Source organism: Campylobacter estrildidarum, from assembly GCF_005406205.1.
GTDB classification, from domain to species: domain Bacteria; phylum Campylobacterota; class Campylobacteria; order Campylobacterales; family Campylobacteraceae; genus Campylobacter_D; species Campylobacter_D estrildidarum.
Genome location: NZ_NXLZ01000006.1, coordinates 1 through 96,485, shown reverse-complemented (window position 1 = coordinate 96,485; position 96,485 = coordinate 1). Strand labels below are relative to the sequence as shown.

Here is a 96,485-nt window from a genome sequence, read left to right as displayed (position 1 = left end):
AATAGAGTCAATAAGAAAATTTAACTAGGTCAATAATAAAGTCAATAAAAAATTTTTGTAAAGTATAATAAATTAAAATAAATTAAAGATAATCTAAAGCAATCCATCATTTATTAAAAGCCTATTTTATAGCAAGATAAAAGGAATTAAAAAAAATTAAAAGAAGTAAAAAATAAAACAAATGGTGCGGTTAGCGAGATTTGAACTCGCACACGCTGAGCGCACCACCCCCTCAAGATGGCGTGTCTACCAGTTCCACCATAACCGCAAAAACCAACCCATTTATTACAAATGGGTTAAAAATTAAGATGCAGTAAATTGTATAAAAGGATTTGCATAAAGAGCTATAAGAGCAATAACAAGTGCATAAATTACTTGTGCTTCAATCATAGCTAAAGCAATGAACATTGTAGTCATCAATTTCGGTCCAAGACCAGGATTTCTAGCTGTTCCTGCTATAGTTGCCGCTGCTGTATTTCCCATACCAATAGCACCACCAAGTGCTGCAACGCCTAAACCTAAACCAGCCGCTAAAACCGAAAAAGCTTTAATCCATATATTTATAGCTTCTTGCTCAACTAAAGTATTCGTTTCAGCCGCGAAAGCCACCGCTGAAAAAGCTAAAAGTAAAAAAATAATTTTTTTCATAATAATACCTTGAAAATATTTTTAAAATATTTTTAAAATCTTTAAAATACTTTCGGCTTGCGTATCCCTACTCGATATTTAAAAAGGTTTAAAATATTTTAGAGATTATATCATAAATTATCTTTGATTTTATTAAATAATGTTATTTTATGCTTTTTTCATCAAAGATTAAAGCTTTTTTCGCTTTAATTAAGAGTTTTAAATATTTTGTTAAGGTTGTAATTTGAGTTCTAAATTTTCAAAAATAGGTTTTATTTTAGCTGTGGCAGGATCAGCCGTGGGTTTAGGAAATGCTTGGAAATTCCCTACTCTTGTAGGACAAAGCGGTGGTTCAGCTTTCATTTTACTTTATATCATTTTAACTCTAGGTGTTGGTTTTGTGATTTTTTTAGCTGAATTAAGTATTGGTAAAATTAGTGAAAAAGATCCGGTAAATGCTTATAAAAAATTAGCACTTAAACATAAAAAAGCTTGGTCTTTTGTAGGTTTTACTATGATAGGGTCTATTTTAATTGTTTCTTTTTACACTTTAGTCATTGGATGGGTGGTTAAATATGCATATTTGAGCATTATTGGACAATTACCAAGTGATTTGAAATCAAGTGCCCTTGATTTCAATTTTCTTATAAGCCATGATTTTTTAAGTCAATTTATTTGTTTTAGTTTGGTTTTTTTTATAGTTTTTTATACTGTTTCTAAAGGAATTAAAAATGGTATTGAAAGATTAAATGTATGGATGATGCCTTCTTTGTTTATTTTGCTTATTTTAATGCTAATTTATGCGATGACTAAGGACGGTTTTGTAATGGCCTTAAAATTTCTTTTTGTTCCTGATTTTCATAAAATTAATATTTCTAATACACTTGAAGCCTTGGGTCTTGCTTTTTTTAGTTTATCCTTAGGTGTTGGAACAATCATTACTTATTCAGCAAGTTTGCCTGATCGAACTAATTTTATTACAAGCACTTTAAATATTATTTTTATTAATCTTTTAGTCGGACTTTTAATGGGGCTTGTTGTTTTTACTTTTATTTTTGAATTTGGATACGATCCAAATCAAGAGGGCCCGGGTTTTGTTTTTGTTTCCTTGGCTACTTTATTTCAAAATCTTGGATTAACAGGGCATATCTTTGGAACCGCATTTTTTGTTTCTTTGGTATTTGCTGGTATTACTTCAGCAGTTTCCATGATAGAACCTTCGGCTTTTTATTTGATTAACACTTTTAAAATGAGTCGTAAAAAAGCTTTATTTTTTATAGGTACTTTAGTATATATTTTAGGCGTTTTATGCATTTTATCTTCTTTAGATTCAACTCAGTTTAAAATTCTAGGCATGAGTTTTTTTGAATTGCTCGATAGTTTTTCTAGCAAAATTATTATGCCATTAGGAGGAATTTTAGTAGCTATTTTTGTTGGCTTTGTTATTAAAAAGGAGACTTTAAAAATTTTATTTAAGCCCTATATGAAAGGTATATTTTTTGAAATTTGGTATTTATTTGTGAGATTTATTTCACCTTTAGCGGTTGTAGCAGTTTTAATTACTAAGCTTGTTGGTTTTGTGTAGATGTTGTTTTTATTAAAAATGTTTTATTTAAATATCTGAAAATAAGCTAGATATTTATAATTAATTTTTATAAAGTATTATTTTTTTCTTTGTATAATATTTAATATTATTTTTTCTTAAGGAAAAACAATGGCTAAAAAATTTATAGATGTGATGGATACAAGTTTTAGAGATGGTTTTCAGTCTATTTATGGGGCCAGAGTTTTAATGCAAGATTTTATTCCTGCAATAGAAGCTGCAAAAGAAGCAGGAATTACCCATTTTGAGTTTGGAGGTGGTGCAAGATTTCAAAGTTTATATTTTTATTTAAATGAAAATGCCTTTGAAATGATGGATAAATTTCGATCTATTGTTGGAAAGAATGTAAATTTGCAAACTTTGGCAAGAGGGATCAATACCGTTGCTTTAGACACCGGAAGTAGAGAGATCGTTGAATTGCACGCAAAACTTTTTGCAAAACACGGAACGACCACGATTAGAAATTTTGATGCTTTAAATGATGTTAATAATCTTAAATTTAGCGGAGAATGTATTGTTAAGTATGGCTTAAAACACGAAATTTGCATTACTTTGATGGACTTACCACCACGATGCAGTGGAGCTCATGATGTATCTTTTTATGAAAAAATTTTAAAAGGAATTTTAGATTCTAAAATTCCTTTTCATAGTATTTGTTTCAAAGATGCAAGTGGTACTGCAAATCCCAATAAAATATATGAAACAGTTAAAATGGCAAAGAAAATTTTGCCTTCAGAAATTCACATGAGACTTCATACCCATGAAACAGCAGGGATAAGTATAGCTTGTTATTTAGCAGCTTTAGAAGCGGGGATTGATGGCATAGATTTAGCAGCAGCTCCTGTAAGTGGAGGAACTTCTCAGCCTGATATTTTAACCATGATGCATGCACTTAAAGGAAAAAATTACGATTTAGGTGGACTTGAAGAAGAAAAAATTTTAAAATATGAAGAAATTTTCAAAGATTGCTTGAAAGATTATTTTATGCCTCCAGAAGCAAATAAGGTAAATCCTTTGATTCCTTTTTCTCCTATGCCAGGAGGAGCTTTAACTGCTAATACCCAAATGATGAGAGATAATAATATCTTAGAACGCTTTCCAGAAGTAATCAAAGCAATGCGTGAAGTTGTTGAAAAAGGAGGATTTGGAACTTCTGTAACTCCGGTCTCTCAATTTTATTTTCAACAAGCTTTTAACAATGTAATGTTTGGTTCTTGGAAAAAAATTGCTGAAGGTTATGGCAAAATGGTTCTTGGTTATTTTGGAAAAACACCAATGAAGCCAGATAATGAAATCATAAAACTTGCAGCAGAACAACTTAAACTAGAGCTTACAAAGGAACTAGCTATTGATTTAGCTGATAGAGATGAAACAAAGAAGATATCTTATATTAAAACTTTATTAGAAAAAGAAAATATTGAAGCAAGCGAGGAAAATATTTTTATTGCGGCAACTTGCAAAGAAAAAGGTATAAGTTTTTTAAAAGGAGAGACTAAGATAAATGTACGTAAAGGTAATTTAGCAATGCCTAAGCAAAATATTGATGAAAATCATTTTACCGTTACAGTAAATGGAAATAAATATTTTGTAGAGATAAATTCTGGTTTTGGTGATAAAGTCGAAGTGAAAAATGTAGAAGAAATACCAAGTAACCATCATCAAAAAGCTGATTTAATACAAGCTCCAATTTCTGGTGCCCTTTTCAAAATTTATATTGATAAAGGTTCACAGGTTAGGAGTGGTCAAGTCATAGCAGTTTTGGAAGCTATGAAAATGGAAATTGAAGTTAATGCTCCAAAAGATGGAGTGATTGAAAAAATTTATATAAAGATTGGTGATAATATCAACGAGGGTGAAATTATTGCGACATACAAAAATCATTAAAGGGTAAAAGATGGAGAAATTCGAGAGCTTGGGATTGAAGGATACAAAAAAAATTTATTATAACTTGAGCTATGACGAGTTATTTAATCATGAAAATATTAACAAAGAAGGACAATGTAGCAATAATGATACTTTTTGTATTGATACCGGAATTTTTACAGGTAGAAGCCCAAAAGATAAATATTTTGTTAAACAAGAGCCTTCTAGTAAATATATAGCTTGGGGTAAAGTAAATCAAGCAATTACAAAAGAGCTTTTTAACAAGCTTTTAAATAAGGCTAAAAATCAATTAAGCGGAAAAGATATTTATATACAAGATGTTTTTTGTGGCGCATCTTTAGAAAGTCGTAAAGCTGTGAGATTTGTAACCGAAATTGCTTGGCAAGCACATTTTGTAAAAAATATGTTTATTTGTCCAAATGAAACAGAATTAGAAAATTTTAAGCCCGATTTTATTGTTTTTAATGCTTGTAAATGCGTTAATGATGAATACAAACAAGATGGTTTAAATTCTGAAGTTTTTGCAGCTTTTAATATAGAAGAAAATATCGCGATTATTGGCGGAACTTGGTATGCTGGAGAAATGAAAAAGGGTATTTTTTCTATGATGAATTATTGGCTACCTCTTGAAAATAAACTTTCAATGCATTGTAGTGCTAATGTAGGCGAAAAGGGAGATGTGGCATTGTTTTTTGGGCTAAGTGGTACAGGAAAAACGACTCTATCTACCGATCCAAAAAGAAAGCTAATCGGAGATGATGAGCATGGTTGGGATGATGAAGGTGTATTTAACTTTGAAGGAGGGTGTTATGCAAAAACAATCAACCTTGATCCTAAAAGTGAACCAGAAATTTATGCAGCAATTAAAAAGAATGCACTTTTAGAAAATGTAGTTTTAAAGGAAGATAAAAGTGTGGATTATAGCGATGCTTCTAAAACTGAAAATACAAGAGTTTCTTATCCAATCGAACATATAAAAAATCATGAGCCAAATTTAAAAGCAGGGCATCCAAAAAATATTATTTTTTTAAGCGCAGATGCTTTTGGAGTTTTGCCTCCTGTTAGCAAACTAAGTAAAGAACAGGCCATGTATTATTTTTTAAGTGGATATACTGCCAAAGTGGCTGGAACAGAGCGTGGAATTACTGAACCACAAGCTACTTTTTCAGCTTGTTTTGGTGAGCCTTTTATGCCTTTTCATCCAACTGTTTATGCAAAATTACTCGGTGAAAAAATTCATAAACATCAAGTTAATGTTTATTTGGTCAATACAGGTTGGACAGGCGGTAGCTATGGAGTAGGTAAAAGAATGAGTATAAAGGCGACTAGAGCTTGCATTAATGCGATTTTAGATGGCAGTATATCAAATTGTGAATTTGAAAATTTTGATGTGTTTGATTTAGCTATTCCTAAAAATTTAACAGGGATTGAGAGTTCGCTTTTAAATCCTATTAATACTTGGGAAGATAAAAATGCATATTGTGCTGCAAGGAATAAGCTTGCTAAAATGTTTATAGAAAATTTTAAACGCTATGAAGATGTTAAAGAAGGAACAGAATTTAGACAATTTGGTCCAAAAATTTAATTGTTTTTTGAATGGAAGTTGTAATGAAAAATGAAATGTGGTCCGGACGTTTTAGTGAGTTAAGCGATGAGCTTTTGCAAAAATTTAATGCAAGTTTGGATATAGATAAAATTTTATTTAAAGAGGATATATCAGGGTCTATTGCCCACGCTAGAATGCTTGAAAGTTGTGGTATTTTAAAAAAAGAAGAACTAGATGATATCATAAAAGGCTTAAATCAAATTCAAGATGAAATAGAGCAGGGAGAATTTATTTTTGATATCAAAAATGAAGATATTCATATGGCAATAGAAAAACGTTTAAGCGAAATTATAGGAGCTGAAACAGGAGGAAAACTCCATACTGCTAGGAGTAGAAATGATCAAGTAGCTACAGATTTTAAGCTTTTTGTAAAAAAATCTAATACAGAACTTATTTTTCTTTTAAAAGAACTTATTGAAACTATAATTTCTTATGCTAAAGAGCATAAGATGACTATTATGCCAAGTTTTACTCACTTACAACACGCCCAGCCGGTAAGTTTTTCTTTTTATATTTTAACTTATGCCTTTATGTTTATGCGAGATATTAGACGTTTGCAAAATGGTTTAGAGTTGGCTGACTACTCTCCTCTTGGATCTTGTGCTTGTGCAGGAACAAGTTATCAGACAGATCGTAAGTTAAGCGCTCAAATGTTAGGTTTTAAAGATATTATGCTTAATGCTATGGATGGGGTAAGCGACAGGGATTTTGCCTTAGATTTGCTTTATAATATAGCAGTAATTTTTACGCACACTTCAAGACTTTGTGAAGAGATGATTTTATTTTCTAGTTCAGAATTTAATTTTTTAACTATAAACGATAGTTTTTCTACTGGAAGTTCTATAATGCCGCAAAAAAGAAATCCAGATGTTTGTGAGCTTATACGCGGAAAAACAGGTCGTGTTTATGGAAATTTAGTTTCTCTTTTAACTACAATGAAGGCTTTGCCTTTAGCTTATAATAAAGATATGCAAGAAGATAAAGAAGGTCTTTTTGACAGTGTTAAAACTGCTCGAGAAAGTTTGATTATTTTAAATGCTATGCTAAAAAAAATTCAAATCAATAAAGAAAATATGCTTCAAGCTTGTAAAAAAGGTCATTTGCTTGCTACAGATTTGGCTGATTATTTGGTGCGTGAAAAAAATATTCCTTTTAGAAAGGCACATTTTATCGTAGGAGATTTAGTTGCACAAGCGGAAAAAAAAGGAATTGATATAAGTCAAATTGAAGATCTTGCACAATTTAATCCTATTTTTGATAAAGAAGCTGTAAAACTTTTGAGCTTTGAAAATTCTTTAAATTCTAAGCAAAGTGAAGGGTCAAGTTCCAAGATTAGCGCAGAAAAGCAGATTCAATTTTTGGAACAATTTTTAGATTCTTTATAGTAGAATTTTATATCTAAACATTGAATCTAAAATGCATTATATCTCCATCATTGACAATATAATCTTTTCCTTCAAGGCGTAATTTTCCAGCTTCTTTTGCCTTATTTTCACCACCATATTTTATAAAATCTTCGTAAGAAATTACTTCGGCTTTTATAAAACCTTTTTCAAAGTCATTATGGATCACACTTGCTGCTTTTGGAGCTTTCCAACCTTTTTTTATAGTCCAAGAACGAACTTCAACAACCCCAGCTGTAAAATAATTAATGAGTCCGAGTTTGGAAAAAGCAGTACGTATAATTTGATCAAGCCCACTTTCATTAACCCCTAAAGAGTTTAAAAATTCACGGCTCTCTTCTTCGTCTAGACCTACTAATTCTTCTTCAATTTTTGCACAAAGTTTAATAACTTCATGATGATTTTTTTTAGCATATTCTTTTAAGGTTTTAACATAATCATTATCTTCGTTAATTCCATTTTCATCAACATTAGCTCCATAAATAACTTCTTTTGCAGAAAGCAATCTTAATTCTTTGATTAAATTTTTATAAATTTCATTTTCCTTATCAAAATAAGAGCTAACAGGAAAACCTTTGTTTAAATGTTCTATCAATGAATTAGCAAACTCTAAATTTTCTTTTGCGCCTTTTTGATTTGATTTAACTTCTTTATTGAGTTTTTCTATTTTTTTATTGAGTTGTTCGATATCTGCTAGAATAAGTTCAGTATTGATAATTTCTATATCTCTTATAGGATCTACCTTGCCCTCAACATGAGTGATATTTTCTTCGTCAAAACAACGAACTATGTGTAAAATCATCTCAGTTTCTCGTATATTAGAAAGAAATTTGTTTCCTAAACCTTCTCCTTTACTCGCTCCTTTTACAAGTCCTGCTATATCTACAAACTCAATCAAAGAATGCATAATTCTCTCAGGATTTACAATTTTTGCAAGTCTATTAAGCCTTAAATCAGGAACTTCAACCATAGCTTTATTAGGCTCAATAGTGCAAAATGGGTAGTTTGCACTTTGAGCATTTTGTGCTTTAGTTAGTGCATTGAAAGTTGTTGATTTTCCAACATTTGGAAGTCCAACTATGCCTACACTTAAGCTCATTTAATTTTCTTTAAAAGATGGATTAAAAAATTAACACACATTCTAACTCCTGCCCCACCAGCACCAAAGCTTGAATATCCCCAATTTTTTTCTACATAGGCAGGTCCTGCTATATCAAGGTGTAGCCATTTATCTTTATATTCTTTACGTATAAATCTATCCAAGAAAAGTCCAGCAGTAATTGCTCCACCATAACGACTAGAAGCTGTATTACTAACATCGGCGATATTAGATTTTATAAGTTCTTTTAAATGAGGGTTAAAATGTAAAATAGTTGTATATTCTCCACTTTTTTTAGAACTTAAATAAAATTCATTTTGTAATTCTTCATTATTTCCCATAATACCACTTGTATATTCTCCAAGACCTACTACACAAGCTCCTGTTAATGTAGCCATATCAATAAGCAAATCAGGTTTTAAATCTTGCGCGTATGAAAGACAATCAGCCAACACAAGACGACCTTCAGCATCTGTATTTCTTACTTCTATGGTAACTCCTTCACGAGAGATTAATACATCATCAGGTTTATAAGCATTTCCACCTATCATATTTTCTGTAGCTCCCAAAATGCAATGCACTTCTAAATTTAAATTGAGCTCTGATACAGCTTTAATTATACCCATTGCAGCAGCAGCACCGCTTTTATCAGCCTTCATAGTTAGCATAAAATCCGAGGGCTTTAGACTAAGTCCGCCACTATCATAAGTTAAACCTTTTCCTACAAATACAATGCGCTTTTTAGAATTTTTAGCTTTATAGTTAAGATGAATTAAGCGTGGTGGATGAACAGAAGCACGATTTACAGCTAAAAAAGCGTTCATTTTTTCTTTTGCAAGAAATTTCTCATCATAAACTTTACAAGTAATGTTTTTATTCTCTTTTGCTAATTTTTGTGCATCTTCTGCCATTTTTAAAGGAGTGTAAATTTCTGGAATTTCATTAACAATATCTTTTGTAAAATTAGTAGCATTTGCTAAAATTTGACCACGTTTTAATCCTAATTTTGCTTCATCTAAATTGATTTTTTTCCCATTTATTTCTTCATTAGAAATGATAACCTTTTTAAGCGTGCTTGTTTTCTTTTCACTTTTGTATTTGTCAAATTTATAGGCTCCAAAAAGCATACCTTCTGCTAAAGATGCAAAGCTTCTTACGGTGCAATCTCCAATAATACTAGGCATTTTAATGCTTTTTATGTTTAATTTTTCTAAATTTTTATAAGCATTACAAAGTGATAACCTTATATCTTCATAGGATAAGCTTTTTAATTCAATAAATAATTTTCGATTATTTATATCAAGTAAAGCTCCTTCACCTTGAAAATTATTTAGTTTAAAAAAATCTTTTTCTTTATCAAATTTTTTCAAATTTTTGTTTTGAACGAAAACAAGTTCAAAATCGGCCTTAATAGAATTTAATTTTTTATTACTCAACTCAAATTGCATTATATTCTCCTTTTTTCTTTAAGTATTGCCTTTTCTAGCTGTTTAAAACCAAAAGCTAATAAAAATAAAAAGCCAATTACAGCTATAATAGCTAAATACCAATAATCTTTAGTCCACTCTTTTACCCAATGTAAGAATTCTTGAATTAAGCCTCCAAAATACCAAGCTAAAAGAATGGTAATAGCAGCCCAGACCCAAGCACTTAAAAGATTAATTATAGCAAATTTTTTACTACTATAACGCGTAATGCCTATGCTCATAGGAATTATAGTTCTAAAACCATACATATAGCGTTGTATAAAGATTATAGGCCAACCAAAACGTTGCAAGAGTAAATGCGCTACGGCAAATTTTCGTCTTTGGGAACGTAATTTTTTTTGAATGTATTTTTTATTATATCTTCCAATATAAAAATAAATTTGATCACCAACAAAACCACCAAGTCCGGCTACGAAAATAGCTAAAACTACACTCATTTTTCCATCATGTGAAGCTACTCCAGCTAAAATAAGTCCAATTTCTCCTTCTAAAATACTCCAACAAAAAAGTATCAGATATCCCCAAGTTTCAACGTGTTTATTCCAAATTTTTATAATAAAATTTTCTAAAGAAAAATCACTTTTAGTTAAAACATAAAGACCATAAGCTATAAAAGCAATTAAAATTGCAATAATAAAAATTTTAAACCATTTTTTCATTATATAGATTTTTCTCCTTAAAAATTTAAAACACTATATACAGAGCAATGCTTTTGCAATTTTTCTACTCCACCTAAGTCTTGTAAATTAATCAAAAAGCATGATTCTATGCATTGACCCCCGGCTTTTTTAATTAGTTCTAAAGAAGCAAGAGCGGTTCCTCCTGTAGCGATTAAATCATCTATAAGTAAAATTTTTGCATTTAGAATGTTTTTAAAAGCGTCTTGATGAATTTCTACTTTATCTATACCATATTCTAGCTCGTATTCGCAACTAAAAGTAGATGATGGTAATTTGTTTGGTTTTCGAATAGGGACAAAAGGTAAGTCTAGTTTCGCACACAGCATGGCTGCAAAAATAAAACCTCTACTTTCAGTTCCCACTATAAAATCTAATTCTTTATTTTGGTAACGTTCACTTAAATGATTCAGTAAAAATGATAAAGCATTTTTATCATTTAGTAATGTCGTAATATCCCTAAAAATAATACCTTCTTTTGGAAAGTTTGGGACAACTCGTATACTTTGCTGTAAAAATTGCTGTTCTTGTTGAGTAAGTTCTTTCATAATAATGCCTCGATTTTTGCTTCTAATTCTTTTATTCTTTGTCTTAATTTATCGTTTTCCAAGCGATATTGAGAATTTCTTGTTCTAAGAGAGCTTAAATCTGCTTTAATTTTATTAAGCTCTTCTGTTAATACATCTATATTTCCTAAGCTACGTTGAAGCTGAACTTGGAGTTTTCTGATAATGATTTCAGTATCGTCTAAATTGTTTTTTATAAAATCTTTAGAAATTTTTTCTTTACTGAGTAAAGTTTTATAATAAAGTAACATTACAATGAGATAAACAACAGCACAAATAAGTGTTGTTAAAATAAGCCAATTTGTAAACATTATAAATCCACCTCAATTTTTTGAATTCTTTTTATATGTCTACCTTTTTCGAAAGGAGTTTGAATAAAATTTTCTATAATCTCAATAGCCATATCAGTACCAATTAATCTCCCTCCTAAAGCTAGAACGTTAGCATCATTATGTTTTCTAGCTAGTTTTGCACTAAGACTTTCTTGACACAAGGCGCAACGAATATTTTTATGCCTATTTGCAGTTATTGATATTCCAATGCCTGAGCCACAAATTAAAATTCCAAAGCTATTTTGATCTATTTTTGAGGCTAATAAATGTGCAAAATCAGGATAATCGCAACTATTAGCACTATTAGTGCCCAAATCTTCAAATTTGATTTGCTTTTCTTTTAGATAAGCACAAATTTTTTCTTTAAGATAAAAGCCTGCATGATCGCTAGCAATATAAATTTTTTCTTTAAGCATATAAAAACCTAAATAAACTTTCAATGTAATAAAATTATCAAAAATAACCTAATATTAACATAATAAATCATAAAAATAGCTTTTTAAAAAATAATTTTAAACTAAGTTTTTATTTTCTTTATGTATGTTAAAATTATAAAATAGAAAATTAAATCAATTTTAACACTTAATCATAAAACAAGGAAATTAATTGATGAAACTTATACTTATAGGATCTTCAACGGGTGGCCCAAATCAGCTAAAATTTTTATTAAATGATGTAGATATAAAGAACACATCTGTAGTGATAGCTCAACACATGAGTGCTAGTTTTATTCCTTCATTTGTAAATCAGTTTGACAAAGAAGCTTTAAGCAAAGTTTCTTCTTTAAACGACATGGAAGTTTTAGCTAATAAAATTTATATTTGTCAAAAAAATACAACTTTAACAGGAACTTTAAATCTTGTAGCCAATTGGCAAGATGTTACAACTAGTTTTAAACCTAGCGCAGATTTATTATTTAATTCTGCAGTTCCTTTGGCAAAAACAAATAAAATTCTTGCTATGGTTTTAACAGGTATGGGCGATGATGGAGCTAAAGGTTTGCTTGAGTTATATAAAGCAGGAGTAAAATGTTTATGCGAAAATCAAGCTGATAGCGTTGTTTATGGTATGCCAAAAAAAGCAAAAGACATGAATCCTAATCTAAGACCTATGAGTCTAAAAGAAATCAAACAAGAAATTTTAAATTTTATAGATCAAGAATAGTTAGCAAAAAAAAGGGGGGGGGGTATTTATGGAAGAAAAAATTAAACCTACTGAATTAGAACTTAACGAATTTATTCAAATTATAAATGAAATTAGTGGTATAGATTTAAATGAAAAAAGAAATATTTTGAATTTAAAATTGTCAAAATTTGTTTCAGAAACTAATGCTAAAACTTTTAGAGATTTTTTAAATAAACTTAGAATTAATCGTCATCTTAAACAGGAAACCTTAGATTTTGTGACAATAGGAGAAACTTATTTTTTAAGAGAATTAGCACAATTAAAAGAAATTATTTTTTATATAAAAAGTCTCGAAAGGCACGTAAATATTTTAAGTGCTCCTTGCTCTAGTGGAGAAGAAGTTTATTCTATGGCGATGTTAGCTGCACAGAATTTTATAAAAGATATGTCAATTTTAGGCATAGATATTAATTCAAATGTAGTTGAAAAAGCTAAATTGGGTCAATATAAAGGAAGAACTTTGCAGCATGTTAGCGAAAGTGAAAAAAGGAAATTTTTTACCTGTGATGAAAATCAAATTTTTACAATCAATAAACATGAATTATGTAAGTGCAAATTTGAACTTTGTAATGTTTTTGAAGATAAATTTTTAAGACTTGGAAAATTTGATATTATAGTATCAAGAAATATGATTATTTATTTTGATCACGAATCCAAACTTAAATTAATGGAAAGATTTTATCAAATTTTGGCTGATAAGGGAAGATTATACGTAGGAAGTGCAGATTTGATTCCTGAAACTGTATTTTTTAAAAAAGTTTTCTCACCACACGGTGTTTATTATGAAAAAACTTAAGCAAGATAAAATGTTACAAAAAGTTACTTTTTTATTTTAATTATAAAGATTTAGATTACTTGGGTTACATTTTTGATTTAATTTTATTGATTTACTGTTAAAATTATTTATAACAAATATTTAAATTTAATCAAAAAACACTCAAATTAAAAGGAAAAAATGATTGAGTTAAAATAATGTAAATAAGTATTACAGTACTCATCATGTTAAAAAACATCAATCTTTCAGTTAAAGAAGACGAAAAACTTGTTATTATAGGTCCAAGTGGAAGTGGAAAAAGCACAATAATTTAGATACATGAATGGACTTGAAGAAGTTAGCTTTGGTGAAGTGATAGTTAATAGCCTCGTTTTAAATCATAAAAATAAAATTGAAATTTGCAGAAAATATTGTGCTATGGTTTTTCAACATTTTAACTTGTATCTACATATGACAGTTTTGCAAAATTTAACTTTAGCTCCAATGAAGCTTCAAAAAAATTCAAAAAAGAAGCAGAAGAAATAGCTTTTAAATATTTAGAAGTTATAGGCTTGGTAGATAAAGCTAATGTTTGTCCAACAACTCTTTCTGGTGGACAACAACGCGTTGCTATTGCAAGATCTCTTTGTACAAAGAAGCCTTATATTTTATTTGATGAGCCTACTTCAGCGCTCGATCCAGAAACAATACAGGAGGTTTTAGATGTAATGAAGGAAATTTCACATCAAAGCAATACTACTATGGTTGTAGTTACTCATGAAATGGGTTTTGCAAAGGAAGTGGCTGATCATCGAATTATCTTTATGGAAGATGGAGCGATTATCGAAGAGAATATTCCAAGTTAGTTTTTTTTCAAATCCAAAGACTGAAAGGGCAAGAATTTTTTTAGGAAAAATTCTCAAAAATTAATTAAAAAATAAAAAAAGGAGAAAAAATGATTTTTTAAAAAAACTTTATTGAAATTGGTACTTTTTGCTTTAGGTATTTGTGCTGTGTTTAGTAATGCTAGCGTAGTAGAAGGAAAGCTTGAGTCTATTAAGAATAAAGGAGAGTTGATTGTTGGCGTGAAAAATGATATTCCACATTATGCTTTGCTTTATGAATCTACAGGAGAAATTAAAGGTTTTGAAGTTGATATTGCAAAATTACTTGCTAAGAGTATTTTGGGCGATGAAAAAAATTAAAATTAGTAACGGTCAACGCCAAAACTAGAGGACCTTTACTTGATAATGGTAGTGTAGATGCAGTAATAGCAACTTTTACTATTACCCCAGAGAGAAAAAGGATTTATAATTTTTCAGAACCTTATTATCAAGATGCCACTGGACTTTTAGTTTTAAAAGAAAAACATTATAAGTCTTTAGCAGATATGAATGGAGTAAATATAAGCGTAGGTCAAGCTATAACTTCAAAAAGGGCTATAAAAGAAGCTGCTAAAAAAATGAATATTGAAGGTTAGTTTTACCGAATTTCCTGATTATTCAAGTATAAAAACAGTTTTAGATGCAAAAAGAGTTGATGTATTTTCTGTAGATAAATCAATTTTATTAGGTTATGTGGACAATAAAAGCGAAATTTTACCAGATAGCTTTGAAGCCCAAAATTATGGTATTGCAACTAAAAAGAATGATCCAGCTTTTTCTAAGTATGTTGATGATTTTGTAAAACAGCACAAAAGTAAAATTGACGCTTTAACAAAAAAGTGGGGATTGTAATATGAGTGAGAGTGTAGGTTTTGTCGAGTATTTAAGACAAATTCTTACCTCTTGGGGCTTATATGATGAAAATAGTATAAGCCCTTTTTGTAATGTAGAAATTTTTAGATGCTTTAGATAACAAAGATATTTTTATCGATGGTTTTATTCATGCTTTAGAAGTGAGTGTATTAGCTTTACTTATAGCAATAATTTTTGGAACTATAGGCGGGATTATGGCTACTAGTAAATTTAAAATTATTAGAGCTTATACTAAAATTTATGTAGAAATTTTTCAAAATATTCCTTTAGTGATACAAATTTTCTTTTTATTTTATGTTTTATTTGCGATTGGTGTTTTGGGCATCGGAGCTTATCACGGAGCTTATGTAAGTGAAGTTGTTAGAAGTGGAATTTTAGCTGTGCCAAAAGGACAATTTGAGGCTTCTGCTTCTCAAGGATTTACTTATGTTCAACAAATGCGTTATATTATAGTACCTCAAACTATTAGAATTATTTTACCCACAATGACGAATCAAATGGTAAATTTGATTAAAAACACTTCCGCATTGTTAATTGTCGGTGGCGCTGAACTTATGCACTCTGCTGATAGTTATGCAGCTGATTATGGAGATTATGCACCAGCTTACATATTTGCGGCAATTTTATATTTTATTATCTGTTATCCTTTGGCTTATTTTGCAAAAGCTTATGAAGATAAATTAAAAAAAGCATATTTGACAAGATAAAAAAGGTTGTTATGGAAAATATTTTTAGTATTTAAAATGTTAAATTTTTAGCACAGGATTTATTGCTTACATTAGAAATTGCTTTAGCAACCTGCATTATTTCTGTTATTTTTGGAACTTTTTTAGCAATAACTAAGAATTATGGTGATAAATTAAGTAGATTTTTAGCAGCTTGTTATATTGATATTTTTAGAAATACTCCATTATTATTATGGATACTCACCGCTTGTTTTGTTTTACCTGTTTTTTGGACAATTTTCGTAAGCTTTTTGGGGGACTATAGGATTTTCATTATATACTAGTTCAGTTATGGCTGAAATTATTAGAGGGGGTTTAAATTCTATTCCAAAAGGACAATTTGATGCGGCTTATTCTCAAGGTTTTAGTAAAATTTTTTACTCTTTTTTATATTATTTTGCCTCAAACATTTAGAAAAATTATTCCAACTTTACTTTCTCAAATCGTAACAACTATAAAAGATACATCTTATTTAGCGGGTCTTGGCATAGCAGAGTTTACTTTTAATTCCAAAACTATACTTGCGAAATTAACTAGTTTCGAGCAAATATTGACTATGGTTGGTGTTGTTGCAGGAATTTATTTCATAATATGCTTTTCCCTTTCTATGTTGGTCAGATATTATGCTAAAAAAACGGTCCATATTTTTTCATAGGACTTTAACAATTACAGAAATTTTTAATCAATATTTTAATAAAATCGTATTTTTAGATTTATAAATAAACTAAGGCTATATTATGCGAGGTTATAAAATTTTTTCAGGTTCAGCAAATGTAGAATTTGCAAAGCAAATTTCTAAATATCTTTCTTTACCTTTAAGCAACGCGGGTGTAAAACGTTTTAGTGATGGTGAAATTAGTGTTCAAATCGATGAAAGTGTTCGTGGAAAAGATGTTTTTATTATTCAAAGTACTTGTATTCCTACAAATGATAATTTAATGGAGCTTCTAATACTAACAGATGCTTTACGTCGTTCAAGTGCAAAGTCAATTACGGCTATTATTCCTTATTTTGGTTATGCAAGACAAGATAGAAAAGCCAATCCTAGAGTTCCAATTACTGCCAAGCTAGTTGCAAATTTAATCCAAGCAGCGGGTATTGATCGTGTTGCAACTATTGATTTACATGCTGGACAAATTCAAGGTTTTTTCGATATTCCTGTTGATAATCTTTATGGTAGTATAGTTTTTAATGATTATCTTAAAAGTAAGCATTTTAAAAATGCTGTTATTGCAAGTCCAGATATTGGTGGTATTGCTAGAGCAAGAAGCGTGGCTAAACATTTAGGCCTTGATATAGTTATAGTAGATAAAAGAAGAGAAAGAGCAAATGAAAGTGAAGTTATGAATATCATAGGTGATGTTAAAGATAAAGAAATAGTTCTAGTTGATGATATTATAGATACAGCTGGAACTATAGTCAAAGCTGCCGAAGCTTTAAAAGATAAAGGTGCAAAATCTGTTATGGCTTGCTGTACCCATCCTGTTTTAAGTGGTCCAGCATATGAAAGAATAGCTGCCGGTGCTATAGATGAACTTGTTGTTACCGATACAATACCTTTAAGACAAGAATTATCAAATATAAAAGTTTTAAGTGTTGCACCTGTATTTGCGGAAGTAATACGACGTGTTTATCATAATGAAAGTGTTAATTCTTTATTTCTTTAAAAAATTATCCTATAGATTTTTAGATCTATAGGTTTTCTTCATAAATTATTACTTGATATAAAAATATTTCTTAATATTCTTACTATAATTTAAAAAAAATTAATTATTGATTTATTATAATTTATTTTTTATTTTAAAAGGAGTGAGAGTTGAAAAAAATTTTATGGTTTTTTGTTGCTTTGCTAGGAGCCGCTTGTTTTTGCTATCTTGCTTTACAAAATGGTGAAAAGGTTTCAGCTATTTATTTAGTTGTATCAGCTGTCTGTATCTATATGATAGGATATAGACTTTATGGTCGTTTTATAGCATTTAAAGTTTTCGGTTTAGATAAAGATCGAGCTACTCCAGCTAGAGTAGAAAATGATGGGCAAAATTTTGTTCCAACGAATAAAATCGTTCTATTTAGCCATCAGTTTGCTGCTATTGCTGGAGCAGGTCCTTTAGTAGGTCCTGTTTTAGCTGCTCAAATGGGTTATTTGCCTTCTATGATTTGGATTTTAGTAGGAGGAGTTCTTGCAGGTTCTGTCCATGATTTTTTAGTGCTTTTTATTTCTATGCGTAGAAAAGGTCGTAGCCTTGGAGAAATGATTAAAGATGAAATGGGAAGCTTTACTGGTGGCGTTGCTATGCTTGCTATTTTTGGAATTATGATTATAATTATTGCTATTTTGGCTATGGTGGTTGTAAAATCTTTGGCTAATTCTCCTTGGGGATTATTTACTATTGCAATGACTATTCCTATAGCTATCTTTATGGGAATTTATATGCGTTTTATTCGTCCAGGTAGAGTAGGGGAAGCGTCGGTTATTGGTTTTGTTTTATTACTTCTTTCAATTCATTATGGACATTATGTATCTATTGATCCAACTTTAGCAAAATTTTTTACTTTTGATCAACCTACTTTAGCATTTATGATTATGGGTTATGGACTTATTTCATCACTTTTACCTGTTTGGTTTTTCTTAGCACCAAGAGATTATCTTGCTACTTTCTTGAAAATGGGTGTTATTGTTGTAATGGCTTTAGCTATTTTATTTGTTGCACCAGATTTTCTAATGCCAAAGATTAACCATCAATATCTTGATGGAACAGGACCTGTGTTTGCTGGCTCTATCTTTCCATTTTTATTTATTACTATAGCTTGTGGAGCTATCAGTGGTTTTCACGCTTTAATTTCAAGTGGAACAAGCCCTAAAATGCTTGATAATGAGGAACATGCTTTATTTGTAGGATATGGAGCTATGCTTGCTGAAAGTGGTGTGGCTATTATGGCTTTAATTTGTGCTTGTATTTTACATCCTGGTATTTATTTTGCTGTTAATTCTTCCTCTGCTTTAATTGGAACTGATTTGGCTCAGGTTGCTAAAACAATTAGTGAGTGGGGATTTACAGTTACTCCGCAAGAAATAGCTCAGCTTACTAAAGATATAGGTGAACATAGTATATTATCAAGAACTGGTGGAGCACCAACATTTGCATTAGGTGTTACTTTAATTTTGCATCAAATCTTTGGTGGTGTTGAGTTTATGGGATTTTGGTATCATTTTGCTATTTTATTTGAAGCTTTATTTATTTTAACAGCCGTTGATGCAGGAACTCGAACTTCTAAATTTATGATCCAAGATATATTGGGTAATATTTATAAGCCTTTAGGAAATATCCATAATATTTGGGCCGGATTGCTTGCGACTATCATCAGTGTTTCTTGCTGGGGATATTTTTTATATCAAGGTGCTATTGATCCAAATGGAGGAATTTATACATTGTGGCCGCTTTTTGGAGTAAGCAATCAAATGTTAGCAGGTATGGCTTTACTTTTAATCAGTGCAATTCTTGCAAAAATGAGTAAAAAAAGATATCTTTGGGTGACTTTAGCACCTGCAACTTTTGTTTTGATTGCAACTCTTTATGGGGGAATTCAAAAAGTTTTACCTTATGAAGAAGGTGCAAAAGTTCATAATGCGGTTAGTCATATAGCTACTGCTCAAATGAATAAAAAAAGCATTGAAAAATTAGAAGAAGAAATTGCAGCTATTAAGTCTCAAAAAGAAAACTTAAGCAAGGAAGAACAGATAAAATTTGAAAAACAAATTAAAGACAAGGAGAAACAAATTTCTAACTTATCGCATTCTTTGTTTGGCAATGTTTTAGATGCGATTTTATGTATATTCTTTATGCTCACTACTTTACTTGTAATAGTTTCTTGTATAGGAATTTGTATAGGTAAAATAAAAATTCCATTAAAAGAAAGCCCATATATTAAGCTTAATTCTCTAAATGCTGAGAAAGCTTAAAAATTACTATGAAAAAGCCGATAGGTTTTTTCACCCTTTAGTAGGGCTTTCAAGTTATGATAAATATCTAGAGCATATGAAGAAAATACATCCTGAAAAAACTCCCAAAACAAGAGGGGAGTTTTTTCAAGAATGTTTAGAAAAAAAATATAATAGCGGTAGTTTAAACAAGTGCTGATGATTTTTTAGGGTAAAGTTTTTACCAAACAATTTAAAAACCATGAGTTCTTTTTAAATCTTCCCTGATAGGTTTTTTATTGCCACGTGCATCAACGCTTACGTAAGTTACAGTAGCAGAAGTTACATTGATGAAAATTGGACAGCCAAATTCGTCAGATCTTTGCGCAACAACTTCTACTTGAACTTTTATTGAGGTTGTACCCACTTTTACAACTTTTGCGTAACAAGAAATGACATCTCCGACAAATACAGGTTGCTTGAAGACAACTTGTTCCATAGAGATTGTTACAACTCTTTCGGGTGAAAGCTCTCTAGCAGCTATCGCTCCTGCAGAATCAATTTGTGATAAAATCCACCCACCAAAAATATTGCCTGCTGAATTAGTATCTTTAGGCATAGCAACTATTTTAAGTTTTGGTTCACCCATATCTTTCATTTTTTACTCCTTATTTTAAATAATACATTATAATTCAATAAAGTTAAGAAAGGAAATAAAATTATGAATAATTTTAAAGAAGTAATAAAAATTGTAAAAAAACGTAAAGAAAATATAAATCTTTTTTATAAGCTTTTGGATTTAGAAGAGTGGGGAGAGTATTTTGAAAACTTACTTCAACTTAGTGAATTAAAAAAAGAAAAAAGCACTCTTTTAGCCATTCTTAGGCGTTTAGTGGATTTAAAAGAAGAAAATTTAGTACAAGAGTGGAAAAAAAATAATTTTAAAAAAGAAAAAATTACAGAATTAAAACATAAATTTTATTTTGAAGTAAAAAAATTTTACGAATTAGAGCATCAAAATCTTATTGATGAAATTGCGAATAAAAAATTATTGAATGAATTTTATCAAAATCTTATACAAGGAGTTCATAATATAGGACTTGTTATAAATGATTTTGAAATTTCTTGGACTAAAGAAATCATAGAAAAAAACAATCAAATCCTAGCATCTCAATTTTCAAATCTTGATGATGCTATAAATTTTTTACAAAAAAATGGATTATATCAAACTACACCGCAAGGGGAAATTTGCGAAAGAAGTTATGGTGTTTTAGTAAGAATAGGGAATTTATGGAAATTTGTTCCCTATGCAAGGTTTTTTGAAAATGAAACTTTAAAATTAGAGTTTGCCTTTGATGAAATGATTGAAAAATTAAAAATTTTTGCCAAAGATCAAGATGAAATGGCTTATGTAAAATATTTTGAAAAACTCAAAAATGCATTTTGCGAGAAAGATGAAAATAAGATTATCGGATCGTGGCAAGAAGCTGAACTTGCTTGGATGGGCGTTAAGTCGCCTTTGCAAGTGGGGCATCCTTTGGAATATTATGAAGATCACTATACTCATGCTGTAGCTTTAGAATGGGATATAAGATTGGAAGATGAAAGTGATTTTGATGTTTTAGATTTTAGTCATAAAATAAAACAAAGTTTTATAAGAGTATATGAAGATATTGGCATTGAAGACAAACAACTAAAAGAAGAAGTGTTGAGTAATATTGATAAAACACAACTTTATATCTGCAGTCCTATGATATTTTATGGAGCTGAACTTAAAGGCTTGTTTTCAGCACAAGTTGTTCCAAATGATGAGTTTGTAAGCAATATAGCTGGAAAAAAAATTTTTGCGTTTTTAAATTTTGTTTATGAAAACGCATTAAGCCAGCCATTTATGAAAATAGCTAGTGAAGTTTTTGATAAAGAATTTTTATCTTATGGAAGAGAGATTTTGTTTTTTCAGGAAAAAACTTGGAAAAGTGTTTATAAAATTTCTACCATAGGGCATGAATTTGGTCACATATTTTTTATAGCTAATGATACTGAAAAGAAAATGAATAAAAGCGGTTTTTTTAAAAATATTGAAGAATATAAAGCAACTTCTGGAGGATTAATTAATTTCTTTTTTAATGAACAAGAAAATTTGAAAATGCCTGTTTTTCATGATGTTATAAAAAGAGCCATTTCTTTAATAGCTTGGCAAAAAGTTGATGAAGTGCAACCTTATTATACAGAAGGGCTTATGCATCTTGCTTTGCTTTTTGAAAGTGGAGTTTTAAGTTTTAAAAATAATCATTTAAAAATTAATTTTAGTTTAGAATTTTATGAAAAATTTAAATCAATCACTATAGATGTTTATTATGAGTTAGCAAAATATTATATTTTAAAATTAGATGCGAAAGAATTTCTAAACTATTTTTGTAAAATAGAAGACGGGGTTTTTTTGCCTGTATTGGAAGAATGTAAAAAATTTGTCCGATTTTATTATAGTTTATATGAAAAAATTGGTAACGAAATCGATGATAGTGGAGAATTTGAGTATTATAAATCTCAAAAAAAATAAAAAAATTTGAAAAAAGCTTAATTTATACTTGATATTGTTTTTTAAATATGCTAGAATTAGACGTTTTAATAAAAACAAAAGGAGATTTTATGACTAAAGCAGATTTTATTTCTAAAGTTGCTCAAACTGCTAAGCTTACAAAAAAAGATGCTACAACTGCTACTGATGCGGTTATTGCCACTATTACTGAAGTATTAGCTAAAGGCGATACTATCAGCTTTATCGGTTTTGGTACTTTTTCAACAGCTGAAAGAGCTGCAAGAGAAGCTAGAGTTCCAAGCACTGGTAAAACCATTAAGGTTCCTGCTACTAGAGTTGCTAAATTTAAAGTAGGTAAAAACCTTAAAGAAGCTGTTGCTAAAGCAAAAAAGAAAAAGTAATTTTTTGGCTAGAAAATTTCTAGCCTAATTTGAAAAAACTATCTTCTTAAATCAAAATCAAAATAAAAATCTATAGGTTTATTATTGTTTATTAATTCTGCTCTAAAACGCATAATATGCATCGAGCAAGCAGATAAAGTAAATTGAGCTTCATAATCAGTTTGATTTATTCTATAAATTTTTGGATTGATTTCACCCATAAACATATTTAAACCATAAATTTTTAATTTTAAGTTTTCATAAGTTCCTAAATTTTTTATTTTTAAGTGAATATTTTGTAAAGACTTTATCGGTTTTGGTGTTAAAGAGATTAAAATTTCTTTATTCTTAAATTTATAAACACAATCTTTAGAATTTAAATCGCAAGGTAAAGGAGTTAAAGTTTTTTCTTTATTGGAATTTATTTTATTTTTTAAAACATAATTATCAATTATAAGATAAGAAATTAATAATAATAAGGTAAAAGCGAGAATAGAAAATAGTTTTTTCATTAAAATTATTCCTTAATATTTAGTATTTTATAAAATTATATCAAAGCAAAATTGATTTATTGTAAAAATAACTACAAAAAGGGGTATTTTCACAATAATTATTATTTTTTAAGAAAAAAATAATATAATCTCATTCATATAATTTTTTGAAAAATGATTTTGTTGATTAAGGAAATGTGTTGTTTAAGAAAAGAATTATAGTTTTATTTTTTATTTGTACTTCGATGCTTAAAGCGTCTGATTTGGTTAAAATTTACTTAGATCAAGGACTCGATGCTGTAGGTGTAGCGATCGAAAAAGAATTAACAAATAAAGATTTTTGGCTATCTGAAATTGGAGATAAGAATGTCTCTCTTGGTTATTATGATGATAAAGTTGCTATTGTGCTTACCAATAAGACCGATAAAGTGCTTCGTGTGTATATATATAACAATGGAAAAATTGAAAAAAAATTTGAACAAGAGTCGATTATTACGGGTCTTATGGGGGATAAAAAAATTGAAGGAGATTTAAAAACTCCTGTTGGTTTTTATGAACTTGGAAAAAAATTCAATCCAGGTGATCCTTATTATGGTCCTTTTGCTTTTGCTACCACTTATCCAAATTTGCTTGATAGATTGCAAGGAAAAACTGGCGGTGGAATTTGGATACACGGTTATCCTTTAGATGGAAGTAGGCTTGATGAGTTTAAAACAAAAGGTTGTATAGCTTTATTTAATAAAAATCTTGAAAAATTTGCAAAAGTAGTTCAAGATAAAAAAGTATTTGTTATGACAGAAGAAAAAAATAAAATTCGAGCCAAAAAAGAAGAAATAGCTTCTTTATTTGCAGATCTTTTTGCTTGGAAACTTGCTTGGACTAATAATGATACCGAATCTTATTTGAAATTTTATGATAGTAAAGAATTTAAGCGTTTTGACAAAATGAATTTTAATCAATTTTCTTCTATGAAAAAAGCAATTTTTTCACGCAAGGAAAGTAAAAAAATTAAATTTTCGCAGATTAGCATTAGCCCTTATCCAAATTTAGAAAATGAAACGATGTATAGAATTTCATTTTACGAATATTATTACACTAAAAATTATCAATTTAGAGGTAATAAAATTTTATATGTTAAAATTGATGATAAAGGAAAAATGAAAATTTTAGCAGAGCAATGATTTTATGTCTGTTATTAAAATTAACCAAAAAGCTTATGAAAATAATTTAAAGAATATCATTAAAAAAGTAGGAAATTCCTCAAAGATCATTAGTGTTTTTAAAGACAATGCTTATGGACATGGAGCTAAAATTTTAGCTCCTATTGCCAAATCTTTAGGTATTAACTTTGTTGCTGTTAAAAATGAAAAAGAAGCTTATAATCTTGAAAATTTTTTCGAAAATATTTTAATACTTTCCCATCGTCCTCATGGAAATGAAAATCCTAAATTTATTTATACTATTAATGAAATTTCTAAAATTCAAGAATATAAAATTGGCACAAAAATTCATCTTAAAATAGATACAGGAATGCATAGAAATGGCGTTTATATGGAAAATATAGAAGATGCATTTTTGAAAATTGATAAAGCTAAGTTAAATTTAGAGGGCATTTTTACACATTTTTCAAGTGCAGATGAAATGGATGCAAGCTTTTTTGTTCAAAGAGAAAAATTTTTTCAAGCTAAATCTTTAACTCAAAAAAGATATGAAAATTTAATCTATCATTCTTATAATTCCTCTGCATTATTTAGAAATCAAGAAATTCCGCAAGATGAATTTTTTAGAATAGGAATTGCTCAATTTGGTTATGGAGACAAAAACTTAGAAAAGGTTTTAAGTCTTTATGCACATAAACTAAGCGAAAGAATTTTAAAATCCGGACAAAGTGTGGGTTATGGTAGATCTTTTAGCACAGAAAAGAATTTAAAAATTGCTACTTATGATTTAGGTTATGCCGATGGTTTATTTCGTTATAATGGTCAAGGAGGCTTGTTTTTAGCAAATAACAAAAAAATTTTAGGTAAAATTTCAATGGATAGTTTTTCTTGTGAAGATTGTGGAGATGAAGTTTGCGTTTTTAATGATGCTGAGATTTGGGCTGATTTTTTTAATACAATTTCTTATGAAATTTTAGTTAAACTTCATCCGGATATTCCAAGGGTTTTAATATAATGTTTAATATCGTTTTAGTTCATCCTAGAATTCCACAAAATACAGGCAGTATAGGTAGAATGTGTTATAATGCAGGTTTTAAACTACATATTATAAAGCCGAGCGTTTTTGACATTTCTCAAAAAGCTGTTCGTAGGGCAGGTCTTGATTATTGGGAAAAATTAGAGCCTATTGTTTGGGAAAATTTAGATTTTTTTTTGGAAGAAAATTTGATTTTTAAAGAGAGATTCTTTTTTGCTACTACAAAAAGTGAAAAACCTTATTTTGAAGTTCAATTTCAAGAAAACGATTTTTTATTTTTTGGCAGCGAAAGTTACGGTTTGCCCATGGAGCTTATGCAAATTAATTGGCAAAATGCAATCACCATTCCAATGAAATCTTATGGAAGAAGTTTAAATTTAGCTACTAGTGTTGGCATAATTTCTTATGAGGCCTTAAGACAAAATTTTATACATTTTGTTTCATAAGGTAATAAATTTATATTTTTTAAATATTATTTTTTCAAAGTAAATGGTTTTTTATAAAAATTATGTTAAAGTCAATATTGAAAATAAATACAAAGGAAAAATATGGGAATTTCATTTAGTGATAAAATGGTGGGCTATTTAGGAAGTATTACACCCTACACAGATACTATTATGGTTATATTGCTTATTATTTGTGGAATTTATTATAGTTCTTTGACTGGATTTGTGCAATTTCGTATGCTTAAATCTGTTTTTGCAATTTTAACTGAAAAAAATGGAGAAAAATCAGAAGAACATATTTCTCCATTTCAAGCTTTGATGATATCAACAGCTTCTAGAGTGGGTATAGGTAATATTGCAGGAATTTCTTATGCATTGACAACTGGAGGAGCTGGAGCTTTGTTTTGGATGTGGGTTATGGCATTTTTTGGCGGAGCTTCAGCTTTTGCTGAAAGTACCCTTGCTCAAGTTTACAAATCAAAAGATGAAACAGGTGGTTTTAAAGGCGGCCCTGCTTACTATATAAGAAAAGCTTTAGGTTCTCATTTTTTCGGATCTTTTTTTGCTTTTATTCTTATTATCACTTATGCTTATGGTTTTAATGGATTGCAAAGTCAAACTATGACATCTGCATTTAAAGTATATTATGATATGTTTAATCCAAATGCGACAATAGACTTTACTTCAAGTTCTTGGCCAGTAGTAATTGGGGTTATTTTAACAATTTTTGGAGCTTGGATGTTTTTTTCACATCATACAAAAATAGGAAAAGTAAGCTCTTTAATCGTTCCTTTTATGGCTATGGCTTATATTTTACTTGCTATTATTGCGGTTTTAATTAATCTTGATAAGATTCCTTTAGTGATCAAAATTGTTGTGGAAAGTGCTTTTGATTTTAAGGCAATTTTTGGAGGTTTTGCTGGTTCTGTTTTAGTTATAGGGATTAAAAGGGGACTTTTTTCAAATGAAGCAGGTATGGGTTCGGCTCCAAATGCAGCAGCCGCAGCACTTACTAGTCATCCAGCAAAACAGGGTATTATTCAGTCTTTTTCTGTTTTAATTGATGTAATAGTTTGTACAAGTTCTGGATTTTTAGTACTTTTTTCAATGGCGTATTTAAATTTCCATGGAAGTAATATAGGAGATGGTATGCCTTTGGTACAAGAGGCTATGAGAGAGTATTATGGAAGTTTTGGAATTCATTTTGTCACAATTGCTATTGTTCTTTTTGCAATTACTTCTTTAATCGGTAATTATTATTATGCACAAACAAATGTAAAATATTTAACTGATTCTAAAATAATTATGAATTTATTTAGAATTACTGCAGTAGCTATGATTTTTATAGGTTCGCAAATGAATTTAAAGCTTGCGTGGAGTTTAGCAGATCTTACCATGGCATTTATGGCAACAACCAATATTGTTTCTTTACTTCTTTTAGGTGGCATAGTTAATAAAGTTTTAAAAGATTTCAACTCTCAACAAAAAGCTGGTCTTGATCCGCACTTTAAAGTGTTGAAATTAGGCATAAAAAACGCAGAATGCTGGGAATAAATTTTAGCCTTGATTTTTTCAAGGCTGATTAAAATTTTAATGATTTAGGACTTTATTTAAAAACTCTTTCAGTCTTTCGTTTTTAGGATTTTCAAATATTTCTTTCGGATTGGCATCAACGGTTATATTACCTTTATCCATAAAGAAAATACGATTGGCGACATTTCTAGCAAAGCCCATTTCGTGAGTAACTACAAGCATAGTTAAGCCTTCATTTGCAACTTCTCTTATTATACTTAAAACTTCTCCTATCATTTCAGGATCGAGTGCTGAAGTAGGTTCATCAAATAAAATTACATCCGGATTCATCATCAAACTTCTTGCTATAGCAATACGTTGTTTTTGCCCTCCAGAAAGTTTATGAGGCATAGCTTCTTCTTTATCGGAAAGTCCAACTTTTTTAAGTAAAACTTTTGCTTTAATTTCGGCTTCTTTTTCGCTCAAAATTCCTGTTTTAATAGGAGCTAAGCATAAATTTTGTATAACATTTTTATTAGCAAAAAGGTTAAAATGCTGAAAAACCATACTTACTTTTTGGCGTATTTTATTAATATCTATATTCAGATCTAGTATATTTTTGCCATTTATAAAAATTTCTCCACTATCGGCTAATTCTAAGCGATTGACACAACGTAAAAAAGTGCTTTTTCCACCACCGCTTGGTCCTATAATAGCTATAATATCACCTTTAGAAATTGAAGTATTGATATTTTTTAAAACTTCTAAGTCTCCATATTTTTTATTTAAATTTTTTATTTTAATCATTTTTATTTATCCTGGTTTCAAGTTTTTTAGCAAAATAGCTAAAAATTTTAACACTTACATAATAAACAAGCCCTGTAAAAATAATAGGCTTAGGATTGTAAAAAATAGCTTGCAAGCTTTGACTTTGCATTGTGATATCAATTACGCTAATAAAGCCAACCACAGAAGTTTCTTTAAATAAAGAAATAAATTCATTAGCTAATGCAGGTAAGATATTTTTTATAGCTTGCGGAAGAATAATTTCTTTCATTGAGGTTTTATAATCAAGACCCATAGCACGAGCAGCTTCCATTTGGCCTTTGTCTATGCTATTGATTCCACTCCTTACAATTTCTGCAATATAAGCAGAACTATTTAAGCCTAATGCGAAAATTGCAGCATAAAGATTATCTATAAAAGTAAAAATAACAAAAGAAAATATCATCAGTTGTAAAATAATAGGAGTTCCCCGAATAATATCGATATACTCATCTATGATAAAATTTAAAGTTTTGATATTACAAAAACGCAAAATGGCCAAACTAAAGCCGACGATAATTCCTATTATTACTGCACAAACAGTCAGTAAAAGTGTTATGAGATAGCTTTTTAAATATGCATTAGCATTGGCAGTATATCCATAGCTTATTTCTCCATTAGAATTTTTAATTTGTAAAATTTCAACAGGAAAAGAAAAATAACCCCATAAGACTATGATGACAAATAATACAAAAAGTCTAATATTTTTTTGATTCAAATTTGCAACCTTTAAATATTTTAAAAACTTGAATTCTATAAAATTATCTTTAAATGTTTATAAAATTATGCTAGGATTTTTCTTAGGAGGATTACTATGTCAATTTTAGATTTTATTATTGTGGCATTTTTTATTTTTTTAATGATATTTTTAATAGTAGGTTTTAATCATCAAATGAGTCAAAAATCCAAAGAGAGGGAAGAAAGATTTCAAAAATACAACACTAAGGAGAAACAATGAGTAAAAAAATTTTAGTTCCATTGGCACAAGGCTTCGAAGAAGCTGAATTTATAGGCATAGTTGATGTGTTAAGAAGAGCAAGTGAATTAAATGAAAGTTTAGAAGTTATCACAGCTTCTTTAAATTCTGAACTTTTGGTAAAAGGTGCTAACGGTATTATTATAAAAGCTGATTATTTATTAAAAGATATAAATGATACTGAAAATTTTGATGCTATTGCTTTAGCTGGAGGTTATGAAGGAATGAATAATCTTAAGCAATCTGATAAAATTTTAAACATTATTCGAGAACTTCATAAGAAAAATAAAATAGTTGCAGCAATTTGTGCTTCGCCTATTGTTTTAAATGCTGCAGGTGTTTTAGAAGGAGAATTTACATGTTATCCAGGCTGCGAAGCTGGACTCAATGGCAATCGTGTCAATAAAGCTGTTTTTGTAAATAAAAATATAATCACTTCAGCAGGTCCTGCAACGGCTATTCTTTTTGGTTTGGAGCTTGTAAAGCATTTATGTTCGGTTGAAATTTATAATAAACTGTATGAAGGTATGCTTATACCTTTAATAAAATAGCTTTTTTATTTTTGTGGGTTTTTTAGCCCACTTAACATATGAAAATGTAGATGAAAAACTTCTTGGCCACTATCTTTACCGCAATTTGTTAAGAGTTTATATCCACTCTCATGAATATTTAATAATACAGCTAATTCTTGGATAAAGCTTGTCATTTTAGCCATAAGCTCTGGGTCAAATTCTTGGAAATTTTTAAAATGTTTTTTAGGAATAATAAGAATATGGATAGGAGCTTTTGGAGCAATATCGTGAAAGGCTAAAAAATCATTATTTTCAAGAACTTTATTGCATGGAATTTTACCTTCTACTATAAGTTCAAAAACTGTCTTTTCTTGCATTATTTATCCTTAATTTAATATTAGCTTGTATAATTATATCTTAAAATTTAGTTTTTATGCTTAATTTAAAATAGTTTTTAATAAAATTAAAATAATATTGAAATTGATTGAGGTAGAAAATTGCAAAAATTTATTAAACAGATTGAAAAATGTAAAAATTTAAATGAACTAGAGGCTATTAGAGTTTCTGTTTTAGGAAAAAAAGGCGTCTTGACTGAAAGTTTTTCAAAACTTAAAAATTTAGAAGGTGATGTTAAAAAAGAACTAGCAAGAACTTTAAATTTAGAAAAAGAAGCTTTTAATAAGGCTTATTTATCAAAATTTAAAATTCTAGAAAATCTTGCTTTGGAAGAAAAAATGAAGCAAGATGTACTTGATTTTAATTATTTTGATGAAAGTGTTACAACAGGAGCTTTACATCCTGTAATGAGTACAATGGATAAAATCGTGGAGTATTTTACGAGTCTAAATTTTAGCATTGAAAAAGGCCCTTTAATTGAAGATGAATTTCATAATTTTGAAGCCTTAAATTTACCAAAATCTCATCCAGCTAGGGATATGCAAGATACTTTTTATTTTGATGATAAAAGACTTTTAAGAACTCAAACTTCACCCGTGCAAATTAGAACAATGTTAACTCAAAAACCACCTATTAGAATGATAGCTCCTGGTGCAGTGTTTAGAAGAGATTTTGATATAACTCATACTCCAATGTTTCATCAAATCGAAGGGCTTGTTGTAGAAGAAGGACAAAAGGTAAGCTTTGCTCATTTGAAAAATGTTTTAGAGGAATTTTTACATTATATGTTTGGTGATATAAAAATTCGTTTTCGTCCGAGTTTTTTTCCTTTTACTGAACCTTCTGCAGAAGTTGATATTTCATGTGTATTTTGTAAAGGGAGTGGTTGTAGGGTTTGTAAACAAACTGGGTGGCTTGAAGTTTTAGGATGTGGAGTTGTCGATCCTAATGTGTTTAATTTTGTAGGTTATAAAGGTGTAAGCGGTTATGCTTTTGGTTTAGGAGTAGAGCGTTTTGCTATGCTTTTGCATCATATTCCTGATTTGAGATCTTTATTTGAAGGTGATTTAAGATTGTTGGAGCAATTTAGATGATAATTACTAAAAGTTGGTTAAATGATTGGTTAGATCTTGAAGATAAATCTGTAGATGAAATTGCTTATAAATTAAATTCAATAGGGGTTGAAGTAGATAAAATTTGCAATTTAAAAGTTCCAGATAAAATTGTAGTTGGATTTGTAAAAGAGAAAACAAAACATGAAAATTCTGATAAGCTTAGTATTTGCCAAGTAGATATAGGAAGTAAAATTCTACAAATTGTATGTGGTGCAAAAAATGTAGAACAAGGGCAATATGTTGCTGTTGCTCTTAAAGGCGCTTATATGCCAAATGGTATAAAAATTAAAGATGCTAAGTTAAGAGGTGTAGAATCTTATGGTATGCTTTGCTCAAGCGAGGAATTAGGCTTTGGTAAAATTAACGAAGGTATAATGATTTTAGATGAAAGTATAGGAAATTTAGAGCTTGGAAAAGCATTAAATTCTTACAAAATCTTCAATGATGCCTTGATTGAGGTAGAGCTTACACCAAATCGTGGTGATTGTTTAAGTATATATGGGATAGCGTGCGATTTAGCTGTTGCTTTGGAATTGCATTTAAAAAAAATAAACCCCTTTGTGAAAGATGAAAATGTTTTAGGTATAGGAAGGATTTTGCGGCTAAATGCTAAAAAGAATTTAAATAGTTTTTATAATTATAGAGTTATAGAAATTAAAGAAAAAATTCAAACTAATTTAGTAATTAGTTTAAGATTAGCACAGATTGAAAATTTACAAAAAGATCCTATTCAAAATTTATTAAACTATGTTATGCATTCAACTGGGGTATTATTTAATGCTTATGATCTTAGTGATTTTGCCAAAGAAAATGAAGAAATAATTTTAAATCTAGATAAAGGAAGTTGTGGAGAAACTAAAATTTCTTGTAAAGATGAACTTATAAGTATTAGCGGAATTTATCAAGAAGAAAAATATAAAAATAAAGATGATTCTAAAGTGGTGATTATTGAGGCAAACTATACCGATCCTAATATCATAGCCAATGCGAAGTTGAGCTATAAAAAACAAGATGAAAAAATCATTTATAGAAGCTTTAGAGGAAGCGAACCGGAATTAAATTTAGGAATGGAATTTCTTCTTAATATCTTTAAGCAAACTCACAATTTGATTGTATATAGCTCTTCTCAAAAAACCATATCTAACAAACAATTATTGAGTATACCTATAGATATTGAAAGCATTAATAAAATAATAGGTCAAAATATTAGTAAGGATGTGATTTTAGATATTCTTAAAAGATTAGGTTTTAAGATAGTATTTTCAAACGATAAACTTATAAATATTGAAATTCCAATGCGTCGATCAGATGTAAAAAATTTGGCAGATGTTTGTGAAGAAGTTGTACGCATTATAGGAATTGATAATATTACCTCTAAAGGTTTAGAACTAGTAGAGAAAAATCGTTTGAATTTAACTTATGAAAATTATAAGCATTTTGTAGGATTAAGAAAAAAAGCTGTTAGCAATGGATATTTCGAAAGTGTGCATTATGTTTTAGATAATGATATAGAGCTTCAAGATTTAGGCTTTGATTTGGTTAGCATCAAGCTTTTAAATCCCATTAATGCAGAACTAAATACATTAAGAACAACACTTTTAAACCACCTTTTAAAAGCTGCTAGTTTAAATACAAAAAATTCAAAAAAGATTATTAAACTTTTTGAAATCGGTTCTGTTTTTAATAAAAATAATGAAGAATTAAACAAAATCGCTTTTGTACATTCAGGCTATAAAGAAGAAGCTAAAATTTCTAATAAAGCAAAACCAGAATTTGTAAATTTTTATAATTTTCTTTTAGATATTAAAAATATAATTGGAAATTTTGAATTAAAAGCTTCAAAACACAATATTTTAAGTCCTTATGAGCAAGCTGATATTTATATTAATGACTTTAATGTGGGTTTTATAGGTCGTTTGCATTTAAGGTTGGAAAATGAAAAAGATCTAATGAAAACTTATATTTGTGAGCTCAATTTGGATTTAATCAAACAAGATTTAAAAATTGCTAAAAATTATTCCAAATTCCCAGCGATTAGTAGAGATCTTAGTGTGCTTGTGCCTAAAGGATATGAATATAAAAATATTAAAAAAAGTATTGAAGAATTAAATTTAGAAATACTTGAAAGTTTTAGATTGGTTGATTTATATAATGATAAAAGCCTTAAAAAATTTTATAGTTTGACTATAACTTTTATTTTTAGGGATATGAATAAGACTTTAGAAGATGCCCAAGTAACAGAATGCATGGATAAGATTTTGCAAAGCCTTAAAAATTTAGGGCTAGAACTTAGATGAAAATTAGTGCTTTATCTTCTACTTTAAATACTGAAATTTTAGATATAGCGGCAGATAAAAGTATTTCTCATCGTTTTGCAATCTTTTCACTTTTAACTCAAGGTGAAAATAGGGCAAAAAATTATCTTTTAGCTCAAGATACTTTAAATACTTTAAAAATATTAGAACATTTGGGTGCTAAAATAAAACGTAGCGAATCTAGTATAAGCATAATTCCACCTAAAAAAATACTTTCTCCAAATTGTATTTTAGATTGTGGAAATTCTGGCACAGCTATGCGTTTAATGATAGGATTTTTATCTGGAATTGCAGGCTTTTTTGTTTTAAATGGGGATAAATACCTTAATAATCGACCTATGGGCAGAATTTGCACTCCTTTAAAGCAAATTGGAGCAAGAATTTATGGTAGAGAAAATGCAAATTTGTCTCCAATTTGCATAGAAGGTCAAAATTTACATTCTTTTAACTATGAGAGCAAAATTTCATCTGCGCAAATTAAAACGGCTATGATTTTAGCGGCTTTTAACACAAAAGGAAATTCTATATTTAAGGAACCATCTTTAAGTAGAAATCATAGTGAAAATATGTTAAAAGCAATGGGCGCTCCTTTAAAGATAAGCGAAAATGGGCTAAAGCTTGAAATATCAAATTTAAAAAAACCATTAAAACCTCAAGATATTTCTATCCCAAACGATCCCTCTTCGGCTTTTTATTTTGTTTTAGCAGCAGTAATTATACCAAATTCAAAGATAACATTAACTAATGTTTTATTAAATCCTACACGAATAGAAGCTTATAAAATTTTGCAAAAAATGGGTGCAAAAATTGAAATAAAAGTCACTCAAAATAGCTTTGAAACTATAGGAGAAATTAGTGCAAGCTCAAGTGAACTTAAAGGAATAAAACTTAAAGAAAACATAGCTTGGTTTATAGATGAAATTCCAGCTTTAGCTATAGCTTTTTCTGTAGCTAAAGGGAAATCAGTGCTTAAAAATGCACAAGAGCTTAGGGTAAAAGAAAGCGATAGGATTATGGCTATAGTAGAAAATCTAAAGTTATGTGGTATTAATGTTAGGGAATTTCAAGATGGTTTTGAGATTGAAGGAGGAAGGGTAAATAAAGCCAAAATAAAAAGTTATGGAGATCATCGTATCGCTATGAGTTTTGCTATTTTGGGTTTAGTTTGTGGAATGGAAATTGATGATAGCGAATGCATCAAAACTTCTTTTCCAAAATTTATAGAAATTCTAACAAGATTGGGAGTAAAAATTGATTATTGAATTAGCCAAAAATTATGGTTTTTGCTTTGGAGTAAAAAGAGCGATTAAAAAAGCTGAGCAAATTAAAGATGCAGCGACTATAGGACCACTTATACATAATAATGAAGAAATTTTTCGTTTGCAAAAAGATTTTAATGTTAAAACTTTAGAAAATATAAATGCTTTGAGTAATGAAAAAAAAGCGATTATACGTACTCACGGTATCACAAAGCAAGATTTAGAAAAGCTTAAAGAGACTGATATTGAGATTTTTGATGCAACTTGCCCTTTTGTAACAAAACCCCAGCAAATTTGTGAGCGTATGAGCAACGAGGGTTATGATGTAGTTATTTTTGGAGATGAAAATCATCCAGAAGTTAAAGGTGTAAAAAGTTATGTAAGCACAAAAGCTTATGTAGTTTTAGATAAAGAAGAACTTGAAAATGTAAAACTACCTAATAAAATTGCCGTTGTGAGTCAAACGACGAAAAAGCCTGAACATTTTATGGAAATTGTCAATTTTTTAATGTTGAAAGTTAAAGAAGTAAGAGTTTTTAATACCATTTGTGATGCAACATTTAAAAATCAAGATGCAATTAAAGAACTTTCTACAAAAAGTGATATAGTGATAGTTGTTGGAGGTAAAAATTCAGCCAATACTAAACAACTTTTTTTAATAGCAAAAACTCATTGTCAAGATAGCTATTTAATTGAAACAGAGGCAGAGTTAAAAGAAGAATGGTTTTTGGGTAAAAAACATTGTGGAATTAGCGCGGGAGCTAGTACTCCAGATTGGATTGTAAAAAATGTAATAGCTAAAATTCAAACTTTTAATTGTTGATTTTATAATATTTTATTTTTTTAAAAGGTAAATAAAACTACAATTTAACAAAATTAACAAAAAATAAATTTTTGTTTTTAAATTAAAAACTTCAAATTATTTTAAAGGATATTAATGATTAAGGCGAACAATAAAGTTCAAGATTTAGACGATTATCTTGAAGAAGAAGATTTTGGCCAACTTTTAGAAGCATTTGACAAATCAAAAGAAGAGGCTGTAGCAGAAGGGGTAATCGTAGAGATTAAAAACGATGAAGTGTATGTAGATATAGGTAAAAAATCTGAAGGAATTTTACCACTTGTTGAAATTCAAGATAATAATATTAAAATAGGGGACAGAATTAAGGTTGCTATCGTGGGTTATAGTGGTGGAAGATCCTTGCTTTCACATAAAAAAGCTTTAAGAAAAGAAAAAGTAATTGAGTTTATTAAAAATTATAAAGAAAATTTGGAAAATAGTTTTGAAGTAAAGGTTGTTGGAAAAAATAAAGGTGGTCTTATTGTTGTTGATGAGAATGATGTTGAATTTTTTCTTCCAAAATCACAGTATGGCTTTAAAGAGAGTAATAATATTATAGGAAAAACTTTTAAAGTAAAAATTATCAAAATCGATAAAGAAGAGCAGAGTATTGTTGTTTCTAGAAAGAAAATTTTAGATGATGAAAGAAAAAAACGTAAAGAATTGATCAGTAATATTGCTCAAAAAGAAAACGTTATAGACGGGATAGTAAAAAAAATTACTACCTATGGTATGTTTGTAGATGTAGGTGGCATTGATGGATTAGTCCATTATAGTGAAATTTCATATAAAGGACCTGTCAATCCTAGCCTTCTTTATAAAGAAGGTGATAAAGTTCCGGTGAAGATTATAAATTACAATAAAGAACGTAAACATCTTTCCTTATCTATTAAAGCCGCCCTACCTGATCCTTGGAATGAAATTAAAGATAACCTTGATGTAGGCGATACAATCAAGGTTGTAGTTTCAAATATAGAACCTTATGGGGCTTTTGTGGATTTAGGAAACGATATTGAGGGATTTTTGCATATTAGTGAAATTTCTTGGAATAAAAATATTAAAAATCCTAAAGATTGTATAAGCAAAGGACAGGAAATTGATGTTGAAGTTATCGAGATCAATTCCGAAGAAAAACGTTTAAGAGTATCTCTAAGAAATCTACTTTCAAAGCCTTTTGATGAATTTGTGAAAAAATACAAAGTTGGTGATGTAGTAGATGGAAAAGTAACTCAAACAACTGCCTTTGGGGCTTTTATAGATCTTGGAATGATTGAAGGGCTTTTACATAATGAAGATGCCTCTTGGTTGAGAAATGATGAATGCAAAGATAAGTTTAAAAGCGGTGATAAAATTCAAGTTAAAATTATAAAAATAGACAAAGAAGGTCAAAAAATATCTCTTAGTACTAGAGAATTTAGCGAATCTCCTGTTCAAGAATATGCTAAAACTCATAAAGTAGGCAATATCGTTAAAGGAAAAATTCGCGATATTAAAGATTTTGGTGTATTTGTCGAGCTTAGCAAAAATGTTGATGCATTAATTCACAAAGAGGATATTAACACTTCAATGTTGGAAAATTTAAAAATTGACGATGAAATTGAAGCGGCGATAGTGTTTATTGACGAGAAAAAAAATAGAATTCGTTTAAGCGTTAAAAGTTTGACTAAGATGAAAGAGCGCGAAGTTTTAAATGAAATTAATAATAACGATAAAATAACTCTGGGTGATATTATAAAAGATCAATTAGCAGAATGATAAAAAAATATATAACTTTGGGTATTTTGAGTAGTTTATTACTCGTTTTGCTTATCGTAGTTTTTGTATTGCTTTGGAAATTTAAAATAAATTCTGATTTTATTCCAGAATTTGCAAAAGAAGAAAATATAAAACAAGAAAATACTCAAAAACAAAGTAAAAATGATCTTACTTGGCAAGAAGAACTTGCCAAATGGCCATCTAAAGATTTTACTCCAGCAGCGGAGCAATTTAGTTTATATTTTGACGTTGATACTAGTGAGTTAAAGGAAAAAAACAAGTATTATCAGCTTGTAGTTGATAAATACGATATTTACTCTGTATTTTGTTTAAAACAAACTTTAAATTCTTTTGGAGTAAAGTATTTTTTATTAAAGTCTAGTGATAGCCCAGAAATATTTTTAGATACTGACAATAAAGATTTAATTGATAGCATTATTAAAGAGCTTAAAAAATATAAAATTCATACGGAAGCAAAAGAAATTTGGTTATAAAATCTTAAATACTGATTGTAAAAGAAATTTTTTAGGTTTTTAAAAAATGGCACTTATAGATTTAATCGATGCAAATAAGAAATTTGATGAAAAAATTGTTCTTAGTGAAGCAAATTTTAGTGTCAATGAAGGTGAAAAAATTGCTATTATCGGTAAAAATGGAGAGGGAAAGTCAAGCCTTTTAAAGGTGCTTTTAGGTACACTCACTTTAGATAGCGGTCGGATTATACGACAAAATGAAAAAAGTATAGCAATGCTTTCTCAAAACGTAGATTTTAATACCGATTTAAATGTCAAAGATGTTATCAAGCAAGAACTTTCAGACATCTATACTATTTTAGAAGAGTATGAAAAATTACATTTAAAATTAGAAGAAAATCCAGAAAACAAAGAGTATTTAAAACAAATGGATTTAGTTATGTCTTTAATAGAAAGCAAAGATGCCTGGAATATAGAAGCTAAAATCAATCGTGTTTTAAAAGAATTTGATCTGTTAAAATATATTGATCGTTCCATATGTACTTTAAGTGGTGGTGAAATACGCAGAGTAGGGCTTTGTATACTTATACTTAAAAATCCTGATATTTTATTGCTCGATGAACCTACAAACCATCTTGATGTTTATATGACAAGTTTTTTAGAAAATTTACTAAAAGAATCTAAAATGTGTGTGATTTTTATTTCACATGATCGTTATTTTATCGATGCTATTGCAGATAAGTGTATAGAAATTGATAATGGAAAATTGAGTATTTTTAAAGGCGGGTATGTAAACTATTTGGAGAAAAAAGCTCAAATTTTAGAAAGCCTTGCTAAAAGCCACGAAACTCTTTTGAAGCAATTAAAAAGCGAGGAGGAATGGCTAAAACGCGGAGTTAAAGCAAGATTAAAAAGAAATGAAGGTCGTAAAGAGCGTATTTTTAAAATGCGTGAGGAAGCTAAAAAAAATCCAGGTGCAATTAAGCGTTTAAAATTGGAAATTTCAAGATCTATGTTAAAAGCAGACAACGAAAAAATAACCAATCGTAAAAAAATGTTATTTGAACTTAAAAATGTAAGTAAAAGCATGGGAGAAAAAATACTTTTTAAAGATTTTTCAGCCCGTATTTTACAAGGAGAACGTATAGCTATAGTGGGAAAAAATGGCTGTGGAAAATCTACCTTTTTAAAAATTTTATTGGGGCAAATTCAGCAAGATAATGGAGAAATTAAGTGTGGAGAGATTAGAATAGGGTATTTTGATCAAGCAAGAAGTTTGGTTAATTCAGATAAAACTTTACTTGAAATTTTTTGTCCCAATGGTGGAGACAGGGTGCAAGTTCATAATAAAAATATGCACGTTTATGGTTATTTAAAAAATTTTTTGTTTCCTAAGGAGTTTTTAGATAAAAGTGTTTCAGTATTAAGTGGTGGAGAGAAAAATCGAGTGGCCTTGGCTTTACTTTTTACCCAAACATATGATGTTTTAGTACTTGATGAACCAACAAATGATCTAGATATCGCAACAATTAATATATTGGAAGATTATTTGTTAAAATTTGAAGGAGCGATTTTATTTGTGTCGCATGATAGATATTTTGTGGATAAAATCGCAACGAAGCTTTATGCTTTTGAAAAAAAAGATTATATTAATGTTTTGCATACTCTTTATACGGAATATCTTGAAAATGAAAAGGAAATAAATGAATTTGATTCTTTTGTTTCAAGTCTTCAAATACAGAATGTAAATAATACGCAAAAAGAAAAAACAAATCAAAAGTTAAGTTACAAAGAAAATGAAATTTTAAAAAATCATCCTGAAAAGATTGAAATTTTGGAAAAACAAATTGCAAAATTAAATGCAGATTTATCCAATCCAGAAATTTATCAAAAAGTTGGGATCAATCAACTTAGCGAAGAATTAGAAAATCTTCAAAAACAATTAGAAAATTTAGAAAAAGAATATTTTATGGTTTTAGAAAAAAGCGAAAATTTATAACGTAATAAATACAAATTTGACAACCTAAATAAAGGAAAATCTGTATTTAAAAAATTCTTTCTAAATTTAACACCTTTAAAAATTTTTTTATGTTAAAATAATAAGAAATCATATTTCACAAGGAAAGTCTCATGCTATCTAAGTTTAACTATTAATTCCATTCTCTTTAAAATTACTAAAGCAATTATTAAGGAAAGTCTTGAAGAACTTTTTTCTATAGAATGTGAAGGTTTTTTTGAAAGTTTAGATGAAAATTTACTCACATCTAATAAAAATACTAATTTTCACTCCAATGTTTTAATTGATCAAAAAGCCATCTTAAGCATTAACAACCCCTATGAAGATAAAACTTTAAATTTTGATATCAATGAAGTAAAAGAATATCAAGGGATTATCTCCTATGTTAATTATCAAGGCGTCAATCAAGAAAGTTCTTCAAATATTAATAATACTTCTTCTAAAACACACACCTTAACACACAAACATTTTTTTAAATTTAAAATACAATCAGTTTTAATAAGACTTTCTTATAAAGCCAATCGTATCTATACCCAAACTAATATAATTGAAGTAATCAAGCAAACTCTTAATTCTTACCAAGGACTCTTAGATAAAGAAATTGATTTTTCCAATATCCATTTAAGCCATGAGGATAAAGAACTCATTTCTCAATATAATGAAAGTGATTTAGATTTTATTACAAGATTAGCTCACAATAATGGAATCTTTTTTTATGAAGATAAGGATAAAATTTATTTTTGTGATGCTTATACACAATCATCTATTAAAAATATAAAATACAATCCTAATACCAATAACACTCTTAATGAAGCTTGTATTTCTCAATTCTTCAAAGAGTAAAATTTAAGAACCAATGTTTTTACATATTCTAGTGTAAATACAAAAAATCCTTTAAATCTTTTATCTTTAAGTTTTTGATCCTATTCTTATGAAGAAGAACTAATCATAAAACTTTCTATAATGAACACTCTTATGAATCAGAATATTCTTTTACTCAAAGTATTGATTTAAAAACTCCTTCTTCTCAAAAAGAAAAAAGAACTAAAACTCTCAATGAAAGTTTAAAAGCAAAAAGCAATATTTATCATCTATCTTTAGCTGATCATATCAACTTAGACTATGAAACTTATATCAAACAAGAGAGTCAAGAAGAGCTTCTTAAAGATTTTATAATCATAGCCAATACTCAAATCTTAATTGACGATGCTGTTTTAGCTAATAATATAAATACAAATGAACATTTACAATTAAAAGATTTAAATTTAAGCAAATCTTATTCTAATTAAAAAGCGATATTATATTTACCCCAAGTTTTAACCCCTTATAATACTCAAGGTATATTTATAGGTGAGAGTAATGATATAGAAAGTGGGAGAAATACCATCTATACAGATGGGTATGGAAGGATTAAGGTAAGAATTAATCTCTATGCCAATCAAGAAGAAATTGATCAAAAAGAAAAATCTATCATCATTCTGCTTTCTTAAGAGTAGTATCTAGTATTGCAAGTAATCATTCAGGTTTTTATCATACTCCTAGAATTGGAGATGAAGTGATAGTTTCTATAAACCTTATGTGAATGGAAGTTTGTATAATGGGACTACAAATATGCCTCAATACAACTATCCAAGATATAAAAGAGAAATTATTTATAATACTTTAAAAGCTTTTGAAGAAAAACCTGAAGTAATAGCACAAGGTTTATTATTGGATCCGCTTAAAATTCAAGAAAATACTGATTATGAATTTATAAGCTATATTAATGATCATTATGTTACTTTAGCTAACACAACCATAGGAATAGATAATGTTGATGCAAAAAGATTATAAGATAGAAATAGGTAATAACTTGTGAGCAAAATAATAATGAAAGATAAAATTTTAGAAGTAGAAGGTAAATATATCGAGCTTATTAAACAAAAACATATGCAAAACATTGCCGGAATCTAAAAATGTCAATGGTTGTAAAAAAACCAATGTAAAATTATCTAATATCTTAAAAGTAGGTGCGAATCAGAAAGTTAAAATTAAACAGCATAGCTCTGAGGAAGTAAGAGGAAATAATAAGAAAGTAACAATTTAAAAAGTTACAGGAGAATACGCAAGTTTTACAGCATCAAATAGAAAACAAATTACTAAAGGTTACCATCGATCGATTTTGTTAGTTTTATCTTTAAAAGCCGCAAAAGCAAAAATTTCATTTGCCTGTTTTCCATAATCTCCCATAGAACTAACTGGGTAAAATTTATAAGTTAAATTTGGCAATTTTCCCTAATTTTACCCATGGTATTAAATTTATGGTGATCATAACAATGCGTACAACGATATAAAAAAACTTCAATTAAAGAATTTTCAGCATTAGCAATAGGGGGGGTTTTTAAGAGTTATATATTCTTTACCTTCGCTAAGCGCACTAGCACTCACACTTGTCAAAAAGCAAACAGCAATAATAAAATTTTTTACAAATCTACGATTTTTTCATATTTTTCTCCTTTATGTTTTTTATATAATAAACTTATTATTAAGTTTTTATATATAGTTCATTTTATTATTAAAATAAAATTACTATTAATTTTTAATATAAAAAAGTTATTTTGATATAAAAATTTTTAAAAATAGAAAATAAATTTTTTACTCTTGCAAAATTTATAAAGCTAAAATTTAGTTTTCAAAATACAAAATAAAACTGGTAAATTTATACAATAAATTTTATGGATAAATTTAAAATATCCAAAATGTAAAGTGCTTTAAAACATTAAATATCAATACTTATATAAATACAGAGTAGTACTTTTTCCTGTATAAATAAAAAAGTTTGAAAATTATAGTTTTCAATACAAAATTAGAATTTAATATGTATTTTTACCTTTTATCATATTTTTTTATGTATTTTATTTTTTACTTTTAAAACATATTTTGATTTCCATATAAAAATATTTCAAAATAAAAAGCTTTTTTTTACTAAGTTAATATTACAATTTAAAAAAATAAAAAACCAAGAAAGAATTAAAATGAAATATCCTTTAGATTGTGAAGAAAGTTTTGAAAAATCTTTTTTATTTTGGTTAGCTAAATATGTAAAATTTAAACTTAACTCTCTTTCAAATAAAGAACTCAAAAATCCAGAAATTTTAGCCAAAATCAATTTTGCACTTACCAAAGGCATTGCAAATATAGAAGAATTAGACTCCTTGGCTAAGAAAGCAAGAAATATAGGCTTGAGCGGTGTTAATACCTATTTTAATCCTTTAAAAAAACTTTTTGAATATTTAAAATTTTACAAACTCCATTCTCTAAAACAAATCGATGAAGAATTAATCGTTGAAATTTTAGCTAGTATCACAGGATCTTTATCGGATGCAAGTAAAAAAAATCACCGAATTGCCGTGATTAATTTTTTTGATTTTTTAGATAAACAAAATGAAGAAGATGGTAAATCTCATATTTTTGATATCAATCTTAAAAATTGGGCAGGAATTACAGGTTCTAAAGGTGTTAAACTTCCTGAATTTATGAGTGAAGAAGAAGTGAAAAAATTTCTTGATGCTATAGAAAATGCGGATTTTAAAAAAAATACCATACGCAATCAACTCATTATAAAAATCATTATTTTTACAGGAATTCGTGTTAATGAAGCCATCAATATAAAAATGGGCGATATCAGTGAAGAAAATGATCTTTACCTTATAAGAATAAGGTCAAAAGGCAATAAATATCGCATTGTGATGATTAAAAAAGAGCTTATAGAAGATTTACTTAAAAATGTCCAGATTAATTATATGAGTAAAGACACCCTACTTTTTGTCAATAAAAAAGGCACTCCCCTAACCCAATCTTATGTTAGTCGCATTGTAGAACAGCTTTTATTTCGCGCAGGAATTCGCAAACAAAAAAACGGAGCACATATGTTGCGTCATACCTTTGCTACTTTACTTTATAAAAAACAAAAAGATTTAGTTTTAGTGCAAGAAGCATTAGGACACGCAAGCTTAAATACTTCAAGAATTTATACTCATTTTGATAACGACAAATTAAAACTTGCCGCACAAGTTGCAAAGGAGATCAGTGAACGCTGAAAATTTTGCAATTTTTGGAAAGTATTTGTATTATGATTTAAAATATACTTTAAGAGCTTACAATCAAAAACAAAGTAAAAAATGTTTTAAATTTGTAGAAAAATATAAGGATAAATTTTACTTTATAACTCTTGTCGATTATGAATTTTACAAATACTTATATGATAGACATTTTAAAAGTAAAAAATCCTATTTGGTATTTTTTGTCTATAAAAAAAGAAAAAAATTCTCTATTTTATCTATAGATGAAGATAGGTTTTTACCCTCTTTTTACAATGGGTTAAATTTTCAAAGTTATAAAGAAAATTTTTTAAAGGTTAAAGAAGCAATTGCTAAAGGGCAAAGTTATCAAGTAAATCTTACTCAAAATTTTCATTTTGAAACCTTACTTGATGGTTTTTCTTTGTTTAATCTTTTACTTAAGAGACAAAATACGACTTTTAGAGCCTATATCAAATATAAAGATCGAGAAATTTTATCATTTTCTCCGGAATTATTTTTCAAAACGAAAAAGAATACAATTATCACAAAACCTATGAAAGGAACAATAAAACGAGACAAAGATCCAAAAAAAGATAAGGAAAATAAACTTTTTTTAAAAAATGATATTAAAAACTTAAGCGAAAATGTAATGATTACTGATCTTTTAAGGAACGATCTTTCTAAGCTTATTAAAAAACAAAGTATGAAAGTAAAACTTTTTAAAATACAAAGCTACCCTACTTTACACCAAATGACTTCTATAATTAAGGGTTCTTTAAAGAAGAATATTGATTATTATAAAATTTTCAAAGCTCTTTTTCCTTGCGGATCAATCACCGGTGCCCCTAAAATTGAAACCATAAAACTCATCGAAAATCTTGAAAAAAGAAAACGCGGAATTTATTGCGGATCTATAGGACTTATACATAAAAATAAAAGTAAATTTAGCGTTGCAATACGCACTTTAGAAAAAAGAGAGAATTATCAATACAGTGTAGGCGGTGGCTTGGTTTGGGATTCTAATTTAAATGATGAATTTGATGAATTAAAGTTAAAGGCTAAATTTTTAATGTCTAAAGATTTTTTTCTTTTTGAGACTATGTATTATAAAAATGGCAAAATTTTATTTTTCAAACAACACCTACAAAGACTTTTAAATTCAGCCATAAAACTTGGTTTTAACATACAAATTTTACTTAAAGAATTTAGTCAAATATTGCAAGAAAAAGCTGATGTGAATGAGTTTTTAAACCTAAGCATCCACAAACTAAATAAAAAGCTTTTTTTAAAAGAGCATAATCTATTTTACACTAGCAAACTTAAAACCAAACACAAGCAAGCTATCGTAAAACTTATTTTAAAAAAAAGTGGAGATTATTGTATTTCTTATCATCATATAAAAGATAACACAAACAATACCCTAGTTTTAAGTAAGGAAAAATTAAATTCAAAAAGTGATTTTTTATATCATAAAAGCTCTATAAGAAAATTATATGAAGATAAGGCTTCATTGTGGAAAAATAATTCATGCTATGATATAGCATTTTTCAATGAAAAAAATGAACTCTGCGAGGGTTCAAGAAGTAATATCCTTATCAATAAAAACGGGATTTTTTACACACCCACTTTAAACAGCGGTTTATTAGATGGAATTTATCGCTCTTTTTTAACCCAATTAAAGCTTATTAAAGAAAAAACGCTTTTCAAACAAGATTTGCTAGAGGCTGATGAAATTTATTGTATTAATTCTGTGCGTGGATTAAAAAAGGTTAGTTTAGAATGAAAAAAATTTTATTTATAGACAATTACGATTCTTTTAGCTACACCATTATTTTTTATCTCAAAGAACTAGGATATAAATGTAAAGTTATAAAAAACGATGAATTTAAAAAAGCAAAAGAACTAGAAAAATTTAATTTTACTCACTTAATCATCTCTCCAGGTCCTAATTCTCCAAATGAATCAAAGCTTAGTTTAAAAGCAATAAAGCATTTTAAAAAAACCAAAAAAATATTAGGAATTTGTTTAGGACATCAATGTATTGCTAAAGCTTTTAAGGGTGAGGTTGACAAAATGGAAAATCCAACCCACGGCAAGACTTCAGCACTTATTTTTAAAAAAGATCCGCTTTTTAAAGGGGTGAAAAATAACATTAAAATTTGCTTATATCATTCTTTACACATAAGTAAAATACCTAAAAAATGTAAAATTTTAGCGAAAAATTCTCAAGGCGTTATTATGACTATAAAGCATAAAAAATATAATATTTATGGAATACAATTTCACCCAGAAGCTATTTTAAGCCAACAAGGCAAAAAAATACTTCGTAATTTTATGAAAATCTAAATTTTAATCATGTTTAATTTAAAAATTTATATCAATAATGTTAAAATATCTATAATTTTTTTAAAGAAAAAGTCGATATTCTAAATATAAATCAGTAAAGGTTTGATAATGCAAGTCAATTTTCAAGAAAAAACAAATTTAGATTTTACTAACAATACCAAGATCGATACAAAAAAAGACAATGATAATTCTAAAGTCACTCAAAGTAATGACAATATAGTAGAAGTAACCATTTCTAAAGAGGCGAAAAATTTAAGCAATGAAAATTCAGAGAAAAAATACCCTATCACTGTAAGTCAAGAAAAAATTCCAAAAAATGACGATAAAGCTCAAGTTGGGCAAGGAGGTGGTGGTTCAAATGCTATGCTTGAGACTTTGATAAAAAAACTAGCTGAAATTTTAGCAAAAATTGCAGAATTAACACAAAAAATGGCAAATGCTAATGATCAAATGAAAACATCTTATCAACAACAAATTGAAGCTTTAAATTCACAAGCGAGTACCATAGAAGCCAAAATTCAAGAACTAGTGGCTGAAAGTCAACAATAAACTTTCACAAAGAAAAAAAAGTATATAATTAGCCTGAAATTTAAAATCAAGGCAAAATATGACTTTTTTAGAAATCGAAGGTATTGATTCGCTCCAAGGCGAAGTTCAAATTAGTGGTGCTAAAAACGCCTCTCTTCCTTTAATCGCTTCTACTATATTGGCTAAAAATGAAGTTAAAATGAGTAATGTTCCAAATGTGGCAGATATCAAAACTTTGATATCTTTGCTTGAAAATTTAGGTGCAAAAACTCATTTTGAAAACAATATCGCATTACTCGATACAAGCACTCTTAATCAAACCATCGCTAAATACGATATCGTGCGAAAAATGCGTGCTTCTATACTCACCTTGGGCCCACTACTTTCACGTTTTGGACATTGTGAAGTTTCATTACCTGGAGGTTGTGCTATAGGTCAAAGACCTATTGATTTACATTTAAGTGCTTTAGAAAAAATGAGTGCAAATATAGAAATCAAACAAGGTTATGTGGTTGCGAGTGGAAAGCTTAAAGGTGCAGAAATTCTTTTCGATAAGATCACTGTTACGGGCAGTGAAAATATCATAATGGCTGCTGCTTTAGCTAAAGGAAAAACCAAGCTTTTAAATGTGGCTAAAGAGCCAGAAGTTGTGCAGCTTTGCGAAGTATTAGCCGATGCAGGACTTGATATAAAAGGCATAGGAAGTGATGAGCTTGAAATTTATGGTACAGGTGGTGAACTTTTAAATTTTAAAGAATTTAGCGTAATTCCTGATAGAATTGAAGCAGGAACTTATCTTTGTGCAGGAGCCATCACCAATTCACAAATCAAACTCAAAAAAGTCAATCCCGAACATCTAGGTGCGGTTTTAGCAAAACTTCATCAAATGGGCTTTCAAACCTTGATAGAAAATGACAATATTACCCTACTTCCAGCTAAAAAAATAGAGCCTATAGAAATTTTAACTAGCGAATATCCAGGCTTTCCAACCGATATGCAAGCGCAATTTATGGCTTTAGCACTAAAGGCAAATGGAACAAGCATCATAGATGAAAGGCTTTTTGAAAATCGTTTTATGCACGTAAGCGAACTTTTAAGAATGGGAGCGGATATCAAACTTAACGGACATATAGCAACTATAGTAGGTGGAAAAGAACTCAATGCAGCTGATGTTATGGCTACAGATTTACGTGCTTCTTCAGCCCTTATACTTGCAGCTCTTGTAGCTAAGGGTACAAGTAGAGTTCATAGGATTTATCATTTAGATCGCGGTTATGAAAATTTAGAAGATAAATTTAAAGCCTTAGGGGCTAAAATCACAAGGCTTGAGGAATGAAAAATCTTTTTGAAACTTTAAAAGATTTAGAAAATGAAATCATTCCTTTAAATGAATTTGAAATCATAAGTTTAGAAAATGCTAAAAATCGTATCTTAGCAAAAGATCTTTACGCACAAAAAAATTTACCAAGCTTTGACAATGCAGCCTTAGACGGCTATGCTTTTAATTATGCAGATTTAAAAGAACCTTTGCTTATAAAAGGCATTATTTTTGCAGGAGATAATAAAACTTATGAAATCGGTAAAAATGAATGCTATAAGATTATGACTGGGGCAAAAATGCCTAAAAATGCCGATACAATTTTAATGCTCGAAGATGAATGTCTAGAAAATGGTAAACTCATTATCAAAAAAATCCCAAAGCAATACAATGCAAGACGCTTAAAAGGTGAAGAATTAAAACAAGATGAATTGTTACTAAAAAAAGGCACAAGATTAAATTCCAAGCATATCGCCCTACTCGCTTCTCAAGGAATTTATAAAATTGAAGTTGTAAGAAAAATTCGTGTAGGCATTTTCTCAAGTGGCAATGAGCTTAAAGAACCTTGGCAAAATTGCGATGAAGAAAACATTTATAATGCTAATGCATTAGCTTTAATGAGTATGCTAGATAGTTGTGAAATTAGCTATCTTGGAATAATAAAAGACGATTTTGATACCATTAAAAACGCTCTTTTAGGAACGAATTTTGATCTTTTGATCACTTCAGGTGGTGCGAGCGTAGGCGAAGCGGATTTTTTAGAAAAAGCTTTTGATGAGCTGGGCTTTCAAGCCATTTTTAAAGGTGTAAAAGCACGTCCTGCACGTCCTAGCAAACTCTATAAAAAAGATAAGCATTTAGCCCTTGTTTTACCAGGAAATCCTATGGCTGCATATCTTTCTTGCTTTATTTTTGGTAAAAAAATCATTCGTTTGCTTAGCAATTCTTTAAATAATCCTTTAAAAATGAGTGCTAAAATGGGAATTGATTTAAAGATTAAAAAAGGAAGAAATAATTTCATTTTAGGGAATTTAGAAAATGAATTTTTTATACCTTTTAATAATAACCAATTTGGATCAGGTATGATACTTCCTTTAGTAAAAAGTGAATTTTTACTTATAAGCAATGAAGATATAGAGAGCTATAAAAAAGGGGATCAAATTTGGCTTTTAAAACTTTAATTTGATTATTTATATCTAAAAATAACTAGATTTTAAATAATAATTTGATTTTCCAAATCCCAAAATCCAATCCCCCCCCCCAGTAAATAACTAAAAAAATACCATTTTTTACTAAAAAACCTTGTTTTTTGGAAATTTTTAAGATATAATGTGATCCGTTATTAAAAATTTTTTTAGAAGGAGTTTTATGATGCATTCTCATAAAAAAATTATGCTTTCTGCTATCGCAGCAAGCTTTATAGTTGCCAATTCGGCTTATGCGATATCCATTTATAATGACAATAGGTTATCTAATTCTGGTTCTGACAAATCTCATTATACATATCTTTTTTCAGACAAAGATGTTGTAAAAACACAACTTGGATCAAGTAAACTTAATCTTGTAAATGGAGATAAAATTAACCATCTAACAATTAAATCAAACGAAAAAGATGCATCTCTTCGTTTTGTAGGTTTAAATGGTATTTTTTCAACAATAGGTGGTAGTGGATATCTAGATAAAGGTTATAGTTTTGATTTAACTGCTAAAAATGTTATTTTTATAAGTCCTAGTGCAAAAATACAAGATGAAATGAGTAGAAGTGCTGGTATTAACGTAGCTAATGGACATAGCACTATTACTGCTGACCATGTTGTTTTTGATCACGGATTTATCAATCTTGTAAATGGGTCTTATTTTAATAACGGCCATAAAAAAGATGTTTATAATGGTTCTTTAACAATCAATGGCGATTTAATTCTTAACAATAGTGAAGTTTCAAGTACTGTTTATACACAAGGAGCATCAAGCTTTTATGTAAATGGTAAAGTAACGGCTAAAGATACAGATTTTGCAATCGGCGTAGAAGATTTAAGTCGTGCAACTCCATATGGTTATTATTTTATGACTGCTTCTAAAGGTTTTGAAAATGGTTATGATAATAAAAAAACCTTTACAGATGTTACTTCTGGCAATACAGCGGATATGACTTGGAATCACAGACTTGTAAATATTTCTGCTGACCTAATGAGAACAGATTTAGCTGAAAATACTGGGACTTTTACTGAGGCTGATTTTGCAAATGTTTTTTCTAATCAAGACTTAGATAGACTTTGGGATTTTAATCTTGTTCAATCAGGAAACAATCTTTACATAAATGGAAATCTTGATGATCGTATTTATAGAAACGGAAAGATTGATTTTAACGAATTAAATAGTGCAGTTAAAGCTATCATAGCAGACAAAATAAATTCTCTTTTAAAACTTAGCAATAATTATGGATCTAATCCTCTAAATGGTGCAAATGGTATATTTGATACAAAAAAACATGAAGTTGCAATTGCTCTTAATACTCAAAAAAATGAAGTCGAAATTATAGAAGGAAGATTAGAAACTTTAAATAAAAATGCTACAGCTAATAAAGTTGAAATCGATAGATTAACAAAAACCCTTCAAGATCAAAGAAAAATACTTGCTGAGTTACAAAATCGTTTCAATGAATATACCGCTTTGATTGAAAATGTTCAAAATCAAATTGCAATTTTGGCTCCAAAATTAAATGAAAATTACAGAATTGAAGCTGATCAAAAAGGAAGAATTTTTGCTTCTTTAGCTGGTTCTGAAGTAGGTGGTAAAATCATCGGAGCAACTGATTATATCTTAGGTAGCGGTAAGGCTGTTAGAGATGTAGAAAAAGCAGCTAATTCAAATGCAGGAAATTCAGCACTTAACACTCCAATTGGTGCTATAAATATAGCAAATGATATGGCTATTTCAAATCGTTTAGCTAAATTTAGCAACCCTTACTCAACTATGATAGCAGGAGAAAGTTTTGCTGCAGGAAATGGAACTGCAAGTGATTCTAGTTTTGCTTACGGTTCAAGAAGCTATGCAAACAATGTATGGGCAAATGCAATCGGTGGTGCAAATATCATAGATGGAAACAGCGGTGCTCTATATGGTGTAAGCATTGGTTACGATCGTCTATTGGGTGAAAACACTATTTTAGGTGCTTATTTAACTTATGCAAATTCTGATCTTAAAACAGATCTAGTAAAACAAGAAAGTGATAATTTACAAGTTGGTTTATACTCAAGAACACTTCACGGAAATCACGAGTTTGATTTTAAAGGTTATGCTCAATTTGGCTGGACTGATCAAGATAGACAAATTGTAGATAGCATAAATTCTTCAGATTTTACAAGAAAATTCTTAGGTGCTAGTGGAACTTATGGTTATGTATTTGATGTAGGTCACGATTTCTATATCAAACCTTTAGCAGGTCTTAACCTTTACTATTCATTCACGCCTGATTATACAGAAAGTGGAACTTATGCACAACACGTTAGATCTCAATCTAATTTTGATGCAAGCTTAGAAGCAGGAGCTGAATTTAGAAAATATCTATCTAAAGAAAGTTACATCTATGCTATTCCAAAAATCGAGCAATATATCGTTACATCTGGAGATGATTATACTGCGAGATTCGTAGGAAGCCCAGTTTCATTTACAGTAGATGGAAGTGATTCTAAGAAAACTTTTGGTGCGCTTATCCTAGGTGGAGATATCAATTTTGCTAATCAATGGGCATTTACTTTCTCAGCTGGAGTTAAACAACTTCTAAGCGGAAAAGTAGATGATCAAGATGAAACTTATGTAAGCGGAAACATCGGTCTTAAATATCAATTCTAATATTTGAGAAATGCACATATTTTTCTCTTTTAAACCACAGTGTGAAAAAAATCACACTGTGGTTTTTTTATTTTACGCGGGAATAGCTCAGGGGTAGAGCACAACCTTGCCAAGGTTGGGGTCGCGAGTTCGAATCTCGTTTCCCGCTCCACATCTCCCAAAAAATAATCATTCTTGTAAAAATTATTTAATTGAAAATATTATAAGCTGTTTTTCAAATCAAAGTCTTATTTTTTTAACTTTTATTTTATAGTTCAAATTTTTAACTTTCAAAAGCTTTAATATTGATACATTTTTCCAAATTCCACGTTACGTTTTGTTTTATTTTAATAAAATTAACAAATCTACAAATCCACTTTTGATAAAAAATTCAAAGTATCTTTTTCTCTTCAAAAATTAATTTATCTTCTTTATTGTGGCATCTTTTAGGTAAACTAAATAAGTTTTAAATTCTTGAGAGAAGAGGTTTTTATAATGTTTAAAAATAACATCATTTAAAAAAAGAATATAAAAAATTTTATAAAGAACAAAATCTTCATTTTGATTTCAAAAAAAATCTAATCAAAATACTTATAACTTCAATTAAATTTTATGTCGTTTTTTTATAAATTATCTCATATAATAAACTACTTTTGGAAAATTTAATCTTTTTAAGTAAGTATGAAATACAAAAAAGCTTTATTTTTAAAAAAAACTAAAAATAGGTGAGACATTTTCTCACCTAAAACCTTATTTTTTTAACATTGGTTTATAAGGTCCATAACGATGTTGAGTTGTAGAGAAGCTATCATCATAAGGTCCTACATCCATATCCAAAGGTTTTACTTTTCTATCTGGAAAATCTTTATCTCTATTTGCTTTAATAGGACGAGATTGCGAATTCATATAAGCAGCCACATCATAAGCTTGTTCAAGAGTTAAATTAGGATCGCCTTGAGGCATATTTTCTTTTATATAAGATGCCGCTTTAACTAAGCGATACATTCCAGCTCCAGTATTGTAGCTATCTTTTCCCCATAATGGTGGATATATATAATACGCTCCTGTGCTATCTTCATTTTTAAGCCCTAATCCATTTTCTTGGTGGCAAGCAACGCATTTTTCTTGATAAATTTTTTCTCCTTTTTTAGGATCAGCAGCTCTTGAAAGATAATCTATTTTTTTAAGACTTTGTCCTTTAATCTTAGCTCCTACTGGAACACCTTGAGAAAGCCATTGCATATAAGTAAGAATTGCTTTCATTTCTGGAGAATTTTCTGGCATACGTTTACCATTCATCGATCTCTCATAACAGCCATTAACTCTATCAGCTAAAGTTATAACTTTATCTGCTCTTGCGTTATATTGTGGAAATCTTCCCCATATTCCTACAAAACCGGCTTGATTTTGAACACTTCCCGCTGCTGCATGACAACTTGAACAAGAAAGGTTATTTCCAGCAAATCTTTTTTTAGGATCCTTTGCCTGTGGTCCTGTGTATTTACTAGTTTCATTTAAAATTTTATTTCCAAAAATTACCATTTGTGCATATTTAGAATTTTTTGGCATTTTACTTTCATCAATAGTGCCATCTTCATTTAATGCTTTAGGCAAAACCCACTTAGCTGTAGGCAAATCGATACCTGTAGCTCCTTTAGTTTTTTCTAATTTCTGATCGAGTGCAAATGCACAACTTCCAAATAGCATTAATGCTAAAGCCATGGAAACCTTTTTTTTCATATAATCCCTCCTGATTTTTTAGATTTTAAATTCAGTATTAATTATATAATTTTGATTAACAAAAGTCAATATTTTTTTAAAATTTTAAACATCTAAAAATACAGAACTTAATAAAAAACTAAAGTATTTTAGGATAGAATAAGGTCTGCAATATTTTAATTAAGGTTTAATTTCAATGAAAAATTTAAGTATTCAAGAAAAAAGAGACTTAGATGTTTGCGTTTTCCAAACTTTGGGTCGAAAAGATTCTTATATCAAAACAAGCTTTTTTAAAAAAATATTTTTAAAAATCAAAAATATTTTTTATTCTAGATAATACCAATTAAAATCTTTTGTTGTATAGGAAATATTTTTAAAATCTGGTGATTCTATAAAGAGTTTGCATTTTTTATCTAAATTTTCTATACCATAAATTTTCATAGCCATTTTTGAATTATGCTTTTTAAGTTCTATTCCTACACAGGTTTGGTTATTTATCCTATAGAGTAAAGTTCCACCTTCTTTAGTATCTATACTATTTAAAACATTTAGATTTTTATTTTTACTCATATCTTTTATATCTTTACTAAAAGCATAATGCAATTTATAATAAAGCATAATATCTTGCATTACATTTTTTAAATCCAGTATTTTTTCTTGTATAAATTTTCCATCATTTTTATATAAAGTTAAAAAATCTTTATTTAAAAAATTGTTAAAATCTACATCTTTTTCTAAGTTTTTACAAGAATTGTAACTTTTTAAAATTTGCACTTGCTTTGGACTAATTAAAAGATCTAAACATTCTTTATTGTTTTTAAAAAAATGGACTATTTTTGCATTTTCAACTTTAAAATTTTCATCAGAAACTTTTTTATAAGCAAAATCACTCAAATCTTCATATATATTAGCATAACTTAAAGAATATAAGCTTAAAAATATTGTAGCTAATTTTTTCATACGAATAAATCCTTATGTTTATTTTTTAAAAATTCCACGACTTCTAAGATCTCATCAACACCTTCTTTTTGAGAGTCTTTTAATACTGAATCTATATTGTCTATATATACTTCAATAGCTGATTCTAGTTTCTCTCTTTTAACACCAGCATATAAAAGCATTGCTTCTAAAACAATACTTAATTCATATTGTAAATCTTCTAATTCTTCATTTAAATTCTTTTTATGAGTTTGCTGAGACATCTTTGTTTTCTTTCTTTAATTCTTTACTTTTAATAAGATCAAGAATTTGAGCTTTAATATAATCATAGTTTGCACTATCTTTAAAGGCTGAAAATAACCCTCCACTAGCATTTTTATGCCCCCCGCCACCTACTAAATTCTTAGCCATTATACTTACATCTATTTTGCCATTCGCTCTAAAACTTAAAGTTTTTCTTGAGCTTATATCGACAAAAAAATCATAATCTGGATTTTTAATTAAAAAATCATTTCCAATTATAGAAGTATTTCCTATATTTACAGTTAAAATTCCTTTATATCCTTCATATTCTATAGTAAAATCATTTTTAAGCTCACTTAATTTCTCTACCACGAAATTGGAGATTAAATTAGCAAGGGTATCATCACGATCTTTGGTGAAAAAATCTTTTTTTATAAAATGTGTAGCATTATCAAGTAAAACATTAGAATTTTCTTTATCGATAAATTTACGTGCCCTCTCAAAAAGAAAAAATATATAAAATACTTGTGCTTCTTTAAACATAACTCGATTAATTTCTTTTGCATTAGCTATCAAACCTAGAAAAACTTTTCCAAGCTCAAAATTTTTGTCTTCGCTTAACCAAATATCGACAGAATTAACTACATCTACGAAATTTGAAAGCTCTACATCTGATTTGCAAATTTTAGAAAAAAAATCATAAGTGATTTTTGTAGCACATCTTTTTGAATCGAGTAAATACCAAGAATATTTTTTTGCGCACTCTTCTCCACTTTGATGATGATCAAGCAAGAAAATCTTAATTTTTTTCTCTTTGCATACTTTATCAAACTCTTCGCATTGAGAAAGGCTTAAATTTAAATCTGTGATTAAAATTATGGCTTTTTCTAAATTCTGTTTCCTTTCTATATCGTTTATAATAACATTGAAATTTTCGTTAATTTCTTTGCCATAATTTGAATTGTAAAATTTCACATTTTTAAAATAAAAATGAGTAACAAACTGACAAGCATAACCATCAAGATCTGTATGCGAAAGATGATAAATTTTCATTATTTTCCTTAAAGTTCTATCTTTATAATACCTTCTGTATTAAAATTAGTATTTTCTGCGATTTCTGCAAAACTTAATACAACAATATTTATGTTAAAGTTATAACAAATATCAGCAATAAATTTTCTAAGCTGCGGTTCAACACAAAGTATGAAAGGCTTTATACGACCATTAGAAACTGCAGCTACTTCAGCCCTTAAAGTATCCACTAAAACTCCAGTTTGTGCTACACTTAAAGGCAAATGATAACTACCATCTTTAAACTGCACATTTTCCATTAAAATTGCAGAACTAGCAGAATCTAAAATAAAAATATCTAAATTTCCTTTGTCATCTAAATACATATTTGTAATCATTCTTGCTAGAGATGCTCTTACATGCTCTATGATCATATCAAAACTTTTACTTACTTCAGCTATATCGCTAACTGATTCTAAAATAGTAAGCATATCTTTAATAGGTATATGATATTTAAGCAAATCTTTGAGAATTTTTTGAATCAAACTAACCGGAGCTACATTTAAAGCACCTTCAACTATAATCGGATAATCATTTTTAACCTTATCTAAAAGATTTTGTACTTCTTGGCGTGTTAAAAGTTCGCTTGCGTGAGATTTTATAAGCTCACTCATATGAGTTGAAATCACGCTTGCAGGATCAATAACTATGTAACCATTAAGTGTTGCCTCATCCTTTAAATTTGCATCAATCCAAAGCGCATCAGAGTTAAAAGCGGGTTCTTTCGTGGCTATACCTTCAATTTCTTCAGTAATAAATCCGCTATCCATAGCTAAATATTTATCCGGATAAATTTCAGCACTCGCTATAGAAACTCCTTTTAATTTAAAGCTATATTCATTAGGTTTAAGTCTTAGATTATCCCGAATTCTTATTTTTGGCATCAAAAAGCCTAAACTTTCGGCAATACTTCTTCTCATTGATCGAATTCTTTCAGTTAGCTCACTTTCAGCTAATTTTATAAGTCCATAACCAAGTTCAAGTTCTAAAATTTCAACTTTAAGTATATCATTGATTTTATGCTCTTCCTCTTTTAAAATTTCTTCTTCGCTTTTCTTAGTAGGAGCTGCATCGGCTGTACCTGTAGAAGCTGCACCACCTGTTGCACTTGGTTTTGTTTTTTTAGTAGCCATAATTTCTATTTTACCCTCTTTAACTTGTTTTGTTAAATACCCAAGTGCTAAAAATACTAAGGACATAAAACCTAAAGATAGATGTGGCAGTCCTGGAACTAAAGCAAAGATAAACAATACAAAACCCACGATTAATAAAGTTCTATACTCACTTAAAAGTTGATTTAAAGTTCCTTCTGCAAAATTATCTTCATCTTTACTAGCACGAGTAATAATGATAGCCGTTGCTGTAGAAGTAATGAGACCTGGAATTTGGGACACAAGTCCATCGCCTATCGTAAGTATAGTATAAGTAGATGCTGCACCCGATAATGGCATATCGTGCTGAAAAGATCCTATCAAAAAACCACCAATAATATTAATGATTGTAATGATAATACCTGCAACAGCGTCACCTTTGATAAATTTACTCGAACCATCCATTGCGCCATAAAAATTTGCTTCAGCGATGATTTCTTGGCGTCTTGCGCGTGCTGTTTGTTCATCGATGAGACCTGCATTTAAATCGGCATCTATAGCCATTTGCTTTCCAGGCATTGCATCAAGTGTAAATCTTGCTTGTACTTCAGAAACCCTAGTGCTACCTTTGGTTACAACCATAAAATTAATTAAAACCAAGATACAAAATACAATCACTCCTATGACCATATTTCCGCCAACGACAAATTCACCAAAAGAGGCGATGATCTCACTAACAGCTGCAGGTCCGTTCTGTCCCTCGCTTAAAATCATACGTGTTGTGGCAATATTCAAAGAAAGCCTAAAAAGAGTTATAATCAAAATCAAAGTTGGAAAAGTTGTTAAGTCGGTCGGCTTAGGAATATAAATAGAAATTAAAATTATTAATACGGATAAAGCGATACTTAAAGCTAGAAAAAAATCCAAAACAGGGCTTGGCAAAGGAACGATAATAATAGCCAAAATACATACTATAAAACCAACTATAGTAAGACTTTTCGCCTTTAAAACCGGACCGATTAAAGGTCCTAAAAAAGGAAATATGAGTTCAACTAATTTATTTTTTTTTGCCATTTATTTTTTCATAATATCCGCTAAAGTAATAGAATTTAAAAATTCATCCACTTTATCTTGTAATTTTGTAAGTACGGGCATAAGCGTACAATCTTTTTCTTTATTGCTTGGACATGTACCACCGCTGCACTCAAAAACATTTACATCTTTTTTTTCTGCACTATTTATAATTTCTTTTATGTTGTATTCTTTAGGATCTTTTATTAAGGCAAACCCCCCTTTTGATCCTTTAAAAGATTGGAGTAAATTATCTCTAGCTAGAGTTTGTAAAATTTTAGCTAAAAAGCTTTTTGGGATATTAAGCTCGGTAGATAAAAAATCCACATCTTGAGGTTTTTCTTTTTGAGCAATGTAAATTAAAGAAAGTAAAGCATATTCGCTAGCTTTAGTAAATAGCACAAAATCTCCTTATATCGTACACAAAAAAACGGTTTTATTATAATAAAAAAATCTTAGAAAATGGCTTAAATTTTATAATTTTAAAAATAAAATATACTTCAGTTTATTTTTTGTTTTAATTTGATATAATAAAAACTTCAAAAAATTTAAACCAATCAGGAGGTCTATTATGGCTTTGGATTCGGCTAAAAAAGCAGAAATTGTTGCGAAATTCGCTAGAAAACCAGGAGATACTGGTTCAACAGAAGTTCAAGTAGCACTTTTAAGTGCAAGAATTGCCGAGCTTACTGAACATCTAAAAATCTATAAAAAAGATTTTTCTTCAAGACTAGGACTTTTAAAGCTAGTTGGTAAAAGAAAAAGACTTTTAGCCTATCTTAAAAGAAAAGATTACAATTCTTATAGTAAATTAATCACAGAATTAAATCTTAGAGATAAATAAAAAGCCCGAAAAAGGCTTTTTATGAAATATCGTAAATAATTTTATAAAATCTCTCTTTGTCCTTTAGCATTTGGTTCTCCAAGAATTCCGCTTTCTGTTAATTGATCTATGATATTTGCAGCACGATTATAGCCTATGTTTAATCTTCTTTGTAAGTATGAAATACTTGTTTTTCTATCTGTTAAAACTATATGTTTTGCATCTTCGTAAAGTTCATCGTATTCATTATTATTTATATTTGTTTCACTGGCAATTCCTGTACTTTGCTGATCTTTTAGAAAGCTTTCATCATATTCCACACTTTGTTGATCTTTTAAAAAATCTACAATTTTTTCTATTTCAAATTCACTCGCATACGGAGCGTGTAATCTCACAATAGAACTTGTTCCAGGAGGAGTAAACAAACAATCTCCTCTTCCAAGTAAGCTTTCAGCTCCCATAGCATCTAAAATCACCTTAGAATCTATTTTTTGCCCTACTTTATAAGAAATTCTACTCGGTAAATTTGCTTTTATAAGTCCTGTTACCACATCTACAGAGGGACGCTGAGTAGCAACAATTAGATGAATTCCACTTGCTCTTGCCATTTGCGCAAGGCGTCCTATGTAAAATTCTACATCTTTACCCGCAGTCATCATCAAATCAGCCAATTCATCGATAATAACAACAATAAAAGGTAATTCCTCACTCCCTATTTCTTGCATTTTTTCATTGTAGTTTTCTATATTTTTAGTCTTTGCATCTGCCATCAGTCTATAACGTCTTTCCATTTCTGCAACCATATTAGAAAGAGCACTAACGGCTTTTTTAGGATCTGTAATAACAGGGGTTAAAAGATGTGGAATGTCATTATAAATACTAAATTCAAGCATTTTTGGGTCTATCATCATCAAACGCAAAGTTTTTGGAGAATTTCGATATAAAAGACTTAGTAGCATAGAATTAATCCCTACACTTTTTCCACTTCCAGTTGTTCCGGCTATCAGTAAATGTGGTAGTTTTTTAAGATCGGTTACAAAAGCATTACCTACAATATCTTTTCCTAAAGCTATAGTTAAAGGACTTTTAGAGTTTTTAAATACTTCACTTTCTAAAATTTCACGCAAATAAATCGTTTGTATTTCTTCATTTGGAACTTCAATTCCTACTACATCTTTTCCAGGAATTGGAGCTTGAATACGTATAGATTTTGCCATTAAAGCCATAGTTAAATCATCTTGTAAATTTAAAATTCTACTTACTTTCACATCAGCACTTGGGCGAAATTCAAAAGTAGTAACTACAGGTCCAACATAAGTTCTCGTAACATCACCACCTATTTTAAAACGACGCAATTTTTCAAGTAAATTATAAATTTTTTTATCAATTTCACCTTCATTAATATCCTGCTTATGGTGACTAGGATTGCTTAAAAATTCGAGTGAAGGTAGTTTAAAATCTTTTGGTTCTTCAAGCTCTCCTTGTTCAATTTCTTGTAAAAGAGCTTTGTTAAGCTCAATTTCTTTAGCTAAAACCGCCTTTTGTTCAATAATATCTTGATCATCTTCTAAAAATTTATTCTCTTCGATATTTTTATCTTCTTTAGCTTCATCAAATTGCTGTAAATTTACTTCATTGGTTTCATTTTTTATATTTTCATTATCATCAAGTTTTATTATAGGAATTGGTTCTATATAAGGATGATTTAATTCTTCAACTATAGGCATAAAATCATCTGTATTTTCATTCATAAGTTCCACTTTTTTAGGTTCAAATTCATCTTCGTTAAAATCTAAAACTTCAACTTCAGCATCATTTATTACATTTCGCTCATTTAAGCTTTCTTTTTTTACATCAAGCTCAAAAGATTTTTCTCTTTGGTTTTCGTCTTTATTTTGTTCAAAATTATATTTATTTCCTTGGATTATATTGTTTAAATTTAGTTCTTCTTCGTCATTTTTTTCTAGTTCTTTTATTTCTTTTTTAACCTTATTTTCCAAGATTTCATTCTGATAAGCTTTATATTCTTGTTCTAATTTTGCTTTTTGTATTAAATCTTCTCTTAATTCTAATTCTTTGCTAAAAATTTTCGGCTTCGATTCTTTATTAGGAATAGAAATTTCAATATTTTTTCTTTTATAACTTGGTTCATCTAAATTTTTATTTATTGTATCTATTTGTTTAATTTCTTCAAGTTTTTTAGGTTTTAAAAAACGTTCTGGAATCATATCGACCTCTTCTTTTAAAATAAAATTAAATTCTTCATCAAGACTGATACTTGATCTACTTGCTTTTTCAACGAAATTTTTTACCTGTGGTGAATTTTCATAAAGAAAGCTTTTTGATTCTTTTAAACTTTCTTTATCAACTTCTACCTTTTCATCTAGAATTTGATTTTTTAATTTTTCAAAATTTTCTTTAGCGGTTACAATAGAATTTTCACTGGCATTAATATTACTTGATTTTATAAGCTCTTCTGTTTGAGTTAAAACAGGTTGATTTTGTTTTTTTAATTCTTTTTGTTTTATTTCTAAAATAGGAGCCTTTGGTTCAGACTTTTCTATATCGTCTTTATCATTATCTCCTCCAAAAACTCTCATTAAAAGTGATTTAAATAAATTTTCAATTTTCAACATAAAATCAAAATTTAATTCGATTTTAAAAAGTTCTTTGGCGAATTTTGGAAACAGTAAAATCAAAGAAAAAATAAAAAGCAAAAGTGCAAAAATACCACTTCCCATATGTCCAAAAAGAGTAGAAAAAATGATATAAACAAATTCTAAAATATAACCATAACCTCTATAAAGAACGGAAAAAAGCAGTAGTATTGAAAAAAAAGCAAAACTTATACCAAAAAGTTCTTGGCGTGAAAAATTTTCTATTTTATAATTTCTTTTATAGTAAAAATAATTTAAAATAAACAAGAAAAAAGGATAATAATATCCAAATTCTCCGAATAAAAATAAATTTATTTTATAAACCCAACTTCCCATACTAGGAGTTAGCATACAAAGACATAAATAAAAAATACTAAAAGTAGAAATAGTAAAAATGACTTCTTTTTTAATGTTTTTTCCTTAAAAAATATTTTCAAAGAAGCCATTATAACATAATTTTACATATAATTTAATAAACTAAGTTGAGATATAGTTGTACTTGCTTTAAGTGAAGCTTGGTATGCAAGTTGAGTTTGCATTAAATTAATCATAACCTCTCCATAATCAGCATCAATAACATTTGATTTAATGCTTTCAACATTAACGCTTAAAAAACTTACTCGAGTATTAACTCCGTCTATAATATTATGATAAGCACCTAAAGTCGTGTTAAGTTTGCTTACATGATCAGCTAAATGATCAAGTCTTTCTAAAGCACCTTGCATTCCTGTATTTCTTGGATCGCTTGAATCCGCATCTGCTCTCATATTTCCATTTAAAACCGCATCAATCATACTGTCAAGATCTTTTATAATATCTACATTTGGCTCATCTATAGTTAAAGCATTATTAGCACTAAAACTAAAATTTGGTCCTTCTGTAACTTGTGCAGTTGTGCTTAATGGTGGTTTAGGAAATTGACCACTTTGAGAATCACTTAAAGAAATTTCTATATTAGTTCCAGAAGAAAGCTTATCTGTAACACTAATACGTCCTTTATAATCCATAGTTACATCGACAGTAGAATGTGAATCTTTCATAAGTTGTTGTATATTATCATAACCTGCAGCATCGACTTTATTATTATTAGCTGTAATGCTTTGAGTAGGAATCTTATCAGAAGCAAACATCCCAATAATATCATTGATTTGTCCATAAGTTATTTCCTTGGGAGCGGTTACTACCCCGCTATTTCCTGTTGTTGGATCTGTATGCATAATAGGAAAACTAATTGTCTGACCAGGATTAGCAGGATCAGGATAACTTACGGTAGATTTTCCCAAATCTATAGTTACATCATAGGTTTTTCCGCCTTTGGAAATTACTTTTAAATTTAGAACCGAATTATCAAGGCTATCTCCTGCCATCACTTCGCTAAGTTTAGTAGAATCTGTTGCATAAGCATTACTTCCTTTAATGACTTGAGAAACATTACCATAAACCGTATTTCCATTTTTTTCAAAATAAACATTATCATAATCTGCGCCATTAGCTTTATTGCCATCTGAATCAGTCATATTGCTTTTAATAAAATCAGTTTGAGCCAAACTGAACGTGAATTCTTTTTCAACTCCATCTTTTCCAGTTAATTTGATTGTAACTGGAGAAGTAAGGTTTGTAATATCTCCATTTTTAGTAGCTTCTTCCATAACCTTATTTGTAACATCATCCATATTAAGGCCATTCTCTTTAACAAATTTTTCCATTGATTTAAAATCTTCTGTTTTTTCCATTTGAGGAGTATATGCTACTGCATGAAAGTCTAATTTGTTGTTACCTTGTTTTAAATCCGTGATTTGAATTTGGCCACTATTGTTAATACTTACTTCTACAACTTTATTAGTGGCAGTATTGCCATAAAGTGCCCCAATTTGTTCTAGCACATCTTCTATTTTATCATCAGGTTTTACCAAAACAGCACTTTTAAAGCTAGTACCATCTGGTCTTGTTCCTTGAACATAAAGCGTTGAAGATGGAAAATTAAGTTTTTTATCCTTATCTTCAAAATCATCGTAGGGATCTAATTCTCTATCTTGAACGTAATTTTGACCGATAAGTTGTTTCCAAGCAGAGTCTCCATTTAAGTACTCTGTTTTATCCGTATAACGATTATCTGTAAAGCTAACATTGGTTGTAATTTGTTTTTTATAATCCCCATCAGCTTTAAAAAACAGATCCCAACCTGGGATATTATAAGGACTTTCAGTACCAGATCCTGTTACAACATTGATATTATTTTTGTCTCCATAATAATTGCCATTAGAATCAAAAGGTTTATTAGCTACTTGAGAACCCGCAAAAAGATACTTACCATTAACGCTAGTATTTGCAAGCTGAACTATACTTTCTTTAATACGCTGCAATTCTTTTGCTATCGCCTCTCTTGATGTTTTAGAATTACCATCATTTGCTGCTTGAGTGACTTTAACTTTAAAATCTTCTAAAAGTTTAACCATATCTTTCAAGGCGTTCATACTATTTTCGGTTAATTCTTTAGCTGAACTGGTTGCATCTTTGACCTGTTCCAATGCCTTCATTTCATATTCTAAGCGTGTATTGTCTATATAAATACTTGCATCTTCGTAAGAATTTTGTATTTTTAAACCAGAGGAAAGTTGATTAGAAATCTGATACAGAGCACTTTGCCCACCCATTGAAGTATTAATAGAATTTGTAAAATTGAGCTTATTTGTAACCCTCATTTGTATCCTTAAACATTAAAATTAAAATCTTTATTAAATATTGCTAAAAAATATCAAGCAATAAGTGTTCCAATTTTGTTAAACTTTAGAAAATAAAAGTTTTAAATTGTTTTTTAGTCTAATTAAGATATAATTGTCTCCTTGATAAAGCCCGAGTGGTGAAACTGGTAGACGCGCCAGACTCAAAATCTGGTAAGGGTAACCTTGTGTCGGTTCGAGTCCGACCTCGGGCACCATTATACTTCTATATGTAAATTCTCTAAAATACTTCAAATCATAATCAGATATCGAAAATAAAAGGTTTTAGTTAATTGTGTTATATTGTTACTTTATGTGGCAATTTGTGCTAAAATGTGATATAAAAAGTGGGTTACTTTTCTATAAAAAAGACATTAAAAGATAAAGAAGTAAATGACAAAAATTACTAAACTAACTGATAGTTTTTAAAAAAAATATTAAATGTGAAGATGGAAAAAATTTATAAAATTTGCGGATCTAAGCATTAAAAGTTTATATATTTTTTATCCAAGTGGTAAGAAAATTTTTAAAATAAGACAAGCAAATAATACTTATATGGAGATCATTCTCTGCTCTCTAGCTAAACTTAGAGAATTAGTATTAAATGCTTTAAAATGAAAACAAAAGCACAAAATATAAAAAACATATAAAGACAAAATTTTGGAGAAGTATATTGATGAGATTTAAATATTAAGAATAATTTCACTAAAAACAATACAAAAAAGAGGGGAAGGGTAAATTATAAAATTCGGTTTTTTCTTTTAAATATGTGTTTTCCTTCTTGCAATCTTTTGTTTCTTTCTAAAAGATCTAATCACATCCTCAAGCTTTCTTTTCAATGAAAAAGATTTGTAGTCATAAAATACCATTTTTTTCTAATGCTTGACAAAACTTCACGATTCATCCATATTCTATTTTGCTCTATATATGTTCATCGCATAATAAAGTTGCGGTTTGTCTTTTTTCTAAATAGACTCATCTACTTCCAACTTTTCTTTTTTAATTTAATTATTTTCCATAAAATTAAATTTTATATGTAATTATCCTCTAAATCTTAAGCTATAATTAGTCACATAATATTTTACTTAAAATATGATTATATAGTGTTTTATAAGAATGGTTACATAACTAAAAATATAAAAAATTTTTAAGTAAAAATAACTATTTTTATTAAAAAACAATTATTTTTTAATAAAAGAAAACAAATTTAACTCAATATATCTCCATCGTCATAATTATGAATATAAGCTTCGTCATTTTCTAAGGTATCGACAGATCGCCCTATTCTTTCCCATCTAACGCTTTTGTTTTGATCCCAAGAAAAATATACAAACCAAGGTTTTCCTACTATTAGCCGGTAAGGAACACTTCCCCAAAAACGACTATCATAGGAATGATCTCGGTTATCTCCTACCATAAAATACTCATTTTCAGGAACTTCAAATATATAAGCATTTCCACCGCTAAAACCTACTTGATCTCCAAGCTCCTTAAAATAAGTTGGAGACATAGTAAAATCACCTATACTAAGATAACGCAATATATCACTTTCTATATCCTTTCTTGGATCATAATGAATTCCTTTTTGCTTGTAGGGTTCTTTTATATAGAGTTCTCCGCCGAGCACAGCTAAATCATCTTTAGAATAATGCGATTTCATAAATTCATCACCCTCATGCATTCTTACATAAAGAGTTTTGTTTGCATAGACTATTTTATCACCTCCCACGCCAACACAACGTTTAACAAAATGTTCTTTTTCGTTTCTAGGATTTCTAAAAACCACTATATCTCCTCTTTTTGGGCCTTGAGCTGCAATTAAATGACCATTTTTATTAAAATCTGGCAAAACAGGAATTTCAAGCCAAGGAATATGTGGAGTTGGAATTCCATAACTGAATTTTTTTACAAACAAAAAATCACCTATAAGTAAGGTATTTTTCATAGATCCAGAAGGAATTACAAAAGCCTGTATAAAAAAGAAAATTACTAAAAGGACAATAATAACCGTTCCAGTCCAAGACTGGGAAAATCTATAAAGTTTTTTCAAAAATTCCATACAATTTTCCTAATTTAATCTGTTTTTAGCAGATTTTATTGTATTTTCTAAAAGCATAGCTATAGTCATAGGACCAACTCCACCTGGCACAGGGGTAATAAAACTTGCTTTTTTTGAAACATTTTCAAAATCAACATCACCAACTATTTGACCATTTTCAAGTCGATTGATCCCCACATCAATGACGATTACACCTTCTTTTACCATATCAGAACGTAAAAGATTTACACAACCTGCAGCAACTATAATCAAGTCAGCTTTTTGAGTATATAATTTTAAATCTTTCGTTTTAATATGACATATACTCACACTTGCCCCAGCATTTAAAAGCATTGTAGCCATAGGACGTCCGACTATATTTGATTCCCCAATTACAACGGTATCTAAGCCTTCTAAATTGATTTCATAAGCTTTTAAAAGTTTCATAACTCCAAGTGGAGTACAAGGTAAAAATCCACTCTCTAAGCCTAAATTTAAATATCCTACATTAATAGGATGGAAACCATCAACATCTTTACTGCTTGTAATACTTTCTAATACTAAATTTTTATTAATATGCATAGGTAGTGGTAGTTGTACTAAAATTCCATGAACACTATCGTCATAATTTAAAGTATGAATTAATGCTAAAAGCTCATTTTGTGTTGTATTTTCATCAAGACGATATACTAAAGATTTGATTCCATATTCTTCACAAGCTTTAGCTTTAGAATTTACGTAAGTTTGGCTTGCGGGATTATTGCCAACTAAGATCACAGCAAGACAAGTTTGCATACCTTTTTCTTTTAGAATTTGATTTTTTTCTTTAAGCTCTTCTTTGATTTTTATACTCAAGGCTTTACCATCAAGTAAAATCATTATTTTCCTTTTATAAAATTTATTACTTTTTTAAAGTAAAAATTGTATCATATTAAAACTTCATTAACAAGGTAAAAATTTTGAAAATCATTTTATTAGTGTTTTTATTTTTCACACTTAGTCTTTTTGGTTCTGATTTTATTACACCTAAAGAATATGCTAAAATGCTTTATGAAAATCCTAGAGGAATTAGTTGTAAAAAATGTCATGGTTCTGATGGAAGTGAACAAATTCTTGGATATTATATAAATAAGGGAGTTAAAACCGCTTATAAAATTCCAAGTATCCAAAATATAGGTTTTAAAGAATTTAAAAATTCTCTTACTGAAACTAAAAGTTCTAAATCTATTATGCCAAACTATTCTTTAACCGATGAAGAAATAATAAGCTTATATAATTATATCAAGCTAAAGGAGAAAAAATGACAAATAAAAAAGCTTTTGAACAAGCGTGTAAATTGATCGCAGGTGGTGTAAATTCTCCAGTGCGTGCTTTTGCTAATGTGCAAAGCGATCCTAGATTTATTGCCTATGGAAAAGGAGCTTGCATCGTTGATATAGAAGGAAATTCTTATATTGATTATGTGCAAAGCTGGGGACCTTTACTTTTTGGACATTGTGATAAAGATATACAAAAGGCTTGTCAAAATGCTCTTAAAAAAGGATCGAGTTTTGGAGCACCTACTTTGCTTGAGAGCGAACTTGCAAATCTAGTTTTGTCAGATTTTCCACATTTAGATAAAATTCGTTTTGTAAATAGTGGAACCGAAGCAACTATGAGTGCAATCCGCCTTGCACGTGGATTTACAAAGAGAGATAAGATATTAAAATTTGAAGGATGTTATCATGGACATTCTGATTCTTTGCTTGTAAGTGCAGGAAGTGGTGCTGCTACTTTTAATACTCCTAGTTCTTTAGGTGTATTAAATGAATTAGCCAAATTCACTTTAGTTGCAAAATACAATGACATACAAAGTGTTAAAGATCTTTTTGAAAAAAATAAAGATATTGCTTGCGTCATCATTGAGCCTATAGCTGGAAATATGGGTTTAGTTCCTGCTAAACAAGAATTTTTAGAAGAACTTGCTCAAATTTGCAAGATGAATCAAACTTTACTTATTTTTGATGAAGTTATGAGTGGATATAGAGCTTCTTATCTTGGTTCTTTTGGAATTAATCATATTAAAGCTGATATTGTAACTTTTGGTAAGGTTATTGGCGGAGGATTACCTGCAGCAGCTTTTGCGGCTAGAAGTGAGATTATGGATATTTTAAGTCCTTTAGGTGGAGTTTATCAAGCAGGCACTTTAAGTGGAAATCCTTTAGCCATGGCTGCAGGAATTGCTAGCCTCTCTAAGGCAAGAAAGAAAAAAGATCTTTATGAAAAATTAGGTAAACTAGCTAAAAAATTAACACAGGGTATGAAAAAATTAGCCGATGAAAAAGGGATTACCTTACAAACTTGCTATATTGGTTCTATGTTTGGTTATTTTTTCACAGAAAAGCCTGTTGAAAATTATCAAGATGCTTTAAAATCAGATCTCAAGCTTTTTTCTAAATTTCATCAAAATATGCTTAAAAAAGGAATTTATCTTGCGCCTTCGCAGTTTGAAACAGGATTTATTTGTTCCAAGATGAATAATAAAACAGTTGATACTACTCTAGAAGCTATTAAAGAAAGTTTTAAACGTTTATGAATGAATTTGAAGAACAAAGCTCAAATAAAAAACAAAAATTGATCCGCAAAACTATAGAAGCTGCAGATGGACTAAGCCTTGGAATTTCTATAGTTGTTGCTGTTTTAATCGGTATAGGTATAGGATATTTACTTAAAAAATTTACTCCCTATCCTTGGCTATTTTGGCTTGGGGTGTTTTGGGGAATTGCTGGAGCCATACTTAATATTTACAAGGCTTATAAAAGTCAAATAAAAAGTTATGAAGAATTTGAAAAACGTGATGATTTTATCAAAGAAAGAATACAAGAAGAGAAAAATAAATAATGGAGCATAAAAAAGCATTTTTCATAATGGCTATTGTTATGCATTTATTTCCCCTTTTCGTTTTATTAGCTATAAATCAATTTAAGTTTAATATATTTTTGAGCTTCGAAATAGCGTTTTTTAGCTTTTTGATTGTTATTTTTAGCTCTTATTTGAACTATAAAAAAATTGTATTCTCTAAGGCAAAAAAATATGAATATTTTCAAAATTCATCTATATTCTTCTTAAAAAAAATAAAAAAGCTTCCTAAAAATATAAAATTTAGGGTTATTAAAGACGATTTAGATTTTAATTTTAAGGATAAAATTTATTTTTTTACAACATTTTTTAGTTTGTTAAAAATATTTGCTTATATGGTTTTAGTTGCAGGTTTTTTATTTTTACACAGACAAAATTTACTTAATATTTTTGGATATTTGTGTGGGATTTCAGCTCTGCTTATTTGTGTTTTTATTTTTATTGTGTATATAAGATATGAGTCCAAGAAAAATTATTAGATCAATGACAGCGCTTTTTGTTAGTATGGCATTTTTATTTGCAGGAAATGCTTTAATTGTTTCATCTATAGGTGTCATTCTTAAAGAAAAAGGAGAAAGTTCTTTAGTGGTTGGAATTATAAGCTCTTGCTTTTTTGTAGGAGCGCTTATAGGAACAATCAGTGCTCATAAAATTATTTCTAAGATAGGCCATATACGTTCTTTTGGTTTGTTTGGTGCTATTTTTGGAATTTCGGCTATGATGCATACGATTAGCGAGAATTTGATTTTTTGGGCTACTTTGAGATTTTTAATCGGTGTTTGCTATTATGGTTTTTTAATGGTAATAGAATCTTGGCTCAATGAAAAAAGCAAAAATGCTGTTCGCTCAAGAATTTTAGGATTTTATGAAATTATATTTTATCTTTCTTTTGGAATTGGTACTTTAATCATAGCTTTAAATTTAAGCAGACATGATGTTTTTATCTTAAGTGCGGCTTTGATTTTATTTTCTTCCTTGCCTTTAAATTTAATCAAAATCAAAGAGCCGGTTTTACCAGCTTCAAATCCTATTTCTATACCAAAAGTTTTTGATATTGCACCTTTGGCTATTGTAACTAGTTTTATTGCTGGAATGCTGATTAATGGATTTTTCTCAATGGCTTCATTGTTTATACTTTTACAAGGATTTGATGCTAAAGCTGTTTCTTATTTTATGTTTTGTGGAATTTTAGGTGGATTTTTTGCTCAAACTATTATGGGAGCCATATCTGATAAAATGGGGCGAAAATTTGCCATCATTACTAGTGCAAGCATAGGTTTTTTCACTATGCTTATCTTTGTATTTTTCAATCCTTATTTGTATTTTCAGTATATTTTAGCATTTTTACTTGGCATAGGAATATTTTGTCTTTATGCCTTAGCTCTTGCTAGAGCAAATGATGTTTTAACGATAAAAAGTAAAGGAGTAGAATTAGGTCGTGGGGTTCTTTTTTGTTATTCTTTGGGATCTTTATGTGGGCCTTTGATTTTAGGCTTTTTAATGCAATATTTTGAAGTCAAGGGTTTTATTTGGTTTTATATATTTTGTCTCGGTTTCTTAATCCTTTTTGCAATAAACAAACCAAATATTTTAAGCAAAAAATTCAGCAAAAAACCTGGAAATATGGTGATGTTAGATGATTAATACACAACTAACAAGTCAAATTGCTAATGCACAAAAAAATGATATCAAATTAGATAATACTCCAATAAAAGATAAATCAAATTCTAAAGATAGTCCCAAAGAAGCACTTTCTCAAGCCTTAAAGCAAAATTTAGGCTTGGATAAAGATGCAAGCAAAGAAGAAATAATTACTAAATTAATTCAAAATGAAACTGGTACAAAACTCAAAGAACTTGTCAATAAACTTTTAGAACAAATCAATTCGCAAAAAAATCCAGATTCTCCTGTTTTAAAGCAAAGTAAAAATTTAAACTTAGCACCCAATTTTGCTAACGAATTAAAAACTCTTGCAACAGAACTTGAAAAAAATGATATTTTTTCACAAGTTTTAGATAAACTTAATCAAATTTTAAAACCCGCAAGTGAAATTAAGAGTAATAATTTTGCACCTCTATTTCAAAATTCAGGAGTATTTTTTGAAGCAAAACTTAAAGATGCATTGAGCGAAGAGTCTTTGCCAAAAAGCTTTTATTCTCTTTTGAGCACCATAAAAGGTTTAAGTAGTGAAAAGCTAAGTTCTCAAATTGCACAAATTATAGTTTCAAATTTAGATCCTAAAGATGCTTTAAAAGAGCTTAAGAATATCATTCAAACAAACAAAAAAGAGAATAAACAAATTTTAGATCAAAGTTCTTTTAAAGCTCTTTTGAAATTAAGCTCTAAAATAGATAATTTCAAAAACTATATTTCAAAAAATCCTAGCATAGCTCAAAATAAAATTATGCAAATTGCTAATAAAATTACAAAAGAATTAACATCTCTAAAAGGTGATTTTTTTAAAGCATTGAATAAGCCAGAAAATCTTATGATTAAAGATACCAACATTTTGAAACAAGCTGCCAAAGCTTTCGAAAAACTTGAAAACACTCTAAAAAATATCTTAGGAGAACACAATTTTAAACCTTCTCAAAAAGACAATGAAATTTTAAAAGATTTACTTTCAGATAAAAAAGATAATGTAAAAAATGAAATTCCAAAAGAAATGCAAAATCAGCATGTGCAAAAAGATAAATTGGAACAAGATGAAAAAACAGAAAATGCAAGTCAAGATTTTGATAATGATGAGTTGATAAATAAAGATGAAGAAACAGGTGATGTAAATAAAGAACTTGTGGTAGATAAAGATGAAAAAACAGAAAATGCAAGTCAAGATTTTGATAATGATGAGTTGATAAATAAAGATGAAGAAAATTTAAAAGAAAATATTACGCAAGATTCTAAAGACAAAAAACAAGAAAATATTAAAAATAATTTTGACAAAGACACCAACATTAAAAATAACCCTAGGGAAAATTCCAAAATTTATGAAGCTAAAAATGATAATATACCTAAAAATGCTACACAAAATATATCAAATCAGAACAATTCCATGATACAAAGTGCAACGCAAACAAATATACAAACCCAAGAAAATATTTTTAAAACTCAAGAATTTATCAAGCAAAATAATATAAAAAATTTAGCCTTCATGGTTGAAAATTTAGATCTGGACGAGTTGCAAAATTTAAGTAAAGATCTTGGTAATCTTTCTAGAAAAATTAACGAGAGTTTAAGAGAGCTTGAACCACATATCCAGCATACTAAACTCAATCAAGCAGAAATCAAAAATCTAGAACGAAAACTTGATTTATCTGCTAAAGATTTGGCACAAATAAAACCAAAAACGGATCAGGAAATAGCAGAATCATTGCATCACGATATCAAATCTACTCTTTTGCAAATTTCAAATCTAGCTAAAAATGAAGGTAATGAAGCGGTTTATAATCAAGCTAATCGTCTTTTAGCACAGATTGAAATAAACCAACTTATTTCTCTAGCAAATGATTCTATAAACACTTATTTACCTTTTTCTTGGGAAGACTTAAATGATTCTAAGATTATGTTTAGAAGAGGAAAAAAAGATAAATTCTTTGCTCAAATCAAACTCGAATTTGCCAAACTTGGGGACTTAGAAATTTTAATTTCCTTAAACAACGAAAAATATATAGATATTAACATTATGGCAGAAAATAAAGAATTTAGAAAAACCATTTATGAAAATGCTCACGAGCTTAAAAAAAATATCAATAAAGCAGGATTATTGAGTGCAAATTTTTTCGTAGGAGACATTATAAGAAGCAAATTTGATTCAAGAAATATTAAAAATCTAGATCTTGAAATGGGTATGGATAAAAAAGTATGAGCAAGGTTAAAAGATCTATTAAAAAAGCTGTTGCTTTAGGCTATCAAAAAGAAAAACACACTGCACCAAAAGTCCTTGCGAGTGGAAAAGGAGAAAGCGCAGCTAAGATCATTTCTTTAGCCAAAGAACACGGGGTTCCTATAAAAGAAGATGAAGATTTAATAGAAATTTTAAGCAAACTTGATTTAGGAGATGAAATTCCTCCAAATATGTATAAAGCAGTAGCAGAAGTTTTTGCCTTTATTTATCAAATGGCGAATAAAACACCTAAAACCTAATCAGAAATTTTTTCTCCAAATTTTATACCCTGCTCTACTTTTAAATTAAGATTTAAAAGTCCCTTTTGTGAAATTAAAACTATAGTAGAACCTAATTCAAAATGACCTAACTCCTCTGCTTTTTTGATGTTTAAATTATCATATTTTTTAGTAAAATTAAAAGAAGTTTTAGCATTGGTTTGTATGCTAGAATCAAAATTAAAGCGCATTTTACCTACATTTTGAGCCCCTATAAAAACAAGCCAAAAAATACCTTTTTCGTTTTGACATTTTAAACTAACTCTTTCATTTTTTGTATAAAGGGCGCTAATGCATTCTAAATGTTTTTCATTGACACTATAAAGAACTCCTCTTGTATAGGTTGCGCTTAAAATTTGCATATCGCAAGGACTATGATATCGATGATAATCTTTTGGAGAAAGATAAATATTGATATAATCTAGTCCATTTTTCAATTCATTTTCTTCAAAACTATCTTTTAAAAGCTCTGCTACACTATAAGTGTGCCCTTTAATAGAAAAGGCAAAATGTTCCTCATCAGCTAAAAAAGCACTTCCACATTGCAAAATTTTTCCATCACTAGGGCTAATAAATCCATCTTCGATCTTGCGAGGAATTTGTAAAGTTCTTGTAAAAAGATCATTTAAACTTTTGTATTCAGTAATATCTTTAAATTCGCTCATATCTATTTTAAAATAATTTACATAAAAACTATTAATTTGCTGTTGGATGACTTTTGGAAATTTAATCTTTGCAATGAGTCCAAAAATTTTAGAACTTTCTCTTGAGAAATTCACGATCATTTTCCTTTTAAATTTAAAATCACAATTTCACTTGGAGCAAAAACTCTAAGACTTGGTCCCCAAAAACCAGCTCCGCTGCTTACATAAAGCTTGGTTTTTTGATTTAAATTATAAAGTCCATAAACAAAACCTTGTTGAAGTTTCACCAAAAGCATAAAAGGGAAAATTTGTCCTCCATGAGTATGTCCGCTTAAAATTAAATCAAAATCTTTTAAATTATAAAGCAAAGCTGCTTTTGGCTGATGGGTAAGTAAAATACTTGGTTTGCTTGTATTTAAATCCGCTTTTATTCTTTCTAAATTAGGAGCATATAGTCCTTTGCCGATCCCTGCTAAATCGGATAATCCTGCAATATTAACAAAACCCAAATCTTCATTTTGATTGAGTAAAATTTTCATTTTTGTATAAGTTTTAAGTAAATTTAAAACTTTATTGATACCGTGATAATACTCGTGATTTCCCACAACATAGAAAGTTCCGTAAGTAGAATTAAGATCATTTATTTTTGAAATATAAGATTTTAAATGCTCAGGATTAACATCGATTAAATCTCCGATAATAAAAACCATATCTGGTTTTTCTAAATTTACTTTATTTATAATTTGATCTAAAAAATTTTCATGTAAATTTTTACCCAAATGGATATCGGTTAATACGGCGATTTTCAAATCTTTTTTTAAATTGGCTATTTGTAAATTTAAAGTTTTTATTTCAGGAATTTTTAAAGCACTATTTACGCTTGCATAGGTTAAAAACGCCGAGATAGCTATTACGCCTGTTTCAAACAATAAGCGTAAAAATATATTATATTTTCTATCGATCCTACCCAACAGAGCTAATACAAGCCTTATAAAATCAAGTATTAGCGTTACAAAAAACAAACAGTATGTTGGTGCGTAAAGCATAGCTAAAATTTCATATAAAGAATCGTTTAAATACTCATACTGATTTCTTCTAAGTATTAAAAATATAATTTGAACTAAGAAAAGTATCGCTAAAACAAATGCGAATAATTTATGAAAATATTTAAAAAGTAAAAATTTTTTAATTAGTCGCTTGTAAATATATAAATTTAATGATCCAAGAATTATTAATACTATAAAACAAAAAAATAAATACATCATAAAAATAATTATACCAAAGGAAATATTAAATATCTATATAAATTTCTTTGCTATAATTTTATTTTATAATTTTGAAAATTTAAGGTTTAAAATGTATCGTTTCGCTCCGTCTCCAACAGGAGATATGCATATAGGAAATTTGCGTGTAGCCTTGTTTAATTATATTTGTGCTAAGCAAAAAAATATTCATTTTATTTTACGTATTGAAGATACCGACAAAGCGAGAAATATAGAAGGCAAAGAAGAAGAAATAAAAGAAATTTTACAACTTTTTGGAATTTCTTGGCAAGATTATTACATACAAAGTGAAAATTTGAAATTTCATCGCCAAATGGCTTTAAAACTTGTAAGTGAAAAAAAAGCTTTTGCTTGTTTTTGTACCGAAAAAGAACTGGAAGAAAAAAAAGAATTAGCAAAACAACAAGGAAAGCCTTATCGCTATGATGGAACTTGTGAAAAATTAGCAGACATTGATGTTTTAGAATGTGAAAAACCTTTTGTTATTCGACTTAAAAAGCCTGAAAAAACAATAAATTTTTCAGATCTTATCAAAGGTGAACTTAGTTTTGAACCTGAAAATATCGATTCTTTTGTCATTATGAGAACTGATAAAACTCCTACTTATAATTTTGCTTGTGCGGTTGATGATATGCTTGAAAATATAACCTGTATTATACGTGGGGAAGATCATGTATCTAATACCCCTAAGCAAGAACATATTCGCGCAAGTTTAGACTATAAACAAAAAATAAGCTATGCCCATCTGCCTATTATCCTTAATGAGCAAGGTGTTAAGATGAGTAAAAGAGAAGCGCACTCTTCTGTAAAATGGTTACTTGAACAAGGAATATTGCCAAGCGCAATTGCAAATTATCTTATTATATTAGGCAATAAAACTCCTTGTGAAATTTTCACCTTAGAAGAAGCAATCTCTTGGTTTGATATCAATAAAATTTCCAAATCTCCTGCAAGATTTGATCTTAAAAAACTTTTACAAATAAACCGAGAACATATAAAATCAATGGAAAATTCCAAACTCAATCAAATTTTAAATTTTGAAAAAGACCTCGCAGAGTTAGCAAAATTTTATACTCAAGAAGCTAGCACAACCAATGAATTAAAAGATAAAATTCATGCTATTTTTAGCCCTAAAGATTATCTTGAATTTGAAAAAGAATGTCAAATTTTAAAAGAGCTTTTAAGCGATATAGAACTTTTTGAAAATTACGATGATTTTAAAAGCTATCTTTTGCAAAAAAGCGGATTAAAGGGTAAGAATTTCTTTATGCCTTTAAGAATTGTTTTAACAGGAAACATTCACGGACCTGAACTTAACGACCTTTATCCGCATATAAAAAATTTTATACATGAATTAGCAAGGATGTAAATTATGATTATAGATTCTCTTATTTATTCTATTTTTCAAGTATTACAAATTATTATCAATATCTATACTTGGATTATTGTTATTACTGCGCTTTTAAGTTGGGTTAATCCTGATCCATATAATCCTATCGTTCAAATTTTATACAAGCTTAGTTATCCAGCCTATGCTTTAGTAAGAAAAATTCCAACACGTATAGGCAATATTGATTTAGCCCCTTTAATCATACTTTTGGCTTTGCAATTCCTTAGCTTTTTCTTGGGCAGTATTTTAAGGAGTATTTTGTGAAAAAAATATGGTTGTTATTTTTAAGTTTTATATATCTTAATGCACTTGAATATGATTTAGAAACACTAAAAAAACAAGATAACTCCTTAGCAAAAGATTACTATATTTATAGACTTTTAGAGAAAAAAACCCTCAATAAAAAAGAAATTCAAGGCTTAAAATCTCATATTTTTCGTTACGCTGGAAAAATAAGATCTAAACTTGAAAAAATATTTCCTGTTAAAATTTATATTAATCCAAAATACGCACATTGTTACACTTATACAAAAAATACTATCTTGGATGCAAATTTAAGCTGTCAAAGTATTCGCTTAAAATCTTTAGCTTTTATTTCAAGTCTAGATACTAAATATAGAGACATATTGGCAAAAAAATTTGATTCCATAAGACCTGATTTAACAAATTTACTCCTTGCTTTTAATTCTAATGAGCCTATGAAATACATGGAAGAAAAAGAAGATACAAATGGTTTTTTTAAACTTTATAAGTATTTAAAAATAAATCATAATGATTTTGAACTAAATACAAATTTTGTTAATAAACTTTCTATTCATTCTGGCTTTAATGACTTTGTGCAAACCATTGTTATTCGACAACATTATCCAAAATTCAGATATTCGCTATTGCAAGTTGATCCACAAAACACTAAAGAATATACCGCATTTTATTTAGGTGTAAATGCTCTAACATACGATCAAGAACATATTGCTTATGAATTTTTTAAACAAGCAGCACAAACTTTTAAAAGTCGTAGTAGTAAGGATAATGCTATTTTTTGGATGTGGATGATTAAAAAAGATAAAAAAGATTTGCAAAATTTAGCACAAAGTAACTCTTTAAATATTTATAGTCTTTATGCTAAAGAACTTACAAACTCGGCTTTTCCAAAAATTGAAACCATACAAATTCATAAAGAAAAAAATAATTTTAACATGCAAGATCCATTTGCTTGGCAAAAACTCAATAAAACCATACTTGAAGCCAATGCTACTCAACTAGATGAATTAGCTAAAAAATTTGATACAGAAGAAACTTTACCAATTTATGCTTATATTTTAGAAAGAAAATCTAAATTTAAAAAGCATTATTTTATCACACCTTATTATCAATATATCAAAGATTATGATATTCCTAGACAAGCTTTAATTTTAGCTATTGCAAGACAAGAAAGTCGCTTTATACCTACTGCTATTTCAGTTTCTTATGCCTTAGGAATGATGCAATTTATGCCTTTTTTGGCTAATCATATAGGAGAAAAAGAATTAAAAATTCCAAATTTCGATCAAGATTTTATGTTCAAACCTGAAATTGCTTATTATTTTGGAAATCGTCATTTAGATTATTTAGAAAAAAAACTTAAATCTCCATTATTTATAGCTTATGCTTATAATGGAGGTATAGGTTTTACAAACAAAGTATTAGCTAGAGAAGATATGTTTAAAAACGGAAAATATGAGCCTTTTTTGTCTATGGAACTCATACCTTATCAAGAAAGTCGTATTTATGGCAAAAAAGTATTAGCTAATTATATTGTGTATCGATATCTTCTGAACGATAGTATAAAGATTTCGGATATTTTTGAAAATTTAATTCAAAACAAGGCAAATGATTCAAGCAAATCTTAGCCTTGATAAAATTTTCCGTTTTTATACTAGGAAGAGAAATTTTAAGATATTTTGTATAATTATTTTGTAGTAAATACTTAAAAAATTCTTGATCTAGCTCCTGTATATTTGCTTTTCTATGATTAATAAAAACTTCCAAATTATCGATTTTAAAAGTATTAGGAGTAAGGGTGAAAGCAAAAATATCATCTTGGCTAGAACTATCCAAAACTGGATTCAAATAAGACATAGTGATTATAGCATTGAATTTATCTTGAGTTATTTTATATTTTTGTGAAAACATTAAGGTTTGGGTTTTTAAATTTATATCCGCAATAGCAGGATTTTTTACAGAACATGCACTAAAAAATAGAATGCATACAAACAAAAAAGAAATTCTCATATTTATCCTAAAAAATATTTTTTTGTAATTTTAGCCATTTAACTCTATTTTTTGCTTTAAAATATTATAATTTAGTTTTAATTTTTTAGGAAGACATAAATGAAGCAATTGATCATGGCTTTTAGCGGTCCGTCAAATTCGGGAAAAACAACACTTATAACAAAAATTGCAAATGATTTTATGGAACAAAATCTAAAAGTTCTTATTATTAAACACGATCCTGCAGATAAAGCACAATTTGATTTTAACGGCAAAGATAGTTTTAAATTTTTTCAAAGTGGTGCTGAAGTGATAGTTTTAAGCCCTACTCGAACTACTTTTTTTTCTCATCAAGAAAGAAATATTTTAGAAGCTTTAAAATTAGTACCTGATTTTGACATTTGTTTGGTTGAGGGTTTAAAAAGCTTAGATTTACCACGTATTAGTGTTTTTTGTAAAGATATTGATGAAAGTTATTTTCCGTTTTCAAATGCTATTGCAAGTTATGACAAAATTTCATATCCGAACTTAATTTGGCTAGATTTAAACAATATTAAAGAAATTTGTAGATATATATTAGAGAATGCAAAAAAAATCTAAAAAGGAGAGTTGCAATGGAAGAATTAATTTCTTACATACAAAAAGCGGTTTTGGAAATTTCAGATGCTTTAAAATTTCCAGATACAAGTTATAGTCAAAATCACAATTCTACTGGTGATACTCAACTTAAATTTGATATTTTAAGTGATGAAATCATCACAAAAACTTTAACTCAATGTCCCAGCCTTAAAGCTATCATTAGTGAAGAGAAAAATGAGATTTTAACTGTTAATGAAAATGCAAAATATATTGTAGCCTATGATCCGTTAGATGGATCTAGTTTGATGGATGTTAATTTCGCAATAGGCTCTATTTTTGGCATTTATGAACAAAAACCTAGTGCTAAAAATTTAAAAGCGGCTGTTTATAGTATGTATGGAGCAAGATTAGAACTTGTAATTTGCGAAGATACTCCTAAACTTTATAGGCTTGATAAAAACAATCAATTTACTTTTATCAAAGATCTTAAAATGGAAGAAAAAGGCAAAATCAATGCTACAGGTGGAACACAAAAATTTTGGGATGAAAAACACTCCAAATTCATCAAATCCTTATTTGAAGAAAATTACCGCTTAAGATATTCTGGAGCTATGGTGAGTGATATTAATCAAATTTTACTCAAAGGAGGAGGGATTTTCAGTTATCCAGCAACCAAAGATGCTCCTTTAGGAAAATTAAGAGCTTTTTTTGAAGTTTTCCCTTTAGCATTTATTGTAGAAAAGGCAGGCGGAAAAACCACAAATGGAAACAACCAATCCCTACTAGACCTTGAATTTGACGCTATACACGCAACAACCCCTTGTTTCTTTGGTTCAAAATATGAAATTTCAAAATTACTAGAATTTTATAATGGCTGAAATCAGAGACGAATTTGAACAGGATATGGATAATAAAAAAGAAATTTTATTATCCTGTCAAAATTCAAAAAATTTAAATTCTTGTTATAATTGTCAAGAAATTTTTGCTTGTCAAACACGCAAAGACTATGTCGATGCGGTTTATAATAGTATGTCTAAAGGTAAAACTGAAGGCGGATTTGATTTTTAAGGAAATATCTATGCGTTATATTACAACTCCTATTTATTATGTAAATGATGTGCCGCATCTAGGACACGCTTATACAACCATTATTGGTGATACTATAGCTAGATTTTATCGCTTGCAAGGACACGAAACAAAATTTCTAACAGGGACTGATGAACACGGTCAAAAAATCGAACAAGCAGCAAAAGAAAGAAAATTTACACCTAAAGAATACACAGATAAAATCAGTGCCGAATTTAAAAAACTTTGGGATGAATTAAAAATAAATTACGATATTTATGCAAGAACCACTGATGAAAAGCATATTGCTTTTGTTCAAGCTATGTTCTTAAAAATGTGGCAAAAAGGAGATATTTACAAGGATCAATATGAAGGACATTATTGTATTTCTTGTGAAAGCTTTTTTACTAAAAGTCAATTGATCAATGAAAATTGTTGCCCAGATTGTGGAAAAATTACAACACTTTTAAAAGAAGAAAGTTATTTTTTTAGACTTTCAAATTATCAAGATAAAATTTTAAAATGGTATGAAGAAAAAGATCCTATTTTACCAAAGAATAAAAAAAATGAACTCATTAATTTTATTCAAAATGGACTAAAAGATCTTTCGATAACAAGAACAAGTTTTGATTGGGGTATTAAACTTCCAAAAGAAATTAATGATGATAAACATATTATTTATGTTTGGCTTGACGCACTTTTCATTTATGTTAGTTCTTTGGGCAGTGAAAAAGAAAAATTTTGGCCTGCGCATATACATTTAGTTGGTAAGGATATTTTACGCTTTCATGCGATTTATTGGCCGGCTTTTTTAATGAGTGTAGATTTACCTTTGCCTAAATTTATAGGCGCTCATGGTTGGTGGACTAAAGAAGGTGAAAAAATGAGTAAATCTAAGGGCAATGTAATAAAACCTAAAGAAATTGCAGACACTTATGGCATAGAAGCTTTTAGGTACTTTTTACTTAGAGAAGTTCCTTTTGGAAACGATGGGGACTTTAGTGAAAATATGCTCATTAATCGCATCAATGCTGAATTGAGTAACGAATTTGGAAATTTACTTAATCGCATTATAGGTATGAGTAATAAATATAACGATGGAAAGATCTCTCAAAATGGGATTTTAAATCTTTATAAAAATGAACTTGATGAAGTAATGCAGTATCTAAAACTCGCTATTGATTTTTTAGAAAATTTACAATGCAATCGTTATTTAGAAGAAATTTTTAAAGCTTTAAATGTAGCCAATTTAGCTATCAGTAAATATGAACCTTGGAATTTAATCAAAGAAAATAAACAAGAACAAGCTAATGCACTCATTGGACTTTGTGCAAACATTTTAGCTAAGGCAAGCATTTTATTAAGCCCTGTTCTGCCTGATTCTTGTCAAAAAGTTGCCAAAGCCTTAGATTTTGAAATTTCAAAATCTAATTATGAAAAATTAATAATCAATAATGAGTTATTAGATTTCATGGCAAGTCCTTGCGAGGCTTTGTTTCCAAAAATAGAAAAAATAAATTTAGAAAGCAAACAAGAAATCAAAAAAGAAGAAAAAGCGAAAATAAAAATTGATGATTTTGCCAAATTAGAAATAAAAGTTGCAAAAGTTATAGATTGTCAAAATATAGAAGGTAGCGAAAAACTTCTAAAATTTCAACTTGAATTTGATAATAAAGAAATCCGTCAAGTTTTATCCGGAATAGCTAAATTTTACAAAGCAAAGGATTTAATAGGAAAACAAGTCTGTGTTTTAAGCAATCTGAAAAAAGCAAAGATCTTCGGACACGAAAGCGATGGTATGATACTTTCAGCAAAAAGTGGAGATAAGCTTGTTTTAATCTCTCCTGAACAAATCGTAGAAAATGGTTCTTTAATAAGCTAATGAATATTAGTAATTTAATCGAACTTTTAAATGCTAAACTCATACAAGAAGGAAGTATTTTAAGTATAGGTGGCTTTGCTCTTAGTCTTGATGAAGTCAAACCAAGTTATGCTTTCTTTTGTAATGATAAAAATAAAACCAAAGAAGCTATACAAAAAGGAGCTTATGCTATTATCTATGAGAAAGATATAAAGATCATAGATAAGGAATTATACTATCTTAAAGTCCAAGATTTAGAAAATGCACTTTTTAGACTTTTTCGTTTTTTATGCGAAGAAAAGGAATGTAAGTTTTTACTTTGCTCAAAAAGAGAACTAAATTTTTGTAAAGTCTTTTTCTTGAAAACTTTATATGGAAATATTTTTTTGGATTTTAATTCTTTAATTAAAGCCAAAAAAGGAGATTTTTTTTGTTTTAACGAAAAAGAATATCTTTTAAAAATTGCCACTCATTACGAAACTTTAGAAAATATAAAATTGACCAAGTTTGAAAATTCTACACCTTTTTATAGTAGCTTCATTTGCGATGATTTATATTTTAAAAAACTTAACTTGCCATTTTTATATATAGAAATTTTTAGCCAATTTGTAAATTTTTGCAAAAAAAATCAACTTAAAATTCATTTTAATCTAAATAATCTAGATCTTTTTAAAATTTATTTTGTCAATGAAGCAATGCAAATTGTAGAATTTGGAACAAGTACTAGAGCTTTTATTGTGCTAGAAAATGAAGAAGAAATGGAATTTTGGCAAGAGAAATTTAAAGACTTCAATGGATTTAAAACGGCTTTGAAAAATTCTTTATTTTGTGATTTTTCTTACAACGAAATCAAAGACTTGAAAAAATTTAAAGATTTTACTTATTGTGCAGTTTTAGCAAATATAAATGATTTTGAAAATGCTTTCAAAATAAGTGATACAAATACTCCAAGCCTATTTTAAAAATATTTTTAAAAAACTATAAAGTTTTTTTTGTTTTTAACCGATTATGTAATTTATATCAAAGGAGTTTGTTGATGCGAAAGATTGCTTTAATAGCCTTAGCTATTTTTGGTGCTACTTCTGCGTTTGCTTGGGGCAATCCTTATCTTACCCCAGCTCAAAATATGCAAAATTATAAACTTTGCTTAAACACTAAAGCCAATGGGACAAAACAGCAAAAAATTCTTGCTCGGTGGGCCTGCTTGACTTATTATGGTATCGATACTAATCCGGAAGGTTAAAGATCAAACATGGCTTTAGATTTTTCATCGACTAAATTTTATTATCCAGTAAATTCTATGGTTTATAAGGGCTTAAAAGCTGACTTAGAAAAACAAAGCAGAGAAAATTTAAAAACTATAGATGAAAATCTAAAGCCCTTAGAACTTGATGAAAAAGTAAAAAACGCACAAAGTGGTATGATAAACATCTATTTTAGAGATCCTATCACGCAAAATATCACAAACAGTGCCTTAAGTACAGAAAGTATAGAAAAACTTAAAAATACATTTGGTAGTTTTGATTTTTATCAAAGAAAAGATGGATCTTATATTTTAAATGGTGAAGTTGAAAAATTTGTTTCATCTTGGTATGGGGATATAGCATATCAAAGGGGTTATTTAGCAGCTGATGCTAATCACGATGGCTATTTAAATAAAAATGAGCTTGATGAAACAAGAAGTGGTTTTACTTCGCATGGTTATTTTCGTCTTTATAAAAATAAAATTATTGAAAGTAACTTGAGTTACGTGGAATCTTATGTTAAATTAAATGGTATAGCAACTGCTCCTGATGGAATGCCTGAAGATTTTAAAAAGGCACAAAAAACCCTTTACAATGAAGGTAAATTTGCAGCTCCTACTCTAGCACTAGAACTCGATAAAACCATAAAAAACGATAAAGACTCTGATGGTTTGATCCTCTATAAAGAAATTTTAACCGAAAAAGAGATGAAGCAGCAAAGTATGGATTTAGCTAATTACGTGATATTAGATTATACTTTTGATCCTACAAAAGGAGCTTTGACTTTACTTGATTTACTTTTAAGAGATAAGGATGCTTTAGAAATCTTTGGGAAATTAGCTCAAAATAATTTTGACACAAAAAGTCTCAGTAAAGAAGAACTTGAAACGCTAAAAAAAGATTTTAAAGAATTTTTTAATGAAAATGGTGAATTCGATAAAGAAAAATTTCAAAAATACTATGAAAATTTAAAAGAACAATTTGTAGATAAAAGTCTTAATTTTCTAGGACTTTCTAAGCAAGATTATCAAAATAAAACCTTGAATTTAGATTTTAACAAATTAAGTTCGGTTATTAAAGATATAGTTAATACTTTTAAAGAAGCAAACACTACACCATCAAATTATAGTGGTTTGCGTTTGGATTTAAGTTTATAGCTTTATCCCTTCAGTTTCTAGTAAAAATCTTTTTATTTCAAGTCCACCATTATATCCACCTAGTCCATTACTTGCTACAACGCGATGACAGGGGATAAAAATAGGAATGTTATTTTTAGAATTCGCATTTCCTACTGCACGAAAGGCTTTTGGGTGATGGATGGCTTGTGCAATTTCTTTATATGTAGCTAATTTTCCATATGGAATTTGTATCAAAGCTCGATATGCTTTCTGTTCAAAAGTACTTCCTTTAATTTTTAGAGGCGTTTTAAAAGTTTTTATTTTTTTGGAAAAATAATTTTCTAACTCCAAAGTTGCGAATTTCAATAACTCACAAGACTGATCACTAGAAAAATCAGGATTTTCACCACAAAAATCAACTTGGGTTAAAAATTTGCCATCACTTTGTAACAATAAGTAACATATTGGAGATTTATAGTGAATTTTAAACATATTTTTTCCTTTAAATAGCTAAAATTGTTATAAGATTATACAAAAAACAAGGGGATAAAATGTCTTTTAAAGAAAATTATAACAAAGCTGTTAAAGAAAGAGAGAATTTAGGAATTCCTCCACTTCCTCTAAATGTAGATCAAGTAAAAGAAATTTGCGAATTGTTAAAAACTCAAAAAGATGAAGAATTAGCAGAACTTTTACAAAATCGTGTCAATCCTGGGGTTGATGATGCTGCTTTGATTAAATGTGAATTTTTAGACTCTATTCTTAAAAACAAAATCAATGTTCCAAGCATAGACAAAAAACGTGCATTTTCAATGCTTAAAACAATGTTGGGTGGCTATAATGTAAAAGTCTTAATTGATGCTCTAAAAGATGAAAGCATAGCACAAGAGGCTGCAAATGTACTTAAAGACATCATTTTTATACATGATAATTTTCATACCATAGCAGAACTTAGCAAAAATAATGCCTATGCTAAAGAAGTTTTGCAAAGCTGGGCTAATGCAGAATGGTTTCTTAAAAGAGAAAAACTTCCAGAAGTGATTAAATGTGTTGTTTTTAAAGTATCAGGAGAAACCAATACAGATGATTTAAGTCCTGCAGGAGATGCTTTTACAAGAAGTGATATTCCTTTGCACGCTAATGCAATGTTAAAAGTCCGTCAGGCAGGTTCTCTTGAAAAAATCAAAGAGTTAAAAAATACAGGCTTAGAAGTTGTTTATGTAGGCGATGTTGTAGGGACAGGATCGAGTAGAAAATCAGCTATCAATTCTATACAATGGCATTTAGGTAAAGAGATTGATGGGGTTCCAAATAAACATAGTGGTAGTATTATTTTAGGTTCTACTATAGCTCCAATTTTCTTTAACACTGCTCAAGATAGCGGGGCTCTGCCTATCGTCTGTGATGTAAGTAATTTAGAAATGGGAGATAAGTTTGAAATTTATCCTTATGAAGGAAAAATTGTTAAAAATAATTCTACTATAGCAGAATTTAAACTCACTCCAAATACCATACTTGATGAAGTAAGAGCTGGAGGAAGAATTCCACTAATCATAGGTCGCGGGCTTTGTGTTAAAGCGAGAGAATTTTTAGGTCTAGAAAATGAAAATATTTTTACAAAACCTAAACAACCAGAATCTTCAAATACTGGATATACTTTAGCTCAAAAAATGCTAGGGCGTGCCTGCGGAATCGAAGGTGTGCGTCCTGGTATGTATATAGAACCTATCACTTTAACTGTAGGTTCTCAAGATACAACAGGACCAATGACTCGAGATGAAATTAAAGAATTAGCAAGTCTTGGATTTAATGCAGATTTTGTAATGCAAAGTTTTTGTCATACTGCTGCCTATCCAAAAATAAGTGATTCTAACCTTCATAAAACTTTACCTAATTTTATGACAAGTCGCGGTGGAGTAAGCTTAAAACCAGGTGATGGGGTTATTCACTCTTGGCTTAATCGTTTTGTTTTGCCTGATAGCGTAGGAACGGGGGGAGATTCCCATACTCGTTTTCCTATAGGAATTTCTTTTCCAGCAGGAAGTGGGCTTGTAGCCTTTGCTGCTGTAACAGGATCTATGCCTTTAAATGTTCCTGAAAGTGTTTTAGTTCGCTTTAGTGGAGAATTGCAAGCTGGAATCACTCTAAGAGATCTTGTTAATGCTATACCTTATTACGCAATCAAGCAAGGACAACTTAGCGTAGAAAAGAAAAATAAAAAAAATATTTTTGCTGGAAAAATTTTAGAAATAGAAGGCTTACCAAATTTAAAAGTAGAACAAGCTTTTGAATTGAGCGACGCAAGTGCAGAAAGATCGGCTGCCGCTTGTACTGTAGATTTAAGTATAGAAAGTGTTAGCGAATACATAAAATCTAATATTTCTTTAATAGAAGCAATGATAGAAGCTGGCTACGAAAATAAAACTACTCTTGCTAGAAGAGCTGAAAAAATGAAAGAATGGCTTAAAAACCCTACTCTTTTAAGAGCGGACAAAGACGCAAAATACGCTTATGTTATAGATATAAATCTTAATGATATCAAAGAGCCTATTTTAGCTTGTCCAAACGATCCTGACGATGTAGCAACCTTGAGTGAAATTTTAAGCAACGATCAACGTCCAAAAAATATCGATGAAGTTTTTGTGGGTTCTTGTATGACAAATATAGGACATTATAGAGCTTTAGGAGAAATTTTAAAAGACAAAGGTATGCTTAAAACTAGGCTTTGGGTAGTTCCACCAACAAAAATGGATAAAGCACAACTCACAAAAGAAGGATACTATAGTATTTTTGGTGCAGCAGGTGCTAGAATAGAAGTTCCAGGTTGTTCTTTGTGTATGGGAAATCAAGCTAGAGTAAATGATGGTGCAGTAGTTTTCTCAACTTCAACAAGAAATTTCGACAATCGTATGGGTATGGGAGCTAAGGTTTATCTTGGAAGTGCTGAACTTGCCGCTGTGTGTGCGATTTTAGGAAAAATTCCTAGCAAGGAAGAATATCTGCAAATCGTAAGCGATAAATTAAATGATGCTCATAAAGCAAATATCTATAAATATTTAAATTTTAACGAAATCGATAATTTTAAATTAGACGATTAATTTAAATTTAAAGCTTATTTACGTTAAAATATTAAGAATTAAAAAAGTGGAAGGAAAATAATTTTGAGATTATTGCTTATTTTATTTTATTGTTTTGCAGGTCTAATGGCAAAAGATGCTATCGATTGCGATTATATCAAAAACAATAGAGCAACTTTTTTTAAAGATAATCTAAATTTAGATCATATTAAGATCGCTTCCACTTGTCCAGACTCTCTAAAAAACCAAATATTTACTAAAAAACTTTATAAATTAGCCAATGAAATTCGTGGTGAAAATAGTGCTTGCAATGGCATAGAATATTTGCCAAAACTTCAAAAATTTGATCTTTTGCTTTTAAAAATCGCACTTGATCCAATTTCTTTCCAAAAAGAATTAGACACTCCTGAAAATTTAGAAAAAAAATATAATATCTTAAAATCCTATTTTAGATATTGGGCATATCAAAGCATAGGAAATTATAGACTTTATCGTTCTTTTTGGCAAGAGTATAATCAAGCAATAGAACCTTTGGAAAAATATTTCCAAACCAATTTTAATTTTGATAAAGGTAGCAATATCTACTATGTTACAAACGCTTTAAATGAATTTTTAAATTGGGCAGTCGGAGAAACTAAAATTTATAAAGATATTACCCCTTTGGCTAAGGTAGTTTCAAATAAAAATAATTCCTTATCTTATATTCAAGATTTTATCTTTAAAAATGATTTAAATCAAGATGAACTCACAATAGGACTTCAAGCCGCTCTTTTAAATCAAAGAGAAAAACCGATACTAGAGTTTTTAATTCAATATGGTGCTAAAATTGATGAAGGCTACGAAAATGCCCTATTTTATGCTTTGGAAAATTATGATAATACTAAATTTTTACTAGATATGGGTGCAGATGTTAATAGTAGTAATGCTTTTGGAAAAACACCTTTGTTTTATGCGATTGAATTTAATCGCAAAGATATTATTTCTCTACTTTTAGACTATGGAGCTGATGTCAATAAAAAATACATCAATAATAATGAAAAATTAGCCCTTACTTCAAATTTATATGGAAATACCCCATATTTTATTACCTTTTGTGCTTTAGATCATACTTCAAAAAATGTCTTAATGCACGCTGCTACTTATGGAGATGTTGAGATATTAAAAACTTTAGTCGCAAAAGGCGCAAATATAAATGCTGTAGATGATTTGGGTTTTAATGCCCTTGATTTTGCTTTAGCTGCAGGAAAAACTGATAATGCAAACTACTTAAAAAGCTTAGGTTTAAAGGCGAATGAGAATTTATTTTACGGAGGAAGTTTAGAATGAAAACGGCTTTAATTACCGGAGCAAGTTCTGGTTTTGGAGAAGCTTGTACTAAAGCTTTGATCAAAGAAGGTTTTAAGGTAATAGCTATCGCTAGACGCAAAGAAAAACTTGAACTTTTAAAGCAAGAATTTAAAGAAAAATTGCATATCATCGCCTTGGATATCCGTGATAAAAAAGAAGTATTCTCGCAGATACAAAATTTGCCTAAAGAATTTCAAGAAATAGATATTTTAATCAATAATGCAGGACTTGCTTTAGGACAAGATGAATTTGATAGCTTGAGTTTAGAAGACATCGAAACGATGGTTGATACCAATGTCAAAGGATTTTTATATATTGCTAGAGCCGTAATTCCTATACTAAGAAAACAAAAAAATGCTTATATTTTCAATCTAGGATCTGTAGCAGCAACAAATGCTTATTTTGGAGGTAATGTTTATTGTGGAACTAAAGCTTTTGTTGGACAATTTTCTAAAGCCTTAAGAAATGATTTACGTGGTACAAATATCAAAGTTACCAATATTGCTCCTGGTTTATGTAAGACTGAATTTAGCGAAGTGAGATTTAAAGGAGACAAAGAAAAAGCGGAAAAAGTATATGAAAATACGAAATTTATAAGTGCTGAAGATATTGCAAAAGTAATATTATCTATCATTAATCTTCCTGAACATATCAACATTAATGAAATAGAACTTATGCCAATTACTCAAACTTGGAACGGCTTTTATATAGAGAAAAACTAATGAGACTACTCCTTTTTATATCTTTGCCTTTTTTTTGCTTGGCTAATGAAGCCTCCTCTAATGCTAATTTATTTGGAATATTTACACTTGTACCACCTTTAGTCGCAATTGCTTTAGCTTTTATTACAAAAGATGTGATTTTATCACTTTTTGCAGGGGTTCTAAGCGGAACTTTTTTATTAAGTTTATCTTCTAATGTTTTTAAAGAGCAAACTTTAGGGTTTTTAAATTTTTATAATACCACCATAGAATCTTTTTCTAAAATCATTTTTTATATTTTACAATCTACTTCAGATCCTGTTAATGCCGGTATTATTTTGCAAATTCTCTGCATAGGCGGACTTGTAGCTCTTATAACAAAAATGGGAGGAGCAAAAGCTGTAGCTTTAAAATTTGCCAAAAGGGCAAAATCTGCCGTAAGTGCTCAAGTTAATACTTGGTTTTTGGGGCTTTTAATCTTTTTTGATGATTACGCTAACCTGCTTATTGTTGGGCCCATCATGCGTCCTTTAGCAGATAAATTTAAAATTTCGCGCGAAAAATTTGCTTTTATTATAGATTCTACTGCAGCACCTGTAGCAGGAATTGCTGTAATTTCTACTTGGATAGGCTTAGAAGTTTCTCTTATTAAAACTGCTTATGAGCATATAGGAATTAACAATATCAGTGCTTTTGGAATTTTCTTAGAAACCATACCTTATCGTTTTTATAATATCCTTATGCTTTTTTTTGTGGTTGCAACTGCTTTTATGAAACGTGAATTTGGACCTATGTACGAAGCTGAAATGCGTGCTAGAACTACGGGGCAAGTTGCTCCTATTGTAAAATCTGGAGCACTCGATACCGCAGAATTAGAAGATCAATTTCTTGCACCAAAAGAAGGGATTAAAATTGGTGCTTTTAATGCTATTTTCCCTATTTTTGTCCTTATACTTCTTGCCTTACTTGGATTTTATTTTAATGGCTTGGGAGCTTTATCGGGAAAAGAATTAGAAAATGCTAATGCAAATCCGCTTTCTTTTGAAACCCTAAGGATTGTTTTTGGAAAAGCTGACTCATCAGTAGTTCTTTTTCAAGCGGCTTTATTTGCGGCTATTGTTGCAATATTTATTGGTGTTTATCGTAAAATTTTTAATATCAAAGAGGCAATTGAAACTTGGATTTATGGTTGGAAAACTATGATTTTTACCATAGTTTTGCTTTTGCTTGCTTGGTCTTTATCTAGTATAGTAAAGGATCTTGGAACTTCACTTTTTATTTCAAGTTTGTTAGCTGATAAATTACCCGATTATATTCTACCTGCGACTATTTTTGCCTTTGCTTCGGCTACTTCCTTTGCCATAGGAACAAGTTATGGTACTATGGGAATTTTAATGCCTTTAGCTGTGCCTTTAGCTTATAAAATAGCACAACTTAACGGAATGGATGCAAATTCAATGCATCATTATATGGTGATTAATATTAGCTGTGTTTTAACAGGAGCTATCTTTGGAAATCATTGTTCGCCTATAGCTGACAATGTTATCTTGTCCTCAATGAGTGCAAAATGTGACCATATAGAACATGTTAGAACTCAAATTCCATATGCTTTATTTATTTGTGCTATTTCTTTGATCGCAGGTTATCTTCCTGTTTCTTTAGGAATTAGCGTTTGGTTTGTTTTACCTTTTAACCTAATTTTTATTGTATTGTTGCTTCGACTCATTGGAAAAAAAGTTTCATGAGTCTTGCAAAATTTGGAAATATAACAAATTTTGAAGAAAAGGCTTGTTTTGTAAAAAAATTTTTCCTTGAGCTTTATCAAGGAGAAATTGAACTTTTTAGATCTCCAAGTAAACATTATAGAACTAGGGCTGAATTTTCTTTTTATCACTATAATGATAAGCTTGATTATGCTATGTTTGATCCTAAAAATAAAAAAAAGTTTATCGTAAAAGATATTGATTTTCCTGATAAAAAAATTTGCGATTTTATGCCTATTTTGCTTGAAAAAATCAAAGCGAATTTAAATTTAAAAGAAAAGCTTTTTGGAGTCGAGTTTTTAGCAACAAAACAAGATTTAAGCGCAACCTTGCTTTACCATAAAGATGTAGAATTAATCTATAGTGATTTAAGCAAATTAAGCAGTAATTTAAATTGTAATCTAATAGCAAGAAGTAAAAAGAAAAAAATCGTTTTTAAAAATGAGAATTTAACGCAAAAACTTCAAATTCAAAATAAAGAAATGCTTTATGAGTTTAACAATGATTGTTTTATACAACCCAACACCTTTATAAACGAAAAAATGATTACTTGGGTTAATGAAAATTTAGCTTTACAAAATAAAAAAGACCTGCTTGAGCTTTATTGTGGATATGGTAATTTTACCCTTGCTTTAGCAAATAATTTTCGTAAAGTTTTAGCTACTGAAATTTCAAAAAATAATATTAATTTTGCTTTAAAAAACTGCAAACTAAATAATATTACAAATATCGATTTTGTAAGACTTTCTAGTGAAGAATTAAGCTCTGCTTTAAAAAAAGAAAGAAAATTTTTTCGTCTTAAAAACCTAAATTTAGATCATTTTGATTTTTCTCATACTTTAGTTGATCCACCGCGTGCAGGTTTGGATAAGAGTGTAATTGATGTGATCAAAAAATATGATAATATCATTTATATTTCTTGTAATCCTATAAGCTTGAAAGAAAATTTAAAAATATTAGATCAAACTCATAAAATTTCTAAAATGGCTATTTTTGATCAATTTGTCAATACTCCACATTTAGAATGCGGAGTATTTCTTACAAAGAAATAAAAAAATAATTCATTAATTTAGCCAAAATAACAATTCCTATACAAAGTATAAAAACTAAAGGATGGATAAAATTTCCTAAAGGATTTTCCTTTTTAAGTATAAAATGATAAAACAAAGAAAATATTGCTAAAAATAAGATTGTAAAAGCAAGAAACATTTTCATAAGAAAAAGTAAATTTAAAGGACTAAGATGAAAAGATGCTAATAATCCGCCACTTAAAAACAAAATAAGCACAATAAAAGGCATAAATTTAACACCGATAGGAATCAAAAAGTTTTTTATCAAAATCAAAATTTTTTCTTTTTATGGTTCCTAAAATAAAAATATCTACAAACAAATAACCTATAAAAAATATCGCGCAAAATAAATGAGTAAGTAAAATATATGGATAAAGCATATTTATTCTCCTTAATTTGTTAATTATAACAATTTTATTCTTTAAGCTAAAGAATTTATTTTTTAAGGAAAATAAGACTAATATAATTTTAAATCTTATAGGAAATTAAATTATGAATGAAAGTGCAATTATAGATAAAATACTTAATCAAACAAAGACTATTGCTATAGTGGGCTTAAGTGTAGATACTAGCAAACCTTCTTTTATAGTTGGACAATATTTACAAAAAAATGGATATAAAATTTGTCCTATTTATCCAAAATTTGAAGAAGTTTTGGGTGAGAAAATATACAGAAAATTAGATGATATTGAAGAAAAAATCGATCTTGTTTTGATGTTTAGGAAAGGAAGTTTTGCCGCTAATTTATTGCCTATCATCATACAAAAAGGGATTAAAAATTTTTGGCTTCAGCTTGGAATTTTTAACAACGAAGTTCAAAAAGAATGTCAAAAGCTAGGGATTAGTTTTATACAAAACAAATGCATTATGCGTGAATTACCACTTTATATAAATAGAAAAAACTATAATTAAACCTTAATATTCACACTTCTATGTTTAGTTTTAGAACTTAATTTACTAAGATGATTAGAGTTGGAATTGCTATCATTAGAATTAGAATTATTGTTATTAGTATTAGAATTGTTATTTGTATTGCCATTATCTATTTTTACATTAAAAAGAATTTCTAATTCTTTTGCTAAATCAAATTTATTTTCAAGAAGTTTTTTTATGAGTTCATTTCTTATATTATCATCTTTATAAGTTTCTTTGTTTTTACTTTCTGCTTGGATGGGTTTGAAGGGTTTGTCTTTTGTTTGATTAGTTTGTTGTGCAAGATTGGAATTTTGTTGTGCTATTTGTGCCTTATATTTTTCTCCCATAGCATCACTTTTAGCTTTCATTTCTAGCCATTGTTTTTTGAATTCTTCTATATCTGTATTTCCACTTAAAAGCTTTATTGTATTTACAAAATCAACTCCTATATCTCCAGTTATACTATAAGTAATAGGATTTTGCTGGATAAAATCTTTTAAACTTTGTATTTCATTTGCATTCATAGTTTTATCAAATCCTAAAATTTTACCTTGTATGGTTACATCACCAACTAAAATTGAATAATTAGCTTCTGAAATTCTAGCATTCAAAAAAGCCATCAATGCACCGCCTTTAGTTATGCTTCCATCATTGTTTGTATAAACTTTTTGTCCTATATCAGTTTTTGCGGTATAAAAAATATTATCAATTTTAGGATCAATAAAATTTTTATTAGGATAAGTTTGAGTAGCATTATGACTCTCATTCACATATGGGAGTACAACTTTATAATAATCTTTAGCTTCATTTTGATTAAATGTTTTTGTAATTTCAAATGTATCAACATCATAAACAAAAGCTGCTGGCATACTTTGTAATTGTTCAAGTGTAAAAGAGTTCAAATTTGTATCTGGTGCAATTTGTGAAAAAAGCTTATAGGCATTTCCTATGGTTTTAGCAAAATCTACATTAATAAAAGTATTATTTATTCTTTTATAATATTCATTTGCAAAATTCTCCATACCCTTAGCATAAATCTTATAATCTTTTGGTATTCCTGCAGCTTCATTGAAATCACTTGTAAAAAAACCATCTTCATCTACACCATAACCTAGTATTTTATCTATAGCTTGTGATTTATCATTTACTAAATTTGAATTTGTTTGTTGAATTTGGTTTAAAGAGGTATTGTTTGAAATATTATTATTTGAATTTATGTTATTGTTTAAATTTGTATTGTTGTTTATTTCTTTATTATTATCTACTAAATCATTTGTTTTAGAATTCTTTTTAGAATTTAAAGTATTTGTATAATAATTATAATTTGAGTAAGAATTTATACTATTTATCATTTTTTACTGCCTTTTGATTATAATAGTAGATAATATTTATCACTTCTACCTTGTATATCGGTAGAAATGATGAGAAGTTTATGATAGTAATATTTTTATAGAAATAATGATGTACTTTTATAAATTTGTTTTTAATCGTTTTAAGTTTTAAAATTATTTTTTTAAACTCTTTTATCTATACCTTTTTCATTAAGTTTTTCCATAAGTTCTAAAATATCTACTCCATTTTCTTTTTGAACTTTTAAAAATTGTTCCCAAAAACTATTTTTTATTTCATCTTTATAAGTTTCTTTGTTTTTGCTTTCTGCTTGGATGGGTTTGAAGGGTTTAACCATTAAATTATCGCCCATAGCCGTTTCAAATTCTTTTACAAACTCATCATGTCTTTTTTTAAAATCCATATATTTAGTTTTAAATTCTTCCAAGCTTAAATCTTCACTCATAAGCTTATCAAATTCATCTTCAAAATCTTTAGATTTTTTAATTAAAGAATAGTCCAAATGAAATTGCACGGCATAAGAAGTAAAACCTCTCAACTTTTCTCTTTCCTTATCAATCCCCATCCAAGTATCTGGAATTATATCTTTAAAAGATGATTTTTCTATTTTATTTGGATCTTTTAATTGATATTTTTGCATAAAGGTATAAAATTCAGTCATATCTTTTTTACTTATGCTTTCATCAAAGCCATAAGTTTTACCAAAAAGAGTACTTTGACTTTCTTTCATTTTAGTCCAATCATTAGATATAAAAACCCCTAATAATACGTCGCTTTTTTCAAAATCATTTTTAAGAGAAATATGGAATTCACTTTCAATTTTTTCTTTATTAAAATTTTCTCCAAAACGATCAAGACTTTGCAATTTTTCATTATAAAAATTTCCAAGCTCTTTAGCCCAATCTATATAATTATATAAAGGCTTATATATAAGCTCTGTTGTAGTCAAAGTTTTATTTAAATTTGCTATTAATTTAGCATTAATCTTATAATCTTTAGGTATTCCTGCAGCTTCATTGAAATCACTAGTAAAAAAACCATCTTCATCTACACCATAACCTAGTATTTTATTAACAGCCTTAGATTTATCACTTACCAAATTTGAATTTGTTTGTTTTAATGAGGTATTGTTTGAAATATTATTATTTGAATTTATGTTATTGTTTAAATTTGTATTGTTGTTTATTTCTTTATTGTTATTATTATCTACTGAATCATTTGTTTTAGAATTCTTTTTATTAGAATTTAAAGTATTTGTATAGTAATTATAATTTGAATAAGAATTTATATTGTTTATCATTTTACTGCCTTTTGGTTATAGTGGTAGATAATATTTTTATCATTTCTACCTTGTATATCGGTAGAAATGAAATTAATTTAATTAAAAGGCTAATTAATTCTAAACTCTCATATCAACTTTTCTTTGTTCAGCTAGTCTTTTTGCTTTTCTTTGTTTCTCTAAATGTTCTAATTGTTCTTTTTGAAATTTTTCTATATCTTCAAACATTTGGGATATAGGATCTTTGTAGTTTTGGTTAGTAGTTGTATCTATATCGTTAATTTCTGCTCCTTGAACTACAACTTCATCACTAAGTTTGAGATTAAAACTATTCATAGCTTTTCTTACTTCTTCTTCACTCA

At 28.8% G+C, this 96,485-nt stretch carries 90 protein-coding genes, 3 tRNA genes and 5 pseudogenes; 65 read left to right on the top strand and 33 right to left on the bottom strand.

Translation table 11 applies throughout. From position 1 onward, the window contains the following. Window positions 1-182: 182 nt before the first annotated feature. Window positions 183-268 (bottom strand) — tRNA-Leu (locus CQA69_RS04705). 35 nt (window positions 269-303) lie between these two features. Beyond that, window positions 304-648 carry a F0F1 ATP synthase subunit C gene (locus CQA69_RS04700; RefSeq protein ID WP_137620644.1) on the bottom strand — a complete coding sequence of 115 codons (345 nt, stop codon included), beginning with the start codon at window positions 646-648 and terminating at the stop codon, window positions 304-306. Between the two features lie 223 nt (window positions 649-871). Between CQA69_RS04700 and CQA69_RS04695 the strand changes: the two genes are divergently transcribed. The 4 genes from CQA69_RS04695 to argH all read left to right on the top strand — a co-directional run bounded on the left by CQA69_RS04695 (window position 872) and on the right by argH (window position 7,105). Next, on the top strand, window positions 872-2,212 hold the full coding sequence (locus CQA69_RS04695) for a sodium-dependent transporter (RefSeq protein ID WP_137620643.1): 1,341 nt from the start codon (window positions 872-874) through the stop codon (window positions 2,210-2,212). Window positions 2,213-2,341: 129 nt separating this feature from the next. Then, entirely contained in the window at window positions 2,342-4,114 is a 1,773-nt protein-coding gene (locus CQA69_RS04690; RefSeq protein WP_137620642.1) for a biotin/lipoyl-containing protein, read from the top strand. Window positions 4,115-4,124: 10 nt separating this feature from the next. Then, window positions 4,125-5,699, top strand: a complete 1,575-nt coding sequence (gene pckA, locus CQA69_RS04685; RefSeq protein ID WP_137620641.1) for a phosphoenolpyruvate carboxykinase (ATP) — start codon at window positions 4,125-4,127, stop codon at window positions 5,697-5,699. A gap of 23 nt (window positions 5,700-5,722) precedes the next feature. Beyond that, entirely contained in the window at window positions 5,723-7,105 is a 1,383-nt protein-coding gene (gene argH, locus CQA69_RS04680) for an argininosuccinate lyase (protein WP_137620640.1), read from the top strand. A 13-nt stretch (window positions 7,106-7,118) separates the two neighbouring features. Here the strand turns inward: argH and ychF are convergent, their stop codons facing one another. Genes ychF through rpiB form a run of 6 tightly spaced genes read right to left on the bottom strand, consistent with a single transcriptional unit; the run spans window position 7,119 to window position 11,700 of the window. Further along, the gene (ychF, locus tag CQA69_RS04675) at window positions 7,119-8,222 is read right to left on the bottom strand and encodes a redox-regulated ATPase YchF (RefSeq protein ID WP_137620639.1); all 1,104 of its coding nucleotides are present in this window, start codon (window positions 8,220-8,222) and stop codon (window positions 7,119-7,121) included. Then, on the bottom strand, window positions 8,219-9,670 hold the full coding sequence (locus CQA69_RS04670) for a leucyl aminopeptidase (protein WP_137620638.1): 1,452 nt from the start codon (window positions 9,668-9,670) through the stop codon (window positions 8,219-8,221). The genes ychF and CQA69_RS04670 overlap by 4 nt, the downstream gene beginning before the upstream one ends. Further along, entirely contained in the window at window positions 9,670-10,368 is a 699-nt protein-coding gene (locus CQA69_RS04665) for a DedA family protein (protein ID WP_137620637.1), read from the bottom strand. Before CQA69_RS04665 ends, CQA69_RS04670 begins: the two co-directional genes overlap by 1 nt. A 17-nt stretch (window positions 10,369-10,385) precedes the next feature. Further along, window positions 10,386-10,934, bottom strand: coding sequence for an adenine phosphoribosyltransferase (apt, locus tag CQA69_RS04660; protein ID WP_137620636.1), 549 nt, complete (start codon window positions 10,932-10,934; stop codon window positions 10,386-10,388). After that, entirely contained in the window at window positions 10,931-11,263 is a 333-nt protein-coding gene (locus CQA69_RS04655; RefSeq protein ID WP_137620635.1) for a hypothetical protein, read from the bottom strand. Before CQA69_RS04655 ends, apt begins: the two co-directional genes overlap by 4 nt. Then, window positions 11,263-11,700 carry a ribose 5-phosphate isomerase B gene (gene rpiB / locus CQA69_RS04650; RefSeq protein ID WP_137620634.1) on the bottom strand — a complete coding sequence of 146 codons (438 nt, stop codon included), beginning with the start codon at window positions 11,698-11,700 and terminating at the stop codon, window positions 11,263-11,265. The genes CQA69_RS04655 and rpiB overlap by 1 nt, the downstream gene beginning before the upstream one ends. A 193-nt stretch (window positions 11,701-11,893) precedes the next feature. On the opposite strand from rpiB, the gene CQA69_RS04645 reads away from it, so the two are divergent. The 9 genes and pseudogenes from CQA69_RS04645 to kcuS all read left to right on the top strand — a co-directional run bounded on the left by CQA69_RS04645 (window position 11,894) and on the right by kcuS (window position 19,844). Continuing rightward, the gene (locus CQA69_RS04645; RefSeq protein ID WP_137620633.1) at window positions 11,894-12,448 is read left to right on the top strand and encodes a CheB methylesterase domain-containing protein; all 555 of its coding nucleotides are present in this window, start codon (window positions 11,894-11,896) and stop codon (window positions 12,446-12,448) included. Between the two features lie 28 nt (window positions 12,449-12,476). Further along, a complete protein-coding gene (locus CQA69_RS04640) occupies window positions 12,477-13,265 on the top strand; it encodes a CheR family methyltransferase (RefSeq protein WP_137620632.1) in 789 nt (262 codons plus the stop codon). 159 nt (window positions 13,266-13,424) lie between these two features. Continuing rightward, window positions 13,425-14,153: pseudogene (locus CQA69_RS04635) on the top strand (amino acid ABC transporter ATP-binding protein). 47 nt (window positions 14,154-14,200) lie between these two features. Then, window positions 14,201-14,959, top strand: a pseudogene (locus tag CQA69_RS04630) (transporter substrate-binding domain-containing protein). Between the two features lies 1 nt (window position 14,960). Then, a pseudogene (locus tag CQA69_RS04625) lies at window positions 14,961-15,687 on the top strand (amino acid ABC transporter permease). 62 nt (window positions 15,688-15,749) lie between these two features. Continuing rightward, a pseudogene (locus CQA69_RS04620) lies at window positions 15,750-16,360 on the top strand (amino acid ABC transporter permease). 82 nt (window positions 16,361-16,442) lie between these two features. After that, the gene (locus CQA69_RS04615; protein ID WP_137620631.1) at window positions 16,443-17,372 is read left to right on the top strand and encodes a ribose-phosphate pyrophosphokinase; all 930 of its coding nucleotides are present in this window, start codon (window positions 16,443-16,445) and stop codon (window positions 17,370-17,372) included. Window positions 17,373-17,521: 149 nt separating this feature from the next. Further along, the gene (locus CQA69_RS04610; protein WP_137620630.1) at window positions 17,522-19,666 is read left to right on the top strand and encodes a carbon starvation CstA family protein; all 2,145 of its coding nucleotides are present in this window, start codon (window positions 17,522-17,524) and stop codon (window positions 19,664-19,666) included. Beyond that, a complete protein-coding gene (gene kcuS, locus CQA69_RS04605) occupies window positions 19,650-19,844 on the top strand; it encodes a KCU-star family selenoprotein (RefSeq protein WP_137620629.1) in 195 nt (64 codons plus the stop codon). The genes CQA69_RS04610 and kcuS overlap by 17 nt, the downstream gene beginning before the upstream one ends. A gap of 33 nt (window positions 19,845-19,877) precedes the next feature. Here kcuS and CQA69_RS04600 read toward each other — a convergent pair whose 3' ends face one another. Then, a complete protein-coding gene (locus tag CQA69_RS04600; protein ID WP_137620628.1) occupies window positions 19,878-20,282 on the bottom strand; it encodes an acyl-CoA thioesterase in 405 nt (134 codons plus the stop codon). 63 nt (window positions 20,283-20,345) lie between these two features. On the opposite strand from CQA69_RS04600, the gene ciaB reads away from it, so the two are divergent. Both ciaB and CQA69_RS04590 read left to right on the top strand, forming a co-directional pair. Then, on the top strand, window positions 20,346-22,184 hold the full coding sequence (gene ciaB / locus CQA69_RS04595) for an invasion protein CiaB (RefSeq protein ID WP_137620627.1): 1,839 nt from the start codon (window positions 20,346-20,348) through the stop codon (window positions 22,182-22,184). An 89-nt stretch (window positions 22,185-22,273) separates the two neighbouring features. Then, window positions 22,274-22,564, top strand: coding sequence for an HU family DNA-binding protein (locus CQA69_RS04590; RefSeq protein ID WP_137620626.1), 291 nt, complete (start codon window positions 22,274-22,276; stop codon window positions 22,562-22,564). Window positions 22,565-22,602: 38 nt separating this feature from the next. Here CQA69_RS04590 and CQA69_RS04585 read toward each other — a convergent pair whose 3' ends face one another. Continuing rightward, window positions 22,603-23,055: a hypothetical protein gene (locus CQA69_RS04585; RefSeq protein WP_137620625.1), complete on the bottom strand. Its 453-nt coding sequence runs from the start codon at window positions 23,053-23,055 to the stop codon at window positions 22,603-22,605. Window positions 23,056-23,279: 224 nt separating this feature from the next. Here CQA69_RS04585 and pgp2 point away from each other — a divergent pair, with 224 nt between their 5' ends. The 4 genes from pgp2 to CQA69_RS04565 all read left to right on the top strand — a co-directional run bounded on the left by pgp2 (window position 23,280) and on the right by CQA69_RS04565 (window position 27,230). Then, complete coding sequence (gene pgp2, locus CQA69_RS04580) at window positions 23,280-24,215, top strand: cell shape-determining L,D-carboxypeptidase Pgp2 (RefSeq protein WP_137620650.1); 936 nt, start codon at window positions 23,280-23,282, stop codon at window positions 24,213-24,215. A 4-nt stretch (window positions 24,216-24,219) separates the two neighbouring features. Next, window positions 24,220-25,209, top strand: a complete 990-nt coding sequence (locus CQA69_RS04575) for an alanine racemase (RefSeq protein WP_137620624.1) — start codon at window positions 24,220-24,222, stop codon at window positions 25,207-25,209. Then, window positions 25,209-25,676, top strand: coding sequence for a tRNA (cytidine(34)-2'-O)-methyltransferase (locus CQA69_RS04570; RefSeq protein ID WP_137620623.1), 468 nt, complete (start codon window positions 25,209-25,211; stop codon window positions 25,674-25,676). The genes CQA69_RS04575 and CQA69_RS04570 overlap by 1 nt, the downstream gene beginning before the upstream one ends. Window positions 25,677-25,778: 102 nt before the next feature. Beyond that, the gene (locus CQA69_RS04565) at window positions 25,779-27,230 is read left to right on the top strand and encodes an alanine/glycine:cation symporter family protein (RefSeq protein ID WP_137620622.1); all 1,452 of its coding nucleotides are present in this window, start codon (window positions 25,779-25,781) and stop codon (window positions 27,228-27,230) included. 36 nt (window positions 27,231-27,266) lie between these two features. Here the strand turns inward: CQA69_RS04565 and CQA69_RS04560 are convergent, their stop codons facing one another. After that, on the bottom strand, window positions 27,267-27,995 hold the full coding sequence (locus CQA69_RS04560) for an amino acid ABC transporter ATP-binding protein (RefSeq protein WP_137620621.1): 729 nt from the start codon (window positions 27,993-27,995) through the stop codon (window positions 27,267-27,269). Further along, on the bottom strand, window positions 27,988-28,731 hold the full coding sequence (locus CQA69_RS04555) for an amino acid ABC transporter permease (protein WP_137620620.1): 744 nt from the start codon (window positions 28,729-28,731) through the stop codon (window positions 27,988-27,990). Before CQA69_RS04555 ends, CQA69_RS04560 begins: the two co-directional genes overlap by 8 nt. A gap of 96 nt (window positions 28,732-28,827) precedes the next feature. Between CQA69_RS04555 and CQA69_RS04550 the strand changes: the two genes are divergently transcribed. Next, a complete protein-coding gene (locus CQA69_RS04550) occupies window positions 28,828-28,971 on the top strand; it encodes a large conductance mechanosensitive channel protein MscL (RefSeq protein ID WP_137620619.1) in 144 nt (47 codons plus the stop codon). Continuing rightward, window positions 28,968-29,540 (top strand): DJ-1 family glyoxalase III, encoded by a 573-nt coding sequence (locus CQA69_RS04545; protein ID WP_137620618.1) that lies wholly within the window; start codon window positions 28,968-28,970, stop codon window positions 29,538-29,540. Before CQA69_RS04550 ends, CQA69_RS04545 begins: the two co-directional genes overlap by 4 nt. A 5-nt stretch (window positions 29,541-29,545) precedes the next feature. Here the strand turns inward: CQA69_RS04545 and CQA69_RS04540 are convergent, their stop codons facing one another. Continuing rightward, the gene (locus tag CQA69_RS04540; protein ID WP_137620617.1) at window positions 29,546-29,878 is read right to left on the bottom strand and encodes a histidine triad nucleotide-binding protein; all 333 of its coding nucleotides are present in this window, start codon (window positions 29,876-29,878) and stop codon (window positions 29,546-29,548) included. Window positions 29,879-29,998: 120 nt separating this feature from the next. Between CQA69_RS04540 and pheS the strand changes: the two genes are divergently transcribed. From pheS to CQA69_RS08970, 10 genes are all read left to right on the top strand, one after another. Next, on the top strand, window positions 29,999-30,991 hold the full coding sequence (gene pheS / locus CQA69_RS04535; RefSeq protein ID WP_137620616.1) for a phenylalanine--tRNA ligase subunit alpha: 993 nt from the start codon (window positions 29,999-30,001) through the stop codon (window positions 30,989-30,991). Further along, window positions 30,988-33,309 carry a phenylalanine--tRNA ligase subunit beta gene (pheT, locus tag CQA69_RS04530; RefSeq protein WP_137620615.1) on the top strand — a complete coding sequence of 774 codons (2,322 nt, stop codon included), beginning with the start codon at window positions 30,988-30,990 and terminating at the stop codon, window positions 33,307-33,309. Before pheS ends, pheT begins: the two co-directional genes overlap by 4 nt. After that, window positions 33,306-34,589, top strand: coding sequence for a 3-phosphoshikimate 1-carboxyvinyltransferase (gene aroA / locus CQA69_RS04525; RefSeq protein ID WP_137620614.1), 1,284 nt, complete (start codon window positions 33,306-33,308; stop codon window positions 34,587-34,589). Before pheT ends, aroA begins: the two co-directional genes overlap by 4 nt. After that, a complete protein-coding gene (locus CQA69_RS04520) occupies window positions 34,579-35,409 on the top strand; it encodes a 4-hydroxy-3-methylbut-2-enyl diphosphate reductase (protein ID WP_137620613.1) in 831 nt (276 codons plus the stop codon). The genes aroA and CQA69_RS04520 overlap by 11 nt, the downstream gene beginning before the upstream one ends. 114 nt (window positions 35,410-35,523) lie before the next feature. Continuing rightward, window positions 35,524-37,182, top strand: coding sequence for a 30S ribosomal protein S1 (locus tag CQA69_RS04515; protein ID WP_137620612.1), 1,659 nt, complete (start codon window positions 35,524-35,526; stop codon window positions 37,180-37,182). Further along, window positions 37,182-37,676 carry a hypothetical protein gene (locus tag CQA69_RS04510; protein WP_137620649.1) on the top strand — a complete coding sequence of 165 codons (495 nt, stop codon included), beginning with the start codon at window positions 37,182-37,184 and terminating at the stop codon, window positions 37,674-37,676. The genes CQA69_RS04515 and CQA69_RS04510 overlap by 1 nt, the downstream gene beginning before the upstream one ends. A 46-nt stretch (window positions 37,677-37,722) precedes the next feature. Continuing rightward, window positions 37,723-39,654, top strand: a complete 1,932-nt coding sequence (gene abc-f, locus CQA69_RS04505; protein ID WP_137620611.1) for a ribosomal protection-like ABC-F family protein — start codon at window positions 37,723-37,725, stop codon at window positions 39,652-39,654. Window positions 39,655-39,804: 150 nt separating this feature from the next. Then, window positions 39,805-40,515, top strand: a complete 711-nt coding sequence (locus CQA69_RS09145) for a contractile injection system protein, VgrG/Pvc8 family (protein ID WP_342773389.1) — start codon at window positions 39,805-39,807, stop codon at window positions 40,513-40,515. Between the two features lie 622 nt (window positions 40,516-41,137). Next, window positions 41,138-41,254 (top strand): phage baseplate assembly protein V, encoded by a 117-nt coding sequence (locus CQA69_RS09325; RefSeq protein ID WP_342773388.1) that lies wholly within the window; start codon window positions 41,138-41,140, stop codon window positions 41,252-41,254. A 29-nt stretch (window positions 41,255-41,283) separates the two neighbouring features. Then, complete coding sequence (locus CQA69_RS08970; RefSeq protein WP_171000336.1) at window positions 41,284-41,505, top strand: hypothetical protein; 222 nt, start codon at window positions 41,284-41,286, stop codon at window positions 41,503-41,505. A gap of 312 nt (window positions 41,506-41,817) precedes the next feature. Here the strand turns inward: CQA69_RS08970 and CQA69_RS09275 are convergent, their stop codons facing one another. Next, the gene (locus tag CQA69_RS09275; protein WP_281275577.1) at window positions 41,818-41,940 is read right to left on the bottom strand and encodes a thioredoxin domain-containing protein; all 123 of its coding nucleotides are present in this window, start codon (window positions 41,938-41,940) and stop codon (window positions 41,818-41,820) included. Between the two features lie 746 nt (window positions 41,941-42,686). Between CQA69_RS09275 and CQA69_RS04495 the strand changes: the two genes are divergently transcribed. From CQA69_RS04495 to CQA69_RS04460, 8 genes are all read left to right on the top strand, one after another. Then, the gene (locus CQA69_RS04495; RefSeq protein ID WP_137620610.1) at window positions 42,687-43,751 is read left to right on the top strand and encodes a tyrosine-type recombinase/integrase; all 1,065 of its coding nucleotides are present in this window, start codon (window positions 42,687-42,689) and stop codon (window positions 43,749-43,751) included. After that, complete coding sequence (locus CQA69_RS04490) at window positions 43,741-45,516, top strand: bifunctional chorismate-binding protein/class IV aminotransferase (RefSeq protein WP_137620609.1); 1,776 nt, start codon at window positions 43,741-43,743, stop codon at window positions 45,514-45,516. Before CQA69_RS04495 ends, CQA69_RS04490 begins: the two co-directional genes overlap by 11 nt. Beyond that, entirely contained in the window at window positions 45,513-46,079 is a 567-nt protein-coding gene (locus tag CQA69_RS04485; RefSeq protein ID WP_137620608.1) for an anthranilate synthase component II, read from the top strand. Before CQA69_RS04490 ends, CQA69_RS04485 begins: the two co-directional genes overlap by 4 nt. Window positions 46,080-46,187: 108 nt before the next feature. Beyond that, entirely contained in the window at window positions 46,188-46,628 is a 441-nt protein-coding gene (gene fspA, locus CQA69_RS04480) for a flagellum-secreted nonflagellar protein FspA (protein WP_246023117.1), read from the top strand. Window positions 46,629-46,686: 58 nt separating this feature from the next. Continuing rightward, window positions 46,687-47,943: a UDP-N-acetylglucosamine 1-carboxyvinyltransferase gene (gene murA, locus CQA69_RS04475; RefSeq protein WP_137620607.1), complete on the top strand. Its 1,257-nt coding sequence runs from the start codon at window positions 46,687-46,689 to the stop codon at window positions 47,941-47,943. Further along, entirely contained in the window at window positions 47,940-49,106 is a 1,167-nt protein-coding gene (locus CQA69_RS04470; RefSeq protein ID WP_137620606.1) for a molybdopterin molybdotransferase MoeA, read from the top strand. The genes murA and CQA69_RS04470 overlap by 4 nt, the downstream gene beginning before the upstream one ends. A 187-nt stretch (window positions 49,107-49,293) precedes the next feature. Next, window positions 49,294-51,777, top strand: coding sequence for an autotransporter family protein (locus CQA69_RS04465; RefSeq protein ID WP_171000334.1), 2,484 nt, complete (start codon window positions 49,294-49,296; stop codon window positions 51,775-51,777). A gap of 76 nt (window positions 51,778-51,853) precedes the next feature. Next, window positions 51,854-51,928, top strand: a tRNA-Gly gene (locus CQA69_RS04460). Between the two features lie 578 nt (window positions 51,929-52,506). On the opposite strand, the gene CQA69_RS04455 is transcribed toward CQA69_RS04460, so the two are convergent. Beyond that, window positions 52,507-53,496, bottom strand: coding sequence for a c-type cytochrome (locus tag CQA69_RS04455; RefSeq protein ID WP_137620605.1), 990 nt, complete (start codon window positions 53,494-53,496; stop codon window positions 52,507-52,509). 175 nt (window positions 53,497-53,671) lie between these two features. On the opposite strand from CQA69_RS04455, the gene CQA69_RS08960 reads away from it, so the two are divergent. Continuing rightward, a complete protein-coding gene (locus CQA69_RS08960) occupies window positions 53,672-53,812 on the top strand; it encodes a hypothetical protein (protein ID WP_171000325.1) in 141 nt (46 codons plus the stop codon). On the opposite strand, the gene CQA69_RS04450 is transcribed toward CQA69_RS08960, so the two are convergent. The 5 genes and pseudogenes from CQA69_RS04450 to CQA69_RS04430 all read right to left on the bottom strand — a co-directional run bounded on the left by CQA69_RS04450 (window position 53,800) and on the right by CQA69_RS04430 (window position 58,292). After that, window positions 53,800-54,435: a hypothetical protein gene (locus CQA69_RS04450; RefSeq protein ID WP_137620604.1), complete on the bottom strand. Its 636-nt coding sequence runs from the start codon at window positions 54,433-54,435 to the stop codon at window positions 53,800-53,802. The two genes, CQA69_RS08960 and CQA69_RS04450, sit on opposite strands and share 13 nt — an antisense overlap. Next, window positions 54,432-54,677: a hypothetical protein gene (locus tag CQA69_RS04445; protein ID WP_137620603.1), complete on the bottom strand. Its 246-nt coding sequence runs from the start codon at window positions 54,675-54,677 to the stop codon at window positions 54,432-54,434. The genes CQA69_RS04450 and CQA69_RS04445 overlap by 4 nt, the downstream gene beginning before the upstream one ends. Further along, window positions 54,658-55,710 (bottom strand): DHH family phosphoesterase, encoded by a 1,053-nt coding sequence (locus CQA69_RS04440; protein ID WP_137620602.1) that lies wholly within the window; start codon window positions 55,708-55,710, stop codon window positions 54,658-54,660. Before CQA69_RS04440 ends, CQA69_RS04445 begins: the two co-directional genes overlap by 20 nt. A gap of 8 nt (window positions 55,711-55,718) precedes the next feature. Continuing rightward, on the bottom strand, window positions 55,719-57,893 hold the full coding sequence (gene flhA / locus CQA69_RS04435; RefSeq protein WP_137620601.1) for a flagellar biosynthesis protein FlhA: 2,175 nt from the start codon (window positions 57,891-57,893) through the stop codon (window positions 55,719-55,721). Next, window positions 57,877-58,292, bottom strand: a pseudogene (locus CQA69_RS04430) (Rrf2 family transcriptional regulator). The gene flhA and the pseudogene CQA69_RS04430 overlap by 17 nt, the downstream one beginning before the upstream one ends. Window positions 58,293-58,461: 169 nt before the next feature. Between CQA69_RS04430 and rpsO the strand changes: the two are divergent. Next, entirely contained in the window at window positions 58,462-58,734 is a 273-nt protein-coding gene (rpsO, locus tag CQA69_RS04425; RefSeq protein WP_137620599.1) for a 30S ribosomal protein S15, read from the top strand. Window positions 58,735-58,775: 41 nt separating this feature from the next. On the opposite strand, the gene CQA69_RS04420 is transcribed toward rpsO, so the two are convergent. Together CQA69_RS04420 and flgL are read right to left on the bottom strand one after the other, a co-directional pair. Further along, a complete protein-coding gene (locus CQA69_RS04420) occupies window positions 58,776-61,721 on the bottom strand; it encodes a DNA translocase FtsK (protein WP_137620598.1) in 2,946 nt (981 codons plus the stop codon). Window positions 61,722-61,828: 107 nt separating this feature from the next. Further along, window positions 61,829-64,072 carry a flagellar hook-associated protein FlgL gene (gene flgL / locus CQA69_RS04415; protein ID WP_137620597.1) on the bottom strand — a complete coding sequence of 748 codons (2,244 nt, stop codon included), beginning with the start codon at window positions 64,070-64,072 and terminating at the stop codon, window positions 61,829-61,831. 149 nt (window positions 64,073-64,221) lie between these two features. Between flgL and CQA69_RS04410 the strand changes: the two genes are divergently transcribed. Further along, a tRNA-Leu gene (locus CQA69_RS04410) sits at window positions 64,222-64,308 on the top strand. Between the two features lie 989 nt (window positions 64,309-65,297). Here the strand turns inward: CQA69_RS04410 and lepB are convergent. Together lepB and folD are read right to left on the bottom strand one after the other, a co-directional pair. Further along, entirely contained in the window at window positions 65,298-66,149 is an 852-nt protein-coding gene (gene lepB, locus CQA69_RS04405) for a signal peptidase I (protein WP_137620596.1), read from the bottom strand. A 9-nt stretch (window positions 66,150-66,158) separates the two neighbouring features. Then, a complete protein-coding gene (gene folD / locus CQA69_RS04400; protein WP_137620595.1) occupies window positions 66,159-67,007 on the bottom strand; it encodes a bifunctional methylenetetrahydrofolate dehydrogenase/methenyltetrahydrofolate cyclohydrolase FolD in 849 nt (282 codons plus the stop codon). An 80-nt stretch (window positions 67,008-67,087) separates the two neighbouring features. Here folD and CQA69_RS04395 point away from each other — a divergent pair, with 80 nt between their 5' ends. Genes CQA69_RS04395 through CQA69_RS04365 form a run of 7 tightly spaced genes read left to right on the top strand, consistent with a single transcriptional unit; the run spans window position 67,088 to window position 73,169 of the window. Further along, window positions 67,088-67,432, top strand: coding sequence for a c-type cytochrome (locus tag CQA69_RS04395; protein WP_137620594.1), 345 nt, complete (start codon window positions 67,088-67,090; stop codon window positions 67,430-67,432). Further along, complete coding sequence (gene hemL, locus CQA69_RS04390) at window positions 67,429-68,703, top strand: glutamate-1-semialdehyde 2,1-aminomutase (protein WP_137620593.1); 1,275 nt, start codon at window positions 67,429-67,431, stop codon at window positions 68,701-68,703. The genes CQA69_RS04395 and hemL overlap by 4 nt, the downstream gene beginning before the upstream one ends. After that, window positions 68,700-69,008 (top strand): AtpZ/AtpI family protein, encoded by a 309-nt coding sequence (locus CQA69_RS04385; RefSeq protein WP_137620592.1) that lies wholly within the window; start codon window positions 68,700-68,702, stop codon window positions 69,006-69,008. The genes hemL and CQA69_RS04385 overlap by 4 nt, the downstream gene beginning before the upstream one ends. Further along, on the top strand, window positions 69,008-69,505 hold the full coding sequence (locus CQA69_RS09140; RefSeq protein WP_246023116.1) for a hypothetical protein: 498 nt from the start codon (window positions 69,008-69,010) through the stop codon (window positions 69,503-69,505). The genes CQA69_RS04385 and CQA69_RS09140 overlap by 1 nt, the downstream gene beginning before the upstream one ends. Further along, a complete protein-coding gene (locus CQA69_RS04375; RefSeq protein WP_137620591.1) occupies window positions 69,483-70,670 on the top strand; it encodes an MFS transporter in 1,188 nt (395 codons plus the stop codon). Before CQA69_RS09140 ends, CQA69_RS04375 begins: the two co-directional genes overlap by 23 nt. Continuing rightward, the gene (locus tag CQA69_RS04370; protein WP_137620590.1) at window positions 70,663-72,891 is read left to right on the top strand and encodes a flagellar hook-length control protein FliK; all 2,229 of its coding nucleotides are present in this window, start codon (window positions 70,663-70,665) and stop codon (window positions 72,889-72,891) included. The genes CQA69_RS04375 and CQA69_RS04370 overlap by 8 nt, the downstream gene beginning before the upstream one ends. After that, window positions 72,888-73,169, top strand: a complete 282-nt coding sequence (locus CQA69_RS04365; RefSeq protein ID WP_137620589.1) for a FlhB-like flagellar biosynthesis protein — start codon at window positions 72,888-72,890, stop codon at window positions 73,167-73,169. Before CQA69_RS04370 ends, CQA69_RS04365 begins: the two co-directional genes overlap by 4 nt. On the opposite strand, the gene CQA69_RS04360 is transcribed toward CQA69_RS04365, so the two are convergent. Together CQA69_RS04360 and CQA69_RS04355 are read right to left on the bottom strand one after the other, a co-directional pair. Next, window positions 73,166-73,966 (bottom strand): phosphatidylserine decarboxylase, encoded by an 801-nt coding sequence (locus tag CQA69_RS04360; protein WP_137620646.1) that lies wholly within the window; start codon window positions 73,964-73,966, stop codon window positions 73,166-73,168. The two genes, CQA69_RS04365 and CQA69_RS04360, sit on opposite strands and share 4 nt — an antisense overlap. Window positions 73,967-73,968: 2 nt before the next feature. Beyond that, the gene (locus CQA69_RS04355) at window positions 73,969-75,096 is read right to left on the bottom strand and encodes a metallophosphoesterase (RefSeq protein ID WP_137620588.1); all 1,128 of its coding nucleotides are present in this window, start codon (window positions 75,094-75,096) and stop codon (window positions 73,969-73,971) included. A 91-nt stretch (window positions 75,097-75,187) separates the two neighbouring features. Here CQA69_RS04355 and gltX point away from each other — a divergent pair, with 91 nt between their 5' ends. From gltX to CQA69_RS04340, 3 genes are read left to right on the top strand one after another with little or no spacing between them, the layout of a single operon-like run. After that, a complete protein-coding gene (gene gltX / locus CQA69_RS04350; protein ID WP_137620587.1) occupies window positions 75,188-76,483 on the top strand; it encodes a glutamate--tRNA ligase in 1,296 nt (431 codons plus the stop codon). 3 nt (window positions 76,484-76,486) lie between these two features. Beyond that, window positions 76,487-76,768, top strand: coding sequence for a YggT family protein (locus CQA69_RS04345; RefSeq protein WP_137620586.1), 282 nt, complete (start codon window positions 76,487-76,489; stop codon window positions 76,766-76,768). Further along, a complete protein-coding gene (locus CQA69_RS04340; RefSeq protein WP_137620585.1) occupies window positions 76,765-78,393 on the top strand; it encodes a lytic transglycosylase domain-containing protein in 1,629 nt (542 codons plus the stop codon). The genes CQA69_RS04345 and CQA69_RS04340 overlap by 4 nt, the downstream gene beginning before the upstream one ends. On the opposite strand, the gene CQA69_RS04335 is transcribed toward CQA69_RS04340, so the two are convergent. Further along, window positions 78,290-78,775, bottom strand: a complete 486-nt coding sequence (locus CQA69_RS04335; RefSeq protein ID WP_246023115.1) for a hypothetical protein — start codon at window positions 78,773-78,775, stop codon at window positions 78,290-78,292. The genes CQA69_RS04340 and CQA69_RS04335 overlap by 104 nt on opposite strands. A gap of 99 nt (window positions 78,776-78,874) precedes the next feature. Between CQA69_RS04335 and mobB the strand changes: the two genes are divergently transcribed. From mobB to CQA69_RS04300, 7 genes are all read left to right on the top strand, one after another. Beyond that, window positions 78,875-79,354 (top strand): molybdopterin-guanine dinucleotide biosynthesis protein B, encoded by a 480-nt coding sequence (gene mobB, locus CQA69_RS04330; RefSeq protein WP_137620584.1) that lies wholly within the window; start codon window positions 78,875-78,877, stop codon window positions 79,352-79,354. A 14-nt stretch (window positions 79,355-79,368) separates the two neighbouring features. Beyond that, window positions 79,369-80,211, top strand: a complete 843-nt coding sequence (locus tag CQA69_RS04325; RefSeq protein ID WP_137620583.1) for a class 1 fructose-bisphosphatase — start codon at window positions 79,369-79,371, stop codon at window positions 80,209-80,211. Next, complete coding sequence (locus CQA69_RS04320; protein ID WP_137620582.1) at window positions 80,204-80,401, top strand: hypothetical protein; 198 nt, start codon at window positions 80,204-80,206, stop codon at window positions 80,399-80,401. The genes CQA69_RS04325 and CQA69_RS04320 overlap by 8 nt, the downstream gene beginning before the upstream one ends. A 10-nt stretch (window positions 80,402-80,411) precedes the next feature. Then, window positions 80,412-82,280: a methionine--tRNA ligase gene (metG, locus tag CQA69_RS04315; RefSeq protein WP_137620581.1), complete on the top strand. Its 1,869-nt coding sequence runs from the start codon at window positions 80,412-80,414 to the stop codon at window positions 82,278-82,280. After that, entirely contained in the window at window positions 82,280-83,221 is a 942-nt protein-coding gene (locus CQA69_RS04310) for a hypothetical protein (protein ID WP_137620580.1), read from the top strand. Before metG ends, CQA69_RS04310 begins: the two co-directional genes overlap by 1 nt. Before the next feature lie 74 nt (window positions 83,222-83,295). Then, window positions 83,296-83,502, top strand: a complete 207-nt coding sequence (locus CQA69_RS04305) for a hypothetical protein (RefSeq protein ID WP_137620579.1) — start codon at window positions 83,296-83,298, stop codon at window positions 83,500-83,502. Between the two features lie 9 nt (window positions 83,503-83,511). Then, entirely contained in the window at window positions 83,512-84,660 is a 1,149-nt protein-coding gene (locus CQA69_RS04300; RefSeq protein ID WP_137620578.1) for a hypothetical protein, read from the top strand. Here the strand turns inward: CQA69_RS04300 and CQA69_RS04295 are convergent. Further along, window positions 84,655-85,113 (bottom strand): methylated-DNA--[protein]-cysteine S-methyltransferase, encoded by a 459-nt coding sequence (locus CQA69_RS04295; RefSeq protein WP_137620577.1) that lies wholly within the window; start codon window positions 85,111-85,113, stop codon window positions 84,655-84,657. The genes CQA69_RS04300 and CQA69_RS04295 overlap by 6 nt on opposite strands. A gap of 59 nt (window positions 85,114-85,172) precedes the next feature. Here CQA69_RS04295 and CQA69_RS04290 point away from each other — a divergent pair, with 59 nt between their 5' ends. The 5 genes from CQA69_RS04290 to trmA all read left to right on the top strand — a co-directional run bounded on the left by CQA69_RS04290 (window position 85,173) and on the right by trmA (window position 92,561). Then, window positions 85,173-87,719 carry a bifunctional aconitate hydratase 2/2-methylisocitrate dehydratase gene (locus CQA69_RS04290; RefSeq protein ID WP_137620576.1) on the top strand — a complete coding sequence of 849 codons (2,547 nt, stop codon included), beginning with the start codon at window positions 85,173-85,175 and terminating at the stop codon, window positions 87,717-87,719. Between the two features lie 105 nt (window positions 87,720-87,824). Next, window positions 87,825-89,024, top strand: coding sequence for an ankyrin repeat domain-containing protein (locus CQA69_RS04285; protein ID WP_407924068.1), 1,200 nt, complete (start codon window positions 87,825-87,827; stop codon window positions 89,022-89,024). Then, window positions 89,021-89,767 carry an SDR family NAD(P)-dependent oxidoreductase gene (locus CQA69_RS04280; RefSeq protein ID WP_137620574.1) on the top strand — a complete coding sequence of 249 codons (747 nt, stop codon included), beginning with the start codon at window positions 89,021-89,023 and terminating at the stop codon, window positions 89,765-89,767. The genes CQA69_RS04285 and CQA69_RS04280 overlap by 4 nt, the downstream gene beginning before the upstream one ends. Beyond that, the gene (locus tag CQA69_RS04275; protein WP_137620573.1) at window positions 89,767-91,491 is read left to right on the top strand and encodes a Na+/H+ antiporter NhaC family protein; all 1,725 of its coding nucleotides are present in this window, start codon (window positions 89,767-89,769) and stop codon (window positions 91,489-91,491) included. Before CQA69_RS04280 ends, CQA69_RS04275 begins: the two co-directional genes overlap by 1 nt. Continuing rightward, complete coding sequence (gene trmA, locus CQA69_RS04270; RefSeq protein WP_137620572.1) at window positions 91,488-92,561, top strand: tRNA (uridine(54)-C5)-methyltransferase TrmA; 1,074 nt, start codon at window positions 91,488-91,490, stop codon at window positions 92,559-92,561. Before CQA69_RS04275 ends, trmA begins: the two co-directional genes overlap by 4 nt. Here the strand turns inward: trmA and CQA69_RS08955 are convergent. Together CQA69_RS08955 and CQA69_RS08950 are read right to left on the bottom strand one after the other, a co-directional pair. Further along, window positions 92,548-92,808 (bottom strand): hypothetical protein, encoded by a 261-nt coding sequence (locus CQA69_RS08955; RefSeq protein ID WP_171000323.1) that lies wholly within the window; start codon window positions 92,806-92,808, stop codon window positions 92,548-92,550. The two genes, trmA and CQA69_RS08955, sit on opposite strands and share 14 nt — an antisense overlap. Window positions 92,809-92,812: 4 nt before the next feature. Beyond that, the gene (locus CQA69_RS08950) at window positions 92,813-92,959 is read right to left on the bottom strand and encodes a hypothetical protein (protein WP_171000321.1); all 147 of its coding nucleotides are present in this window, start codon (window positions 92,957-92,959) and stop codon (window positions 92,813-92,815) included. Window positions 92,960-93,071: 112 nt separating this feature from the next. On the opposite strand from CQA69_RS08950, the gene CQA69_RS04260 reads away from it, so the two are divergent. Next, window positions 93,072-93,491: a CoA-binding protein gene (locus CQA69_RS04260; protein WP_137620571.1), complete on the top strand. Its 420-nt coding sequence runs from the start codon at window positions 93,072-93,074 to the stop codon at window positions 93,489-93,491. Here CQA69_RS04260 and CQA69_RS04255 read toward each other — a convergent pair. From CQA69_RS04255 to CQA69_RS08945, 3 genes are all read right to left on the bottom strand, one after another. Then, a complete protein-coding gene (locus CQA69_RS04255) occupies window positions 93,488-94,846 on the bottom strand; it encodes a Cj0814 family flagellar-dependent secreted protein (RefSeq protein ID WP_171000319.1) in 1,359 nt (452 codons plus the stop codon). The two genes, CQA69_RS04260 and CQA69_RS04255, sit on opposite strands and share 4 nt — an antisense overlap. A gap of 161 nt (window positions 94,847-95,007) precedes the next feature. Beyond that, the gene (locus CQA69_RS04250) at window positions 95,008-96,144 is read right to left on the bottom strand and encodes a hypothetical protein (protein ID WP_137620570.1); all 1,137 of its coding nucleotides are present in this window, start codon (window positions 96,142-96,144) and stop codon (window positions 95,008-95,010) included. A gap of 99 nt (window positions 96,145-96,243) precedes the next feature. Beyond that, the coding region (locus CQA69_RS08945; protein ID WP_171000317.1) for a hypothetical protein at window positions 96,244-96,485 on the bottom strand (242 nt) is incomplete at its 5' end.

Excerpts from the sequence above, each read along its gene's own strand:
- CQA69_RS04700 (WP_137620644.1), bottom strand. The coding sequence starts at position 648 with ATGAAAAAAATTATTTTTTTACTTTTAGCTTTTTCAGCGGTGGCTTTC.
- CQA69_RS04690 (WP_137620642.1), top strand. The coding sequence starts at position 2,342 with ATGGCTAAAAAATTTATAGATGTGATGGATACAAGTTTTAGAGATGGT.
- pckA (WP_137620641.1), top strand. The coding sequence starts at position 4,125 with ATGGAGAAATTCGAGAGCTTGGGATTGAAGGATACAAAAAAAATTTAT.
- argH (WP_137620640.1), top strand. The coding sequence starts at position 5,723 with ATGAAAAATGAAATGTGGTCCGGACGTTTTAGTGAGTTAAGCGATGAG.
- ychF (WP_137620639.1), bottom strand. The coding sequence starts at position 8,222 with ATGAGCTTAAGTGTAGGCATAGTTGGACTTCCAAATGTTGGAAAATCA.
- CQA69_RS04670 (WP_137620638.1), bottom strand. The coding sequence starts at position 9,670 with ATGCAATTTGAGTTGAGTAATAAAAAATTAAATTCTATTAAGGCCGAT.
- CQA69_RS04665 (WP_137620637.1), bottom strand. The coding sequence starts at position 10,368 with ATGAAAAAATGGTTTAAAATTTTTATTATTGCAATTTTAATTGCTTTT.
- apt (WP_137620636.1), bottom strand. The coding sequence starts at position 10,934 with ATGAAAGAACTTACTCAACAAGAACAGCAATTTTTACAGCAAAGTATA.
- CQA69_RS04655 (WP_137620635.1), bottom strand. The coding sequence starts at position 11,263 with ATGTTTACAAATTGGCTTATTTTAACAACACTTATTTGTGCTGTTGTT.
- rpiB (WP_137620634.1), bottom strand. The coding sequence starts at position 11,700 with ATGCTTAAAGAAAAAATTTATATTGCTAGCGATCATGCAGGCTTTTAT.
- CQA69_RS04645 (WP_137620633.1), top strand. The coding sequence starts at position 11,894 with ATGAAACTTATACTTATAGGATCTTCAACGGGTGGCCCAAATCAGCTA.
- CQA69_RS04640 (WP_137620632.1), top strand. The coding sequence starts at position 12,477 with ATGGAAGAAAAAATTAAACCTACTGAATTAGAACTTAACGAATTTATT.
- CQA69_RS04615 (WP_137620631.1), top strand. The coding sequence starts at position 16,443 with ATGCGAGGTTATAAAATTTTTTCAGGTTCAGCAAATGTAGAATTTGCA.
- kcuS (WP_137620629.1), top strand. The coding sequence starts at position 19,650 with ATGCTGAGAAAGCTTAAAAATTACTATGAAAAAGCCGATAGGTTTTTT.
- CQA69_RS04600 (WP_137620628.1), bottom strand. The coding sequence starts at position 20,282 with ATGAAAGATATGGGTGAACCAAAACTTAAAATAGTTGCTATGCCTAAA.
- ciaB (WP_137620627.1), top strand. The coding sequence starts at position 20,346 with ATGAATAATTTTAAAGAAGTAATAAAAATTGTAAAAAAACGTAAAGAA.
- CQA69_RS04590 (WP_137620626.1), top strand. The coding sequence starts at position 22,274 with ATGACTAAAGCAGATTTTATTTCTAAAGTTGCTCAAACTGCTAAGCTT.
- CQA69_RS04585 (WP_137620625.1), bottom strand. The coding sequence starts at position 23,055 with ATGAAAAAACTATTTTCTATTCTCGCTTTTACCTTATTATTATTAATT.
- pgp2 (WP_137620650.1), top strand. The coding sequence starts at position 23,280 with ATGCTTAAAGCGTCTGATTTGGTTAAAATTTACTTAGATCAAGGACTC.
- CQA69_RS04575 (WP_137620624.1), top strand. The coding sequence starts at position 24,220 with ATGTCTGTTATTAAAATTAACCAAAAAGCTTATGAAAATAATTTAAAG.
- CQA69_RS04570 (WP_137620623.1), top strand. The coding sequence starts at position 25,209 with ATGTTTAATATCGTTTTAGTTCATCCTAGAATTCCACAAAATACAGGC.
- CQA69_RS04565 (WP_137620622.1), top strand. The coding sequence starts at position 25,779 with ATGGGAATTTCATTTAGTGATAAAATGGTGGGCTATTTAGGAAGTATT.
- CQA69_RS04560 (WP_137620621.1), bottom strand. The coding sequence starts at position 27,995 with ATGATTAAAATAAAAAATTTAAATAAAAAATATGGAGACTTAGAAGTT.
- CQA69_RS04550 (WP_137620619.1), top strand. The coding sequence starts at position 28,828 with ATGTCAATTTTAGATTTTATTATTGTGGCATTTTTTATTTTTTTAATG.
- CQA69_RS04545 (WP_137620618.1), top strand. The coding sequence starts at position 28,968 with ATGAGTAAAAAAATTTTAGTTCCATTGGCACAAGGCTTCGAAGAAGCT.
- CQA69_RS04540 (WP_137620617.1), bottom strand. The coding sequence starts at position 29,878 with ATGCAAGAAAAGACAGTTTTTGAACTTATAGTAGAAGGTAAAATTCCA.
- pheT (WP_137620615.1), top strand. The coding sequence starts at position 30,988 with ATGATAATTACTAAAAGTTGGTTAAATGATTGGTTAGATCTTGAAGAT.
- aroA (WP_137620614.1), top strand. The coding sequence starts at position 33,306 with ATGAAAATTAGTGCTTTATCTTCTACTTTAAATACTGAAATTTTAGAT.
- CQA69_RS04515 (WP_137620612.1), top strand. The coding sequence starts at position 35,524 with ATGATTAAGGCGAACAATAAAGTTCAAGATTTAGACGATTATCTTGAA.
- abc-f (WP_137620611.1), top strand. The coding sequence starts at position 37,723 with ATGGCACTTATAGATTTAATCGATGCAAATAAGAAATTTGATGAAAAA.
- CQA69_RS08970 (WP_171000336.1), top strand. The coding sequence starts at position 41,284 with ATGCCTCAATACAACTATCCAAGATATAAAAGAGAAATTATTTATAAT.
- CQA69_RS04495 (WP_137620610.1), top strand. The coding sequence starts at position 42,687 with ATGAAATATCCTTTAGATTGTGAAGAAAGTTTTGAAAAATCTTTTTTA.
- CQA69_RS04485 (WP_137620608.1), top strand. The coding sequence starts at position 45,513 with ATGAAAAAAATTTTATTTATAGACAATTACGATTCTTTTAGCTACACC.
- fspA (WP_246023117.1), top strand. The coding sequence starts at position 46,188 with ATGCAAGTCAATTTTCAAGAAAAAACAAATTTAGATTTTACTAACAAT.
- murA (WP_137620607.1), top strand. The coding sequence starts at position 46,687 with ATGACTTTTTTAGAAATCGAAGGTATTGATTCGCTCCAAGGCGAAGTT.
- CQA69_RS04470 (WP_137620606.1), top strand. The coding sequence starts at position 47,940 with ATGAAAAATCTTTTTGAAACTTTAAAAGATTTAGAAAATGAAATCATT.
- CQA69_RS04465 (WP_171000334.1), top strand. The coding sequence starts at position 49,294 with ATGATGCATTCTCATAAAAAAATTATGCTTTCTGCTATCGCAGCAAGC.
- CQA69_RS04455 (WP_137620605.1), bottom strand. The coding sequence starts at position 53,496 with ATGAAAAAAAAGGTTTCCATGGCTTTAGCATTAATGCTATTTGGAAGT.
- CQA69_RS08960 (WP_171000325.1), top strand. The coding sequence starts at position 53,672 with ATGAAAAATTTAAGTATTCAAGAAAAAAGAGACTTAGATGTTTGCGTT.
- CQA69_RS04450 (WP_137620604.1), bottom strand. The coding sequence starts at position 54,435 with ATGAAAAAATTAGCTACAATATTTTTAAGCTTATATTCTTTAAGTTAT.
- CQA69_RS04445 (WP_137620603.1), bottom strand. The coding sequence starts at position 54,677 with ATGTCTCAGCAAACTCATAAAAAGAATTTAAATGAAGAATTAGAAGAT.
- CQA69_RS04440 (WP_137620602.1), bottom strand. The coding sequence starts at position 55,710 with ATGAAAATTTATCATCTTTCGCATACAGATCTTGATGGTTATGCTTGT.
- flhA (WP_137620601.1), bottom strand. The coding sequence starts at position 57,893 with ATGGCAAAAAAAAATAAATTAGTTGAACTCATATTTCCTTTTTTAGGA.
- rpsO (WP_137620599.1), top strand. The coding sequence starts at position 58,462 with ATGGCTTTGGATTCGGCTAAAAAAGCAGAAATTGTTGCGAAATTCGCT.
- CQA69_RS04420 (WP_137620598.1), bottom strand. The coding sequence starts at position 61,721 with ATGCTAACTCCTAGTATGGGAAGTTGGGTTTATAAAATAAATTTATTT.
- flgL (WP_137620597.1), bottom strand. The coding sequence starts at position 64,072 with ATGAGGGTTACAAATAAGCTCAATTTTACAAATTCTATTAATACTTCA.
- lepB (WP_137620596.1), bottom strand. The coding sequence starts at position 66,149 with ATGGAATTTTTGAAAAAACTTTATAGATTTTCCCAGTCTTGGACTGGA.
- folD (WP_137620595.1), bottom strand. The coding sequence starts at position 67,007 with ATGATTTTACTTGATGGTAAAGCCTTGAGTATAAAAATCAAAGAAGAG.
- hemL (WP_137620593.1), top strand. The coding sequence starts at position 67,429 with ATGACAAATAAAAAAGCTTTTGAACAAGCGTGTAAATTGATCGCAGGT.
- CQA69_RS04385 (WP_137620592.1), top strand. The coding sequence starts at position 68,700 with ATGAATGAATTTGAAGAACAAAGCTCAAATAAAAAACAAAAATTGATC.
- CQA69_RS09140 (WP_246023116.1), top strand. The coding sequence starts at position 69,008 with ATGGAGCATAAAAAAGCATTTTTCATAATGGCTATTGTTATGCATTTA.
- CQA69_RS04375 (WP_137620591.1), top strand. The coding sequence starts at position 69,483 with ATGAGTCCAAGAAAAATTATTAGATCAATGACAGCGCTTTTTGTTAGT.
- CQA69_RS04370 (WP_137620590.1), top strand. The coding sequence starts at position 70,663 with ATGATTAATACACAACTAACAAGTCAAATTGCTAATGCACAAAAAAAT.
- CQA69_RS04365 (WP_137620589.1), top strand. The coding sequence starts at position 72,888 with ATGAGCAAGGTTAAAAGATCTATTAAAAAAGCTGTTGCTTTAGGCTAT.
- CQA69_RS04355 (WP_137620588.1), bottom strand. The coding sequence starts at position 75,096 with ATGATGTATTTATTTTTTTGTTTTATAGTATTAATAATTCTTGGATCA.
- gltX (WP_137620587.1), top strand. The coding sequence starts at position 75,188 with ATGTATCGTTTCGCTCCGTCTCCAACAGGAGATATGCATATAGGAAAT.
- CQA69_RS04345 (WP_137620586.1), top strand. The coding sequence starts at position 76,487 with ATGATTATAGATTCTCTTATTTATTCTATTTTTCAAGTATTACAAATT.
- CQA69_RS04335 (WP_246023115.1), bottom strand. The coding sequence starts at position 78,775 with ATGAGAATTTCTTTTTTGTTTGTATGCATTCTATTTTTTAGTGCATGT.
- mobB (WP_137620584.1), top strand. The coding sequence starts at position 78,875 with ATGAAGCAATTGATCATGGCTTTTAGCGGTCCGTCAAATTCGGGAAAA.
- CQA69_RS04325 (WP_137620583.1), top strand. The coding sequence starts at position 79,369 with ATGGAAGAATTAATTTCTTACATACAAAAAGCGGTTTTGGAAATTTCA.
- CQA69_RS04320 (WP_137620582.1), top strand. The coding sequence starts at position 80,204 with ATGGCTGAAATCAGAGACGAATTTGAACAGGATATGGATAATAAAAAA.
- metG (WP_137620581.1), top strand. The coding sequence starts at position 80,412 with ATGCGTTATATTACAACTCCTATTTATTATGTAAATGATGTGCCGCAT.
- CQA69_RS04310 (WP_137620580.1), top strand. The coding sequence starts at position 82,280 with ATGAATATTAGTAATTTAATCGAACTTTTAAATGCTAAACTCATACAA.
- CQA69_RS04305 (WP_137620579.1), top strand. The coding sequence starts at position 83,296 with ATGCGAAAGATTGCTTTAATAGCCTTAGCTATTTTTGGTGCTACTTCT.
- CQA69_RS04300 (WP_137620578.1), top strand. The coding sequence starts at position 83,512 with ATGGCTTTAGATTTTTCATCGACTAAATTTTATTATCCAGTAAATTCT.
- CQA69_RS04295 (WP_137620577.1), bottom strand. The coding sequence starts at position 85,113 with ATGTTTAAAATTCACTATAAATCTCCAATATGTTACTTATTGTTACAA.
- CQA69_RS04290 (WP_137620576.1), top strand. The coding sequence starts at position 85,173 with ATGTCTTTTAAAGAAAATTATAACAAAGCTGTTAAAGAAAGAGAGAAT.
- CQA69_RS04285 (WP_407924068.1), top strand. The coding sequence starts at position 87,825 with ATGGCAAAAGATGCTATCGATTGCGATTATATCAAAAACAATAGAGCA.
- CQA69_RS04280 (WP_137620574.1), top strand. The coding sequence starts at position 89,021 with ATGAAAACGGCTTTAATTACCGGAGCAAGTTCTGGTTTTGGAGAAGCT.
- CQA69_RS04275 (WP_137620573.1), top strand. The coding sequence starts at position 89,767 with ATGAGACTACTCCTTTTTATATCTTTGCCTTTTTTTTGCTTGGCTAAT.
- trmA (WP_137620572.1), top strand. The coding sequence starts at position 91,488 with ATGAGTCTTGCAAAATTTGGAAATATAACAAATTTTGAAGAAAAGGCT.
- CQA69_RS08955 (WP_171000323.1), bottom strand. The coding sequence starts at position 92,808 with ATGCCTTTTATTGTGCTTATTTTGTTTTTAAGTGGCGGATTATTAGCA.
- CQA69_RS08950 (WP_171000321.1), bottom strand. The coding sequence starts at position 92,959 with ATGCTTTATCCATATATTTTACTTACTCATTTATTTTGCGCGATATTT.
- CQA69_RS04260 (WP_137620571.1), top strand. The coding sequence starts at position 93,072 with ATGAATGAAAGTGCAATTATAGATAAAATACTTAATCAAACAAAGACT.
- CQA69_RS04255 (WP_171000319.1), bottom strand. The coding sequence starts at position 94,846 with ATGATAAATAGTATAAATTCTTACTCAAATTATAATTATTATACAAAT.
- CQA69_RS04250 (WP_137620570.1), bottom strand. The coding sequence starts at position 96,144 with ATGATAAACAATATAAATTCTTATTCAAATTATAATTACTATACAAAT.